The organism is Rhizobium sp. P40RR-XXII, from assembly GCF_012641405.1.
Lineage (GTDB): Bacteria > Pseudomonadota > Alphaproteobacteria > Rhizobiales > Rhizobiaceae > Rhizobium.
On record NZ_JABAII010000016.1, the window covers coordinates 56,189 to 157,535 of the forward strand.

At 58.6% G+C, this 101,347-nt stretch carries 131 protein-coding genes, 3 tRNA genes and 1 pseudogene (1 of these 135 only partly in view); 104 read left to right on the plus strand and 31 right to left on the minus strand.

What is annotated here, in order from left to right; all coding sequences use genetic code 11:
* The 20 genes from HGP16_RS25240 to HGP16_RS25330 all read right to left on the minus strand — a co-directional run.
* Positions 1-105, minus strand: the beginning of a protein-coding gene (locus HGP16_RS25240; RefSeq protein ID WP_168842733.1) for a hypothetical protein. 243 nt of this gene lie to the left of the window's left edge; only the first 105 of its 348 coding nucleotides appear in the window; the start codon lies at positions 103-105; its stop codon lies off the left edge, out of view.
* Entirely contained in the window at positions 102-371 is a 270-nt protein-coding gene (locus tag HGP16_RS34125; protein ID WP_168842836.1) for a hypothetical protein, read from the minus strand. Before HGP16_RS34125 ends, HGP16_RS25240 begins: the two co-directional genes overlap by 4 nt.
* A 173-nt stretch (positions 372-544) precedes the next feature.
* On the minus strand, positions 545-1,057 hold the full coding sequence (locus HGP16_RS25250; protein ID WP_168842734.1) for a DUF1643 domain-containing protein: 513 nt from the start codon (positions 1,055-1,057) through the stop codon (positions 545-547).
* Position 1,058: 1 nt separating this feature from the next.
* Positions 1,059-1,382 carry a hypothetical protein gene (locus tag HGP16_RS25255; protein ID WP_168842735.1) on the minus strand — a complete coding sequence of 108 codons (324 nt, stop codon included), beginning with the start codon at positions 1,380-1,382 and terminating at the stop codon, positions 1,059-1,061.
* Positions 1,369-1,668 (minus strand): hypothetical protein, encoded by a 300-nt coding sequence (locus HGP16_RS25260; RefSeq protein WP_168842736.1) that lies wholly within the window; start codon positions 1,666-1,668, stop codon positions 1,369-1,371. Before HGP16_RS25260 ends, HGP16_RS25255 begins: the two co-directional genes overlap by 14 nt.
* Positions 1,669-1,676: 8 nt before the next feature.
* The gene (locus HGP16_RS25265) at positions 1,677-2,699 is read right to left on the minus strand and encodes a hypothetical protein (protein ID WP_168842737.1); all 1,023 of its coding nucleotides are present in this window, start codon (positions 2,697-2,699) and stop codon (positions 1,677-1,679) included.
* The gene (locus HGP16_RS25270) at positions 2,696-3,085 is read right to left on the minus strand and encodes an HNH endonuclease (protein WP_168842738.1); all 390 of its coding nucleotides are present in this window, start codon (positions 3,083-3,085) and stop codon (positions 2,696-2,698) included. Before HGP16_RS25270 ends, HGP16_RS25265 begins: the two co-directional genes overlap by 4 nt.
* Positions 3,082-3,438 (minus strand): hypothetical protein, encoded by a 357-nt coding sequence (locus tag HGP16_RS25275; protein ID WP_168842739.1) that lies wholly within the window; start codon positions 3,436-3,438, stop codon positions 3,082-3,084. Before HGP16_RS25275 ends, HGP16_RS25270 begins: the two co-directional genes overlap by 4 nt.
* Positions 3,435-4,292 carry a hypothetical protein gene (locus HGP16_RS25280; RefSeq protein ID WP_168842740.1) on the minus strand — a complete coding sequence of 286 codons (858 nt, stop codon included), beginning with the start codon at positions 4,290-4,292 and terminating at the stop codon, positions 3,435-3,437. Before HGP16_RS25280 ends, HGP16_RS25275 begins: the two co-directional genes overlap by 4 nt.
* Positions 4,285-4,641 carry a hypothetical protein gene (locus HGP16_RS25285; RefSeq protein WP_168842741.1) on the minus strand — a complete coding sequence of 119 codons (357 nt, stop codon included), beginning with the start codon at positions 4,639-4,641 and terminating at the stop codon, positions 4,285-4,287. Before HGP16_RS25285 ends, HGP16_RS25280 begins: the two co-directional genes overlap by 8 nt.
* Before the next feature lies 1 nt (position 4,642).
* Positions 4,643-4,771, minus strand: a complete 129-nt coding sequence (locus tag HGP16_RS34440) for a hypothetical protein (RefSeq protein WP_281408252.1) — start codon at positions 4,769-4,771, stop codon at positions 4,643-4,645.
* Positions 4,764-5,555, minus strand: coding sequence for a recombination protein NinB (locus HGP16_RS25290; protein ID WP_168842742.1), 792 nt, complete (start codon positions 5,553-5,555; stop codon positions 4,764-4,766). Before HGP16_RS25290 ends, HGP16_RS34440 begins: the two co-directional genes overlap by 8 nt.
* Positions 5,552-6,313 (minus strand): hypothetical protein, encoded by a 762-nt coding sequence (locus HGP16_RS25295; protein WP_168842743.1) that lies wholly within the window; start codon positions 6,311-6,313, stop codon positions 5,552-5,554. The genes HGP16_RS25290 and HGP16_RS25295 overlap by 4 nt, the downstream gene beginning before the upstream one ends.
* A gap of 3 nt (positions 6,314-6,316) precedes the next feature.
* A complete protein-coding gene (locus HGP16_RS25300; RefSeq protein ID WP_168842744.1) occupies positions 6,317-7,006 on the minus strand; it encodes an exonuclease domain-containing protein in 690 nt (229 codons plus the stop codon).
* A complete protein-coding gene (locus HGP16_RS25305) occupies positions 7,006-7,620 on the minus strand; it encodes a lambda exonuclease family protein (RefSeq protein WP_168842745.1) in 615 nt (204 codons plus the stop codon). The genes HGP16_RS25300 and HGP16_RS25305 overlap by 1 nt, the downstream gene beginning before the upstream one ends.
* Positions 7,617-8,501, minus strand: coding sequence for an ERF family protein (locus tag HGP16_RS25310; protein WP_168842746.1), 885 nt, complete (start codon positions 8,499-8,501; stop codon positions 7,617-7,619). The genes HGP16_RS25305 and HGP16_RS25310 overlap by 4 nt, the downstream gene beginning before the upstream one ends.
* Positions 8,502-8,591: 90 nt before the next feature.
* Positions 8,592-9,065 carry a hypothetical protein gene (locus HGP16_RS25315; protein ID WP_168842747.1) on the minus strand — a complete coding sequence of 158 codons (474 nt, stop codon included), beginning with the start codon at positions 9,063-9,065 and terminating at the stop codon, positions 8,592-8,594.
* Entirely contained in the window at positions 9,058-9,312 is a 255-nt protein-coding gene (locus HGP16_RS25320; RefSeq protein WP_168842748.1) for a hypothetical protein, read from the minus strand. Before HGP16_RS25320 ends, HGP16_RS25315 begins: the two co-directional genes overlap by 8 nt.
* Before the next feature lie 6 nt (positions 9,313-9,318).
* Positions 9,319-9,660: a hypothetical protein gene (locus HGP16_RS25325; RefSeq protein WP_168842749.1), complete on the minus strand. Its 342-nt coding sequence runs from the start codon at positions 9,658-9,660 to the stop codon at positions 9,319-9,321.
* A 39-nt stretch (positions 9,661-9,699) separates the two neighbouring features.
* Complete coding sequence (locus HGP16_RS25330; RefSeq protein WP_168842750.1) at positions 9,700-10,116, minus strand: hypothetical protein; 417 nt, start codon at positions 10,114-10,116, stop codon at positions 9,700-9,702.
* A 218-nt stretch (positions 10,117-10,334) separates the two neighbouring features.
* On the opposite strand from HGP16_RS25330, the gene HGP16_RS25335 reads away from it, so the two are divergent.
* Positions 10,335-10,697, plus strand: a complete 363-nt coding sequence (locus tag HGP16_RS25335) for a helix-turn-helix domain-containing protein (protein ID WP_168842751.1) — start codon at positions 10,335-10,337, stop codon at positions 10,695-10,697.
* Positions 10,698-10,839: 142 nt separating this feature from the next.
* Here HGP16_RS25335 and HGP16_RS25340 read toward each other — a convergent pair whose 3' ends face one another.
* Positions 10,840-11,511 (minus strand): helix-turn-helix transcriptional regulator, encoded by a 672-nt coding sequence (locus HGP16_RS25340; RefSeq protein WP_168842752.1) that lies wholly within the window; start codon positions 11,509-11,511, stop codon positions 10,840-10,842.
* A 92-nt stretch (positions 11,512-11,603) separates the two neighbouring features.
* On the opposite strand from HGP16_RS25340, the gene HGP16_RS25345 reads away from it, so the two are divergent.
* From HGP16_RS25345 to HGP16_RS25520, 37 genes are all read left to right on the plus strand, one after another.
* On the plus strand, positions 11,604-11,816 hold the full coding sequence (locus tag HGP16_RS25345) for a helix-turn-helix transcriptional regulator (protein ID WP_168842753.1): 213 nt from the start codon (positions 11,604-11,606) through the stop codon (positions 11,814-11,816).
* The gene (locus tag HGP16_RS25350) at positions 11,813-12,310 is read left to right on the plus strand and encodes a hypothetical protein (RefSeq protein WP_168842754.1); all 498 of its coding nucleotides are present in this window, start codon (positions 11,813-11,815) and stop codon (positions 12,308-12,310) included. The genes HGP16_RS25345 and HGP16_RS25350 overlap by 4 nt, the downstream gene beginning before the upstream one ends.
* A gap of 99 nt (positions 12,311-12,409) precedes the next feature.
* The gene (locus HGP16_RS25355; RefSeq protein WP_168842755.1) at positions 12,410-12,691 is read left to right on the plus strand and encodes a hypothetical protein; all 282 of its coding nucleotides are present in this window, start codon (positions 12,410-12,412) and stop codon (positions 12,689-12,691) included.
* Complete coding sequence (locus HGP16_RS34445) at positions 12,688-12,816, plus strand: hypothetical protein (RefSeq protein WP_281408253.1); 129 nt, start codon at positions 12,688-12,690, stop codon at positions 12,814-12,816. The genes HGP16_RS25355 and HGP16_RS34445 overlap by 4 nt, the downstream gene beginning before the upstream one ends.
* On the plus strand, positions 12,813-13,022 hold the full coding sequence (locus HGP16_RS25360; protein WP_168842756.1) for a hypothetical protein: 210 nt from the start codon (positions 12,813-12,815) through the stop codon (positions 13,020-13,022). The genes HGP16_RS34445 and HGP16_RS25360 overlap by 4 nt, the downstream gene beginning before the upstream one ends.
* Positions 13,022-13,294, plus strand: a complete 273-nt coding sequence (locus HGP16_RS25365; RefSeq protein WP_168842757.1) for a hypothetical protein — start codon at positions 13,022-13,024, stop codon at positions 13,292-13,294. Before HGP16_RS25360 ends, HGP16_RS25365 begins: the two co-directional genes overlap by 1 nt.
* A gap of 57 nt (positions 13,295-13,351) precedes the next feature.
* A complete protein-coding gene (locus tag HGP16_RS25370) occupies positions 13,352-13,726 on the plus strand; it encodes a hypothetical protein (RefSeq protein ID WP_168842758.1) in 375 nt (124 codons plus the stop codon).
* An 86-nt stretch (positions 13,727-13,812) separates the two neighbouring features.
* A complete protein-coding gene (locus HGP16_RS25375) occupies positions 13,813-14,172 on the plus strand; it encodes a hypothetical protein (RefSeq protein ID WP_168842759.1) in 360 nt (119 codons plus the stop codon).
* Positions 14,162-14,725: a hypothetical protein gene (locus tag HGP16_RS25380; RefSeq protein ID WP_168842760.1), complete on the plus strand. Its 564-nt coding sequence runs from the start codon at positions 14,162-14,164 to the stop codon at positions 14,723-14,725. Before HGP16_RS25375 ends, HGP16_RS25380 begins: the two co-directional genes overlap by 11 nt.
* Positions 14,726-14,813: 88 nt before the next feature.
* Entirely contained in the window at positions 14,814-15,020 is a 207-nt protein-coding gene (locus HGP16_RS25385; protein ID WP_168842761.1) for a hypothetical protein, read from the plus strand.
* Positions 15,017-15,625: a crossover junction endodeoxyribonuclease RuvC gene (locus tag HGP16_RS25390; RefSeq protein WP_168842762.1), complete on the plus strand. Its 609-nt coding sequence runs from the start codon at positions 15,017-15,019 to the stop codon at positions 15,623-15,625. The genes HGP16_RS25385 and HGP16_RS25390 overlap by 4 nt, the downstream gene beginning before the upstream one ends.
* Complete coding sequence (locus HGP16_RS25395; protein WP_168842763.1) at positions 15,622-16,842, plus strand: DNA-methyltransferase; 1,221 nt, start codon at positions 15,622-15,624, stop codon at positions 16,840-16,842. Before HGP16_RS25390 ends, HGP16_RS25395 begins: the two co-directional genes overlap by 4 nt.
* Positions 16,839-18,299 (plus strand): DnaB-like helicase C-terminal domain-containing protein, encoded by a 1,461-nt coding sequence (locus HGP16_RS25400; RefSeq protein WP_168842764.1) that lies wholly within the window; start codon positions 16,839-16,841, stop codon positions 18,297-18,299. Before HGP16_RS25395 ends, HGP16_RS25400 begins: the two co-directional genes overlap by 4 nt.
* Complete coding sequence (locus HGP16_RS25405; RefSeq protein WP_168842765.1) at positions 18,299-18,892, plus strand: hypothetical protein; 594 nt, start codon at positions 18,299-18,301, stop codon at positions 18,890-18,892. Before HGP16_RS25400 ends, HGP16_RS25405 begins: the two co-directional genes overlap by 1 nt.
* Complete coding sequence (locus HGP16_RS25410; protein ID WP_168842766.1) at positions 18,885-19,412, plus strand: VUT family protein; 528 nt, start codon at positions 18,885-18,887, stop codon at positions 19,410-19,412. The genes HGP16_RS25405 and HGP16_RS25410 overlap by 8 nt, the downstream gene beginning before the upstream one ends.
* Positions 19,409-19,711: a hypothetical protein gene (locus HGP16_RS25415; protein ID WP_168842767.1), complete on the plus strand. Its 303-nt coding sequence runs from the start codon at positions 19,409-19,411 to the stop codon at positions 19,709-19,711. Before HGP16_RS25410 ends, HGP16_RS25415 begins: the two co-directional genes overlap by 4 nt.
* Positions 19,708-20,310, plus strand: a complete 603-nt coding sequence (locus HGP16_RS25420) for a hypothetical protein (RefSeq protein WP_168842768.1) — start codon at positions 19,708-19,710, stop codon at positions 20,308-20,310. The genes HGP16_RS25415 and HGP16_RS25420 overlap by 4 nt, the downstream gene beginning before the upstream one ends.
* Complete coding sequence (locus HGP16_RS25425) at positions 20,307-20,756, plus strand: hypothetical protein (protein WP_168842769.1); 450 nt, start codon at positions 20,307-20,309, stop codon at positions 20,754-20,756. Before HGP16_RS25420 ends, HGP16_RS25425 begins: the two co-directional genes overlap by 4 nt.
* Positions 20,753-21,397 (plus strand): hypothetical protein, encoded by a 645-nt coding sequence (locus HGP16_RS25430; protein ID WP_168842770.1) that lies wholly within the window; start codon positions 20,753-20,755, stop codon positions 21,395-21,397. The genes HGP16_RS25425 and HGP16_RS25430 overlap by 4 nt, the downstream gene beginning before the upstream one ends.
* 413 nt (positions 21,398-21,810) lie before the next feature.
* Positions 21,811-21,885 (plus strand) — tRNA-Met (locus tag HGP16_RS25435).
* A 103-nt stretch (positions 21,886-21,988) separates the two neighbouring features.
* Complete coding sequence (locus HGP16_RS25440; RefSeq protein ID WP_168842771.1) at positions 21,989-22,183, plus strand: hypothetical protein; 195 nt, start codon at positions 21,989-21,991, stop codon at positions 22,181-22,183.
* A gap of 186 nt (positions 22,184-22,369) precedes the next feature.
* A complete protein-coding gene (locus HGP16_RS25445) occupies positions 22,370-22,612 on the plus strand; it encodes a hypothetical protein (protein WP_205927558.1) in 243 nt (80 codons plus the stop codon).
* 3 nt (positions 22,613-22,615) lie between these two features.
* Positions 22,616-22,879, plus strand: coding sequence for a hypothetical protein (locus HGP16_RS25450; RefSeq protein ID WP_168842773.1), 264 nt, complete (start codon positions 22,616-22,618; stop codon positions 22,877-22,879).
* Positions 22,880-22,920: 41 nt separating this feature from the next.
* Positions 22,921-23,313: a hypothetical protein gene (locus HGP16_RS25455; protein ID WP_168842774.1), complete on the plus strand. Its 393-nt coding sequence runs from the start codon at positions 22,921-22,923 to the stop codon at positions 23,311-23,313.
* Between the two features lie 13 nt (positions 23,314-23,326).
* A complete protein-coding gene (locus tag HGP16_RS25460; protein ID WP_168842775.1) occupies positions 23,327-23,539 on the plus strand; it encodes a hypothetical protein in 213 nt (70 codons plus the stop codon).
* 25 nt (positions 23,540-23,564) lie between these two features.
* The gene (locus tag HGP16_RS25465) at positions 23,565-24,020 is read left to right on the plus strand and encodes a hypothetical protein (RefSeq protein WP_168842776.1); all 456 of its coding nucleotides are present in this window, start codon (positions 23,565-23,567) and stop codon (positions 24,018-24,020) included.
* Entirely contained in the window at positions 24,017-25,579 is a 1,563-nt protein-coding gene (locus HGP16_RS25470; protein ID WP_168842777.1) for a terminase family protein, read from the plus strand. Before HGP16_RS25465 ends, HGP16_RS25470 begins: the two co-directional genes overlap by 4 nt.
* 3 nt (positions 25,580-25,582) lie before the next feature.
* Complete coding sequence (locus HGP16_RS25475; protein WP_168842778.1) at positions 25,583-25,813, plus strand: hypothetical protein; 231 nt, start codon at positions 25,583-25,585, stop codon at positions 25,811-25,813.
* The gene (locus HGP16_RS25480) at positions 25,813-27,453 is read left to right on the plus strand and encodes a portal protein (protein ID WP_168842779.1); all 1,641 of its coding nucleotides are present in this window, start codon (positions 25,813-25,815) and stop codon (positions 27,451-27,453) included. The genes HGP16_RS25475 and HGP16_RS25480 overlap by 1 nt, the downstream gene beginning before the upstream one ends.
* Positions 27,454-27,476: 23 nt before the next feature.
* A complete protein-coding gene (locus HGP16_RS25485) occupies positions 27,477-27,755 on the plus strand; it encodes a hypothetical protein (protein ID WP_168842780.1) in 279 nt (92 codons plus the stop codon).
* 364 nt (positions 27,756-28,119) lie between these two features.
* On the plus strand, positions 28,120-28,431 hold the full coding sequence (locus tag HGP16_RS25490) for a hypothetical protein (protein WP_168842781.1): 312 nt from the start codon (positions 28,120-28,122) through the stop codon (positions 28,429-28,431).
* 7 nt (positions 28,432-28,438) lie between these two features.
* Positions 28,439-29,380: a hypothetical protein gene (locus tag HGP16_RS25495; protein WP_168842782.1), complete on the plus strand. Its 942-nt coding sequence runs from the start codon at positions 28,439-28,441 to the stop codon at positions 29,378-29,380.
* 191 nt (positions 29,381-29,571) lie between these two features.
* Positions 29,572-30,414, plus strand: coding sequence for a phage capsid protein (locus tag HGP16_RS25500; protein ID WP_168842783.1), 843 nt, complete (start codon positions 29,572-29,574; stop codon positions 30,412-30,414).
* Between the two features lie 12 nt (positions 30,415-30,426).
* The gene (locus tag HGP16_RS25505; RefSeq protein ID WP_168842784.1) at positions 30,427-30,690 is read left to right on the plus strand and encodes a hypothetical protein; all 264 of its coding nucleotides are present in this window, start codon (positions 30,427-30,429) and stop codon (positions 30,688-30,690) included.
* Between the two features lie 130 nt (positions 30,691-30,820).
* Positions 30,821-31,282 carry a hypothetical protein gene (locus HGP16_RS25510; protein WP_168842785.1) on the plus strand — a complete coding sequence of 154 codons (462 nt, stop codon included), beginning with the start codon at positions 30,821-30,823 and terminating at the stop codon, positions 31,280-31,282.
* Positions 31,279-31,545 carry a hypothetical protein gene (locus HGP16_RS25515; protein ID WP_168842786.1) on the plus strand — a complete coding sequence of 89 codons (267 nt, stop codon included), beginning with the start codon at positions 31,279-31,281 and terminating at the stop codon, positions 31,543-31,545. Before HGP16_RS25510 ends, HGP16_RS25515 begins: the two co-directional genes overlap by 4 nt.
* 8 nt (positions 31,546-31,553) lie before the next feature.
* Positions 31,554-32,174: a hypothetical protein gene (locus HGP16_RS25520; RefSeq protein WP_168842787.1), complete on the plus strand. Its 621-nt coding sequence runs from the start codon at positions 31,554-31,556 to the stop codon at positions 32,172-32,174.
* Between the two features lie 96 nt (positions 32,175-32,270).
* Here HGP16_RS25520 and HGP16_RS33810 read toward each other — a convergent pair whose 3' ends face one another.
* Positions 32,271-32,588, minus strand: coding sequence for a hypothetical protein (locus HGP16_RS33810; protein ID WP_205927559.1), 318 nt, complete (start codon positions 32,586-32,588; stop codon positions 32,271-32,273).
* A gap of 10 nt (positions 32,589-32,598) precedes the next feature.
* Between HGP16_RS33810 and HGP16_RS25525 the strand changes: the two genes are divergently transcribed.
* From HGP16_RS25525 to HGP16_RS25550, 6 genes are read left to right on the plus strand one after another with little or no spacing between them, the layout of a single operon-like run.
* On the plus strand, positions 32,599-34,884 hold the full coding sequence (locus HGP16_RS25525; protein WP_205927560.1) for a hypothetical protein: 2,286 nt from the start codon (positions 32,599-32,601) through the stop codon (positions 34,882-34,884).
* Positions 34,881-35,246, plus strand: coding sequence for a hypothetical protein (locus HGP16_RS25530; RefSeq protein ID WP_168842789.1), 366 nt, complete (start codon positions 34,881-34,883; stop codon positions 35,244-35,246). The genes HGP16_RS25525 and HGP16_RS25530 overlap by 4 nt, the downstream gene beginning before the upstream one ends.
* Positions 35,234-35,686, plus strand: a complete 453-nt coding sequence (locus HGP16_RS25535; RefSeq protein WP_168842790.1) for a hypothetical protein — start codon at positions 35,234-35,236, stop codon at positions 35,684-35,686. The genes HGP16_RS25530 and HGP16_RS25535 overlap by 13 nt, the downstream gene beginning before the upstream one ends.
* On the plus strand, positions 35,686-39,210 hold the full coding sequence (locus HGP16_RS25540; RefSeq protein WP_168842791.1) for a lytic transglycosylase domain-containing protein: 3,525 nt from the start codon (positions 35,686-35,688) through the stop codon (positions 39,208-39,210). Before HGP16_RS25535 ends, HGP16_RS25540 begins: the two co-directional genes overlap by 1 nt.
* Before the next feature lie 7 nt (positions 39,211-39,217).
* The gene (locus HGP16_RS25545) at positions 39,218-40,957 is read left to right on the plus strand and encodes a hypothetical protein (RefSeq protein ID WP_168842792.1); all 1,740 of its coding nucleotides are present in this window, start codon (positions 39,218-39,220) and stop codon (positions 40,955-40,957) included.
* The gene (locus tag HGP16_RS25550) at positions 40,957-43,539 is read left to right on the plus strand and encodes a hypothetical protein (protein WP_168842793.1); all 2,583 of its coding nucleotides are present in this window, start codon (positions 40,957-40,959) and stop codon (positions 43,537-43,539) included. Before HGP16_RS25545 ends, HGP16_RS25550 begins: the two co-directional genes overlap by 1 nt.
* On the opposite strand, the gene HGP16_RS25555 is transcribed toward HGP16_RS25550, so the two are convergent.
* The gene (locus HGP16_RS25555) at positions 43,496-43,777 is read right to left on the minus strand and encodes a hypothetical protein (RefSeq protein ID WP_168842794.1); all 282 of its coding nucleotides are present in this window, start codon (positions 43,775-43,777) and stop codon (positions 43,496-43,498) included. The genes HGP16_RS25550 and HGP16_RS25555 overlap by 44 nt on opposite strands.
* A gap of 74 nt (positions 43,778-43,851) precedes the next feature.
* On the opposite strand from HGP16_RS25555, the gene HGP16_RS25560 reads away from it, so the two are divergent.
* On the plus strand, positions 43,852-46,128 hold the full coding sequence (locus HGP16_RS25560) for a hypothetical protein (protein WP_168842795.1): 2,277 nt from the start codon (positions 43,852-43,854) through the stop codon (positions 46,126-46,128).
* On the opposite strand, the gene HGP16_RS25565 is transcribed toward HGP16_RS25560, so the two are convergent.
* On the minus strand, positions 46,129-46,929 hold the full coding sequence (locus tag HGP16_RS25565; RefSeq protein ID WP_168842796.1) for a class I SAM-dependent methyltransferase: 801 nt from the start codon (positions 46,927-46,929) through the stop codon (positions 46,129-46,131).
* A 90-nt stretch (positions 46,930-47,019) separates the two neighbouring features.
* On the opposite strand from HGP16_RS25565, the gene HGP16_RS25570 reads away from it, so the two are divergent.
* The 5 genes from HGP16_RS25570 to HGP16_RS25590 all read left to right on the plus strand — a co-directional run bounded on the left by HGP16_RS25570 (position 47,020) and on the right by HGP16_RS25590 (position 49,642).
* The gene (locus tag HGP16_RS25570; RefSeq protein ID WP_168842797.1) at positions 47,020-47,259 is read left to right on the plus strand and encodes a hypothetical protein; all 240 of its coding nucleotides are present in this window, start codon (positions 47,020-47,022) and stop codon (positions 47,257-47,259) included.
* Positions 47,246-47,848, plus strand: a complete 603-nt coding sequence (locus tag HGP16_RS25575) for a lysozyme (protein ID WP_168842798.1) — start codon at positions 47,246-47,248, stop codon at positions 47,846-47,848. The genes HGP16_RS25570 and HGP16_RS25575 overlap by 14 nt, the downstream gene beginning before the upstream one ends.
* Positions 47,848-48,210 (plus strand): hypothetical protein, encoded by a 363-nt coding sequence (locus HGP16_RS25580; RefSeq protein WP_168842799.1) that lies wholly within the window; start codon positions 47,848-47,850, stop codon positions 48,208-48,210. Before HGP16_RS25575 ends, HGP16_RS25580 begins: the two co-directional genes overlap by 1 nt.
* Positions 48,211-48,572: 362 nt before the next feature.
* The gene (locus tag HGP16_RS25585; protein WP_168842800.1) at positions 48,573-49,163 is read left to right on the plus strand and encodes a hypothetical protein; all 591 of its coding nucleotides are present in this window, start codon (positions 48,573-48,575) and stop codon (positions 49,161-49,163) included.
* A 403-nt stretch (positions 49,164-49,566) separates the two neighbouring features.
* Positions 49,567-49,642: transfer RNA gene (locus tag HGP16_RS25590), tRNA-Ser, on the plus strand.
* Positions 49,643-49,815: 173 nt separating this feature from the next.
* Here the strand turns inward: HGP16_RS25590 and HGP16_RS25595 are convergent.
* On the minus strand, positions 49,816-50,274 hold the full coding sequence (locus tag HGP16_RS25595; RefSeq protein WP_168842801.1) for a MarR family winged helix-turn-helix transcriptional regulator: 459 nt from the start codon (positions 50,272-50,274) through the stop codon (positions 49,816-49,818).
* Entirely contained in the window at positions 50,267-50,695 is a 429-nt protein-coding gene (locus HGP16_RS25600) for a polyketide cyclase (RefSeq protein WP_168842802.1), read from the minus strand. The genes HGP16_RS25595 and HGP16_RS25600 overlap by 8 nt, the downstream gene beginning before the upstream one ends.
* A gap of 330 nt (positions 50,696-51,025) precedes the next feature.
* Between HGP16_RS25600 and HGP16_RS25605 the strand changes: the two genes are divergently transcribed.
* From HGP16_RS25605 to rpoC, 15 genes are all read left to right on the plus strand, one after another.
* Entirely contained in the window at positions 51,026-51,463 is a 438-nt protein-coding gene (locus HGP16_RS25605) for a DUF3597 domain-containing protein (RefSeq protein WP_168842803.1), read from the plus strand.
* Between the two features lie 414 nt (positions 51,464-51,877).
* Positions 51,878-53,053 (plus strand): elongation factor Tu, encoded by a 1,176-nt coding sequence (gene tuf, locus HGP16_RS25610; protein ID WP_168842804.1) that lies wholly within the window; start codon positions 51,878-51,880, stop codon positions 53,051-53,053.
* Positions 53,054-53,124: 71 nt separating this feature from the next.
* Entirely contained in the window at positions 53,125-53,634 is a 510-nt protein-coding gene (locus HGP16_RS25615; protein WP_168842805.1) for an AAA family ATPase, read from the plus strand.
* Positions 53,635-53,886: 252 nt separating this feature from the next.
* Entirely contained in the window at positions 53,887-54,780 is an 894-nt protein-coding gene (locus tag HGP16_RS25625) for an NAD-dependent epimerase/dehydratase family protein (RefSeq protein ID WP_168842806.1), read from the plus strand.
* A gap of 326 nt (positions 54,781-55,106) precedes the next feature.
* A complete protein-coding gene (locus HGP16_RS25630; RefSeq protein WP_168842807.1) occupies positions 55,107-55,793 on the plus strand; it encodes a glycosyltransferase in 687 nt (228 codons plus the stop codon).
* A gap of 5 nt (positions 55,794-55,798) precedes the next feature.
* Positions 55,799-56,674: a 3-deoxy-manno-octulosonate cytidylyltransferase gene (locus tag HGP16_RS25635; RefSeq protein WP_205926693.1), complete on the plus strand. Its 876-nt coding sequence runs from the start codon at positions 55,799-55,801 to the stop codon at positions 56,672-56,674.
* Between the two features lie 200 nt (positions 56,675-56,874).
* Positions 56,875-56,950, plus strand: a tRNA-Trp gene (locus HGP16_RS25640).
* Positions 56,951-57,145: 195 nt separating this feature from the next.
* The gene (secE, locus tag HGP16_RS25645) at positions 57,146-57,346 is read left to right on the plus strand and encodes a preprotein translocase subunit SecE (RefSeq protein WP_112341906.1); all 201 of its coding nucleotides are present in this window, start codon (positions 57,146-57,148) and stop codon (positions 57,344-57,346) included.
* A gap of 18 nt (positions 57,347-57,364) precedes the next feature.
* Positions 57,365-57,895, plus strand: a complete 531-nt coding sequence (nusG, locus tag HGP16_RS25650; protein WP_004123460.1) for a transcription termination/antitermination protein NusG — start codon at positions 57,365-57,367, stop codon at positions 57,893-57,895.
* 214 nt (positions 57,896-58,109) lie between these two features.
* The gene (gene rplK / locus HGP16_RS25655; protein WP_168842808.1) at positions 58,110-58,541 is read left to right on the plus strand and encodes a 50S ribosomal protein L11; all 432 of its coding nucleotides are present in this window, start codon (positions 58,110-58,112) and stop codon (positions 58,539-58,541) included.
* A 4-nt stretch (positions 58,542-58,545) separates the two neighbouring features.
* Entirely contained in the window at positions 58,546-59,244 is a 699-nt protein-coding gene (gene rplA, locus HGP16_RS25660; protein WP_168842809.1) for a 50S ribosomal protein L1, read from the plus strand.
* A 331-nt stretch (positions 59,245-59,575) separates the two neighbouring features.
* Positions 59,576-60,094 (plus strand): 50S ribosomal protein L10, encoded by a 519-nt coding sequence (gene rplJ / locus HGP16_RS25665; RefSeq protein WP_004123444.1) that lies wholly within the window; start codon positions 59,576-59,578, stop codon positions 60,092-60,094.
* Positions 60,095-60,152: 58 nt separating this feature from the next.
* Positions 60,153-60,533 (plus strand): 50S ribosomal protein L7/L12, encoded by a 381-nt coding sequence (gene rplL, locus HGP16_RS25670; RefSeq protein WP_112803993.1) that lies wholly within the window; start codon positions 60,153-60,155, stop codon positions 60,531-60,533.
* A gap of 263 nt (positions 60,534-60,796) precedes the next feature.
* Complete coding sequence (rpoB, locus tag HGP16_RS25675) at positions 60,797-64,939, plus strand: DNA-directed RNA polymerase subunit beta (protein ID WP_168842810.1); 4,143 nt, start codon at positions 60,797-60,799, stop codon at positions 64,937-64,939.
* A gap of 174 nt (positions 64,940-65,113) precedes the next feature.
* Positions 65,114-69,322: a DNA-directed RNA polymerase subunit beta' gene (rpoC, locus tag HGP16_RS25680; protein ID WP_168842811.1), complete on the plus strand. Its 4,209-nt coding sequence runs from the start codon at positions 65,114-65,116 to the stop codon at positions 69,320-69,322.
* Between the two features lie 121 nt (positions 69,323-69,443).
* On the opposite strand, the gene HGP16_RS25685 is transcribed toward rpoC, so the two are convergent.
* Positions 69,444-69,737, minus strand: coding sequence for a hypothetical protein (locus tag HGP16_RS25685; protein ID WP_004123433.1), 294 nt, complete (start codon positions 69,735-69,737; stop codon positions 69,444-69,446).
* 506 nt (positions 69,738-70,243) lie between these two features.
* Here HGP16_RS25685 and rpsL point away from each other — a divergent pair.
* The 36 genes from rpsL (at position 70,244) to HGP16_RS25865 (ending at position 93,847) form a co-directional block, all read left to right on the plus strand.
* On the plus strand, positions 70,244-70,615 hold the full coding sequence (rpsL, locus tag HGP16_RS25690; protein ID WP_003507760.1) for a 30S ribosomal protein S12: 372 nt from the start codon (positions 70,244-70,246) through the stop codon (positions 70,613-70,615).
* A gap of 79 nt (positions 70,616-70,694) precedes the next feature.
* The gene (gene rpsG / locus HGP16_RS25695) at positions 70,695-71,165 is read left to right on the plus strand and encodes a 30S ribosomal protein S7 (RefSeq protein ID WP_034513449.1); all 471 of its coding nucleotides are present in this window, start codon (positions 70,695-70,697) and stop codon (positions 71,163-71,165) included.
* Positions 71,166-71,195: 30 nt separating this feature from the next.
* Entirely contained in the window at positions 71,196-73,295 is a 2,100-nt protein-coding gene (gene fusA / locus HGP16_RS25700) for an elongation factor G (protein ID WP_168842812.1), read from the plus strand.
* Between the two features lie 67 nt (positions 73,296-73,362).
* On the plus strand, positions 73,363-74,538 hold the full coding sequence (gene tuf, locus HGP16_RS25705) for an elongation factor Tu (RefSeq protein WP_168842804.1): 1,176 nt from the start codon (positions 73,363-73,365) through the stop codon (positions 74,536-74,538).
* Between the two features lie 318 nt (positions 74,539-74,856).
* A complete protein-coding gene (gene rpsJ, locus HGP16_RS25710; RefSeq protein WP_003547547.1) occupies positions 74,857-75,165 on the plus strand; it encodes a 30S ribosomal protein S10 in 309 nt (102 codons plus the stop codon).
* Positions 75,166-75,202: 37 nt separating this feature from the next.
* Positions 75,203-75,844, plus strand: a complete 642-nt coding sequence (gene rplC, locus HGP16_RS25715) for a 50S ribosomal protein L3 (protein ID WP_028753974.1) — start codon at positions 75,203-75,205, stop codon at positions 75,842-75,844.
* Positions 75,845-75,857: 13 nt separating this feature from the next.
* On the plus strand, positions 75,858-76,478 hold the full coding sequence (rplD, locus tag HGP16_RS25720) for a 50S ribosomal protein L4 (protein WP_168842813.1): 621 nt from the start codon (positions 75,858-75,860) through the stop codon (positions 76,476-76,478).
* Entirely contained in the window at positions 76,475-76,768 is a 294-nt protein-coding gene (locus HGP16_RS25725; RefSeq protein WP_015339600.1) for a 50S ribosomal protein L23, read from the plus strand. The genes rplD and HGP16_RS25725 overlap by 4 nt, the downstream gene beginning before the upstream one ends.
* A gap of 11 nt (positions 76,769-76,779) precedes the next feature.
* The gene (rplB, locus tag HGP16_RS25730; protein WP_168842814.1) at positions 76,780-77,616 is read left to right on the plus strand and encodes a 50S ribosomal protein L2; all 837 of its coding nucleotides are present in this window, start codon (positions 76,780-76,782) and stop codon (positions 77,614-77,616) included.
* A gap of 15 nt (positions 77,617-77,631) precedes the next feature.
* Positions 77,632-77,910, plus strand: a complete 279-nt coding sequence (rpsS, locus tag HGP16_RS25735; protein WP_015339602.1) for a 30S ribosomal protein S19 — start codon at positions 77,632-77,634, stop codon at positions 77,908-77,910.
* Between the two features lie 2 nt (positions 77,911-77,912).
* A complete protein-coding gene (rplV, locus tag HGP16_RS25740) occupies positions 77,913-78,302 on the plus strand; it encodes a 50S ribosomal protein L22 (RefSeq protein WP_004118391.1) in 390 nt (129 codons plus the stop codon).
* Positions 78,302-79,027 (plus strand): 30S ribosomal protein S3, encoded by a 726-nt coding sequence (gene rpsC / locus HGP16_RS25745; RefSeq protein ID WP_034507390.1) that lies wholly within the window; start codon positions 78,302-78,304, stop codon positions 79,025-79,027. Before rplV ends, rpsC begins: the two co-directional genes overlap by 1 nt.
* Positions 79,028-79,063: 36 nt before the next feature.
* Complete coding sequence (rplP, locus tag HGP16_RS25750; protein ID WP_034480417.1) at positions 79,064-79,477, plus strand: 50S ribosomal protein L16; 414 nt, start codon at positions 79,064-79,066, stop codon at positions 79,475-79,477.
* A gap of 11 nt (positions 79,478-79,488) precedes the next feature.
* Complete coding sequence (gene rpmC, locus HGP16_RS25755; RefSeq protein ID WP_007690763.1) at positions 79,489-79,689, plus strand: 50S ribosomal protein L29; 201 nt, start codon at positions 79,489-79,491, stop codon at positions 79,687-79,689.
* 12 nt (positions 79,690-79,701) lie between these two features.
* Positions 79,702-79,941, plus strand: coding sequence for a 30S ribosomal protein S17 (rpsQ, locus tag HGP16_RS25760; RefSeq protein ID WP_168842815.1), 240 nt, complete (start codon positions 79,702-79,704; stop codon positions 79,939-79,941).
* 225 nt (positions 79,942-80,166) lie between these two features.
* Positions 80,167-80,535: a 50S ribosomal protein L14 gene (gene rplN, locus HGP16_RS25765; RefSeq protein WP_012707761.1), complete on the plus strand. Its 369-nt coding sequence runs from the start codon at positions 80,167-80,169 to the stop codon at positions 80,533-80,535.
* A gap of 11 nt (positions 80,536-80,546) precedes the next feature.
* Positions 80,547-80,855 (plus strand): 50S ribosomal protein L24, encoded by a 309-nt coding sequence (gene rplX, locus HGP16_RS25770; protein WP_168842816.1) that lies wholly within the window; start codon positions 80,547-80,549, stop codon positions 80,853-80,855.
* Positions 80,848-81,405, plus strand: a complete 558-nt coding sequence (rplE, locus tag HGP16_RS25775) for a 50S ribosomal protein L5 (protein ID WP_168842817.1) — start codon at positions 80,848-80,850, stop codon at positions 81,403-81,405. The genes rplX and rplE overlap by 8 nt, the downstream gene beginning before the upstream one ends.
* 33 nt (positions 81,406-81,438) lie before the next feature.
* Positions 81,439-81,744, plus strand: coding sequence for a 30S ribosomal protein S14 (gene rpsN / locus HGP16_RS25780; RefSeq protein WP_068386075.1), 306 nt, complete (start codon positions 81,439-81,441; stop codon positions 81,742-81,744).
* 12 nt (positions 81,745-81,756) lie between these two features.
* Entirely contained in the window at positions 81,757-82,155 is a 399-nt protein-coding gene (gene rpsH / locus HGP16_RS25785) for a 30S ribosomal protein S8 (protein ID WP_104822788.1), read from the plus strand.
* A 41-nt stretch (positions 82,156-82,196) separates the two neighbouring features.
* A complete protein-coding gene (rplF, locus tag HGP16_RS25790) occupies positions 82,197-82,730 on the plus strand; it encodes a 50S ribosomal protein L6 (RefSeq protein WP_149638064.1) in 534 nt (177 codons plus the stop codon).
* Positions 82,731-82,742: 12 nt separating this feature from the next.
* Positions 82,743-83,105, plus strand: a complete 363-nt coding sequence (gene rplR / locus HGP16_RS25795) for a 50S ribosomal protein L18 (protein ID WP_168842818.1) — start codon at positions 82,743-82,745, stop codon at positions 83,103-83,105.
* 130 nt (positions 83,106-83,235) lie between these two features.
* Entirely contained in the window at positions 83,236-83,805 is a 570-nt protein-coding gene (gene rpsE / locus HGP16_RS25800) for a 30S ribosomal protein S5 (RefSeq protein ID WP_168842819.1), read from the plus strand.
* Between the two features lie 13 nt (positions 83,806-83,818).
* The gene (gene rpmD, locus HGP16_RS25805) at positions 83,819-84,031 is read left to right on the plus strand and encodes a 50S ribosomal protein L30 (protein ID WP_168842820.1); all 213 of its coding nucleotides are present in this window, start codon (positions 83,819-83,821) and stop codon (positions 84,029-84,031) included.
* 17 nt (positions 84,032-84,048) lie between these two features.
* Positions 84,049-84,534 carry a 50S ribosomal protein L15 gene (gene rplO / locus HGP16_RS25810; RefSeq protein ID WP_149638067.1) on the plus strand — a complete coding sequence of 162 codons (486 nt, stop codon included), beginning with the start codon at positions 84,049-84,051 and terminating at the stop codon, positions 84,532-84,534.
* Between the two features lie 224 nt (positions 84,535-84,758).
* Complete coding sequence (secY, locus tag HGP16_RS25815; protein WP_168842821.1) at positions 84,759-86,099, plus strand: preprotein translocase subunit SecY; 1,341 nt, start codon at positions 84,759-84,761, stop codon at positions 86,097-86,099.
* Positions 86,096-86,746, plus strand: coding sequence for an adenylate kinase (locus HGP16_RS25820; protein ID WP_168842822.1), 651 nt, complete (start codon positions 86,096-86,098; stop codon positions 86,744-86,746). Before secY ends, HGP16_RS25820 begins: the two co-directional genes overlap by 4 nt.
* A gap of 217 nt (positions 86,747-86,963) precedes the next feature.
* Positions 86,964-87,332 carry a 30S ribosomal protein S13 gene (gene rpsM, locus HGP16_RS25825; protein ID WP_149638070.1) on the plus strand — a complete coding sequence of 123 codons (369 nt, stop codon included), beginning with the start codon at positions 86,964-86,966 and terminating at the stop codon, positions 87,330-87,332.
* Between the two features lie 131 nt (positions 87,333-87,463).
* The gene (gene rpsK / locus HGP16_RS25830; protein ID WP_003547577.1) at positions 87,464-87,853 is read left to right on the plus strand and encodes a 30S ribosomal protein S11; all 390 of its coding nucleotides are present in this window, start codon (positions 87,464-87,466) and stop codon (positions 87,851-87,853) included.
* A 103-nt stretch (positions 87,854-87,956) separates the two neighbouring features.
* On the plus strand, positions 87,957-88,967 hold the full coding sequence (locus tag HGP16_RS25835) for a DNA-directed RNA polymerase subunit alpha (protein WP_034507362.1): 1,011 nt from the start codon (positions 87,957-87,959) through the stop codon (positions 88,965-88,967).
* Positions 88,968-89,015: 48 nt separating this feature from the next.
* Positions 89,016-89,438, plus strand: coding sequence for a 50S ribosomal protein L17 (gene rplQ / locus HGP16_RS25840; protein WP_015339614.1), 423 nt, complete (start codon positions 89,016-89,018; stop codon positions 89,436-89,438).
* A gap of 171 nt (positions 89,439-89,609) precedes the next feature.
* Entirely contained in the window at positions 89,610-90,020 is a 411-nt protein-coding gene (locus HGP16_RS25845; RefSeq protein WP_168842823.1) for a DUF2809 domain-containing protein, read from the plus strand.
* A 180-nt stretch (positions 90,021-90,200) separates the two neighbouring features.
* On the plus strand, positions 90,201-90,677 hold the full coding sequence (locus HGP16_RS25850) for a MarR family winged helix-turn-helix transcriptional regulator (RefSeq protein ID WP_168842824.1): 477 nt from the start codon (positions 90,201-90,203) through the stop codon (positions 90,675-90,677).
* Positions 90,674-92,746, plus strand: a complete 2,073-nt coding sequence (locus tag HGP16_RS25855) for an FUSC family protein (RefSeq protein WP_168842825.1) — start codon at positions 90,674-90,676, stop codon at positions 92,744-92,746. Before HGP16_RS25850 ends, HGP16_RS25855 begins: the two co-directional genes overlap by 4 nt.
* Positions 92,747-92,750: 4 nt before the next feature.
* The gene (locus HGP16_RS25860; protein ID WP_112803543.1) at positions 92,751-92,960 is read left to right on the plus strand and encodes a DUF1656 domain-containing protein; all 210 of its coding nucleotides are present in this window, start codon (positions 92,751-92,753) and stop codon (positions 92,958-92,960) included.
* Entirely contained in the window at positions 92,957-93,847 is an 891-nt protein-coding gene (locus HGP16_RS25865; protein WP_168842826.1) for an HlyD family secretion protein, read from the plus strand. Before HGP16_RS25860 ends, HGP16_RS25865 begins: the two co-directional genes overlap by 4 nt.
* A gap of 134 nt (positions 93,848-93,981) precedes the next feature.
* Here HGP16_RS25865 and msrQ read toward each other — a convergent pair whose 3' ends face one another.
* Both msrQ and msrP read right to left on the minus strand, forming a co-directional pair.
* On the minus strand, positions 93,982-94,635 hold the full coding sequence (gene msrQ / locus HGP16_RS25870) for a protein-methionine-sulfoxide reductase heme-binding subunit MsrQ (protein WP_409526863.1): 654 nt from the start codon (positions 94,633-94,635) through the stop codon (positions 93,982-93,984).
* Positions 94,635-95,585, minus strand: a complete 951-nt coding sequence (gene msrP / locus HGP16_RS25875) for a protein-methionine-sulfoxide reductase catalytic subunit MsrP (RefSeq protein WP_168842827.1) — start codon at positions 95,583-95,585, stop codon at positions 94,635-94,637. Before msrP ends, msrQ begins: the two co-directional genes overlap by 1 nt.
* Positions 95,586-95,924: 339 nt before the next feature.
* Between msrP and ilvD the strand changes: the two genes are divergently transcribed.
* Positions 95,925-97,763: a dihydroxy-acid dehydratase gene (gene ilvD, locus HGP16_RS25880; protein WP_168842828.1), complete on the plus strand. Its 1,839-nt coding sequence runs from the start codon at positions 95,925-95,927 to the stop codon at positions 97,761-97,763.
* A gap of 213 nt (positions 97,764-97,976) precedes the next feature.
* Here the strand turns inward: ilvD and HGP16_RS25885 are convergent, their stop codons facing one another.
* A complete protein-coding gene (locus tag HGP16_RS25885) occupies positions 97,977-98,324 on the minus strand; it encodes a hypothetical protein (RefSeq protein ID WP_168842829.1) in 348 nt (115 codons plus the stop codon).
* Between the two features lie 174 nt (positions 98,325-98,498).
* Here HGP16_RS25885 and HGP16_RS25890 point away from each other — a divergent pair, with 174 nt between their 5' ends.
* On the plus strand, positions 98,499-99,902 hold the full coding sequence (locus tag HGP16_RS25890; protein ID WP_168842830.1) for a DegQ family serine endoprotease: 1,404 nt from the start codon (positions 98,499-98,501) through the stop codon (positions 99,900-99,902).
* The gene (locus HGP16_RS25895) at positions 99,899-101,215 is read left to right on the plus strand and encodes a replication-associated recombination protein A (RefSeq protein WP_168842831.1); all 1,317 of its coding nucleotides are present in this window, start codon (positions 99,899-99,901) and stop codon (positions 101,213-101,215) included. The genes HGP16_RS25890 and HGP16_RS25895 overlap by 4 nt, the downstream gene beginning before the upstream one ends.
* A 13-nt stretch (positions 101,216-101,228) precedes the next feature.
* Here the strand turns inward: HGP16_RS25895 and HGP16_RS25900 are convergent.
* Positions 101,229-101,347 (minus strand): annotated as a pseudogene (locus tag HGP16_RS25900) (IS5/IS1182 family transposase); the annotation flags it as partial.

Consider the following 101,347-nt stretch of genomic DNA (forward strand, 5'->3'; position numbering starts at 1 on the left):
CACCAAAGCTTCTTCGTTTACTCCATAATTAGGCAGCATGAACTCTGGGCCGTCGCCCAAGACATTCTGTACCGCATACATGATATCGTCAGGAAATATGCTCATGCGTCCTTCCCTTCGTCATTGGAGATAGATGGAAGGGGAGGGAAAACCTCAAGCGCACTTTCGGGGTAGATCTGGACTGATCCAGGCTCTCGTTCGCTCTCGACGCAATACCCGTCCGGCGTCAGTTTGGTGCTATAGAAGCCGACCACTTTTCCTTGCCAGGACGATCCTTTGATTTTCCGGACGCGATCACCGATGCGGAAGGTTCGCCCATCACCGTTTCCGGCTTCTGGGATAGGGGCGCGACGGTTCCAATTCTCCGTCATCTTCCCTTGAAGCCACTCCAACGTGAAGCGGATTCCGCCCTTCTGAACATACTTCGGGCCGCATCCTCGCAAACCGGATGGTTGAATTTCAACACACCGAAGAGTGAGTTCATTTTTGCCTGTCTGCTCAAAAGCAGCTTCGCCGCCGCAGAACGGGCATGGCTTCAGAGTGGTCATTGGGGAATGCTCCAAGGAACAAGGGGAGTCGCGTAGGCGAGCATGAGGGGATGGCGAGGATGGCCGTCGAGCGCGGTTCCCCAGCACATCGGTTTCGCGCCGGCGCGATTCAGCACGTCAACGACAGAGCGCCACCGGTTTAGCAAAGGCTTCGGAAGCTTCGAAAGTGGACCCCATGCGACAATGTGAATGTCGGCACCACGGATCGCCCGTTCGATATAGGCGTCATTCTCTGGACCGATTGGGTCGGCAGCCGTGCGAAGATCGCGAACATCCTTTGCGACAAGGGCGAACGGGTTCCAAACGACAACCTTACTGGCGCCGAGGCGAGCGCAGAAGCCGTCTACCTTTGTCATGGTATGGTCGTTCTTCTCTTCGTTGGCCTCGGCTGGGTTGATCATGCCAAGCGACACGACCGGACCGCTTCCGCCGAAATCATGCTCAAGCAAATAGCGATAGAGGCCACATTCAGAAAATATGGCAGTGCGTTGCAACAGGAGGTCCGCCATCCTACGCCTCCTCTTGGGCAAGCTTGGCCCGGAGGGTGGGGAGGTAGCGACCGACAGCGTCAACCGCACTGCGAGAAAGAACGAACGAGGCCAGCGGCTTGGCGCTTTCCCGGTGTACTATCGTTGTTCCGGCCCATCCCAATGCAATACTTTTGGCAGCACATTCTAAGGCCGCTTCTTCAGTCGGAAAGTTTTGACGCAGACGGATGATCGAAGAATGCTTCAGCTGGTTATCGCGCCGGCTGCGCGGCGGAGGGCAATGGTAGACACTCGCTTCCCAGTGTCCAGTCTCCAGCTCGGCAATCAGCTCTTCAAGCTTGCTCATCGGTAGAATCCTGTTGTGGGAGAGCACTGGAGATCGGCCGAAGCGTGAAGAAGTCATCCGCCGCAACGGTAGCATGCCCAAGGCAGCCAGCCTGATCGGTGATATTGTCCTTGACCGAATCCTTCGAATACTTCGACTGAATGTGAACGGCGGCAGTCAGCAGCATCATGATGCAATCGGCTGGATCGGCATTCACATTCTGGCAGATGGCTTGGGCAACCGCCTCGATTGCCAGAACACGCTCGCGCGGATCTTGTGGGATTTTGCCTTTGATCTCGATTTCCATTACTTGCCTTACCCCTGCTGCTGGAGGGCGGCGCGGGCAGTCCACCACTCGGCAGACTTGCCATGAGTTTCACCGAGCGCCGGGGCTAAGCCAAGGATCACCTCAACCGAAGCGTCGTTGAGTTTGCAAACCTCGTCATGGTCATAGTTGCTTGGATTGATCTCATAAAGTGTATCGTGCGCCCAGCGGACTAACTTGCGGAGTTCGCCGTTCTCCACCCGCAGCGCCTCTATCTCTGCCATGGCGTCGATGCTGATATTGTCGCCCCATGCCTTGCGAACGATCGAATTGCATAGATCGCGTTCTGCTTCGCGTGCCGCCTCTATCTCTGCGGAGGGGGATGGGGGGGCGCGGAGCGCTAGATAGTGACGCAATGATGCCTTCGCCGGTTCATAGTTAATTCCCAGAATCCAGTCTCGGATTTCCTCGTCGGTCATATCGAACTTTCCGCACGCAGAAATGCTGGCACAATCCTCCTTCTCCGTCCCTCTCTCTACAGGAGATGAGAGAGCGGAGCGGATATCTTCGATAAGGTCTAAATCTTCATCTGCCGCACCGAGCCGAATGTCGTAGTTGTCGATCAGGTCAATAAGCTGCTGGCAGTGGGCCGCGAAATCACGGTTTCCGTCGCTAACTTCTCGATCAACATATCGGCGATTTACGCAAGTCCCGTCACAGTGTCCGATATCTGGGCAACCGCATGGCGCGGGTGCAGGCGGAGTATCAAGGCGACGCTGATTGTCGAGTGCCATCGCAATCGCATCTGAAATTTCGGAACGGAGCTTGTACCAATCAACTTGCGGGCATCCTCCTTCCATTCCGGTATGCGCAACTAGAAGATTATGGGCGATCCGGTGAACGGGATAAGAAACCATCAGTGGCGGACTGTCCGGCTCGCCTGGTAGGAGCGCGAGGGCGGCCGCTATCGCTGCTTCATATGGCTTCGCATCACCATAGCCGCTTCCGTGGTGGATTTCCGTCCAATATGCATGGCGGGCGGCTTCGATCATCTCGGGTGTGATCATGTTCATTTGGAAATTACCTCGCCTGTCTCTCTGTTGATGACGGTCCCATCGAAGAGACGCTTGAAACGCTTGGAGAAGCCGACGGCCTTCTCGGGCTTGATGCCGAGATGCTTTTTTCGGGTGCGGGCGATCTTCGATTTGACAGCAACCTCCGCCGCGGTCTTTTTCCGATGCGGCTCTTTCAGAGCAGGGAAGAGGTTTGTCTCCCGGTGCTCGCCGCCAAGGATGAGCGAGACCCTATGATCAAGGTCCCACGCGTCGCGGACGGGATCGATCTTACGGCCGGTCAGATGGCAGATGCCGTTCTCTCGGTCGAAGATGCGAAGACGCACGCGATCCGGCACCTTCTGATCATCGTGCTTGGCAATCCATTCGGGTATGGAGCGGGTCATGTGTTTGCCCCTCCGCTGTTGGCAGCAACGGCCATCCGGGCGATCCGCTGAAGGTCTCTAAGAGCTTCCCGCCATGTCCCGTCGCTCATCAGGGACCATTTGGAACCGGTTGGGTGAGCATCGCGAATTTCTTCAAGCGCCTTCAACAGCCGCTCGTTTTCCGATTTCTCATCTCGGTACCGGCCTTCCCAATAGCGATGATCGACAGGGTTGCCGGTGAGGCGATCAATGTTGGCGCGCAGGCGCTCAATCTCGTCCGCACCATCCGCGCAATCGACCGGCAGGGTTGGCATGCTCTTCGGTGCGCGCTTTTTTGCGCCCCACCAGCGGAGGCGATCAACAATATCGGTCATGCTAGCCTCACATTCGAAAGGGCTGTCTGAACGTCCTTGGAGAGTTGTTGATCAGCCGCTTCAGAGAACAGGCGCGAATAATTCCACGCCGTATCGCGGAAGATGCGGCCGTCGATATCGTCATTGAAGCAGGATAGGATATCGGTCTGGATCGCAGCATCTTCTGGCGTCGCAACCGTAAACCTTCCGAGCGCATCCGAAACGCGATAGTAGCCATCGGACCAATCGCCTCTGGTCTGGTACATGGCCGCAGCAAGATCAAGGCGTTGATCTTTTTCCCGCAAGGCGGCTAGGGCGCCATCCCAATCGATAGCTTCATCCAAGCCATAGCGAATGATGATCTCGGCAAGCTTCAGGTCGTTGCGACGCTTCTCAAGCGCAGCCGCAGCTTCGCGATCTTGATCCGCCTTCCGCCTTGCATCTTCCTGTTCGGCCTGTTTCGCATATTCGTCATAGCGAGCCTTGAGGCTGTTATAGGTCCATGTCGCCGCATCGAAGCCATCGGTTATCTTAACATTCCGGTTCAGGTCGCCCAGGTATCCGGCATCGTACCGGATGTTCTTCGGAAAGCGAGAGCGGCTTTTCATGTCCCGCTCGCTGTAGGAATCCGGTATCCCGGCCTCTTTCATAATGGCGACAATCTTCTCGCGAAGCTGGCGGTTGATTTCGATCTTTGGAAGGTTGCGCTCGTGGGCGTCGATATCCTTCTGCCGGGCTGCTTCCAATTCGCTATTGGCCCGAGCGGCAATCTCCTTCGCCGTCGGCTCGCGCCAGTGGTTCATGCTGCTGGCATAGCTTCTGGGATCGGACATACATCTGCCGACAAAGCCGCACTGTTCAAGCTCTTCAGCCATTGATGAAATCCTCCATGTCGATCTGTGGAGCCTTGCGGCGACGGGTAAGCGCCGCATTGGCGGCATGGTGCTTGGCATCCCAGCTCAAATGACATTTCTGGCAAAGTGCTCGGCAACGCTCCGGGTCAGCATGGCTTTCGTCGTGATCCATGTGGGCGATCGTCAGAACAACCTTGCTTCCGGTGATAGGGTGAGGCTGTCCGTTCTCGGCACGGCACTCGGGATGCATCGGCGTGCCTTCACAGCGGTTGCCAGCACGGGCGAGTAGCGACGCCCGGAAAGCCTTCCATTCCTTCGAATGAGTGCCGCCTCCCAGATAGAGAGATTTTCGCTCGGATCTGATCGGCATCTCAGCCACCAATCCGTTCGAAGACGAAAGACATGATCACCAAACCGGACGCGCCGATAAGGAAGAGCAGGGCGATAGCGCATGCTATTTCGGCGGTATCGGTGGGGATGGTGCCGGTAACGTCAGTCATGTGAGGCTCCGATCTCGGTTATTTGTTTTTCCGTGCAGCCGGCATGAGTGGCGACTAGTTCCAGCGCATCAGGCGGATAAATGTTTGAGAGAACTGCATCCTTGCAGACGCGATAGATCGAGCCGGCCTTTTCTCGCGCCGCTTGGCTAGGAGAGGCGTCCAGAGCGTTGCAGGCGATCCGCTGGTTGTTCAGTAGCGCAAGGTTTTCATCCGCGTTGCCGGTCCAGTGGGTGGCGCTCCAAAGCATCCTGGCGACAGTTGCCAACCAATCCATATCGACTTGTGAAAGGGGAGCGTCCGACGACGTTGGGGGCGGATCGTCGGACGCTGCGGAAGCGGAAAGGGCACCGCTGTCCGCTGTATCCGGCTCGGATGGCGTCGAGCCGGAATCGGATTGTTCCTTTGGTTCTTTGAATATGACGTTGTGCTCGGCACCGAAGGCGTAGATCAGCTCGATAAGGTTGCTCATCTCCTCGATCGTCAGCGTCGAGGTGTGCATGCCGAGCGGGACATAGGTACCCTTGTCGATGCCTGGCACGACGCGAGCGTGGCGGAGGGAAGCCGTAAAAACGTCCTTCCAGTCCTCAGCATCAAGTTTCTGACCGTACCACTCGACCTGATCTGATACTTCGCCCAGCATGGCCCACATCTTCGCAGATTGCTCGCTGGAGCGGCTTTTCTTTCGGAAGGTGACAACGGTCCCGGCTTCGACGTTGCGCGCCCACGTGGCGATCTTCTGCCGATCCTCTGGGCCTTGAATGGTGACGGTCTGGCGGGTGGTCATGCGCCACCGCCTTCTTCTACCGCAGGTTCCGGAAAGAATTTGAGAAGTTCAGCTCGCCAGAAATCACGGCTCTCATACCACTGCGGACCGACGCTCTCCTTGGTGATGGGATCGCGGTTTTCCCTGATGTATGCGTCCAGCTGCTCGGGTGTGGTGAGATACTTGGTGCGGTTGAGCACGCCCTCGTCATCCAGCTTCCCAGCTTCGCGAAGCTCGTACAAAGCCTCTCGGTAACGCTCGAAGAGGCCCTTGTAATGGCCAAGCTCTACGTCTCTCCACCGGTAGTAATCCGACCTGGAACGATGCGAGGTTTCGTGCGCGTTCAGGCGCTCAATCGCCTGGTCGATCGACTTGGCATAGATTTGGACTTGGACCTTCGTCAAGAATTCTCTGCGGTCGACGTCCTCAAACCCCGGAGATGCATAACGTTCGGCCATCTTGTAAACCAAGGCGGCGCGGGCCTCGTCATCGCTCATGATGCCGTCTGCCAGCTCTTCCGCCGAAATGCGCGCGAGGATGAACGATACAAGATCCTCGATCGGAAAGTTGATCGCTCCATCACAGACAGTCATATTCGGGAAGTGCTTGCCTGGATCGGTCTTAGCGTAATACTTGCGCTGCGCCGTGACCTCGCCGTCTTCCCAGACGGTGATATCGAAATCGTTCAGAGAGTGAACCGTTCCCTTCCGACCGTTGTTGGTAAACTCATGGTCTACCTTCAAGGTAGAGGGGCGATCGTTGTAGCGAGATAGAAACATCACTTACTTCCCCTGCATCGCAATGCGTGCGGTATGCTTCTCGTCGGGACCGAGATCGGATTTGTTCGCAACCCAATTCAGATAATCCCACGGCAGATCGGCCCACTTGGCACCCTTGTGCTTACCGAACGTCACATCGCGGAGAAGAACCGGGGCCGTCGTCAACCGGACGAGCTCATCGACGTTCGCCAGCATGAGGAGGCGAGACAGGATAAGCGCTGTGACGTAGGTATCAGGACCGGCGCGGTGTGGGGGCATGGCTCGATTGACGTCATCCATCTGCTCGTCGAGGCCCATCCAATAGCGGAGCACTTGGTTGGAGAACCCCGGAGCGTCTTGAAGGAGATGCTTGGCGCACTGCATGGTGCATATCCATCGCCGACCGCCGCCGGCAAAGAACGCTTGTTCGAACTTGCAATTATGGGCGGCGAATACATCAGCCGCGTCCATGCTTTCCATAAGCGTCCGCAAGCCGACGTCAGGCGACACAGCGCCAACCACATCAGCATCAGATATATGGTGAACAGCTCGCGTCTGCGGCGGGATGGGATGTCCTGGATTAACAAGAAAGTTAGTCGTAGGTCCTATCGTCCAATCTGCGGACAGATCGGTGAATCCAACTTCACAGATGGCGCGAACCTGATCTTCTGGAAACCCGGTGGTCTCGAAATCAACTACCCGAATTTTCTGCATTACGCTGCCTCCTTCTGCCCATACCGGCGGATGCGCTCGACAAGCTCTGCAAGCTCGTCATTGAAGCGATCGATCTCATCGGACATGGTCTTGATGTAAGCTTCGTCCCGATAGACGCGGACGGTCAGGACAGGCAACTTTGGCCAGTACGAGACGAAATCCCACCATTCCCGTTCCGAGACCCAGAGGTTGCCCTGCACCTGCGCGACGTGCTCCGGAGGCAGGCGGTTGCGTTCCAATCGGTCTATCTGGATTTCAGGAAGAGCGGTCTTGATCTCCAAGCCGCCGTTGTCGCCGATGAGGCTATCAGGGCTAGAGCCCTTCAGGCCGTTGCGGATGAAACCGACCTGGATAGGCTCGTTGCCCGTGATGAAGGCGTACTCTCTCCGAGCTACATCCTCCATTTCGTGGCCGCGTTCCATGTGGCCGTTGGAGAAAGAGACATTCGGCTCTCCGGTGTATATCTCGGCGGCAAGCTCACGCATGTACTTACTGCGGATCTTGCCTTCTCCCTTCGCCATGACCGTCGCGAACTTGCTGGCGGTCGGGATACCCATACGGGCGGCGAGCCATTCCGGAGAGTTCTGATCGCAATCAATGATCTGGAGCGTCATGCGGCGCTCCCTTGCTTGCGCTGGTTGGCGATATAGGCAACCCGCTGGCGGAGAGAGCCGACAACTTCATTGAACTGCCTCATCGGAATGTCGGTAACAGCGTCGACCTGCCAACGTTCGCAGAACACGGCCGGATCGACTTCGCCCTGCTCGATCAGATCTCGAATAACGGAGGCTTGAGCCTCGGTGATCTTCTTGGCCTGATCTTCGGTCTCATCGGCCTTCGCGCCGTCATCATCGGCAGCCGCTGCCAAGCCCAAGGCTGCCTTGAGCGTATAGCGCTGCAGGTATGTGACGGTCGAACCGATCGACTGAATGCTGTTCTTGTTCCCGCTCTCGTCCCTGCCGGCCATGAGGGTGTTTTCCTCGCTATGGCCCATGCGGTGGGAAACGATGCAGGTGACAACGATCGGCTGGTTCGGTTCTGCGGTTGTGCGGTACCGAACGGACAGGCCGAACTTGGAGAGGATCGGGGCGACGACGCTCATGATCGAGGCAAGGTCTTCGTATTGATAGTTCGTACGGCCTTTCCCCGTGGTGAAATCGACCTTACGACCCTTCTTGATCTCGGGGATTTCGGCCTTGGCGTTTGCCATTGCGTCTTCGAACGCCTTCCGCGCCTGATTGCGCTCCCAACGCTCGTGCAGGTCCATGAGCTTCGTAAGCGTCTCGACCGGCGCATTCTGTGACAGAGCACGATCAAGCATTTCCATGGGCGTCAGAGATGACGGAGCCACCGGCATGCGATCACTTGGGGTCTGAATTTCAACTGCGTTTGCCATCTTATTCGCCTCCATTGCTTGTTTCGCCTTGGCGACCACGCCGAGCGCGAGGGTGCCAATCTGCTGTTCAGTTCCTGGCGGATCGATTAGGTCACCCATGGTCGACACTCCTGTTTCGAAATGTTGATTGATTGTCAGCGCCGAGACGCGACTTGTTCCTGATGGGCAAGAGACCAGTTCCGATCGGCGTCACGCGCCATAGGGATCGAGACAAACGCGATGACGATCCCGAGGCTGATCAGCCAAATGGCCGTCACGGTGCGCCAGAATATGCGGTCTCGTTGCTGCTGGGCTTTGAGGGCGCGAGAGTTGATGTCCGCCAAGCGGGCTTGGATATCGGTCATGACCGGCCCTCCGCTTTGCGATTGCGGCTTTAGCCAAGACTATCGTCTGCTCAATTGGCTTGAAAACGCCTTCTCCCTTGGCGAGGCCGTCAAGAGATAACGTTGCCTCTCTGAGGGCTCCTAGCAGTTCAGGAGCGGCAGCGATCAGGCGAGCATTGGCCCGCATTTCATCAATGCGATGATATTCGGAGCGTCCATCCCAACCTTCGGGAGCATTCGGATAAACAGAGGCGATAAACTCGTCTCCTGCATAAACAGCGCCTGTCATAGAACGCTTATCGCTTGTCCATACGCCTTTCGTGTGCTTTGCCTCAGACATGATGCACCGTCACTTCCGCCACCATGGCAACGTCTGTGTCGTATGAGCGGCCTGCAGGCGTATCCTCGTCCTGATCGATCAGAGCCCTCTCCATCGCGACTACCAAGGTTTCAAGATTGTCCTGGCAGGACGCGAGACGGTTCCGGCGTTCCGAGGAGTTGATCGGGAGCGAAACTGCCTCGATCAGTTTCCGGTTCAGGCGATGCGTCGCCTCAATGGCATGCTCGATTTGAAACGTGTTCATCATGGCTGATCACTCCGCCGCAACTGAGTAGGGATAAGCCGGAGCAACCGGCGGGAAATGGTTGAAGACGCCCTTCCACTCGCGCTCACGGACCTGTTCAGTCGTGAGGCCGACCAAGCCGGTATGGAACGGCATGGGCTCGACGATGGTGTATAGCGGGCCGCCGAAGCCCTGCGCCTTCGCTTCCTCACGGAACTCATGGGCACGGCGGAGATAATCAAGATAGCGAGCCGAAGCCTTCGGGGCTTCCTTGCCGGCGCGGTGCAGTTCGCGGACCTTGCGGATCACATCGTCGAGGAGCTTCACGTATTCGCGCATCGCTTCGGCGTTGAGTTGGGCTGCGGTCGTCATCTCGATATCCTCCATTCAGAGCATCAAGGGGTGGTGTTGTTAGGCCGCGACCGGATCAGGGGTGTCGAACTCCGCGACTAGCGCTTGAAGCGCGGCGATCTCATTCTTGGCCTTAGCCGTCAGGCTCTCGGCCTCGACGGTCATCAGCTTTGCCATGGTCGCGAAGATCAGCTTCTGATTGACATTCAGGGCTTCGATGAACGCCTTCTTGGCAATGTCTTGATCCGACACGCTTAGGATGCTGCTGCATCCAGAATTTCCGTAATATCCGGCCCAACTATCGAAGCTTATGGTCAGCTTGAACGCCGCAAAACGGTCATCTCTGTTGAAGCCGTAGCCCTTCTTGTCGCAATGCGAATCCACCGCATACTTTTCGGAGTAGTGGTCATGAAAGCTAGCGAAGCTATCTGCCCCAGCTTTCAAAGCCTTGATTCGGTCGATCGTGGTCGTATTCATTTTCGCCATCCTCATAAGCGCGGCGGGGTTGTTCGAGGCCCGGGCCCCGCCGCTATCTCCGAGCTGCTGTTCACATGACGGCCTCCATGTTGGAATGGGCGTCACTCTGCGTTTCACCGCGATCCAGATCTGCCGAGGCGTCTTCGTGGTCGCTGTCTACGAAAATGACAATACCGATTTGGTATGGACACGTCAATACCGGATTGGTATAAAAAATCATGACCAGTCAGACCAAGCCGGTATCGGCCAGTTTTCACTCAAGACGATTCGATGAGATTTCAGAGCGCTATCCGCCCGAAGATGTGCGGGCGTATCTGACCATGCAGAGGCGTTGGATAAGGCGCGTAACGCAGATGCAGCACCTGACGCCGATACAGCGTTGTGCAGTGCTCTTCATCGGATCGTTCATGACCCCAAGCACACCATTCTGCTTCGCCGGGATGCACTACATCTGCAAGTGCGTCGGCTGCGAAAGGACGAGCGTCAACCGCGCGGTGACACAGCTCGAGCAAGATGGATATTTGAAGGTTGACCGCCAGAAACGAGGCGGGAACGTCTATCGAATTTCGTTCCCGATTTGACGGTTATTGTTGCTGGGCAGCAACCTATTTTATGTTGCTGGGGAGCAACCCTATATAGGCGGGGGCTGATATAGGCGGATTGTTATATTTTTTTAGTTTGGCTTATGAGGGAGGAGTTGTTGGAAGGGGATGGGAGACAGTCTCATGCTGCACCAGCCAAAGCGATATAGTGAACGCTCTCCACCGTGCCTGCCACGAACCGCAATTCTTTCACTGGATTGAACTGCTCAAGCACCAATTCCGCGGCATTGTGCCGAACGAATTTCTTGACGTAGGCGAGCAACGGCCCGTGCTCTTCAAGGCGGATCTGGGCGATAACGTAATCCCCCTTCTTCACCCTGCGCTTTGGATCGACGAAGCAAACCTCGCCGTCCTCGTATCTCGGGTACATGGAATCGCCTGACACCTGGACCGCATAGGCTCCAGAGATGTGCGAAAGAATGGGAGGTGCCATGACCTCGTACAGGATACTGCCATTCATGATGAACTCGCCGTCTAATCCACCCACCGCTTGTCCATAAACTGGGATTTTGCGGCCTACACCCTCCACTTTACCGCGAATTTCGGCATTTGGAAGTTCTAATGGATGAACGGATCCGGATTCAGGCTGAGATGCCGCAGCGCTGGGCATCTCAAACATCAGGGACGGAGCGATAGTGTCGAGGTGCGGCGCAAGGCGCTCGGCCCACTCCTTGGTGAGTTTCCGCTCGCCAGTCTCTAACCGCTTGATCTGAGGTTGCGAGGTGCCTGCCAGGTCAGCAAGTTGCTGCTGGCTCAACCCCTTCTTCTCTCTTAACTCTTTGATAGTGCTCATGTTCTTAAAATATACCGGGGTGGAATAAAACGCAAAAACCGGAATGGTATATTTTCGCTTGCGTTATCATGCCAATTTGGTATGGTTCCGTCATGACCCTAGAACAGTTTCTCAAATCTCAGGAACCCAAGGTTTCGCACGCTGCGTTCGGCGAATCCGTTGGCGTTACCCAGGCAACGATCAACCGGTATGTGCGCGGTGAACGTTTCCCGTCTCCGGACATGATCCAGAAAATCCATGTCGCCACCGGCGGCAAGGTATCGGTCAACGATTGGTATTCGACGATTTCTGAGGCTGCACAATGAGCCTCTGGTCGCTCGACATTGCATCCACGCCGCGCGATCGCCAGATCCTGATGCGCACGACGCGCGACGGCGACAAAGTCTTCGTCACAAACTGGCTTGAGCCGACGAAGCATTGCCCGAACGGCCGGTTCAACGGCTTCCCGGAAAATGCGAAGTCGCTGCTCGCTTGGTGCGAGATACCAGCTTTTGAGACCTCGCCGGAAATGGCGATCGGGGAGACTGGCATGGTGCTTGGGACGGGGAGGGAACGCCCCTTGTCCGTCGGCCTTCATACCGATGGTGACCCAGAAGCGCGGTTCGAAACCGACTCTCTCCACCAATCGGACGCCAGCGCAATCGCTGGAGTGAAGGCTAAGAGCCGACTCGCGAACGCGATGGCGTTGAACCGCTGGCGTCCGGTCATTTCCATCTCGACGATTGCGGGAGCGGAGCATGAAGCCGCGCGAAGCTGTTGGCCACGACTGGCTCGAAGACTTCCGTCAGCGCTTCGCTGATGAATTTCCCGATGAACCAGAAAATGCCGTCGCACGCCGCGCTGTCGAGCGCAACGTCGCGGCAGATCGTAAGCAGGCCGAAAGACCGAGGAGGGCGTCATGAACCATTTCCAAGTGGGGCAGAAGGTCGTTTCGCTGAAAAGCGCATGGTTCAATGACGAAGAAGGCTTCCAGATGCGTACTGACCTGCCCGTCATGGGGCAGGTATACACGGTGGCTAAGGTCAGCGCCGACGACGCTGGCGTCTTCATTGCGCTCTGCGAGTTAGATCCGTTTTCACTCTTCCTGAGCACGCATTTCCGCCCGGTCTCGGAACGCAAAATCGACATCAGCCAATTCAAAGCCATGCTGAACCCTCAGAAAGAGCAGGTGCCGGCATGACCGCGATCATCCTTGAAGTCGCCCTCGCATCGGTCATCATCATAGGCTTTGCCGCAACGACGCTTTGCGCCTGCGCGTGCCGCATGTCTGGCCGCATAAGCCGTGAGGAGGGACGCGGCCAATGAGCGACGTTCTCCTCGGCCTCCAATACTGCGCCGGCGCCTTTGGGATCATCCTGGCCGCCATCGTCTGCATGTTGCTCCTGATGTGGGTCATTCGGCTGATTTACGGCAGCACCGCCGATCCGACCGATATCGGTGCCCCGGAAGGCGACCCACGCAATTTCCGTCTTCGCTCCATCGATGACGATCACTTCTGGGAGGATCTGTGATGGCTGAGATCAACGTCATTCCTCCATCGGATTCGCGCGAGAGCCGTCTCTACGAAGCTCTGCGCGCCAAATATCCATATTCACTTCGAGTGCAGACAGTCGCTGGCCTGATCGGTCTTTCTTGGCGGGATGATCCGCTCAGGTCTTTCACGCTGCTTTGCATCTCATTTCACCGTCTCAATCAGGAGCTTCTCGGTACCGGCTGGCAGGCCGTGCGCACCGACGTAACACCTGAGGCTTTCTATGCGCTGTCGCCGGTCGCCGAGAGCTAGTTCCTTTCAAACCATCCCTGCCGCGACAACGGATTAGTCGCACAGGGAAAATCGAAAATGTCCGAAAAGCAGTTGGGAAAATCCGAAATGTCTAGCGTCGATTTCGCAGCACAAGCTCTCCAACGGTACGTCGCACCCAAGACCGACGGCCACAACGTGAAGGATCGCATCCGTCTGGCGGCACGTCGGATGAACTGGTCTTTCTCCCGCACCAAAGACGTTTGGTATGCCGACCCGCGCGTATCGATCGATGCAGACGAACTGCGGGCAATCGAGGAAGCATCAGGAGTCAAATATGGCCGCATCGAAGTCAGAACCATCGATGAACTCATCGCAAAAGCAGACGCTCTCTTGGACGGCCCGGAAGCGGATTTCTATCGCCCGTTGGTTGATGGCTTCCGCGCGTTCATTCGGGCTCTGGATCGCACCTGAGCTGAAATAGGGCGCCTCGAGCGGGCGCCTTTTTCTTTGTCCGAAACCTTCGGATTTTTCCGACCACGTTTCCGAAACGGCGAAAAATGACAATTGCAGTGGACGATATCAGAAGCGCCATCGACCGAATGGTCGACCGGGTTTCCAGAACTACCGGTGACCGTATGAGCGCTATGGCCTCTGTCGCCCGCAAGTGTGGAATGCAGTCGCGGACTCTCCGCCGGCTTATCAACGGCGATACGAAGGCCACGGGCCTGCACACAGCCATCAACATTCGAGAGGCCTACAAGGTGCAACTGCGACGGCTAATCGCTGAAATGCAGGGAGAACTCGATGCTGAGGAAGCCAAGGACGAGATCATGGATGTCTGGTCTTTCGATCAGCAGATCGCAGCCCTGGAAGCCAAACTCATGGAACGCAAGGAGGCGTTGAAAAATGGCAACTAGTGAAAGCACGAAAGCAATCAACGACAAACGGCAGAAGCTGTTCGCCTATTATTTCCGCAAGGAACTGGCTGAAGCGATCATCCAGAAGGAAAGCGCAGCCCGAAAAACCGCCAACCGCAAGGTTGCCAAGGCTTCCGACCCGACTTTCACCGGTCAGAAATTTGACCACTACATCAAGGCCCATTTGGGCGAGGATGATCAAAAGCCCGTTGATCGTCTTAGGTCTGATCGCGAAAACCTCGAATGGCTAGGGCTTATTCCATCCACCAAAGGCGATCTCCTCGCCAAGGTCGATCGTGTCGACAAGGAAGGGATGATCCGAGCCAAGGGCTACAAGGCCGGTCTCCTCGGCCTGGACCGGGTATCGGGCTACGACGGCGGCAGCGCCGACGACAAGATGTTCCTCGAATCCTACGACGCTGGAAAGAAGGAATACGAGACCGATCTCCCGGCCATCCTGAAACAGATGGAAGCTGAGACGACGAAGGAAGCGCCGCCGGCGTCTGGCTTTGACCCGTTCGCCATGTCGCAGCCGACCGGCAAGCCTAACTGACGTTCCCCGGCGGTTCGCTCTCCTCCCAAGGCTTGAGCCGCCCAACTAGCCGTCGCGAATGGCGGCGATTTCTTCCATCGAGGGACAGATGAGTTTGAACGTTAAGGTACAGGCAAAAACGGAAGAGATATTGGAGAGCGAGGCCGCATTCTACGGCGTAAATGCTACCGCTCTCGCCAAGGCTATCATCGACAAGGTAGTATCAGGCGGACTTACGCGAGACATCCTGCAAGGCGTCGATGTCGTTTCCTATCAGGAGCGCCGCCGTGGCCGTCCCATTCGGAGGGCGGCATGAAGATTTTCGGTTTCGATCCTTCCAAGTCCACCGGTTGGGCCATCTTCGAGCCAGAACTGCAGAAGATCGACCGTAACTATTCCAGCGTCAAATGCGGCGTCTTCCAAATGCCCGACAAGGCTGATCACTATTATACCGGCGATCAGATCGGGCTAAAGGTTGCGGCGCTCATCCGCGAGCATGGCAAGCCGGATTGGGTTGTCCTCGAAGAGCAGTCGCTTGCCAAGATCGGCAACACCAGCGCCGATGCGATGTTATATCCGTGGATTAGTACCACAGCCATCGTCTCGACGATCGCCAACTTCGGTATCCCATATGGCACTCTGCCGCCGGCAACCTGGCGCAAGAGCTTCTACGGACAGACCTTCAAACCGCCGCTCGATAGCAAGGGGAAGAAGGACTGGAAAGCCGCTGCTGTCAGCCAATGCGAGTTGATCGGCATCAAGCTCCCCACGCAAAAGATTTTGGCCCATAACGCCGCCGAGGCCTGCGCATTGGCGATCTGCTGGGGCGTTAGAGAAATGAAAGTCCACGCCGGCCGGTACCAACAGCCGCTTATGGATCTCCGGATGCAGCGCAACGAGCGCGCGGGAGCGGCGGCATGATCCAATTCCTTGACGGGCGCGTGACGCTCTACTCCGGCGATTGCCTTGAGGTTCTCGCTTCCATGCCGGAGAACAGTGTCGATAGCGCGGTTTGTGATCCACCATACCATCTAACCAGCATCGTCGAGCGGTTCGGATCCGACGACGCGAAGGAAACGAAGGCGAGCGGTGCCACGGGCGTCTTCAAGCGCTCTGCCGCAGGCTTTATGGGAAAGCAGTGGGACGGCGGCGATATTGCGTTTCAGGTTGAGACCTGGCGGCAGGTTCTGCGTGTCCTCAAACCCGGTGGCTATCTGCTCGCTTTTGCATCGACGCGCGGTTTCGGCCGCATGTCAGTTGCGATCGAGGACGCTGGATTTATCAATCATCCGTTGATCGCTTGGATCTTTGCCTCCGGTATGCCGAAGGCCACAAGGATCAAAGCCTGCGCCGTCGATGGACCGTTTGCTGGCATCGACGTTGATGGCTGGCGCTACGGTGGGCAGTCTCTCAAGCCTTCAATTGAGCCGATCTATATGGGCCAGAAGCCTTTCAGTGAAGACAATGGCACGCTGAACATCCTTCGCTACGGTACCGGCGCAATCAACATCGATGGATGTAGAGTGGCTGGAGAAAGCACTTCACGGATCAACCGTGCGGAAATCGGATATCACGGCGGCAACGTCGAGGATGAATACGAAACTGGTTCGCAGAATGGACGGTGGCCCGCCAATCTCATCCTCGATGGCAGCGAAGAGGTTATCAGTGCGTTCCCGAACGCTCCTGGTCAGCAACGGGCATCTTCGGACACGGAGCGTTCGCAAGGCATCGTCTACGGATCAATTAAGGTCAACGGCACGCAAGATTACCAGCCTCGTGATGGTGGCGGATCGGCCGCAAGATTCTTCTATTCCAGCAAGGCGGACGCGGACGATCGCATCGGATCGAAACATCCGACCGTAAAGCCGGTCGATCTGATGCGCTACCTCGTTCGTCTTGTGACGCCACCGGGCGGCACGGTCCTAGACTGCTTCGCCGGTACCGGAACTACGGGTGAGGCGGCTTGGCGCGAAGGCTTCAACGCCATCCTTATCGAGCGCGAGCCTGAATATCAGCAAGACATCGCCGAGCGCATGCGTCTTTGCCTGTCCGGCCCAGACGAGAAGAAGCGCGAAATCATCAAGCGTCGCGGTCTTGCAGACGATGATGCCGGCCCGTTGTTTGGGAGCGCAAAATGAACGAGATGCCTAATCGCCGCGACTTCTCCTCCGACACGCGTCTGCTCGATGGCATCTCCGCAGACGATATCTTCGCCGCCGAGGAAGCCATTATCGCCGGCATCCTCAACAACAATAGCCTGGCGGCCTCCTGCGGCCTTGAGCCAACGGATTTCTCCGAGCCGCTGCACCAAACGTTCTATTCGGCAATCCAGCAGCTTTGCGCCGGCCACCAGATAGCCGATGCCTCGACGCTCAAGCCTTTCGTGCCGAAGGTGGTAACCAACCTCGAAATCACTCCCGCCAAATATCTCGATCAACTCCAAAAGTCAGGCTTTTACACGATCCCACAGGAATTCGACGCGAAGGTTCAGATCGTCAAGGGCGCGTCGATGTCCCGGCAGTTGTCTCGGGAAGCGGATTTCATTGGGGAACTGGCGAAGGAAGGCCATTCACTCCTAACCCTCGGCGAGGAGATCGAAGGCATCGAACAACGCCTCAAAGAGATGCTCTCGCGTTTCTCTGACACGAAGGCGGTCAAGTCGCCGGGCTCGCAATATCTAGCGGCCTTCAATGCCTCGAGCCGTCGTGATGGCGTCAAGGGTGTGCCAATCGCTCTGCCGGAGATCGCCCGCGTTCTTTCGGAGCCGGTATTCGAGGCCGGGAACCTCTATGGGCTGCTTTCATCGTCGGGCGAGGGAAAATCGTCCCTGACGATGCAGCTTATCTATCATGCGGTCTATGAGGGCCACCCGGTCCTTTTTCTTTCTTATGATCAGTCGGCGGCACAGTGCGTGCGGCAGATGATCGCCCAGGTTCACCAGATCAGCGTCAGTCAGCAACGCGAGCCGCTGCGATACATGTCTCAGACTGAGCAGGATAAGTGCGTGGGCTTCGCCACATGGATCAATGAGCAGCCCTTTGAGATCATCCGATGCCAGCGCGAGGGAGTCGACAGGCTCGTCGCCTATGCCCGACGTTTCATCAAGAAGCGCGCCAACGGCAAGACGCCGTTCATCGTTCTCGACCACATCGGCAAGGTGAAGCCGAAGAATGACAAGCTCTCCGCCGACAGGATCTCCGGCGACGTAACGGTTGAACTGAAGGCCTTGGCTGATGAAATCGGAGCCTCGGTCCTCGTGCTCAATCAGCGCAACGGCGAAAGTGGAAAGCGCCAGAACCCGCGGCCGATCGCCAAAGACCTGTACGGCGGCGAGAACGCCCGCGCCGACTATGACGCGATCCTCACCCTCTACCGTCCCGAGAAATACAAAAAGGAAATGGAGAAGGTCGCGGCAACCGCGGCTGATTGGAAGATCATCAACTCCGTTTTCGGGTCTGACATCGACGGTCTTGCGGAGCTCGCTTCGATCAAGGTTCGCTTCGGTGATCCTTCCATCGTCGAGCGGGTGAAATTCGAAGCGGAATACACACGGTACCGGTCCAATCAGCCGGAGCGGACGGCGGAGTTGTTCTGATGATAGCTCTTCTCGATAACGGCCAGGACCTGGAGCAGTGCGCAAGGGAGATTGGCGGCCCGGTCGGCCAGTTGCTCACTCCCCTAACCAGTTACACCCTTCGGGCTGACAAGTTCGCTATCGACAACGGAGGCTTCAACGAGGTCGATGTGGACGGGGTCATCCGCCTGATGAAGCGTGAAGAGCAAAACCGCGATAACTGCTTCTTTGTTACAGCGCCCGACGTCGTTTGCTCCGCGCGACGGACTGCCGAACTCTTTCACCATTTCAAGCCACTGTTCAAAGGCTGGCCGGTCGCATTCGTGTGCCAGGACGGCCAGGAGAACCTGCCAATGCCTTGGGATGAGATCGACGCGATTTTCATAGGGGGCTCGACGAATTGGAAATGCTCGCAGCATCCGATCCACCTCATCAAGGCTGCGAAAGCTCTTGGGAAGTGGGTTCATGCAGGTCGCGTGAATACAGCCCCGAGGATGAAGCACTTCGAAAAGCTCGGTGCCAATAGCTACGACGGTACCGGCATCGGTCGATACACCCATATGCGGCAAGCGATTGCTGACCGCCACCTTCAAGGAGACTTTCTCGATGCGTAATACGATCGCCCTGACCGCAGCCTTTGCGGCTACGATCCCGCTTGCCAACTGGCTTATCGGCAATGTCGGCACCCTCTGCATCCCGAACGGGCCTTGCCTGCTTCCGGTTGGCTTTGGCCTCACCGCTCCGAGCGGCGTGCTTGTCGTCGGCGCTTCCCTCGTGCTGCGTGACATGGTCCATGAAGCGGGAGGTGCCAAAGCCGCCCTGATTGCCATCGGTATCGGCGGCATCCTATCGGCACTCTTCGCTACGCCTGCGCTACTAATTGCGTCCGTTCTGGCTTTCACGCTGGCCGAGTTGGCCGACCTGGCTGTTTATGCCCCGCTGCGCGAGCGCCGCCTTTGGCTGGCCGTCCTGCTTAGCGGCATTGCCGGTGCCATAGTAGACAGTGCCGTGTTCCTCTGGATCGCCTTCGGCTCGCTCGAATTTATCGAAGGGCAGATCGTCGGCAAACTGTGGATGACGCTCATCGCGCTGCCCTTCCTTTGGTTTGTCCGTCCTCAAAGGATTGCAGCATGAGCAACAAATTCGACTTTGGCAGCATGCCCGTGCGTGGCGGCTTCATCGCCTTCTATCGGATGGTCCACCACTCGAAAAACTTCGTCCTTCGCGATGGTGCCCACGACATCATCTTTGCGACGGCCGCAGAGGCCAGGGAAGCCGCCGGCGAAGCCTTCAAGGCCTACCTCAATAGCCCGATCGGGTCGGCAACCTTCGACACGGCCACGCCGAAGAAGGTGCAGCGCGCGGCGGCTGAGAAACTCTTCCGTGGCGGCGGCAAGGTGATCGAGGTCGAGCGGCGGAGGATGCCAGCATGATGCAAGTCGACGCAAAGATTTATGCCACCGGCGCCGAAATGGTTGTGGCCTACGCTGCAATTGTCCTGCAGATGCGCAAGACCCAACAGCGCGTCATTGCCACTAAAATGCCGAAGAAGAGTTTTCCGGCGCCTAGGATAATCCATGTGCGCGAGGACGCAAACTTCCACGTCCGTCTCTTCCATGCTTGGCAGGTGACCCAAGCCGAAAGCACTGCGCCGATCGATTTCATCCGCGCCTCATGCTTCCTGATTGGCATAACCTACGATGATTTGGTGGCAGACCGCCGTAGAATAGAGTGGATGCGTATTCGCCGGTCAATGATCATGGAGACGGCTGACCGATATCCAAACCTCTCCAGCGTGCGCCTTGGGCTGCTCTTCAAACGTGACCACACCGTCATCCTCGGCTGCTTGAACCGTTCCTATGAGGCTCCAAAGCACAATGCCAAACTGACAGAGCAGCAAGTTCGCGCGATCAAGCATCGCTGCGCACAGTATGACGAACTGCAGAAGGATCTCGCCGCGGAATATGGCGTGAGCCGCGCGACGATATGTTCCATCGCGACCGGTCGGACATGGAGGGATGTCGGTATATGAAATACCCAGATGCGGAGGCGATCTTTCAGGAATTTGACATTCGCATCGTCCCCGCAAATGTCGTGCCGGCTGTTGGGGAGACGAGGGCGGTTGCTACTCTTCACAGGATAGCAAAGCGACACGGCTCAGATCATGCAAGATTCGTCGTCATGGCCTTGGCAGATTGTGCAAACAATGCCGCCGCACTCGACGAAACGGGACTATGGGCAACCAGTGATATCGTCTTGGCATTCAGGAAGAACTATCCGAATATCATGAACAACGATGTATCGCGCTTCCTTGCCTTCTATGACGCCGTACCGGTTGGCCTGCTACAATATTGGTGCATGGGCCTGGACGGCATCACAAACAAGCGAGCAGCGCTCACAGGGCTTATATGGGAGCGTGCGTGCAGAGTATTCGGCGAACCTCAAGGCGAGCTTTTTGACGGAAGGATAACTGCATGATGTTCACAGGGCGTGAAATTGGAGAACGATTTATCCGAGCCGTTCAGATCATGGAAGGCTTGTATTCGGGGTCTCCGAGCGGTGGTGGATCATCCTGGATAGCGATCCCGTACACTCAGGCCGATAAGAACGGCTGGGGATCGGAAAGACTTGCTGCAGAACGGCAAGCCTTCTGGAATTCCATCAACCGTTCGCCGAGGCCGTGGGAGATCACCGAAGCCGAGGAAACACTTGCATGGCTGTCTCACGTCCCTGATGAGGAGGAGCGCTTATGTCTCACCTCATGGGCCCGCTGCATGGCGTCGAGGTACATCTTCAAGGACTGGTGCAAGGCCAGAGGCATCCATCCTGAGACAGGTCGGCGCAGAAAAGAACGGGCCATATTGCGAATTATGCTGTTTTTGAGCCGAAAGACGACGCAGCATAACGAAATTGATATATCGAGCCTGTTGCCCGATACGGCCGAAAACGGCTATAAAAACGTCAACATCGGAGAAGAAGCGACATCATGGATGGCAGACGGCGCGAAGCCGATGGCCTGTGATTTCGATAGAACGCTTGAGCGGTTCGACTGGGCAGAAAAGCAAAACCAGAAGCGCCGGCAACGTGACGCTGAGAAGCGCAGACGGCAGGCGGCATAGAATACGAGGGGAAGCCGACGCGCCCCGACCTATGAGGAGCCTTGGCCACCTGAGGGTGATGCCGCCAAGGCCCGTCGGCCAAGGCCCTTGGAGCCAATCTCTGCCATCGTGATCAGTTGCTCGCTAGCGGCAGCCAGGATATAGCGAGAAGCAGAGTGTGACATTTGTCACTAGGCCGACAACTGCCGAATCGAGTTGGCGTCGCGATGGCGGCGGTAAGATAAACCCAGATCCAAGGCTTCGGCCTGAATGCGGTGCGGCGCGTTATCACCATCATGATTCGCCGAAAGGCAACGAGATCGGGAAGGTTGCAAGTTTGGCCCTCTGAAAGCGTGAACCGTGCGCTAAGAGCTCCTACGAGGTGAAAGCTTGCCTAAAATGGCACGGGTTTCCTTCTCGATACCTCCAATTTGCGCAGGCAGGGCAAACGGTAAGCCGCGTGGCTCATAACCTCGAAATATCCGGTTCAATTCCGGAGCCTGCAACCAGATCGGGAAGAGGTGACATCTATCCGCCCATGCTAGGGCATGGCTTCCCGGTACCAATCAGCCCGTCACCATCCGGTGGCGGGTTTTTCATTTGGAGATCGTAATGACCTTCACCGTCACCTTTGGTTGGTGGCTGCTGCCGTTGGCTGTGACCATCGCCTGCTATCTCGTCGCCATCTCTAAATTCAGCCGCGGCGGAGGCGACTATAGCTTTCCTGAGTTCTGGAACGGCATCCTCGTACTGCTGGCGACAATCCCGGCTCTGATCGCGTGGCTGTTGTGGGCGCTCCTTGCGTAGCCGATCGTATCCACGAAATACAGCCCGACGAGATCACCTCGGGACAGCCACCGGCGGCATGACTCGCCACCTCGCAATCATAGCGGCCGTCATTGCCATTGCATTCATTGCGGCAGCTATCATCGGCTGCTCTCACTATCAGCCTCCGGGCGAAAACCTTTGGCTGACGGTGCGATGACTGGTGAAATGACCGTCATCGATCTCCAAGCCAAGCGCTCAGAGCGCGAGCGACCGGCCCCAGACCTCATCCATATCGATGACGACGGCCGCGAGATGCGCACTTATGCCCTCGAATACAAATTCGCCGGCGGAACTTGGGCAATCAGCCTCATAGCCTACTCAATGCAGGATGCCGAGGAACGCGTAAGCGCGATGCGCGAGAGCTTGATGCTCTGCGGTGAGCTGCACGCGATGATCAACGGAGAATAAATCATGGCAGGCAATCCAATATCTCGCTCGTCGGTCGAATGGATCGGCCCGGCCGCCACCTCCTTCGATATCACCCCGCATGCGACCAACACCTTCACGGCGACGCGCAAAATCATCTGCGCCGCTGGTGGGACGCTTGCTGTTCGCTTCGCCAATGACGCTGCAGACCGGTCTCTGACCCTGCTCTCTGGCGTCGAATACAATTTCTCCATCGTCGCCGTTCGTGTCACCGGCACGAGCGCTACCGGCATTGTCGGAATGTACTGACCCTCTTCCAAAGCAACCAGCAACGATAAGGAAGCAATCACATGGCAGCGTTTCACTCCCTCTATGGCCGCAAGTTCGGCGTCGAGCCGGCATCCGGCGCTCTCGTCTCCGATCAGGGCACTAAGACGGCGGTCGCAACCGGTACCGGCGCGACCGGTACGGCAACCCTGAACAAGACGCAGGGCAAGATAACGACCGGCGCTCTCACCACGGCAGCAGCCGCGACCCACGTCCTCACGCTGACCAATAGCGCGATTGCCGCCGGCGATACCGTTTTCGTCACCGTTGGCAAGGGTACCGCCACCACAGGTACGCCGACCGTCTGCGATGTCACGCCTGGCGCCGGCTCGGTCGTCATCACCCTGCAGAACATCCACGCAAGCGCCGCCATCAACGGCACGCTCGTCGTCGGCTACCTCGTCATGAAGCCGTAAGGAGATCGCTTCCATGAAGGCGCATCACAAGAAATTGGTCACGGCAGCCGCCGCGGCCCGCAAGGCTCTGAATACCGAGAAGGCCAAGGCTGAGAAGCTTCAGGCCTCCTTGGACGAGAGCCATGCTCAAATCGCCGCGCTCGCCGGCTCTCTCAGCGAAATCGAAAGCGAGGCTGCCGACAGTGGCCTCTCCGTATCGGAACTCCACGCAGCCATCAAAGGCTGAAGCATAGGCTTGGAGGCAACAAGCTATGGCTCCCCCAAAGGGAAACAAGAACGCGCTGGGCAACAAAGGCGGCCGTCCAGGAACCTATAATCCATCCTACTGCGCCCGTGTCATCGCGCTAGGGAAGGCGGGGAAAAGCCAAGTCCAGATCGCCGTTGCTCTCGATGTTGCTCGTTCAACTCTACAATCGTGGGCGGATCAACACATCGAGTTTTCGGCAGCCCTTACGCGTGCGAAGCAATGCGAGCAGGCTTGGTGGGAGGATATGGGTCAGAATGGCCTGACCGCGGACAAGTTCAATTCCGCTGTATGGTCCAAGTCGATGTCGGCTCGCTTCCGGGATGATTACACCGAGCGCAGAGAGCTGGCAGGTGTCCCGGATCGCCCGATCGAGACGAAGGAAGTCAGCTCCCGCCGCGATCTCGCTCGAGCAATTGCCTTTGCGCTAGCTCAGGGCTTGCAGGATAGCCCCACAGAATGACCGTAGCCGGCACGCTTGATGACATCCTGAGGCGCTTCGACGCTCTACCGCAGGAATATCAGGATAAGCTTCTTGCGGACACTCACGCGGCCATTGACGGCAAGCGCAAGCTGCCTAACCCTGGCCCGCAGACGGATGCTTATTTCTCGCTCGCTGATGAGATGTTCTACGGCGGCGGCGCTGGAGGCGGAAAGAGCTTCCTCGTCTGCCTGCTGGCCATCAATGAGCACAAGTATTCGCTGATCCTTCGCCGCATCTCGAAGAACCTGAAGGGTATCAAGCGCGAAATCCAGGGCATCCTTGGTACCTCGGAAGGTTTCAATAGCCAGGACGGGATATGGCGGCATCCTAACGGCGTCATCGATCTCGGCCACTGTGAGCACGAGGCGGACAAGGAGAATTATCAGGGCGTCCCGCACGACCTGAAGGCCTTCGATGAGATCACGCAGTTCTCTGAAAGCCAATACACCTATATCATCGGCTGGAACCGATCGGCTGATCCTAACCAGCGCTGTCGTGTCGTCTGCACCGGCAACCCGCCGCTGACATCGGAAGGACAATGGGTCACCAAGCGCTGGGGACCATGGCTTGATCCGAACCATCCGAACAAGGCCAAGCCTGGCGAGCTGCGCTGGTACACGACAATCAACGGTGAAGACATCGAGGTCACACCGGACTATCTTGGGCCGAAAGGCGAGAAGCCAAGGTCGCGGACCTTCATCCCGGCTCTGCTTGAGGACAACCCAGACCTCGCAGACACTGGATATGCATCGGTCATCGAGGCTATGCCAGAGCCACTCCGCACTATGATGCGCGAAGGCCGCTTCGATGTGGCCACCGCAGACGCTGCATTCCAGGTCATCCCGACGCAATGGATACTGCAGGCGCAAGCACGGTGGACGCCAAAGCCACCGGATCGGCTTGGTATGACGATCCTAAGCCACGATGTGGCCCTTGGCGGCGGCGATGCCAACACATATGCCCGTAGGCACGGTCACTGGTTCGATGAGATCGTTTCGGACAAAGCCAAGGGGGCAATCGATCCGATCGATCTAGCGGCCCGCACTGTGGCGCTGATGCGCGATGGCTGTGATGTCGTCATCGATATGGGTGGCGGCTATGGCTCCGGCGTCTTCTCGCATCTGAAACACAACGTCGCCGGCATCCGTCTTCATGCCCACAACGGATCATCCGAGAGCGGCAAGCGCACGAGAGATGGAAAGCTCAAGTTCGCCAACAAGCGATCTGAGGTGCACTGGCGCTTCAGGGAGGCATTGGAGCCGAACCTCGGTGAGCCTGTGGCTCTGCCGCCGGATCCCGAACTACTCGCCGATCTTGCAGCCCCGACGTGGAAGCTAACGCCGCGTGGCATCCTGATCGAGCCAAAGGAAGACATTAAGAAGCGTCTTGGTCGCTCTCCTGACAAGGGAGACGCCGTGGTCAATGCTTGGTCTTACGGGCAGACAGCCGTTGAGGTTCGCATCAGGACACACAACGGCACCGCAGGCAGCCGCCCTAAGGTCAACCTTGGTCACGCCACCATGAAAAAAAGGAGATAGCCGATGGGCGGTCTATTCGGTTCCAAAACCCCAGCGCCGACGCCGGTTCAGGCTATGCCCGATACCGAAGACCCGGCGGTCAAGGAAGCGCAGAAGCGCGCCGCCATGGCTGCCACGCAACGTTCCGGCCGCACGTCAACGGTTCTCACCACGCCGGCAACGCGCGCGCCCACAGGCACCACAGGAGCAGGGACAACGGCCTACGGCAATAGCCTCCTTGGGCAGTCCAACTGATGAGCGATAGCGTAGCACGCGAGCTGTGCCGGATCGGAGGCAGCCTGTTCAGCAAGAAATTGCCGTGGGACAGCCTGTGCCAGGACATCGCGGATAACTACTATCCGATGCGCTCGGACTTCACGCGCGAACTGGCTCTGGGTGATGACTTCACCACGAACCTGATGGAGTCCTATCCGGTTCAGGCCCGTGAAACGCTCGGCAACGCGCCGTCTGCGATGCTGCGCCAAGGCGATTGGTTCGACATCAAGACCGGCCGCGAGGAGATCGACGAAGATCCATCCGCCGCCCGTTGGCTGGAATATGCCACGAAGCGCTATCGCCGTCTGGTTTATGACCGCCGGGCGAAGTTCACGGCCTCGACGATCGAGACCGATCACGATTGGGTCGCCTTCGGCAATGGTGTGATCTCGACAGAGGAAAGCCCGACGCGCGATCACATGCTCTTCCGCGCTTGGCATCCCCGCGACTGTGCTTGGATGATCAATGATGTCGGCATCGTCGACCATCTCCAGCGCAAGATGAAGAAGACGGCCCGCAATCTGAACAAGCTTTTCAAGGGAAAGGTCCATTCGGATATCGAGCAGGCGGCCAAGCTAGAACCGGCGAAGGAATTCAATCTCCGGCATGTCGTGCTGCCGACTGATGAGGTCTATGGCGACGACAAGACCATGCGGCGCAAGTATGCCAAGTTCCCGTATCTCTCGATCTATATCGATATCGATCATGAGATGATGCTTGGCGTGGCCGGCCTTCCGGTCTTCAATTATACCGTCCCGCGCTGGCGCACGCTGTCGAACATTCCGCAGGGCTTTTCACCGGCCACGATCAACTCGCTGCCCGATGCGCGCATGATCCAGCAGATGGCCCGCATCATCCTCGAGCAGGGCGAAAAGGCCGTCGACCCGCCGACGGTGGCCAAGGGCGACATGTTCCGTGATGCGGTGAATATGTATGCCGGCGGCATGACATATGTGGACATCGAGTCCGACGACGACATCCGCAAGCTGTTTCAGACGATCGAGACCGGCAACGTATCGATCGGCATCGAGCTCAAGAAGGATGTCCGCGAACTTCTTGCCGAGGCCTTCCTGCTGAACAAACTCTTCCTGCCTGATACGCGGGAAATGACGGCCTACGAGACGCAGCAGCGCATGGCCGAATTCCGCCGTGCTGCATTGCCGTTCTTCGGCCCTATCGAAACGGAATACCATCTGCCGTTGCTCGACAACGGTTTCCAGCTCGCCCTTCACAATCAGATGTTCGACTATGGCGAAATGCCGGACATCCTCAAGGGTGAAGAGGTGACGTTCATCTTCGAAAGCCCGCTGAACACGGCCGAAGGTCGATCCGTCGTGCAGTCGTTCCAAGAGAGCATTCAGATCATCGCCGCCGGCGCGCAGTACGATCAGAGCATCCCGCAAAGCATGGATCTGAACAAGATGACGACCGATGCGATCAAGGGCACCGGCGCCCCAGCCGATTGGTTCAAGAACGAGAAGGTTGTCGCCGAGGGCAAGGCGCAACAAGACCAGATCGACGGGCTCACACAGGCCGCGTCGGCGCTCAACGATGGCTCCATGGTGGCGAAGAACGTCGCCGACGCCTCGGTGGCGCTCCAGCAGGCAGGATTGCAGTAACCGCGACATAGGAGGCAAAAGCTATGTCCATCTCGAAAGTGAAGGTCGACGAGCGCCACGAGCGGCTCATGATGGCGCTGGGCGACACCATCCAGAAGTTCACGCAGCAAACCCCGATGACGCATGAAAGCATCGTCGGGGTTCTGGCATTCTGCACCGGCGCTGCAATCGGCCAGGCGAAGACCAGAGGCGAGCGCTTCGAACTCCGCAAGATGGCCGACGCCAACGTGGACTATGGCACGCACGCCGTCACGGGGAGCGCGGCTTCGAGCCGGCTTATCCTGCCGGAGCATGTCGCATGAGAAAGCTATTCCCCGCTCTCGCGCTTTTCAGGCGGACCAGCAGCCGCACAACGTTCAATATCGCGTCGTGGCACTCGCCCCACAGCCTTACTTGGTCGTGGATCCTGAGCATTAGGCGGCATGAGGTCCGCTGGCCGAAACCATACGCCATTCGCAACAGTATGGGATTTGGAGCTGGTCTCGGCACTCTGCTATCTGCCTACGCCTACAAGACAAACCACGGATGGACGTGGGACATCTGCCTTCTCTGGTGCGGTATCCACTTCACGCGCCAGTCGCCTATGTGGTTCCGCGACATGTACTGGCGGAAGGTGGAAGAAGAAGAGGCTAACACCGCAGCGCGCCGCGCAGCCGGGACGCTCCAATGACCGCCAAGCCAGCCGCCTATGACAAGGAAGTTCTCTACGCCTTCCGCGCGCTCTTCGATGGCAAGGCAAACGATGGGCAGCAAAAGCGGGCCATGGAATGGCTGCTGCTCAATGCCTGCCATATCGGCCAACTAAGTTATTCCGCCAACGAGAGAGACAGCGCCTTTAGCGAGGGAGAGCGTCATATCGGGCTTCAAGTTGCCCGCATGCGCGAGCCCGAGGCGTTGAAGCTGATCGAAGGCCGATCACGCGCCGAGAAGATGGCGGCGGCCACGAAACCTGAGGCAGGCCGCAAGGCCGGTGAATGAGGCAAACATGACTGAGGCAAACCAACAGATCATTGATGACCCGGCAAATACACCCCCCGCTGGCGATCCGCCCCCCACAGACCCGCCAGCATCCGATCCACCCGTCACCCCTCCTGCAGGCGATCCGCCAGCCGGTGACCCGCCGGCAGACCCGCCGAGCGATGGAGCAGGCGACCCTCCTGCTGCTCTTCCTGACAATTGGCGCGAGCTAGCCGCCGGCGACAATGAGGATCAGCTCAAGCTCCTGAAGCGCTACGGCTCCCTGACCGGCGTCGTCAAGGCCCTCCAGGAAGCGCAGAACACCATCCGTTCCGGCAAGATCAAGCGCGATATGCCGGATGCCAGCGACACCAAAGCCATGGCCGAGTGGCGCAAGGAGCAGGGCATTCCGGATAGTCCGGAAGGCTACAAACTGCCCGAGCCTGTCACCAAGCGCATTGTTGACGCCGACAAGCCGGTGCTGTCGAGCTTCACCGAATTCGCCCATGCCAAGAACGCTCCTCCGGCTTTCGTCGAGATGGCGGCGGAATGGTATGTCGACATGGCCGAAAAGGCTGCCGAAGTCCAAGGGCAGGCGGATACCAAGGCCCGCGAGGATGCTGAGGACGCGCTTCGCGACAACTGGTCCCGTGACGAATACAAGGGCAACATGCAGTTGGCTAAGCGCTTCATGGCTGGCGCTGGCGACATCGGAGACGCATGGACAGAGGCCCGTCTTCCGGATGGCCGGCGCCTTGGTGATATAGCAAGCTTTGTCCAATGGGCGTCCGATCAGGGCCGCAATGCCTTCGGTGATGTGGTATTCTCGTCGAGCGACGCAGAGGCAAAGCACACCAGCCGGCGTGCTGAGATCGAGAAGACCATGAAGACCGATATCGGAAAATATTACGAGGAAGGCATGGACAAGGAATATGCCCAAATCCTCGAGCGAGACAGCAAGCGCAAGTAAGCGCTTGCCTCATACCCGCTAACACGAAGGCTACCCCGGCAACGGCCCCTGAGTGAAGGCCCCCCACCATCGCCAAGCGTGAAAGCCCCGGACCATCAGCGGCTACCCCGGCAACGGCCCCGCATGATCTCCGGCCACCCTCGATTGCTCCGGCCCAAATCCCCTCCCTCAAATCTTGAAAGGAGAGCCACATGTCGATTGAAGCGGCAGTGACTCAGTACCGTAAAGAGTTTGTGGCGGCTTTTGAGCAGCGGACCAGCCAGCTCAAGGCGTCCACGACCAAGGAAAGTGTCATCAACGGGAACACGGCCACGTTCCTTGTCTCCGGTTCCGGCGGCGATACCGCTGTTACCCGTGGCACGAACGGCCAGATCCCGTATGGCAACCCGACCAACTTGCAGCCTGTTGCGACCCTGGTCGAAAAGCATGCGCCCTATGAGCTGACGAACTTCAATATCTTCGCCTCCCAAGGCGATCAGAAGCGCGTCATGCAGATGGCATCGATGGCCGTCATCAACCGTGACATCGATCTGACCATCCTTGCCGAGCTTGCCAACGCGACCAACGACTTCCCGTCGACGGCGCAGACCGCAACGCTCAACATGGTGACCGGCGCACAGGCCATCCTCGGCAACAATGATGTCGACGTCGAAGACGAAAACAACATGTTCGCCGTAATCTCCCCGGCCTTCCGCGGCTACCTCCTGCAGACGACGGAATTCTCTTCCGGCGACTTCGTGGAGTCCAAGCCGATGAGCGGTCCCGCCCGGAAGTTCTTCCGCTGGGCCGGCATCAACTGGATCGTCTCGAGCCGGGTCACCGGTCTCGGTACGGCCGCCGAAATTTGCTACATGTATCACCGTGACGCGATCGGCTACGCCGTGAACGTCGGCGAGGAAAAGATCGCCATCGGCTACGACGAAAAACAGGACACGTCCTGGTCGCGCGCCACGGTCTACCATGGGGCAAAGCTTCTCCAGAACAACGGCGTCGTGAAGATGACTCACGATGGCTCCGCGTTCGTTGCCACGTAAGGAGACCTGAAAATGGCCTACGTACCCGATAACCTCATCCTTCTCGACACCCAGATCGGCGGCTATAGCCCCCGGCGCTGGGGCTACACCACGGCAACCGATGCTGACGCCACTATCGTGGGCGCCGGCTATTTCTCGGATGGCGTGACCAAGGGCATGAAAGTGGGCGACCTCGTTGCTGTCGTCGCCACGACCGGCCCGAAGTACAAGCTCTATCAGGTCGCATCCGTGAGCGGTGCTGCGGCAACCGTCGCAGCACCGACCGCTATCACCTGATGTCTTCATCGCGGCTTCGGTCGCGATGTTGCCTCCATCGCTGACCGGATACGGGCGGCGGCCATCTCTCCCGCCGCCGCTCGTTCTCCGGTTCGCTGGATCTCCCTTCCACCCATGAACTGAGGCAACCATGAAAACCCTTCACCCCACGAAGATGCGCAATGCAGCCGAGTATGTCCGCACGCAGCATCACGTCATCGTCGATCCGGATCACACGATTGAAGACGTCCTGAAGCCCGGCTATTGGGCTCATCACGCCGAACGCATCCGCGTCTATGATCTGATCGACGTCATCCACAATGATTTCGATCTCACGCTGCGCGTCACCGGCAGGGGTATCGGCTTTGTCGAAACCCGCGTCCTTCGCGCATGGATATCGGACGATGCGGAAGTCAGCCCATCATCCAGTCAGCCGGCCAAGGTCGAAGCCGATATTCCGGATGGCTATGTGGTGGATCACACGCCGAAGACCGGCTGGCGGGCTCGCCTGAAGGACGGTGGAGCGGAGATCAGCCGGAACCACAAATCCAAGTCCGACGCTATCCAGGCGGCTATAAATCATGCTGCTCGTGCTCAAGGTATCGCAGCATGAGCGAGGATTTCTCCAATCATCCAAAGACGATAGGCGAGCTGCAGCGCGAGCGCACCGATTCGTGTGACGTCGGCACGCCTCGCGACATCCTCATTGAGATGCTTCGAGAAATCGACAGTGGCATCTCGAAGCCGTCAGCGATGGTGATCTGCTACCGCGAGGAAATTGGCGGCGAGAGCTACTCCCGCTTCCTCAGCGCATGTCCTGATGGGCTGGTGGCGCAAGGGCTGTTGTCCCGCATCATCTGGCGCATGAACGAGTAGGAACAACCATGGCTGACCGTCTTGCGATCTACCGCGGCGCCCTGCGTCTTCTCGGGCCATCAAACCTTGCGTCTCTGACCGAGGACAGGCCCGAAAAGCTGGCCTTGGACGGTGCTTGGACGGATGCCGTCAACTTCATGCTCGAGCAAGGCATGTGGCATTTCGCCATTCGGACGGCTCAGTTGCAGCCTGACACGGACGTCGAGCCTTTGTTTGGCTTCGACTATGCCTATGCCAAGCCCGAAGATTGGGTGCGAACGGTCTCGATCTGCTACGAGCCCACCTTCCGCGAAGGCATCCGGCAGTATGAGGACGAGACCAGCTACTGGCATACGTCGTGGAGCACGCTCTATGTCCGCTACATCTCCAACGATGATGCCTATGGCTGGAACATCGGGGCATGGCGCGTTCACTTCGCCAAGGCTCTTGAAGCCTATCTCGCCTTTGAATGCGGCCTGCCTATTTCATCGGACAAAGGCAACCGCAACGATCTCTATACGCTGTTCAAGTCCCGCCTTCAGGATGCCAAGACCAAGGATGCGGTGGACGAACGGGTGAGAGAGAAGCCTCCGGGCCGCTGGACGCGTTCCAGACAGCAAGGATATCCGGGGAGCCGGCGCGGTGAGTAAGCAGAATATTTATGCACAGACGTTCAACACGGGCGTGCAGGACAAGTCTGCCTTGGCGCGCACTGACCTCGAGCGGATGAGGCTTGCTTCGGAGGTTCAGACAAATTTCCTTTGCAAGGCCACAGGTCCTGCTTTCATGCGGCCCGGCTTTGGATATATCGGATCGGCGATCGGCAGCGATGAATGCTTGCTGAAACCATTCGTGTTCGGGGCAACCGATGCGGCCCTCTTGGAATTCTCCAATAATAGCCTGAGCATCATCCTTGATGATGAACCGCTTACTCGCGTCGCTGTTTCGAGCACCGTTACCAATGGTGATTTTTCATCCGCAACGGGATGGAACACGGTCGGCAGCAATGGCGGGCAGGCAACGATAGCGGGCGGCGCACTGACGCTGAACGCTGTTTTCGTCAATGCTACGGCTATGTGCGGCCAGACGGTAGCAACGGCTTCTCCAGGCGTCGAGCATGCCCTGCGGATTTTCGTATCACATGGGCCTGTGCAATTCAGGTGCGGGAGTTCGGCTGGCGGGCAGGATCTCATAGCGGAAACGACGCTGCCTACCGGATATCATTCCGTTGCTTTTACGCCCCCCTCCACGTCCTATTCAATCCGGTTCTCCTCCACGAACATCTATGACTCCGTAGTCGATAGCGTCACGGTGGAAGGGGCTGGGATAATGGCGCTTCCATCCCCGTGGGCAACAGGGGATTTGGGCAATATTCGCATCAGCCAGTCTGCGGATGTATGCTTCGTCGCGTGCAACGGCGTTTCTCCTCGACGGATAGAGAGACGCGGTAGGCGGTCGTGGTCGGTAGCATTCTATCTATCGGATGATGGCCCCTTCATTGCCCCGACGACGCAGACGATCCGTCTTACGACCGACGGCCTCAATGGAAACGCCAATCTGTTTTCCGACACCCCATTTTTCAATCCGGGGCATGTTGGCGGAATTTTCAGGCTGGATCAGTCCGGACAATACATTCAGCAATCGCTTTCCTCCGAGGATTCATTCTCGGACCCGATCCGTGTGACGGGTGTCAACAACACCGCTTCCGGCGGTGAGAATGATCGCGACTTTCTCTACACCATCGCAGGGACATGGTCCGGCATTGTCAGCCTTCAGCGGTCATTTGATAGTGCGACGACAGGCTTCAAGGAAATCGCGACGGAGACGGCGAACGTCACCAATAAGAGCTATTCCGATGACGATGACAATTCGATCTATTGGTATCGTCTCGGCTTTGCTGAAGGGAATTTCACCAGCGGAGCGGCGCTTGTCGCCATTGGATATGATGGCGGCGGCGGTTATGGCATCTGCCGCGTAACGAAATATATCGGCCCGACTCAGGTTTCCATCGAAATTCTCAAGCCCTTCCTGAAGAAAGGGCCGACCCGCGATTGGCGGGAGGGCGAATGGTCTGACGATAATGGCTGGCCTTCTGCCGTCGCGCTGTCGGATGGCCGTCTGTGGTGGTCGGGTGCGGATCGCCTATGGGGTTCAGTCTCGGACGCCTTCGCGAGCTTTGATGAAGAAGTCGAAGGCGATAGCGGCCCGATTGCCAGATCCATTGCCACCGGTGGGGTGAACGCCACGCAATGGTTGCTATCGCTGCAGCGATTGCTCGCCGGTACCGAGGGCGTTGTGGCAACGGTCAAATCTTCGTCCCTGGACGAGCCTCTGACGCCATCCAACCTTGGTGTCAAGGATTCCTCCACGACGGGCGCGGCGGCGATCGAGCCCGCGAAAATCGATACGCACGGCATATTTGTGGAGCGGTCCGGCACAGCGCTTCTGGAACTGACATTCGACGGCGGAAGCGCAGACTATGTCGCGAGTGAGATCAGCAAGCTAACAACTGAGATCTTTGCCTCTGGTATTAAGCAGCTCGCCGTTCAGCGCCGGCCGGATACGCGCATCTGGATCGTTCTCAATGATGGCAGCGCCGTTTGCTTTGTCTATGAAGCCGAAGACAAGGTTGCGGCGTTCATACCGATTACAACGGACGGATTGATAGAAAGTGTCGCGGTTCTCCCGGCCTTGGTTCAAGACCGTGTTTACGTGTGCGTAAAGCGGACAGTGAACGGATCCACGGTCCGCTATATCGAAAAAATGGCGATGGACATCGAAGTCAAGCCCGCCACGCTTTGCAAGGTCATGGATGCATTCAAGACCGGGACCAATTCCCCTGCCTCCACGACAGTCAATGTCGGCACTCACCTGATCGGAGAATCCGTGGTGGTCTGGGCCGACGGCGCGCCCATTGAAACCTCACGCGGTGTCCCGACTACGTTCGTGGTGGATGGAAGCGGCAACATCACGCTGCCGTCTGCGGTCACGAGCTGGGTGGCCGGTTTGCCTTATACCGCTCAATACAAGTCGGCGCGGCTGGCTTACGGTGCCTCGGGCGGCACGGCGATGCTTCAGAAGAAGTCGATAGACTCGCTCGGACTGATCCTCACGAACTTCGTGCGCTCCGGACTGAAATACGGTCATTCGCTCGACGATCCGTACCGTCCGCTCTTCCCCATGCCCGAAATGGCTGATGGAAAGATACAGCCCAACGTGGTGCTCAGCGATATCCGGGATGAAGAGCAATTTCCGTTCCCCGGCGAATGGAACAGCGATAGCCGCATCTGCATGCAGGTCAGCTCGCCATATACGGCCACGCTCTTGGGTCTCGTCATGGGGATAAATACGAACGGATGAGCCTGGAGATCATTCAGGTTGACGCTTCCACGGCTCAAGCCATGGAGGGCGTCAAGATCGATATGCCGGCTGTTGCCTATGTCGGGATCGATGATGGTGTTGTGGTCGGCTCCTACGGGCTGGCTTGGGGCGGCGGCCGGTGCTGGGCATGGCTACGGCTGGAAAATGGCAAGCCGTCCTATGCGCTCACTGTCATGAAGCGATTCAAGCGGCTCATGCTCAAGGCCGAACAGCTTGGCGAGCGCGAGGTCTTCACGCCTCGGGACAAGCAATACCACACATCGGAGAAGCTTTTGCGGCTCTTGGGGTTTCAGATGCACAGTATTGAAATGGATATGGAGGTGTGGAGATGGCAGCCCTAGCAGCGATCGGCACACTCGTTTCCGCAGTCGGCACCGTGGCAAGCGGCGTGGCGGCAAAAAAGGACTCCGACTTCCAGGCCCAGCAGCTTGATGCCAAGGCTAAGGAAGAGATGGCATCTTCCCAGCGTGAGGCAGCGCAATCGAAGCAGCAGGCCACGCTTGCCAATTCGAGGGCTCAGGCGATTGCCGCAGCATCGGGGGGCGGCGCGAGCACGGATGCTCCGACGATCGTCAAGCTCATGAGCGACACGGCCGGGCAGGGCCAGCTAAACGCGGACGCGCAGCTTTATAATGGCTATTCCCGCGCTGCTGGGTTTACCGATCAGGCGGCGGCAACGCGCCGAACGGGCAGGGCATCGCTTCTCGGCAGCATCTTCAATGGATTTGGACAGGCGGCAGGCGGCATCAGCAAGGGTGTCACCAGTGGAGCATTTGGCTGATGGCTATCCTACCGACCAAGTATAGCCTGTCGCAGCCGTCGACCTTCGTCAGTGGCCGGCATGTCGCAACGCAGGATACGACCGATATCGGCAAGGGGATCGCCAGCCTTGGCCAAAGCGTCTCCTCGATCGGCGACGATATCCAGCGCCAGCAGGATACGGTCGATATCTCACGCGCTGAAGCCGCCAAAGCGCAAGGCCTGATCGACACGACGAACAAGTTCACCGATGATCCGAACTATTCGACGTTCAATCAGCGGGCCCCGCAGGAAACGTCGGATGTCATCAACAATGCGGCGAACCTCATCCGCAACCCGCAGATGCGAGAGAAGTGGAAGATCCAGGCAGGGACGGATGCCGCGCGCGTCAATGATGCGATCGGCGACAAGGCTCGCGCTCTCGGCAAACAGGCCGAGACCGTGGCCTTTGATAACTCCCTGGAAACGCAGCGCCGCATCTATGTCGACCCGCAAACCACGGATGAGCAAAAGGCTGCCGCTCGAGCAGCTATCGAGGGCTCCATTGATACCGGCCTCAAGACGGGACTGTTGACGCCGGACGCCGCCGATGCGCGCAAGAAACAGTATATCGACGAAGCCAATTTCAGCCGCGCCAAGCTTCTGGCCGATACGTCGCCCGGATCGGTGCAGTCGTGGAATCCTTCAAATAGGACCAACACGACGGAGATGTTCTCTGGCCTCGAAACGAAATATGGCATCCCGGAAGGCTATCTTTCGAAGACGATGCAGATAGAGAGCGGTGGCCGTGACACGGGGCCGAACAGCGCCGGTGCGGCTGGATATTTCCAGTTCATCCCATCGACTGCCTCAAGCATGGGCGTCGATCCTCATAGCCTTCCATCCTCTGCCGATGGTGCCGCACGCTTGGCGGTTCAGAATGCCCAATATCTGCGGACGGGGCTTGGTAGCGAACCGACCGCAGGTGAGCTTTACCTCGCTCACCAACAGGGTGCGGCCGGCGCAGTCAAGCTTCTCAACAATCCAGATTCCAACGCCGCCAGCCTGATCGGTACCAAAGCCGTCATTCAGAACGGCGGCAAAGAGGGAATGACGGCCAGCCAGTTCGCCAGCATGTGGACGAACAAATTCGATGGGACAAGCGGGGCAACCACCGCTGGACCGCAGCAGCAACAAGGCGAAAGCGCTCCGGATTGGTTCAACCAACTATCCCCTGAGCAGCGGCAAGTCGCCTATCAGGTCGCAGACACGAAGCTAAAGCAGCAGCAGGTCGAGGCCCGCGGCAATATCGAGACCGTCGTTCAGAACGCCCCAGTCGCTATCCAGAACACCGGGACCTATTCCGGCGCAACGCCGACGCATCAGCAATTCGTCGACGCCTACGGCCCGCAGGAAGGCCCGCAGAAGTACGACGCCTTCACGGCTTCTCTCGATGTCGCCCAATCGGCTTATAACTTTCGGACGATGTCGGCCGGCGATATCCAGAAGATTGTCCAGGCAGCGACGCCGACCTCTTCTGGCAATGACGCCGCCTTGGAAGAGAAGAAATATACGGCTCTGTCACAGGCTGCATCGCAGACGCTTGCCGCGCGAAAGGCTGATCCCGCCACCTATGCCATGCAGGCTTTTCCAAGCGTGCAGCAGGCATGGACAGACGCGCAGACCAGCGGCAACTATCAGGCCGCCATGGCCGCCACGGCAACGGCCCAGCAGCAGCTTGGCATGCAGCAACTCCAATTGCTTCCGAAGAGCGTTGCCGATCAGGCCGTCACGTCTTTCAATAGCCCCGATGCTACCGACCAGCAGCGCCTAGGTGCGGTGACCGGGCTCATTTTCTCGACGCCGGACCAAAGCCAGAGACAAGCCGTTTTCAAGCAATTGGTGGACGCCGGTCTTCCGGCTATGACCGAAGGCGTCATGGAAGCGGCTGCTCGCGGCGATCAGGGCGCGGCCAATCGCCTTCTTCAGGCAGCCCTTGTCGATCCCGGAAAGCTTCCGAAGAGTGGCGAGGTCAAGCCGACCGATATCGACAATCAGATTTATTCCTCGGTCTGGGCACCGGGGCAGATCGGCGACGCCGCCTATGGCGTGGCCTATGGCGATGCTTCTTCGCTGGAGCGGGCGCAGCGCGGGTCTGACCTAATGAAGAAGGCCGTTCAGCTTCGCATCTCTCAAGGACAGGATCTGAATACAGCCGTTGCCGGCGCGAGCAAGGATTTGTTCGGGGATGTGAAGGTCTACAACGGCTCCGGCTCAGTATCGGCCAATCTTCCCGTCCCGACAGGCACGGATACATCGGTGCTGACATCGGGCCTCGATGCTTCGAAGACTGCTTTCAAGGCGGCCCTCGATGCCCAAGCGCAACGGGTACTTGGCGAGCCTGCCTCGAATGTCATGGCGGTAGATAATCCAAAGGGCCTTATCTCGCCGGGCAATATCGATCTGACGACAAGGCCACAGGTCAAGAATGAAGATGGCTCCATCAGCACCGTCCGATCGATGTCCTTCAACGAGGATGGCCGCGAAATCCTCGTGCCGACTGTCTCGCCCGATGGCCGCATCATGTCGGATCAAGAGGCGATCGACTTCTATCATAAGACCGGTCAGAACCTCGGTGTCTTCCAATCCGCGCAAGCCGCTGATGCTTATGCGAAGACGCTTCATGAGCAGCAGGGCCGCGCCTATGTGACCGATGCCAGTCAGAAGGCCGTCCTTCAGGCAAGCATCGACAATCGCATGGGCGACGTACTCAACAACGGCGTCTTCGTCCAGGTTGGCAATGGTATCGGCCTGCGTGACCCTTACACCGGCACATTCGTGACGGGCTCAGACGGTAACCCCATGACCTTCTCAATCGACAAGATCATGCAGATGGGAAAGGATATCCCACCGGCCCCGACGGCTGAGGGACAATACCAGCAGGGAAGCTCTGTCGTTCAACCGCCGACCAAGGCAGAACAGCAGTATCAAAGCGGCGGTACGGTCAAGGCGCCCGCCAGCGATGCGGCGCAGCAATACCTTCGCGGCGAAGCGGTAGGCTCCAAGCCACAGCCGAAAGCGGAGGAAGATACCGCAAGCCCTTTTGACCAACTCAGCACGGTGGAGCGCTCATTCCTGACGTCGCTCCGCTATGCCGAGGACATGGGCGCAGGCGGCACGGCGTTGAAGCTCTACAACGACGTCATCCAGCGCGGGCGGAAAGACCCGATCACCGAGAACGATCTGAGCGTGGATGAACGTCAGAAGCTCAAGGCCCTTGTTCTCTCCAAGGGGAAGGATAGCGGGAGCATCGATTACAAGGACTACCGTGGCACTGGCATCGACAGCAACATCTTGGGCGGCTTCAAATACCACGTCAAAGATGGCGTGGTGCACATCGATGATACCTACGATTTCAACTCCGATCGGGCCGAGGCGGGAGACGATAACGTCTTCATCCAGGCCGCCGGAGCCGTTGCTAACCCGCGCGGCCTCGCATCCGTGATCGGTCGAAAGATCGCCCCGAATACCAAAGCCGGCATTCCGGTGCGGATAATATTGAACTGAGGTCCATGTGAGCTTTCAATTCATTGAGAACCCTACCGGCTCCGGCATGACCGACGCTGAGTTCGTGACGTCGGCGCTCGATCAGCCGATGTCTCTGGGCTCGACGTTCTGGGACCAGTCCAAGGGTGGCGTGCTGTCGAGCTTCGGTCTCGGTACCGCGATCCGCGATCTCGGCACGCCAGAAGTTGCGCCGCCTGATGATGGCGGCACGATCTCGGGCGCACTTGGTGCGATCAACCGGACCATCGCGCCGGACAGCATCATTCGCAACGTCCTGGGCACGGGCTATAACGGCGCGGACCCAATGACCAAGGATCAATACGAGGCGTCGCCATCGTTCCGAAAGGATATCCCATTCCAGAAGGGCATGACGACGGACAGAGCCGCAGCTCTTGCGGCAATGGATGACGCTAAGAAGGTTCGTGATTTCTATGCCCAGAAGCGGCCTATCACGTCCTTCATCGGCAACTTGGCAGGCTCTGCCATCGACCCGCTGAACTATATCCCTGTGGCGGGTGAGGCGGTCATTGGCGCGAATGTGGCGCGCTTCGGCAAGGTCGGTGGCCGGATCATCTCAGGCGCGATGGATGCCGCTGGGAATGCTGCTCTTGCCGGCGTCGCCACAGCGCCGACGAGGGGAGAGCTAGGCGATGATATCTCCTGGCAGTCGACCCTATCGCAGATCGGCATGGCCGGTCTTGTCGGTGGAGCATTCGGTGCCTTGCATGGCGTCTTTGGCCGCGATGTCTCGCCGACGGTCAGGGCAGATGCCGAGGAAAAGCTTGCCACGCTGAACAATGTCCAGGCATCGCGCGTGGCACTCAATGATGCGCTCGACGGCCTGATCAACAATTCAGAGGTCAGCCTCTCGCCGACCAGTGCAAATTTCGTTGGCAGACTTGCGGATCAGGTAAACCCGGCATGGTCGCCGGCGCTCTTCGGCAAGATCGATCGGAATGATCTGTTCTCCTCGACTGGCGTCGGCCGGTTCATGGACAATCGTCCGGCTCCGGTTCAGGATTTCGAGACGACGATCCGCAGCGAAGTCTTCCGCAATGACCCGGTGCTGGCGCAACGCTATCATGATGCTGAAGCGAAATTCCAGCAGGCGCAGGATGCGGTTGCCGCGATCGAGGAACCGCTCGCCGCTCGCCGCACCTCAGATACCGTTGGCTTGATCGACCCGGCATCGGCTGAACGTCTCCGCGCTGTTGAGGCGGAGCTCGCCGGCAATATCCCGGCAGCCCGCCGTCAAGCGCTTGAGCAGGAGCAGCAAAGCATCGTCCAGAGCATCGGCCCCGATGCGATCGCAAAGGCCGAGAATGATTTCCGCATTGGCCCGACAAAGCAGGCCAAGGCGGCCCGCAAGGCGCTCGCAAGTGCGAGGCAAGAATTTTCCAAGGTTCGCAGCGCCGCAGATGAAGCGGGACAGCGCGTCCTTGCGGAAAACCGGGTCCGCTATCAGAGCGCAGTAGACACTTCAACGCCGCAAGTCGAGGCCGATCCTGCCGTGGTGCAGGCGGAAAAGCGCGTCAAGCTTCCCGAAGCTCCGAAGGAAATGGCCGAGCAGTATCGCGTCAATCCGGAGACTGGAGAATTCCCCGAGATGGCCGATATCGATCAGCTTCGAAACTCCGGCCGCTTGACGGAAGAAGACATGGTGTCCCTTGATGTCGCCGATGAAACGGTCAAAACCGCAACAGCTTATAGCGAGGCGCTGAAAGCCTTCGCGGGATGCGCGATCTGATGGCAGACGATTTCAAGAATTCCGCCTGCTATGGCGCAGCAACTGCAGCGGCAAAGGCCGTCGGCGGCGAACTGAGCGATCGAGAGCTTGCAGCGGCCTACCGCGCGGCGCGGGAAGAACGCGAGAAGCTTCGGGCCGCCGGCATCACCGACAATGTCGAAGACCGGATCAAGGCGCGAGCTGAGGACATTGCGGAGCGCACCAAGATTGCCGCTGCACTTCAAAAGCGCCATACCGCGCTCAACATCCTGGCACGCGATCGGCTCGACCAGACCATAAAAGCCTTCAAGGCAGCCGGCCTATCGCCACGGGATTCAATCCTTGCGATCATGGAAGGATCGCAACAAGGCGTCGAAGGTGCCCGTGATTCCGTCTTCGCCAGCCGTCTCGGCTATGAGGCGCGCTATGTCGGCGCGATGATGTCCGAGATCCAGAAGGATCGGCCCTATCTCGTCCATGCCCTTGCCGACAAGCGGCTGTCGGATGACGTCTTCCGTGAGATGGGCGAAATCCGCGAAGGCGGTCAACCCGGCATCACCGGCAATGAGGATGCCAAATATCTTGCTGGCGTCTTCGCCAAGCATCTCGAAGCCAGCCGTACGGAACTGAACAAGTTCGGCGCATCGATCGGCAAGCTCGATGGCTGGGCCGGCGCACAGGTGCATGACGATCTGAAGATGATCCAAGCTGGCAAGGATGCGTGGATATCCCGTACCGCGCCGCTGCTCGACCTGAACCGCACGTTCCCCGATGCGTCTTCGCCTGAGGAAGTAAAGCAGATCCTCGGCGATATCTACGATACCATCATCACCGGCGTTCCGAACAAGGCAACGGCCAAGGAGAAGGGCCAGCGCGTCAATCCGGCGAACCTGGCGAAGAGCCTCGGCAAGACCCGCGTGTTGCATTTCAAGGATGCGGAAAACGCCATCGCCTATCGGGATGTCTTTGGCTATGGCAATTCTATCTATGGCATCATGGCTCATCAGCGCCGTGCGGCGAGCATGGCAGCGCAGATGGACGTATTCGGGCCGAACCCGGAAATCATGTTCAACAGTCTCGTGGAAGCTGAAAAACGGAAACTGCGGGACGATCCAAATCTTGATCCGGAAGCCAAGGTGAAGGCAATCCAAAAGCTGACAACTGACGCCGGTCCGCTCAAGGGTGCATTCGATGTCATGTCCGGCATCATATCCCGGCCGGGTAATGTCAAGGCGGCCAAGATCGGTAGCGATATCCGCGCCGTTCAAAGCATGGCAAAGCTCGGCGCTGCGGTTCTCACGGCTATGCCTACCGATGTCGTTGGCGCTGCACAGGCGGCTATGTTCCGTGGCTCCGGCTTCTGGAATGGCATGGTGCATCAAATGGACGGCATCTTCCGTGGCAGGCCAAAAGGGGAACAGGCTGAGATCGCTTATCTCTTCGGCGAAGGCTTTGACAGTATGGTCGGCGAGATCATCTCGCACGGCCTCGCCAATGATGGCCCCGTCGGCAAGATGAGCAAGCTGACGGAACAGTTCTTCAAATGGTCGGGCCTCAACTGGTGGACCGATGTCGGGCGCTCCGTTGTCGGGCGCACTGTCGCTGCCGAGATCGGCATGCGGGCCGAGAACGAGTTCAAGGATCTTCCGGCGAACTTCGCCCATGTCCTCGGGCTCCATGGCATTGATGAAACTCGCTGGAACGCCATACGGCGGGCCAGCAAGCGCGAAATCAATGGCCAGAGCTACATCACGCCCGACGCCATCCAAGACCTCCCTGACGAGGCTGTGGCGCCATTGGTGGCTGACCGGCTGGCGACAGCAAAGACGGATGCCCGCAAAGCCGAAATCCTGAATGACGGTCGACGCGAACTTCAACTCGCTCTTCTCCGCTATGTGGCGGATGAGACGAACTATGCGATCGTCGAGACGGATGCGGCGAGCCGGCGCATAACCAGTTGGGGGCAACGGCCGGGAACATTCGCAGGCGAGGCGGCGCGCTTCATCATGCAGTTCAAGGGATTCCCAGTTGCCTTCTCCCAGCGCATTCTTGGCCGGGCTCTCTTCGGCGGGCGAGGGGCAACGAAGTATGAGCGCATCATGAACAATGCGCCGCACATCGGAGCGCTGATCGCCGGGCTCACAGTGGCCGGCTATATGGCCATGACGATGAAAGACGCGGTGAAAGGCTATTGGCCGCCACGCAATCCAATGGACCCGAAAGTAATCGTTGCTGCACTCACGCAGGGCGGCGCGCTTGGCATCTATGGAGACTTCCTATTCGGGCAGAATAATCGGTTTGGTTCTGGAGCCTTTGAAACGTTCTCCGGCCCATTCATCGGAACATTGTCTGACATGTTAAAAATACCGATGAAAGCACGAGATGCGGCAATCGAAGGGAAGACACCGCAATTGGCTGGAGATGTTCTCAATCTTGCCCTGCAGAACACGCCTTATATCAATCTTAGCTACGTCCGGCCGGCGCTCGATGTATTGTTTTTGAATGCGTTGAGGAATTGGGCAAGCCCTGGCTACACCAATCGGATGCAGCGCCAAAGGCTCAAAGACTATGGCCAGCGCCCGCTACTACCAGCCACACTATAAAGGCTGCCCCAGCTATTAAGGCTACCCACATCAATGCCATAGCGGACAGGATGTCTTTGGTGCCCTGTTTGCCGGCGATGACGAATCCGATCACGCCAATAAAGACGACGATCCATGCGAGGCCAATGGGAAGCGCGAGGGAGCTCGGTGGGTTTGCCTGAATGATCAGGCCGCCAAAAAGGCCAAGGCCAAGCATGGCGGCAATGAACTGCAGAAACTTCTTCGTATCGCTCGCCATCTGATCTCCAAGCAGGAGCTCAGATAAAGCGCCACAACGCCCGGAAAAGCAAGGCTCTTCCGAAAGGAACCCCCATGACTTCTATCCAAATCGATCGCACCGATGGCCTTTCCTCTTCCGTCGCCGTAAAGGGGCCTTGTCGCGTTGCCACCACGGCGAATATCGCGCTCTATGGCGAGCAGACGATCGACGGTGTAGCTGTCGTCACGGGCGACCGCGTCTTGGTCAAGAACCAGACCGCCGGCTACGAAAATGGAATCTATGTCGCCGACACCGGCCAATGGCGTCGATCGAGGGATTTCAACAAGACAAAAGACGTGGTCAATGGAACGCAGGTTCTTGTGCTCAATGCCGATGTCGATGAGTTTGTGGTCTATTGTGTATCATCGTCCGATCCTGTGGTTATCGGCACAAGCGTTATCCAGTTTCAACCGATCCATCTGACGGACTCCGCCGCCGCCGAAGCTGCGAAAGCAGCGGCACAAGCCGCACAGGCTTTGGCCGAGGCAGCAGCGGCAGAGGCTGAAGCTGCGGCGGCTACCATTCTTCCTGGCACCATTCCTGTTGCTAATCGGGCGGCAATGGCTGCGCTCGATACTTCGGTATGGACTTCAGCGGCCCTCAAGGAGAGCGGTCGTGAAGGCGTTTGGCGCTGGGTTCTGGGCGACTTTACGACGCTGACAGGCATCGATACAAGCCAGGGCGTTTACTGCGCGTCCTCAACTGTTCCGGTAGCGACGGGCTGCTGGGTGCGAAATACCGATGGCGAGGTGTGGGCGAACTGGTTCGGGCTCGCTCCCGGCAATGCAGGGGCCGTCAACAATACCGCTTTCTTGGCGGCTTGCAATTTCGCGAAGCAGACGTGGGGTAAGCTTCATGTCAGAGACGGAAGTTTTACGTTTTCTGGGACTCTCAACGTTGCCGTCAACGGCAATGGTTATGCATTGCATATCGAAGGCCAGGGCAATGGTAAGACGCGCTTTCTCTTCCCGCTTGGAGACGGGCTTTATATTACTCGCTCAAATGGCAACTGGTGGTATTTTGGTGACGCAACAAAGCCGACGAATACAGCGACGGTTGCAGGCATAGATTTCATTGCTACTGGCGGAACTAATGGCGCGGCAAACGGCGCCGCCTTGACCTTTTATGGCAATGACGTTGTAGGCCGCCCGACCGCCACTTTTCGTGTTCATGATTGCATGTTTGCCTCAGACAGCCCAAATTATTGCTGGGCGGTCGGCATTCAGACGCTTTCGGCAAGCAACGTAGAAATCAATTATTGCCAATGGTACGGAGCGCTATCCTCCCCAACCATAGGGAAGTTCATCTGGTTTCGGGCCATTGCCTCGGGTCAAGATGCGTCGCCATACCACGTTACAAACTGCTATGCTTATTACTTTCAGATAGCCGTTCAAGGCGAAAGCTTCATTGAAGGCATCCATATTTCTGATTGTGATTTTGTCTCGGGCTCGTATGGCGTATTTTACGAGTGCAATTCCTCGGATGAATCACAATTGGTGATGCATGGTTGCCATGTAAATACAACCAATAATGCGATATACCTTAAAAGGGTAGACGATAGCCAGATCACAGGTAATCTTTTGTGGACGTCAGGCGCAGGTAATGCCGTTGTCAACTGCATCGACGCGCATTCTCAGACCATCATTGGAAACGAGATTACAGCGACCGATAGCAATGTCGGTGTCGGGACAGGTATATCAATAACAGCAGTCACATATAATGCGGCCACCAATATTCTGCGGGCTTCCGTTATTGACGCGAACGTTATCCAGTATTGCGCTACTGGCATCGTTCTTGCCGCTCAAATTCGCAATTATAAGGTCGGGAGCGCAAATCGATTCGCCGGATGCGCGATCGATGTTCAGGATCAGGCAAACCTAAATTTTGTCGGCGACTCCGTCTTCAAAAACACGACAGCAGCGGCTACGGCGGCGAACACAACCGCCACCAATCTTATGTCGGTAACTCTCCCATCCGAATATCTGCATGTCGGCAAGCGCATCAAGGTTAAAGCGTATGGCCGAACCGCCGCAAACACCAATGGCAAGACAGTGCTTCTTACCGGGGCAACCATAAGCATGGGCGGTTTCACAACAACCACGTCTGGTGCGAGCTGGGAGCTTGAGGCAACGATTGATATCATTTCCTCGACCTCTCAGAAGGCGACGCTAAAGGGTATCGTCGGCGCGACTGCGGTAACGTCGGCCGTGACGCTTCCGAGCAACAATCTTGCAAGCGGCCTTGCCGTGGCGGTGCAAGCCACAAACTCGGTCGCCGCGGCCAATGATATCATTTGCGAATCCATGAGTGTCGAGATTGTGGACCGGTGATCATTCAGGCTTGCGAGCGCGAAGGATTGTTGCGCTCGCAAGCTCGAATTGCGCAGCCTTCGGGAGATTTGCCGCCCATGGTTTATCGCGAAGGTTCCACGGGGAATCGATCAAGTCTTTCACTTTGAGATTTTCGAAAGCTGCGCGGTCCTCATCCGGAAGCTGCTTAGCCCACCGTTCCAGGATCCACGTCAGTGAAAATATAGGGCTGGTGGAGTCGAGAACGTCTTGCTCGATAACCTCGAGAGGATCGAACAGAGACCGAAGGCCCTGATGGCTCATGTTATAATAGTGGTGCGGATAGCCGTGGAGAGGCTGCAAGAATGGCACGGCGCAGTAAAGCTCTCCGCCCGGCTTTAGGACACGCATAATCTCCGCAGCACAGCGGAATGGGTATTTGACGTGTTCCAGCACCGCAATGGAGATAATTGCGTCAAACGTATTGTCTTTGAACGGAAGTTCTTCGCCGACACCCACAACATCGGTGGAATCATAATCAACGATCTCGAAGTTTACGACGTTGTCGAAATAAATGTCTCGCCTTCCCGCGCCACAATCAAGCACAAGGCCGTCTTTGTATTTTTCAACCAAATTCAACCCGTGATGGTCGTACCCCATCGAGGAGACAGCGTTGGTGTCAACGATACCGGACATAGCACGCAATTCTTTTGAAAGATAATTATAGACATTATCATTTACTGTGCATGGCATATCGTCGCGCAAGAAGTTCTTTAGCTTTGCCATCTTGGCGCTGCGTTTGTTCTTAATGTCTTCTAGGCGTGCGTCATGTTCGGCGTTCATTGCTATTCCTAATTTTTGGGTAACGGTGGAAACAGGTTACAACCTAACCATGCCAGACTTCAAGGTCATCGCTTAACAATCGGACATCTTATGAAACCGAAACTCGTTCCCGAATGGGGCCGGGTGCTTCGCCGCGCGTGGAGCATCCGCCTCATCGTCGTGGCCGGAATCCTGTCCGGCTGCGAAGTCGCCCTCCCGATCATCGATCAGTTCGTCACCATCCCGCGCGGCACCTTTGCGGCCCTCACCGGGCTGGTGACTTGCGGCGCGCTGATCTCTCGCCTTGTTGTTCAAGAAAATCTGAAAGGTGACACTGATGCCGATCAATAAGATCGTCGCCACCAAGCGCGGGAAGGCAGCGATCGCCGCTGCCCTTGTCGCCGCCGCTGCTGCCGGCTGGCAGTCCACCAAGGATACCAACCCGGCAAAGCACGTTTATCCGCCGGCCGTCATCCTCGCGACCGACAAGCTGATCAAGCCTTGGGAGGGCCTTGTCCTCAAGGCGCATCGGGACCGTTACGCCAAGATCTATGACATCTGCTACGGCAAGACCCGGATCAACGGCAAGCCTGTCACCGCTGGCATGAGCTTCACCAAGGAGGAGTGCGACGCATTCCTCGAGCAGGAAGTCTACGAGGAGTATTACCTGCCGCTCACCAAACAAGTGCCGAAGTTCACGAGCTTTCCGGTCAGCTTGCAGGCCTCGCAGATCTCCGGCGGCTATAACTTCGGGCTGGGAGCGTTGTTGCGATCCAGCGCCATGCGGGAGGCCGGAAAGGGCAGCTATCGCCTGGCTTGCGAAATGCAGGCCCGGTTCAATCAGGCAGGCGGCCAGGTCGTCGATGGCTTGGTGAATCGCCGTGAGATGGGCGATGCCCAGCGGCTCGGCGAGGCTGAAACCTGTGTGAGTGGCCTCTGATGTTCGGTCTCCTCGATTATATCAAGCTCGCAGCCGGCGCCGTCGTTGGCGGCTTCATCGTCTATGCCTTCATGAGCCTCATCAGCATTCCGGCCGCAGAGCATCGCGCTCGGGCCGGATATGTCGAGCTTGCTGAGAAGACGACGGCAGAAGCCAAGGCTGCCGAAATGGAACGCCAGCGCAATGCCGCTTCCCAAGCCCTCACCGAAGCCGCCAAGCGTCAGGCTGCGGACGAACTAGCACAGCAGGCAAAGGATGCCGAAAACGATGTTGCAATTTCCGATTATGAGAAAAAGCTATCCGCTGCGAACCGCAGTTGTCTTGTCGATGATGCTGATCGCCTCTGGCTGCAGTCTCACTGATCGGCTGGGAAAGGCATCATCGGCAAAGGGCCTTATTGCCGCTGGCACCAATCTGCCGCCGCTTCCCGACGACTGCCGGAAGAAAGAACCGCATGCTGCCGTCAGGGTAGGCGATGAGCTGCGTTCCGTGCTTGTGCGGGAGCGAGGCGCCCTCGATCGGGCAAACGCGCGTGGCGGACGGTGCGCACTGTTCTATGACGACACACAGGCGCGCTTTGGCGCCCAATCAAAATGAGAGCGGCCGCGAACCTTCTCGGCTTTCTCACATTTTCTTTCACGCTGGCGGCACTTCTGCTGCTGGCGTGGAATTCCATCAGCATTTCATAGGGCGGGACACAGGATAAATGGCAGGGAACTTGGATATGCCCACAAATGGCTTCGACCCGATGGCACAGTATGCCCGCCTGTCTGAGCGGGTAGAGAACCAAGGGAAAGATATCGTCGATCTGCGGTCGAACATGAACACCGGGTTTCAGACGGTCAATGCCGGCCTGTCAGCGCTATCGAACGAGATGAGGAGCAGCAGCAAGACACAATGGCCTGTTATCTGGGCCGCCGCTGGTGTCTGCTTCACGGTGCTCGTGACGATCGGGACGTTCTTCTATGGAACGCTTAGCAAGGGACAGGACCGGCTAGATTTGGCCGTCGCCAAGATGGGCGAGACAACTGTCTCCCAAGCCGAAATGAAATGGCGAACTGATCGAGCTGCCGAAGATCGCATCAGGACTGACACGGCGATCAAGGATCTCCGTGAAAGCCAAGTCCCGCGGCAAGAGCTTGAGCGCGTCTGGCAATCCGATGATCAGCAGAAAGCCCAGATCCAGAAGCAGATCGACGAGCTCAAGCAAGGGCAGGCGAATACCTACAGTGCCCGCGATTTGTTATTGGATATGCGAGAGCGCCAGGATCGCCTCGAGCGCCAGATCTACGCGAGCCGGCCGGCTGGGCAGTGATCGGCGATTAGTCGTCACCCATCAGAGACCCGAATATCAACCGGGCTCTTTTCTCCCCGCATTCGCATTTCAGCTTTGCTTCAATGTCTTCCACGTGGGCATGATGGAATTTGAAGGGAAGGGCATCCCGATCGAAGTCCTTTTCGATCCCGCACGCCTCGCACCTCACCCGAATCCCCAAATGCCTCGGGCAGACATTCAAATATCCCGGTGTCCAGTTCTTGATTTCCTGAAATCGCATAGTTCGGCCTCACATAGGTTTCATCGTTCCCTGTGTGAAAGCGGCCGCCACGCCAACATCGCATAGGTGCTATCGGCGATGATAAATGTCAATTGGCGCCGTGAACAAAACGTGTCTCGAAGTTTCTTCCGTAAGTGAACGCCACGGAAACAGAGTGACACGGCGATATAGAAAAGATTGATTGTTTAGGTAGCCTTCCAAGCTGAATACGCGGGTTCGATTCCCGCTACCCGCTCCATGTTTCCCGAGTTTTAAGTAATCTGAACAGGCGCTTCTCAGTCGGTGCTTCGCTGAAATCTGCAGAGGCTCTTTATAGATGACGAGGAGCTTGCTGCGCGTGAAGCGCGCCTCCTCCTTCGCATTCGAAGAAAAGCGGAAACGCTCTGGGTAGGCGGTGCCATCCCGCCGAGCTTAGCGGATTTCGCCGGCAAGCTGTCGCAGCAGGCCGGCGAGCTGTACCTCGTCCACCGGCTCGAAAAATTCCGCGTCGGCGGTCTCGATGACGACGATGGCGCGCTGTGCCGCCGCCGCCCCGGCTGCGGTAACGCGTATCACCTTGGCTCGGGAATCGTGCGGGTCGGTCTCCCGTGCGATCAATCCTTTTGCCTCGAGCCGGGTAACGACGTCAGACGTCATCTTTACCTCGGTGCCCGCCTGAGCGGCGAGTTGCACCTGGTTGGGTGGCTGACCATCGCGGCCGAGCCACATGGCCGAGGCCAATAGCACGAACTGGACATGTGTCAGGTCCAGCGGAGCCAGCGCCGCCGTCATGACACGCTGCCAGCGCATGGTGGTTCGCCACAGCAACAATCCCGGACTCTCCGAAGGGCCGCCCTTGAAGCGGGTGTTGAGTTTCTGCTCTTCAGCCAAGGTTCGCAAACTCCTGCGCCTGCTCGAATAACTTGGCCATCGATGTATCGAAATCCCCGCTGATCTGCGGCCCAAGTTCCGGTCCGACCTCGGCGGCGGAGGGGCCGGAAATCTCAAGCCGATGTGTCACTTGTGTGCCATCCGCGATTGGCACCAACGTATGCCGGAACAACAGTTTCGTATCGCCGAACGAGGTCTCGTCGGCATAGGTCACATTGTCGATAACGTCGACGATGGTTGCTTCAAATGTGTCCTGCCCGACGGGTGTGACAGAGACCCGAGAGCCTTTGGCGAATGGCCCATGCAGCACGAATGTATCGGCGCCCTCGTAAGTAAGGCGACCTTCGTGCAGCGCCTTGAGCGCGGCCCAGATTGCCTGCGCCGAAAGGGGGGAAACGGCGGTATACTCGTTGATCCACATGGCTTTCGCTCCATCCATCTCTTTCGATCAATCATTTGATCCGTGAACAGATTATCTGTGCGCAGATAATATTGCAAGAGGAATTTTTCGCCAAGCCCGTTTCAAGCCGCTTGACGGCATGCGGACAATGCTTTCGCAAGGCTTCGACCGGAACGTTCAGAACTTCACTGATCTCACGAAGCTGGCCGTTGGGTGCGGTTGCACTTGAATTGCCGCCTGTCGCTGGGCAAAGGTGGATACTCATCCGCCTTTGCATATTTGACATGAAGGGTTGCTTATATTCTCGCGAGCGATAGATATTGCTCTGGCAACCGAAACGGGAGAGCGGAAATGGGTATCTTCGATAAGATCAAGGGTGCAATCTGGGGGCAGGCAAAGGCTGCGGAGGCCGCTCCGGCCCCGACGCAGAGCACGGCGGCGACCGCCAATCCTGCGCCTGCGCCTGCGCCGACACCGGCTCCTTCAGCGACCACGGCAGCAACTTCGCCCGCGACCAGTGCGCCGTCCGCTCCTGTGGATATCGCCTCGATCCTCGACGCTGCCGTCAAGAAGAGCGGCCAGAAGCTGGATTGGAAACATTCGATCGTCGATCTCATGAAGGCGCTCGGCATGGATGCGAGCCTTTCGGAGCGCAAGGAATTGGCGCAGGAACTCGGTTATACCGGCGATGCCGGCGATTCCGCCAAGATGAACATGTTCCTGCACAAGGCGCTTCTGAAGAAACTCGCCGACAATGGCGGCAAGGTGCCAGCTGATCTTCTTGACTGACCACGCCAAGTCCCGGTCCGCTCGTATCTGCCGACGTGCCGGATCATGCATGGTGGCGGAGCGAATGTCGCCGCCTGATAGTCATGCGCCCTTTCCCGTCGGGAGAGGGCGCTTTCCGTTGATGGCCCTTCTCATGCGGATGGGCGGATCGCTCCCGCATCCGGCACTGGAATTCTCGTCTGTACTTCCCTATCTAAGCGTCTGAACCGGCAAATGCTTTTTTGTCTTTCCGGATCGGCCGTCGAACCTTGCGCGGCGAAGGAATGTTGGGGGCCGCAGATCATCCGTGGCCAACCAGGCTTCGCCCGGAATAGGCCCTGCAATTAAGTCTTGCGCAAATGCGATGAAAGCCTTAAACGGCGGCACTAAACCGGTTCGCCGGGGTCACTCATTACGTTCACAGGAAGCATTCAAATGGCAAAGAGTAAGTTTGAGCGCAATAAGCCGCACGTTAACATCGGGACGATCGGGCACGTTGACCACGGCAAGACGTCCTTGACGGCAGCGATCACGAAGTACTTCGGCGAGTTCAAGGCGTACGACCAGATCGACGCCGCACCGGAAGAAAAGGCACGCGGCATCACGATCTCGACGGCACACGTCGAGTACGAGACGCCTGCTCGCCACTATGCGCACGTCGACTGCCCCGGCCACGCCGACTATGTGAAGAACATGATCACCGGTGCCGCACAGATGGACGGCGCGATCCTGGTTTGCTCGGCTGCCGACGGCCCGATGCCGCAGACGCGCGAGCACATCCTGCTTGCCCGCCAGGTTGGCGTTCCGGCGATCGTGGTGTTCCTGAACAAGGTCGACCAGGTTGACGACGCTGAGCTTCTCGAGCTGGTCGAGCTTGAAGTTCGCGAGCTTCTGTCGTCCTACGACTTCCCGGGCGACGACATTCCGGTCGTCAAGGGTTCGGCGCTTGCCGCTCTTGAAGATTCGGACAAGAAGATCGGCGAAGACGCGATCCGCGAGCTGATGGCTCAGGTTGACGCCTACATCCCGACGCCAGAGCGTCCGATCGACCAGCCGTTCCTGATGCCGATCGAAGACGTGTTCTCGATCTCTGGCCGTGGTACGGTTGTGACGGGCCGCGTCGAGCGCGGTATCGTCAAGGTTGGCGAAGAAGTCGAGATCGTCGGCATCCGCCCGACGTCGAAGACGACGGTGACCGGCGTTGAAATGTTCCGCAAGCTGCTCGATCAGGGCCAGGCCGGCGACAACATCGGCGCGCTGGTTCGTGGTGTGAACCGTGACGGCGTCGAGCGTGGCCAGATCCTGTGCAAGCCTGGCTCTGTCAAGCCGCACAAGAAGTTCATGGCCGAAGCCTACATCCTGACGAAGGAAGAAGGTGGCCGTCATACGCCGTTCTTCACGAACTACCGTCCGCAGTTCTACTTCCGCACGACGGATGTGACCGGCATCGTGACGCTTCCGGAAGGCACGGAAATGGTTATGCCTGGCGACAACGTCACCGTTGCCGTTGAGCTGATCGTTCCGATCGCGATGGAAGAAAAGCTTCGCTTCGCCATCCGCGAAGGCGGCCGTACCGTCGGCGCAGGCATCGTCGCCTCCATCGTCGAGTAATCTTCGGATTATTCCTTTATAAAGAGGCCCTGCTGGAAACAGCGGGGCCTTTTCTTATTGGGAGGTGTTGCATGAGCCTGATCATTCTGACCGGTGCTTCGGGCTCGGGAAAGACCGCGATCGCGCAGGCGATCGCCAGGGACCATGCGTCTACCTTAGCCGTCTATCATTTCGACAGTATCGGCGTGCCGTCGCTTGCCGCCATGATCCGCGATCATGGTTCGCCCGAGGGCTGGCAGCGGGACAAGACCGTGGAATGGCTGGCACAGCTTGCGCCACAGGTGCGGAAGGCCAGGGCCGTTCTCTTCGAAGGGCAGATGCGGCCATCCTTCATCAAGGAGGCAGCGGCCGCCGCCGACATCGACGACTATCGCCTGTTGCTGATCGATTGCGACGACGCAACGCGCACCCATCGCCTAGCAGTCGAGCGAGACCAGCCGGAGCTTGCCGACGCGAATATGATGAACTGGGCGGCCTATCTGCGTCGCGAAGCCCAGGCAAATGGCTGCGAGATCCTCGACACGAGCCGTCTCTCGATCGAGCAGAGCGTGGATGCGGTGCTGAAACATCTGTTCCGGTAGTCTTAAAACATATTATCGCCGGATGGTGATATGGCTCGCCGGCGTGAGTTCTGCTTTTGCACGACGCACGACATCCGCAACGAAATCGCTCTTGCCGGCGGTATAGTGACCCCAGTCGCCGTTAGCTTCCTTGGCAAGCCGGCCGCATCGATCCGATTATTTCGCCGGAAGAGCCTTCGCTCACCAAGGCTTGTCTTGCGAAATGAGCTCAAGGGCCTATTTATCGCTCGATTTTCCAAGGAGGAGATTTTCATGAAGAAACGTATTTTGTTCACGGGCGGAAGCGGCAAGGCCGGACGTCACGCGGTTCCGTGGCTGGTGAATGCCGGCTACGAAGTCCACAATGTCGATCTCGTGCCGCTGAACAGCCCCGGCGTCACCAATCTGCAGGCTGATGTCACCGATGCGGGACAGGTATATGATGTCCTGACCATGCATCGCGATTTCCCGGATCTCGATCAGGGCAAGGGCGTGCAACCTTTCGATGCCGTCGTGCATTTCGCCGCCATACCGCGCATCCTGATTAAGCCCGACAACGAGACGTTCCGCATCAACACGATGAGCACCTACAATGTCATCGAGGCGGCCGCGAAGCTCGGCGTGAAGAAGATCATCATCGCCTCCAGCGAGACAACCTATGGCATCTGCTTTGCCGAAGGTCATCGCGATTTTCACCAGTTGCCGCTGGAGGAAGATTATGATGTCAATCCGATGGATTCCTATGGCCTGTCCAAGGTCGTGAACGAGAAGACGGCTCGGGCTTTCGCCGAGCGTTTCGGCATCGACATCTATGCGCTGCGCATCGGCAATGTCATCGAGCCTCATGAATATGAGCGGTTCCCCGAGTTTTTCGCCAACAGCGAAATCCGCAAGCGTATCGCCTGGAGCTATATCGACGCCCGCGACCTCGGCCAGATCGTCCATCTCTGCATCGGGAAGGATGGCCTCGGTTTCCAGGTGTTCAATGCCGCGAACGACACGATCTCGGCCAACACGCCATCGCGTGAGCTTGCCGCGAAGCACTTTCCGAACGTGCCTTTTACCCGCGACATCGGCGAGTATGAGGGCCTGTTGTCCAACCGCAAAATCCGCGAAGTGCTTGGCTTCAAGGAAGAGCATAACTGGCGTCGCTATGTGAACGTTTGAGGTGCTGCCTTTAAAGCGTTCCCGGCGCTCTCTCGCGGCGCTGGGCAGGGTGAGGGGCTGCTGCCGGCACTGCCTCTCCATTTGTTACGCAGCAAAACCAAAAATGCTTCCGCAAACACTCGACAAATATCCCCGTTTATTTAAGTAGGGTTGCGTTCGCGGCGCATCTCCTGGAGATTGTAGCCGAGGTGCGGTACGTCCGGCCCCTGTTTCGAACGAGCATCCTCGGCAAGAGCGCGCTAAGGGATGGGGTGGGCGCGGCCAGTGTCGCGACGAAAAATGGTTTGCCGGCTGACCTGCAAGCGTTCAGCCGCTTCGGAGGTATCATGAAGGATAATGTTGCACGTATTTTTGTCGGTTTCGATTCCAAGGAAGTCGTGGCCTATCACGTCCTGACCCAGAGCATCATCGAGCGCTCGTCGATCCCGGTGGTCTTCTCGCCGATCGTGCTCAACAATCTCGATGGCATCTTCACGCGTGAGCGCAATCCGCTGCAGTCGACCGAGTTTTCCTTCTCGCGCTTCCTCGTTCCCTATCTCAGCGACTATCAAGGCTGGAGCATCTTCATGGATTGCGACATGCTCGCCCGTGCCGATATCGCCGAACTCTGGGCATTGCGTGACGACCGCTATGCCGCCATGTGCGTGAAGCACGACTACCAGCCGAAGGTCGAAACCAAGTTCCTCGGCCAGACACAGACCAAATACGAGAAGAAGAACTGGTCGAGCATGATCCTGTTCAACAATGCCAAGTGCACGGCATTGACGAAGGACTTCGTCAACACGGCGACCGGCCTGCAGCTCCACCAGTTCAAGTGGCTGGATAGCGACGATCAGATCGGCGAAGTGCCGGTGACCTGGAACTATCTCGTCAACGAATACGACCGCCGCGAAGATGCCAAGCTGGTACACTTCACCGATGGCGGTCCCTATTTCGACGAATATCGCAACGACGACTATGCCGAGGAATGGTTCGCCATGCGCGACCGCATGCTGCACGTCCAGCAGAAGTGAACGATTTGGATCACAAGACGACGGGAAACATCGATGTCGGCATACCGGCTGCGGGTTCCGCGGCCGGCCTGAACAGCGCCGACGAGTGGCGGACCATTCTGGCCGGGTTTTCCCATATCGTCTTGGTCGCCAATAGCGACGCGGTAGATATCGCAAACCTGCAGGCGCAGTTTCCGGAGACTGCGCTCTTCGTCTTCTTCAACAAGGTCTACAAGGTTCTGGACCGCCCGTTTCATAGACATTCACTGCTGATCTCGCGCGGCCAGCCGCGCGGGGCAAACATCGTCTATCGCGGCGAGGTGGGCGAGGTCGTGAAATTCTTTCCGAAGGAATATTTCCTCGGCATCATGAATATCCGTCTGGGCTCGGAGGAGAGGCTCAATCCGGCCGCGGATTTCCAGGGTGCTCCGACCGGTCATCTCGATCTGGTCGGCTTCTGTTCCGATTTCTATACGGAAGGCAAGACGCCGACGAGCGGCTTTGCCCTGGCGCTCTGGCTCAGCGATCTGAAGCTGCCCGGCGCGATCGTGCTCGCCGGTTTCTCGGCCAGGCGCAGTCAGAAGTGGAGGGTGGTTTCCGTTCATGATTGGACCTTCGAGCAGACCTTCCTGCGCCTGTTTGCCCGGCTCGGAAAGATCACCATCCATGGCGGCGTTGCACTGAGCCCCTATATCCGGCTTGCCCAGCGCTTCACCGAACTGCCGCCGGCCGAAATTTCGCTGGCAGCCGCGGACGTGCTGTCGGAACGGCTCGGCAATACGGATGCCGAAGTGGACAAGCTGATCTCTCTGACGAATGTGATTCGCTCCACGGACAATTTCCTGCGCCGGCTCAGGCCGAAATTCCTCAAGCGCAAGCCGAAGGGCTCTTCCGGAGAATAGCGAAACCGGAAGCGCCGTTTCAGCGGCTTCCCCTTCGCGGTACGTCCGGCGGTGCGGACGTGCTCTGCGCGAAGCTGCGGGTTCGATTGGGAAAAAACAAAAAACGCTCTTGCCAATCGTTTCGTCCCGCCTTAAAGGGAGCGCCATGTCTTCGAACTGCTCGGGCGGTCCACCGCTTGAAGCGAATAGTCGAAGGAAGAAGGGGTATAGCTCAGTTGGTAGAGCGGCGGTCTCCAAAACCGCAGGTCGTAGGTTCGAGCCCTGCTGCCCCTGCCATTTTCCTTGATTTGACTGGCGCGTCTTTTCGCTGCTTCTCGGGTTGAGGATTATGCCGAACCGGCGGCAAATTTTAGAAAACACCGTATTGCCTCTTGTTAAATCGGGAATCGGTGTTTATGTAGGGTTCAACAGACACGCGGTGCGTGGGGCTGATATGTTCAGCTTTACGCGCCGTAATTGCGTGGGCAGTCAATGGCATCCAAAACGAATCCACTAGCGTTTCTGCAGCAGGTGCGCTCCGAGACGTCGAAAATTACTTGGCCTTCACGCCGCGAGACCATGATCTCGACGGTGATGGTGCTTGTCATGGTTGTTTTCGCCTCGCTGTTTTTCTTCGCTGCCGACCAGCTCATTGGCTGGATTCTCGGCTACGTGTTGAATACCGGCAATTGATATCGGGTGGAGATGAACATGGCGGCACGTTGGTACATCGTCCACGCTTATTCTAATTTCGAAAAGAAAGTGGCTGAATCCATTGAGGAGAAGGCCAGGCAGAAGGGTCTCGAGCATCTGTTCGAGAAGATTCTTGTGCCGACCGAGAAGGTCGTTGAGGTGCGCCGCGGCCGCAAGGTCGATAGCGAGCGCAAGTTCTTCCCGGGTTACGTGCTGGTGCGCGCCAATCTGACGGACGAAGCCTACCACCTGATCAAGAACACGCCGAAGGTGACTGGCTTCCTCGGCTCCGACAATAAGCCTGTTCCGATTCCGGATTATGAAGCTGAGCGCATTCTCGGTCAGGTTCAGGAAGGCGTCGAGCGGCCGAAGGCTTCCGTATCCTTCGAGATTGGCGAGCAGGTCCGCGTTTCCGATGGTCCGTTCGCTTCGTTCAACGGCACGGTTCAGGATGTGGACGAAGAGCGTTCGCGCCTGAAGGTGGAAGTGTCGATTTTCGGCCGCGCTACGCCGGTCGAGCTGGAATACAGTCAGGTCGAAAAAGTTTGATTGTATCCTTTGCGAGGGGCCGGCTTGGCTGCTGGCCTTTCGTTCGAGTTTGGATATGAGTAATTGCTTACTTATATCTCGCGGCGAAGCCGCAATCCGCGTGGAAGGGTAGGGTCTTAGCCGGGCCTGGTCATCCGCACCACGCAACCGCAGCCGCCGGAGCGATCCGGCATTAGTCGGCCGGGCAACCGGTCAAGTAGAAAGGCAGAGAGAAATGGCTAAGAAAGTTGCAGGCCAGCTCAAGCTGCAGGTTAAGGCCGGCTCGGCGAATCCGTCGCCGCCGATCGGTCCTGCGCTTGGTCAGCGTGGCATTAACATCATGGAATTCTGCAAGGCGTTCAATGCCGCCACGCAGGAAATGGAAAAGGGTATGCCGATCCCGGTCGTCATCACCTACTACCAGGACAAGTCCTTCACCTTCATCATGAAGCAGCCGCCGGTCAGCTACTTCCTGAAGAAGGAAGCGAAGATCCAGTCCGGCTCCAAGACCCCGGGCAAGGGCGCCAAGGCTGGCACCCTGAGCAGGGCTCAGGTCAAGGCAATCGCCGAAGCCAAGATGAAGGATCTGAACGCCGCCGATATCGAAGGCGCAATGGCCATGATCGAGGGCTCCGCCCGCGCCATGGGCCTGGAAGTGGTAGGTTAAGACCATGGTAGCTAAGCGTATTCAGAAGATTCGTGAAGGCGTCGATCCGACCAAGCTCTACGCTCTGGATCTGGCCATCGGCATGGTCAAGGAACGTGCCATCGCCAAGTTCGACGAAACCGTCGAAATCTCGATGAACCTCGGTGTTGACCCGCGTCACGCCGACCAGATGGTTCGCGGCGTCGTCAACCTGCCGAACGGCACCGGCCGTACGGTTCGTGTTGCCGTCTTCGCTCGCGGCGCCAAGGCTGACGAAGCCAAGGCTGCCGGCGCAGACATCGTCGGCGCCGAAGACCTGGTCGAAATCGTTCAGGGCGGCAAGATCGATTTCGATCGCTGCATCGCCACCCCGGACATGATGCCGCTCGTCGGCCGCCTCGGTAAGGTTCTCGGCCCGCGCGGCATGATGCCGAACCCGAAGGTCGGTACCGTTACGATGGACGTCAAGTCTGCCGTTGAGGCATCCAAGGGCGGCGCCGTCGAGTTCCGTGTCGAGAAGGCTGGTATCGTCCATGCCGGTATCGGCAAGGCTTCCTTCGACGCCAAGGCTCTGGAAGAAAACATCCGCGCCTTCGCCGACGCCGTCATCAAGGCGAAGCCGGCTGGCGCCAAGGGCAACTACGTCAAGCGCGTAGCGATCTCCTCGACCATGGGTCCGGGCGTCAAGATCGAGCTGTCCTCCGTCACGGCGCCGGTCGCCTGATTGGTTTTGCCGGGCGGTAAGTCCGGCTTTTAAGAATTCCCGGCCTTTCGGGGCCGGGATTTCCGGAGAAATCCGGAATTCCTGTCCGAGATTGCAGGTGGTTATCCCTTAATCACTTAAGCCTGCATGAGACGGGTAAGACCCGAATTTTGAAGAAGCATCGCTTCGATGAACTCGGTTCGAGCCTTGGATGCCTTGTGCCTTGGAGCCGTTCGGCTCGAGCGCGAGGGGACAGGATCCTCAAGCGTCGCTTGGGATCTACATTGATCCCAGGAGGCAAAAGGCAACCCGGCAGGCCCGTTAACCCGGTCCTGTCAACTGGAGAAAAGCAGTGGAAAGAGCGGAAAAACGCGAATTCGTCACGGAACTGAACGAAGTCTTCAAGGCTTCGGGTTCGGTTGTCGTGGCCCACTATGCTGGTGCTACAGTCGCTCAGATGAACGATTTTCGTTCCAAGATGCGCGCTGCTGGCGGCACCGTCAAAGTCGCGAAGAACCGCCTGGCCAAAATTGCTCTTCAGGGCACGGATGCGGAAGGGATTTCCAATCTCTTCACCGGTCAGACGCTGATCGCATACAGCACTGATCCGATTACCGCTCCGAAGGTCGTCGTGGATTTCGCCAAGGGCAACGATAAGATCGTTGTTCTGGGCGGCGCCATGGGAACAACAACGCTCAACGCCGAAGGTGTAAAGTCGCTCGCGACCCTGCCTTCGCTGGACGAGCTGCGCGCGAAGCTGCTGGGCATGATCCAGACTCCGGCTACCCGCATCGCAGGTGTTGTTGCAGCGCCGGCAAGTCAGCTTGCTCGCGTGTTCTCGGCTTACGCCAAGAAGGACGAAGCCGCGTAAGGCGGTTTTTCGCTGTTCATAACCAACCAGTTCGAACCGAACAAAAGGAACTACAAAAATGGCTGATCTCGCAAAGATCGTAGACGACCTCTCCTCGCTGACCGTTCTCGAAGCCGCAGAACTGTCCAAGCTTCTCGAAGAAAAGTGGGGCGTTTCCGCCGCTGCTCCGGTAGCTGTTGCTGCCGTTGCCGGTGGTGCTGGCGCTGCTGCTGCCGTTGAAGAAGAAAAGACCGAGTTCGACGTCATCCTCACGGATGCCGGCGCGAACAAGATCAACGTCATCAAGGAAGTCCGCGCCATCACCGGCCTGGGCCTCAAGGAAGCCAAGGACCTCGTTGAAGCCGCTCCGAAGGCTGTCAAGGAAGCCGTTTCCAAGGCTGAAGCCGCTGACATCAAGAAGAAGCTCGAAGACGCCGGCGCTAAGGTCGACGTTAAGTAAGCTTGAAACTGCTTTTGGGAGGTGGCTTTTTGCCGCCTCCCATTCGCCGTTTTTCTGAACGAATTACCCAAAAGCCGCGGGCAAAACGGCTTTTGGGTAATGGGTTCTTCAAGAGGATGGTCTCAAACCGAACCGCGACGCAATCCGGCTGAGCGGTTTTCGGTTAAATAGACGAGATTGAATTACTCATTGATTGATGGGGTCGCCTGGCCAGCGATTCCCATCCGTTGCAGGCCCGGGTGCAGGATTTTAAAGGAGCGACGATGGCTCAGACCCTTTCGTTCAACGGTCGCAGGCGCGTACGCAAGTTTTTTGGTAAGATTCCCGAAGTCGCAGAGATGCCGAACCTCATCGAGGTTCAAAAGGCGTCCTACGATCAGTTTCTCATGGTCGAAGAACCGAAGGGCGGCCGCCCGGACGAAGGTCTTCAGGCTGTCTTCAAGTCGGTTTTCCCGATTACCGATTTCTCCGGCGCTTCCATGCTGGAGTTCGTTTCCTATGAGTTCGAGCCGCCGAAGTTCGACGTCGATGAGTGCCGCCAGCGCGACCTGACCTATGCCGCGCCGCTGAAGGTGACCCTCCGTCTGATCGTGTTCGATATCGACGAGGATACGGGCGCGAAGTCCATCAAGGACATCAAGGAACAAAGCGTCTACATGGGCGATATGCCGCTCATGACGAACAACGGTACGTTCGTCGTGAACGGCACCGAACGCGTTATCGTGTCCCAGATGCACCGTTCGCCGGGCGTCTTCTTCGATCACGACAAGGGCAAGAGCCATTCGTCCGGCAAGCTGCTCTTCGCCGCGCGCGTCATCCCGTATCGCGGTTCCTGGCTCGACATCGAATTCGACGCCAAGGACATCGTCTATGCCCGTATCGACCGTCGCCGCAAGATTCCGGTGACGTCGCTCCTTATGGCCCTCGGCATGGACGGCGAAGAAATCCTGTCGACCTTCTACACAAAGTCGCTCTACGAGCGCTCCGGCGATGGCTGGCGCATTCCCTTCAAGGCGGAAACGCTGAAGGGCGCCAAGACCGTTACCGACATGATCGACGCCGACACCGGCGAAGTCGTGGTCGAAGGCGGCAAGAAGCTCACCCCGCGCCTGCTGCGTCAGCTGCAGGACAAGGGCCTCAAGGCCCTCAAGGCGACGGACGAAGAGCTTTACGGCCTCTTCCTGGCGGAAGACATCGTCAACGTCCAGACCGGTGAGATCTATCTTGAAGCCGGCGACGAAATCGACGAAAAGACCCTGCCGGTCATTCTGAAGGCTGGCTTCGACGAAATCCCGATTCTCGGCATCGACCACATCAACGTCGGCGCCTACATCCGCAACACGCTGTCTGCGGACAAGAACGAGAACCGTCAGGACGCTCTGTTCGACATCTACCGCGTAATGCGTCCGGGTGAGCCGCCGACTATGGAGTCGGGCGAAGCCATGTTCAATTCGCTGTTCTTCGATGCGGAGCGTTACGACCTCTCCGCCGTCGGCCGCGTGAAGATGAACATGCGCCTCGATCTCGACGTCGAAGATACCGTTCGCACCCTGCGCAAGGACGACATCCTGGCCGTGGTCAAGATGCTGGTTGAGCTGCGTGACGGCAAGGGCGAGATCGACGACATCGACAACCTCGGCAACCGCCGCGTCCGTTCGGTCGGCGAGCTGATGGAAAACCAGTATCGTCTGGGCCTGCTGCGCATGGAGCGTGCGATCAAGGAACGTATGTCCTCGATCGAAATCGACACGGTCATGCCGCAGGATTTGATCAACGCCAAGCCGGCCGCCGCCGCCGTGCGCGAATTCTTCGGCTCCTCGCAGCTGTCGCAGTTCATGGACCAGGTGAATCCGCTTTCGGAAATCACCCACAAGCGCCGTCTTTCGGCTCTTGGCCCGGGCGGTCTGACCCGCGAGCGCGCCGGCTTCGAAGTCCGCGACGTGCATCCGACGCACTACGGTCGTATTTGCCCGATCGAAACGCCGGAAGGCCCGAACATCGGTCTGATCAACTCGCTGGCGACCTTTGCCCGCGTCAACAAGTACGGCTTCATCGAAAGCCCTTATCGCCGCATCATCGACGGTAAGGTGACCAACGACGTGCTCTACCTCTCCGCGATGGAAGAGGCGAAGTACTACGTTGCTCAGGCCAACGCCGAGCTCGACACCGACGGCTCCTTCATCGAAGAATTCGTCGTTTGCCGTCATGCCGGCGAAGTCATGCTCGCTCCGCGCGACAACATCAACCTGATGGACGTCTCGCCGAAGCAGCTCGTTTCGGTCGCAGCCGCTCTGATCCCGTTCCTGGAAAACGACGACGCCAACCGCGCTCTCATGGGCTCGAACATGCAGCGTCAGGCCGTGCCGCTTCTGCGTGCCGAAGCCCCGTTCGTCGGCACAGGCATGGAGCCGGTCGTCGCGCGTGACTCTGGTGCTGCCATCGGCGCCCGCCGCGGCGGCGTGGTCGACCAGGTCGACGCAACGCGTATCGTTATCCGCGCCACCGAAGACCTCGATCCGTCGAAGTCCGGCGTCGATATCTATCGCCTGATGAAGTTCCAGCGTTCGAACCAGAACACCTGCGTCAACCAGCGTCCGCTGGTTACCGTCGGTGACGTAGTCAACCGGGGCGACATCCTGGCGGACGGCCCGTCGACGGACCTCGGCGATCTCGCGCTCGGCCGTAACGTGCTCGTCGCGTTCATGCCGTGGAACGGCTACAACTACGAAGACTCGATCCTGCTCTCCGAGCGTATCGTTGCCGACGATGTGTTCACCTCCATTCACATCGAAGAATTCGAAGTGATGGCGCGTGACACCAAGCTCGGTCCGGAAGAAATCACCCGCGATATTCCGAACGTTTCGGAAGAAGCGCTGAAGAACCTGGACGAAGCAGGCATCGTTTACATCGGCGCTGAAGTTCAGCCGGGCGACATCCTCGTTGGCAAGATCACGCCGAAGGGCGAAAGCCCGATGACGCCGGAAGAAAAGCTCCTGCGCGCCATCTTCGGTGAAAAGGCGTCCGACGTTCGCGACACCTCCATGCGCATGCCGCCCGGCACCTACGGTACGGTCGTCGAAGTTCGCGTTTTCAACCGCCACGGCGTCGAAAAAGACGAACGTGCTATGGCGATCGAGCGCGAGGAAATCGAGCGTCTCGCCAAGGACCGCGACGACGAGCAGGCGATCCTCGACCGTAACGTCTACGGCCGCCTGGTCGAGATGCTGCGTGGTCAGGTCGCTCTTGCTGGTCCGAAGGGCTTCAAGAAGGGCACCGAGCTGTCGAACGCCGTCGTTTCGGAGTATCCCCGTTCGCAGTGGTGGATGTTCGCCGTCGAAGACGAGAAGATCCAGGGCGAACTCGAAGCCCTGCGTGGCCAGTACGACGAATCCAAGTCGCGTCTTGAACAGCGCTTCATGGACAAGGTCGAGAAGGTCCAGCGCGGCGACGAAATGCCTCCGGGCGTCATGAAGATGGTCAAGGTCTTCGTTGCGGTGAAGCGCAAGATCCAGCCGGGCGACAAGATGGCCGGCCGTCACGGGAACAAGGGCGTGGTCTCGCGCATTGTTCCGGTTGAAGACATGCCGTTCCTGGAAGACGGCACGCATGTCGATATCGTGCTGAACCCGCTGGGCGTTCCCTCGCGCATGAACGTTGGTCAGATTCTCGAAACGCACCTTGGCTGGGCTTGCGCCGGCATGGGTCGCCAGATCGGTGAGCTGATCGAAGCCTACAAGGCAAGTGGCAACATCGAGCCTCTGCGCAAGACGATCGACATGGTCGTCGGTGACGGTCCGAAGAGCGACGACGTGCACGAGTATGACGATGCGTCGGTTCTGCGTCTGGCAGACCAGTGGAAGCGTGGCGTGTCCATCGCGACCCCGGTCTTCGATGGCGCCGGCGAAGCAGACGTCAACGAGATGCTGGAAATGGCAGGTCTCAAGCAGACGGGTCAGTCGACGCTGTATGACGGTCGTACCGGCGAGCAGTTCGACCGCCAGGTCACGGTTGGCTACATCTACATGCTGAAGCTGAACCACCTTGTCGACGACAAGATCCACGCCCGTTCGATCGGTCCGTACTCGCTCGTTACCCAGCAGCCGCTGGGCGGTAAGGCGCAGTTCGGCGGTCAGCGCTTCGGCGAAATGGAAGTCTGGGCGCTGGAAGCTTACGGTGCAGCCTACACGCTGCAGGAAATGCTCACGGTCAAGTCGGACGACGTGGCCGGCCGCACCAAGGTCTACGAAGCCATCGTTCGTGGCGACGACACCTTCGAGGCGGGCATTCCGGAAAGCTTCAACGTTCTCGTCAAGGAAATGCGCTCGCTGGGCCTCAGCGTCGAACTGGAAAATTCCAAGGTCGACGATCTGCAGACGGCAAGCCAGCTTCCGGACGCAGCCGAGTAATAACCTGTCGGGTGCGCGCTGTTGGTCAGCGCGCACCGTTGGAATATTGCAGCGCCGTCGACGTCCCTTCGGATGCATGGCGCCGCAAGGCGGTTTTAAAGCGTCAGGCCGGCTCCCGGGATTTGCCGGCACTGTTCGCAATTCGAGGGCGTTTCGCCCCTAAAGGAGATAGGCATGAACCAAGAGGTCATGAATCTTTTCAATCCGCAGATGCCTGCGCAGAATTTCGATTCCATCCGGATTTCGATTGCGTCGCCGGAGAAGATTCTTTCCTGGTCTTATGGCGAGATCAAGAAGCCGGAGACGATCAACTATCGTACGTTCAAGCCAGAACGCGATGGTCTCTTCTGCGCGCGCATCTTCGGGCCGATCAAGGACTACGAGTGCCTGTGCGGCAAGTACAAGCGCATGAAGTACAAGGGCATCATCTGCGAAAAGTGCGGCGTCGAAGTCACGCTGTCGCGCGTTCGCCGTGAGCGCATGGGCCATATCGAGCTCGCCGCTCCCGTTGCCCACATCTGGTTCCTGAAGTCGCTGCCTTCGCGTATTTCGACACTGCTCGACATGACGCTGAAGGATGTCGAGCGCGTTCTCTACTTCGAAAACTATATCGTCACCGAGCCGGGCCTGACCGCCCTCAAGGAGCACCAGCTTCTCTCGGAAGAAGAGTACATGCTCGCCGTCGACGAGTATGGCGAAGACCAGTTCACCGCCATGATCGGCGCTGAAGCGATCTACGAGATGCTGGCCAGCATGAACCTCGAAAAGATCGCCGGCGACCTGCGTTCCGAGCTTGCCGACACCACGTCGGATCTCAAGCAGAAGAAGCTGATGAAGCGCCTGAAGATCGTCGAGAACTTCATGGAATCGGGCAACCGTCCGGAATGGATGATCATGAAGGTCGTCCCGGTCATCCCGCCGGACCTGCGTCCGCTGGTTCCGCTCGATGGCGGCCGTTTCGCGACTTCGGATCTGAACGATCTGTATCGCCGCGTCATCAACCGTAACAATCGTCTGAAGCGCCTCATCGAACTGCGCGCTCCGGGCATCATCATCCGCAACGAAAAGCGCATGTTGCAGGAATCTGTCGATGCGCTGTTCGACAACGGCCGCCGTGGCCGCGTCATCACCGGCGCTAACAAGCGCCCGCTGAAGTCGCTGTCCGACATGCTCAAGGGCAAGCAGGGCCGCTTCCGTCAGAACCTGCTCGGTAAGCGCGTCGACTATTCCGGCCGTTCGGTCATCGTGACCGGTCCGGAGCTGAAGCTGCATCAGTGCGGCCTGCCGAAGAAGATGGCGCTCGAGCTGTTCAAGCCGTTCATCTACGCCCGTCTCGACGCCAAGGGTTATTCCTCGACCGTCAAGCAGGCCAAGAAGCTGGTCGAAAAGGAAAAGCCGGAAGTGTGGGATATCCTCGACGAGGTCATCCGCGAGCATCCGGTTCTCCTGAACCGCGCGCCGACGTTGCACCGCCTGGGCATCCAGGCCTTCGAACCCATGCTGGTCGAAGGCAAGGCGATCCAGCTGCATCCGCTCGTCTGCACGGCCTTCAACGCCGACTTCGACGGCGACCAGATGGCTGTTCACGTGCCGCTCTCGCTGGAAGCCCAGCTTGAAGCCCGCGTGCTGATGATGTCGACCAACAACATTCTGCATCCGGCAAACGGCGCGCCGATCATCGTTCCCTCGCAGGACATGGTTCTCGGCCTGTACTACCTGTCGATCCTGAACCAGAACGAACCGGGCGAAGGCATGGCCTTCTCCGATCTCGGCGAGCTGCATCACGCCCTCGAAAACAAGGTCGTGACGCTGCACTCCAAGATCCGCGGCCGCTTCAAGTCGGTCGACGAAGAGGGCAAGCCCTATTCGAAGATCTATGAGACGACGCCTGGCCGCCTGTTGATCGGCGAACTGCTGCCGAAGCACGGCAAGGTGACCTTCGACATCTGCAACCAGGAAATGACCAAGAAGAACATCTCCAAGATGATCGACACGGTCTACCGTCATTGCGGCCAGAAGGACACGGTCATTTTCTGCGACCGCATCATGCAGCTTGGCTTCTCTCATGCCTGCCGCGCCGGCATTTCGTTCGGCAAGGACGACATGGTCATCCCGGATACCAAGGTTAAGATCGTCGGCGATACCGAAGCACTCGTGAAGGAATACGAGCAGCAGTACAACGACGGCCTGATCACCCAGGGCGAGAAGTACAACAAGGTCGTGGACGCCTGGGGCAAGGCCACGGAAAAGGTCGCCGAAGAAATGATGGCCCGCATTAAGGCCGTTGAATTCGACGAAAAGACCGGTCGCCAGAAGCCGATGAACTCGATCTACATGATGAGCCACTCGGGTGCTCGTGGTTCACCGAACCAGATGCGTCAGCTGGGCGGCATGCGCGGCCTCATGGCCAAGCCGTCGGGCGAAATCATCGAGACGCCGATCATCTCGAACTTCAAGGAAGGCTTGACCGTTAACGAGTACTTCAACTCGACCCACGGTGCCCGTAAGGGTCTGGCCGACACCGCCTTGAAGACCGCGAACTCCGGTTACCTGACCCGCCGTCTCGTCGACGTCGCGCAGGATTGCATCGTCACGCACGTCGATTGCGGCACCGAGAACGGCCTCACCATGACCGCCATCGTCGATGCCGGTCAGGTCGTCGCCTCGCTCGGTGCCCGTATCCTCGGCCGCACGGCCCTGGACGACATCGATCATCCGGTCACGGGTGAGCGCATCGTCGACGCCGGCAAGATGATCCTGGAGCCAGATGTCATCGAGATCGAGAAGGCTGGTATCCAGTCGATCCGCATCCGTTCGGCGCTGACCTGCGAAATCCAGACGGGCGTCTGCTCGGTCTGCTACGGCCGTGACCTTGCTCGCGGTACGCCTGTCAACATCGGTGAAGCTGTCGGCGTCATCGCCGCACAGTCGATCGGTGAGCCGGGCACGCAGCTGACTATGCGTACCTTCCACTTGGGCGGCACGGCGACCGTGGTCGACCAGTCGTTCCTGGAAGCCTCTTACGAGGGCACGGTCCAGATCAAGAACCGCAACATGCTGCGCAACTCCGAAGGCAACCTCGTTGCCATGGGCCGCAACATGACGGTTCAGATCCTGGACGAACGTGGTGTCGAACGCTCTTCGCAGCGTGTCGCCTACGGCTCCAAGATTTATGTCGACGAAGGCGACAAGGTGAAGCGCGGTCAGCGTCTGGCGGAATGGGACCCCTATACCCGTCCGATGATGACGGAAGTGGCCGGTACGGTTCACTTCGAAGACGTTGTCGACGGTCTCTCGGTTCTCGAAGCGACCGACGAGTCCACCGGCATCACCAAGCGTCAGGTTATCGACTGGCGCTCGACGCCGCGCGGCTCGGATCTCAAGCCGGCGATCGTCATCAAGGACGCTAGCGGTAATGTTGCCAAGCTGTCGCGTGGCGGTGAAGCCCGCTTCCTGCTCTCTGTCGAAGCGATCCTGTCCGTCGAGCCGGGCACGAAGGTGTCGCAGGGTGACGTTCTCGCCCGTTCGCCGCTGGAAAGTGCCAAGACGAAGGACATCACCGGTGGTCTGCCGCGTGTTGCCGAATTGTTCGAGGCTCGTCGTCCGAAGGATCACGCCATCATCGCTGAAATCGATGGTACGATCCGCCTCGGCCGCGACTACAAGAACAAGCGTCGCGTCATCATCGAGCCGGCGGAAGACGGTGTCGAGCCGGTCGAATACCTGATCCCGAAGGGCAAGCCCTTCCACCTTCAGGAAGGCGACTATATCGAAAAGGGTGACTACATCCTCGACGGTAACCCGGCACCGCACGACATTCTGGCGATCAAGGGCGTGGAAGCTCTGGCTTCCTACCTGGTCAACGAAATCCAGGAAGTCTACCGCTTGCAGGGCGTTGTCATCAACGACAAGCATATCGAAGTGATTGTCCGTCAGATGCTGCAGAAGGTGGAGATCACCGATGCAGGCGACAGCCAGTACATCGTCGGCGACAACGTCGATCGTATCGAGCTGGACGATGCCAACGACCGTCTGATCGAAGAAGGCAAGAAGCCCGCTTATGGCGATCCGGTTCTGCTCGGCATCACCAAGGCATCGCTGCAGACGCCGTCCTTCATTTCGGCCGCATCCTTCCAGGAAACGACGAAGGTGCTGACCGAAGCTGCAATCGCCGGCAAGACCGACGGCCTGCAGGGTCTGAAGGAAAACGTCATCGTCGGCCGCCTCATCCCGGCCGGTACCGGCGGTACCATGACGCAGATCCGCCGTATCGCCACGGCGCGCGACGAGCTCATCCTGGAAGAGCGTCGCAAGGGCACGGGTGCCAACGTCGCAACGCCGATGCTGCAGGATCTCGCAAGCGAGAACACTCCGGCCGAGTAAGCGGCACGGCATTGAAAAAATCAAAACCGCCCGGAGCGATCCGGGCGGTTTCTTTTTGCATGGTGTAAAGTCGATAGGCGAGGGCGGGTCGCCTCCACAGAGGGCGGCGACAGCCGGCGCGTCAGCGGAAGCGGATGATCGCGACTTCGCCTTCGAGTGCGCCCTGATAGGCGGAGGCGTGCGGCTCCTCATCCGGTATGTCCGTCAGCAGACCGATCTGGTCGAGGTCGGCCTCGATGAAGCCTTCCTCGGCAAGCGCGTTCAGCGCCTCGCGCACGGCGGTATCGTCGTCGGGTGCCTTCAGCATGACATGCAGATCGATGCCTTCGCCGCCATCGGTTTCATAGCCCTTGCCGATGATGATGAAGACCATGGGGCCGTCGGAATTGTTGTCGTTATCTGGCGCAGTAATCATGTGTCTTCCTTCGGGAGTGTCGAATCGACCCGGCGATTCCCTGTGGTTGCACGGGCGTCGGATGGAATTGTCTTTCCGTGATTCCTTATAGGGATTTTAACGAAATACCAAAGTCGATCTTGCCGAACAGGCGGCATTTCCGTATCCAAAGCCTCAAATGGCTGGTTTTCCCGGCCTTTCAGGCCTTTGTGACAAAGATAATTTCTTAACCGGCCTTGACGAAACGGCGGGAAACCAGTAGTACCGCCGCCATCGGGACCCATGTGAGGCATGGCTGTTCGGAGCGACGCGCTCTGGAGTTCACCTCAAACAAGGTTCTAAACGCACGTTGAAGACACGAATGCTGCACGCAAGACGCTATTACAGCGTCCTCTGCTTTTCTGTGGTCCATCTGCGAAAGCGGATCGGGCCACGTTTTGCGCATTGAGACGAACGTGTGTCGTTGCCGGTGACGGCGAAAGTGAAGCCCGTAAGGGTGTCGAGATAGATTTACAAGGGATGGTTGAATGCCTACCGTAAACCAGCTGATCCGCAAGCCTCGTCAGGCACAGGTAAAGCGTAATAAGGTTCCCGCTCTCCAGGAGAACCCGCAGAAGCGCGGCGTTTGCACCCGCGTCTACACGACGACGCCGAAGAAGCCGAACTCGGCTCTGCGTAAGGTCGCAAAGATCCGTCTGACCAACGGCTTTGAAGTCATTGGTTACATTCCCGGTGAAGGTCACAACCTTCAGGAACACTCTGTCGTCATGATCCGTGGCGGCCGCGTCAAGGACCTTCCGGGTGTCCGTTATCACATCATCCGCGGCGTTCTCGATACCCAGGGTGTCAAGAACCGCAAGCAGCGCCGTTCCAAGTACGGTGCGAAGCGTCCGAAGTAATTCGGTTTCAGGTAATCCGGTGCTGCGCGAGGTTCTCCGCGTGGTGAAGCGCCGCCAATAGTTGAGAGACGAGAAGTACATGTCCAGACGTCACAGAGCAGAAAAGCGCGAGATCAACCCGGACCCGAAGTTCGGCGATCTGGTCGTCACCAAGTTCATGAATGCCATCATGCTCGACGGCAAAAAGTCCGTGGCTGAAAACATCGTATACGGCGCATTCGACGCCGTGCAGGGCAAGGCAAAGCAGGAGCCGCTCGGCGTGTTCCATCAGGCTTTGGATAACATCGCTCCGCACGTTGAAGTTCGTTCGCGTCGTGTTGGTGGTGCTACCTACCAGGTTCCGGTCGATGTTCGTCCGGAGCGCCGTCAGGCTCTGGCCATCCGCTGGCTGATCGCTGCTGCTCGCAAGCGCAACGAAACCACCATGGTCGATCGCCTCAGCGGCGAACTTCTCGATGCCTCCAACAACCGCGGCGCCGCCGTCAAGAAGCGCGAAGACACGCACAAGATGGCTGATGCCAACCGTGCGTTCTCGCATTATCGCTGGTAATCCCGAACGGTTTCGGAAAGGCAGTCCACAATGGCTCGCGAATATAAAATCGAAGACTACCGCAATTTCGGTATCATGGCGCATATCGACGCCGGCAAGACCACGACCACCGAGCGTATTCTTTACTACACCGGCAAGTCGCACAAGATCGGCGAAGTGCACGACGGTGCGGCCACGATGGACTGGATGGAGCAGGAGCAGGAGCGTGGCATTACGATCACCTCTGCTGCGACCACGACCTACTGGAAGGGCCGCGACGGCAAGACCCGCCGCTTCAACATCATCGACACTCCCGGCCACGTCGACTTCACCATCGAAGTCGAGCGTTCCCTGCGCGTTCTCGACGGTGCCATCGCGCTGCTCGACGCCAACGCCGGCGTTGAGCCGCAGACGGAAACCGTCTGGCGTCAGGCTGAGAAGTACAATGTCCCGCGGATGATCTTCTGCAACAAGATGGACAAGACCGGCGCCGATTTCTATCGCTCGGTCGAGATGATCAAGACCCGCCTTGGTGCTACCGCTGTTGTCATGCAGCTGCCGATCGGTGCAGAAACCGAGTTCAAGGGCGTCATCGACCTGATCGAGATGAATGCTCTCATCTGGCGCGACGAGTCGCTCGGCGCTCAGTGGGACGTCGTTGAAATCCCGGAAGACATGAAGGCCAAGGCTGCCGAATACCGCGAAAAGCTGATCGAGACCGTTGTCGAGATCGACGAAGCCGCGACTGAAGCCTACCTCGAAGGCAACCTGCCTGATAACGATCAGATCCGCGCACTCGTCCGTCGCGGCACGATCGACGTCAAGTTCCATCCGATGTTCTGCGGCACCGCCTTCAAGAACAAGGGTGTTCAGCCGCTTCTCGACGCCGTCGTCGATTACCTGCCGTCGCCGCTCGACATTCCGGCGATCAAGGGCATCGACTTCAAGACGGAAGCCGAAATCGAACGTCACGCCGACGACAGCGAGCCGTTGTCCATGCTGGCATTCAAGATCATGAACGACCCCTTCGTCGGTTCGCTGACCTTCGCCCGCATCTACTCCGGCAAGCTCGAGAAGGGCGCGTCGGTCATGAACACGGTCAAGGACAAGCGCGAGCGCGTCGGCCGCATGCTGCAGATGCACTCCAACTCGCGTGAAGACATCGAAGAAGCCTTCGCTGGCGACATCGTCGCTCTGGCCGGCCTCAAGGAAACGACCACTGGCGATACGCTCTGCGACCCGCTGAAGCCGGTTATCCTCGAGCGCATGGAATTCCCCGAGCCGGTCATCCAGATCGCGATCGAGCCGAAGACCAAGGGCGACCAGGAAAAGATGGGCCTCGCGCTCAACCGCCTGGCTGCAGAAGATCCGTCCTTCCGCGTCAAGACCGACCAGGAATCTGGCCAGACGATCATTGCCGGCATGGGTGAACTTCACCTCGACATCATCGTCGACCGCATGCGTCGTGAATTCAAGGTTGAAGCGACCGTCGGTGCGCCGCAGGTTGCTTACCGCGAAACCATTACGCGTCAGACGGAAAAGGACTACACCCACAAGAAGCAGTCGGGTGGTACCGGTCAGTTCGCTCGCGTCAAGATCGTGTTCGAACCGAACCCGGACGGCGACGACTTCAAGTTCGAGTCCAAGATCGTCGGCGGTTCTGTTCCGAAGGAATACATCCCGGGCGTTCAGAAGGGTATCGAAAGCGTTCTGTCTTCGGGCCCGCTGGCTGGCTTCCCGATGCTCGGCGTCAAGGCGACGCTCATCGACGGTGCCTTCCACGATGTTGACTCGTCGGTTCTGGCCTTCGAAATCGCTTCCCGCGCTTGCTTCCGTGAAGCAGCCCGCGAAGCCGGTGCTCAGCTCCTCGAGCCGATGATGAAGGTCGAAGTCGTAACGCCGGAAGATTACGTCGGCGACGTCATCGGTGACCTGAACTCGCGTCGTGGCCAGATCCAGGGCCAGGAAAGCCGCGGTATCGCCGTTGTCATCAACGCGAACGTCCCGCTGGCGAACATGTTCAAGTACGTCGATAACCTGCGCTCGATGTCTCAGGGCCGTGCACAGTACACGATGACCTTCGATCATTATGCGCCGGTTCCGTCGAACGTCGCACAGGAAATCCAGGCAAAGTATTCCGGTCAAAAGTGACCGGAATACCAATTGACCGATAACAAGAATTGATCCCCCAGGGGACAGGAAAAACGGAGAGCCGAAAATGGCAAAGAGTAAGTTTGAGCGCAATAAGCCGCACGTTAACATCGGGACGATCGGGCACGTTGACCACGGCAAGACGTCCTTGACGGCAGCGATCACGAAGTACTTCGGCGAGTTCAAGGCGTACGACCAGATCGACGCCGCACCGGAAGAAAAGGCACGCGGCATCACGATCTCGACGGCACACGTCGAGTACGAGACGCCTGCTCGCCACTATGCGCACGTCGACTGCCCCGGCCACGCCGACTATGTGAAGAACATGATCACCGGTGCCGCACAGATGGACGGCGCGATCCTGGTTTGCTCGGCTGCCGACGGCCCGATGCCGCAGACGCGCGAGCACATCCTGCTTGCCCGCCAGGTTGGCGTTCCGGCGATCGTGGTGTTCCTGAACAAGGTCGACCAGGTTGACGACGCTGAGCTTCTCGAGCTGGTCGAGCTTGAAGTTCGCGAGCTTCTGTCGTCCTACGACTTCCCGGGCGACGACATTCCGGTCGTCAAGGGTTCGGCGCTTGCCGCTCTTGAAGATTCGGACAAGAAGATCGGCGAAGACGCGATCCGCGAGCTGATGGCTCAGGTTGACGCCTACATCCCGACGCCAGAGCGTCCGATCGACCAGCCGTTCCTGATGCCGATCGAAGACGTGTTCTCGATCTCTGGCCGTGGTACGGTTGTGACGGGCCGCGTCGAGCGCGGTATCGTCAAGGTTGGCGAAGAAGTCGAGATCGTCGGCATCCGCCCGACGTCGAAGACGACGGTGACCGGCGTTGAAATGTTCCGCAAGCTGCTCGATCAGGGCCAGGCCGGCGACAACATCGGCGCGCTGGTTCGTGGTGTGAACCGTGACGGCGTCGAGCGTGGCCAGATCCTGTGCAAGCCTGGCTCTGTCAAGCCGCACAAGAAGTTCATGGCCGAAGCCTACATCCTGACGAAGGAAGAAGGTGGCCGTCATACGCCGTTCTTCACGAACTACCGTCCGCAGTTCTACTTCCGCACGACGGATGTGACCGGCATCGTGACGCTTCCGGAAGGCACGGAAATGGTTATGCCTGGCGACAACGTCACCGTTGCCGTTGAGCTGATCGTTCCGATCGCGATGGAAGAAAAGCTTCGCTTCGCCATCCGCGAAGGCGGCCGTACCGTCGGCGCAGGCATCGTCGCCTCCATCGTCGAGTAATTCGAAGGCGGCCACTCCACCCGAGTGGCCGATTCGAGGACGATGACAATAATATGAAGCAAGCGGCAGTAGTCGCTTGCTTATGACATGGAAATGTTGCAAATGGCGCGCGAGCGCGATTTGAGCTCTGCTTCGGATAACGAAGCGGCCAATGCGATTAACAATGAAGGTGGGCCGAAAGGTCTGAAGAGTGGATGGGGATGCCGCAGCCGGCGTTCCTCTCGATCTTTGAAACCGGTGATCCGCCTTAGGAAAAAGAACAATCCGTGCCCTTTTTTGAGCGGCACGCGAGATAACAAAACACAAGGATAACGTCGAATGAACGGCCAAAATATCCGCATTCGCCTGAAGGCGTTCGATCACCGGATTCTCGATGCTTCCACGCGCGAGATCGTGTCGACGGCGAAGCGCACCGGTGCTAGCGTCCGGGGCCCCGTTCCGCTTCCGACTCGTATCGAGAAGTTCACGGTTAACCGGTCCCCGCACATCGACAAGAAGAGCCGCGAGCAGTTCGAGATGCGCACGCATAAGCGCCTCCTCGACATCGTTGATCCGACCCCGCAGACGGTAGACGCGCTGATGAAGCTCGATCTCGCCGCCGGTGTCGATGTTGAGATCAAGCTCTGAGACCTGGTTCTCGAGCTGAGTGAGAAGGATTGAACCGATGCGTTCAGGTGTGATTGCACAGAAGGTGGGAATGACCCGCGTCTATAACGACGCTGGCGAGCATGTCCCGGTAACGGTATTGCGTTTGGATGGCTGCCAGGTCGTAGCCCAGCGCACAGTTGAAAAGAATGGCTACACCGCAGTTCAGCTGGGTGCCGGCCAGGCTAAGGTTAAGAACACGACGAAGGCCCTGCGCGGTCATTTCGCCGTCGCAAGCGTTGAGCCGAAGGCCAAGCTCGTTGAATTCCGTGTTACGGACGACAACCTGCTCGAAGTCGGCACCGAACTGAAGGCTGCTCACTTCACGGCGGGCCAGCTCGTCGACGTGACCGGCACGACGATCGGTAAGGGCTTTGCCGGCGCCATCAAGCGCCACGGTTTCGGCGGTCTGCGCGCCACGCACGGTGTGTCGGTTTCGCACCGCTCGCACGGTTCGACCGGCTCGCGCCAGGATCCGGGCAAGGTGTTCAAGAACAAGAAGATGGCTGGTCACATGGGCCAGACGCGCGTGACGACGCAGAACCTTGAAGTGGTTTCGACCGATGAAGATCGCGGTCTGATCCTCGTCAAGGGCGCGGTTCCCGGCTCCAAGGGTGCCTGGATCATCGTGCGCGACGCCGTCAAGTCGGCAGCGAAGTAAGGGAGCCAAACCAATGGAATTGAACGTCAAGACCCTCGAGGGCAAAGACGCTGGGAAGGTTTCCCTTTCTGACGCGATTTTCGGCCTTGAGCCGCGTGAAGACATTCTTGCCCGCGTCATTCGCTGGCAGCTTGCCAAGAAGCAGCAGGGCACGCACCAGGCAAAGGGCCGCGCGGATGTTTCGCGTACCGGCGCCAAGATGTACAAGCAGAAGGGTACGGGCCGCGCTCGTCACCATTCGGCTCGTGCTCCGCAGTTCCGCGGCGGTGGTAAGGCTCACGGCCCTGTCGCCCGCAGCCATGAACATGATCTGCCGAAGAAGGTTCGCGCCCTCGGCCTGCGTCATGCTCTCTCGGCTAAGTTCAAGGCTGAAGACGTGATCGTCATCGACAATCTCGTCGCAACCGAAGCCAAGACCAAGGCACTCGCTGGCGCTTTCGAGACGCTCGGCCTGACGAACGCTCTGTTCATCGGCGGCGCTGAGCTCGACAGCAACTTCAAGCTCGCAGCCCAGAACATTCCGAACATCGATGTTCTGCCGGTTCAGGGCATCAACGTTTACGACATCCTGCGCCGCGGCAAGCTCGTGCTGTCCAAGGCTGCAGTTGAAGCTCTAGAGGAGCGATTCAAGTGACGGATCTTCGCCATTACGATGTGATCGTTTCTCCTGCGATCACCGAAAAGTCCACGCTACTTTCGGACAACAACCAGGTTGTTTTCAACGTTGCCAAGACCGCGACGAAGCCTGAAATCAAGGCTGCCGTCGAAGCGCTCTTCGGCGTCAAGGTTACGGCCGTTAACACTCTGCTGCGCCTCGGCAAGACCAAGCGGTTCAAGGGTCTCGTCGGCAAGCAGAAGGACGTGAAGAAGGCTGTTGTGACGCTTGCCGAAGGCCAGTCGATCGACGTCTCCACCGGTCTCTGAGGAATAAGAAAATGGCATTGAAAACATTCAATCCGACGACCCCGAGCCAGCGTCAGCTGGTCATCGTCGATCGCTCCTCCCTCTACAAGGGCAAGCCGGTCAAGACGCTGACGGAAGGCCTGACCTCTAAGGGCGGCCGCAACAACACCGGCCGCATCACCGTGCGTTTCCAGGGTGGCGGTCACAAGCGCACCTATCGCCTGGTGGACTTCAAGCGTCGCAAGTTCGACGTGGACGCGACCGTCGAGCGCATCGAATACGATCCGAACCGTACCGCTTACATCGCTCTGGTGAAGTACACGGACGGCGAACTGGCCTATATCCTCGCTCCGCAGCGCCTCGCTGCCGGCGACAAGGTCATCGCTTCGGAAAAGGCAGTTGACGTGAAGCCTGGCAACGCCATGCCGCTTCAGTTCATCCCGGTCGGCTCCATCATCCACAATGTGGAAATGAAGCCGGGCAAGGGTGGTCAGATCGCTCGCTCCGCCGGTTCCTACGCTCAGCTCGTCGGCCGCGACCAGGGTATGGCGATCCTTCGTCTGAACTCAGGCGAACAGCGCCTCGTGCACGGCACCTGCCTTGCCTCGATCGGTGCGGTTTCGAACCCGGATCACGGCAACATCAACGACGGTAAGGCCGGTCGTTCGCGTTGGCGTGGCAAGAAGCCGCATAACCGCGGCGTTGTCATGAACCCGGTCGACCATCCGCACGGCGGTGGTGAAGGCCGCACCTCCGGTGGTCGCCATCCGGTGACCCCATGGGGCAAGCCGACCAAGGGTAAGCGTACGCGGTCGAACAAGTCGACCGACAAGATGATCATGCGCTCGCGCCATCAGCGCAAGAAGTAAGAGAGGAAGTCTCAAGTGGCTCGTTCAGTATGGAAAGGTCCGTTTGTTGACGGCTATCTTCTCAAGAAGGCTGAGAAGGTGCGCGAAGGCGGACGCAATGAAATAATCAAGATGTGGAGCCGCCGCTCCACGATCATGCCGCAGTTCGTTGGTCTCACCTTCGGCGTCTACAACGGCAGCAAGCACATTCCGGTCAGCGTCAATGAAGACATGGTCGGCCACAAGTTCGGCGAGTTCGCCCCGACCCGTACCTATTATGGTCACGGTGCGGACAAGAAGGCGAAGAGGAAGTAACAATGGGCAAGGCAAAAACCGAACGCCGGCTGAAGGACAATGAGGCGCAGGCAGTTGCGCGCACGCTCCGTGTCAGCCCGCAGAAGCTCAACCTGGTCGCGGCTTCGATCCGTGGCAAGAAGGTTGATCGTGCTCTCGCAGAGCTGGAATTCTCGCGCAAGCGCATCGCTGGCGCCGTGAAGAAGACTCTTGAATCTGCGATCGCCAATGCAGAAAACAACCACGATCTCGACGTTGACTCGCTGGTCGTAGCGGAAGCTTACGTCGGCAAGTCGATCGTCATGAAGCGTTTTCACGCTCGTGGCCGCGGTCGCGCGTCTCGTATCGAGCGTCCGTTCGCGCACCTGACGATCGTCGTCCGTGAAGTTGAAGCTCAAGGGGAGGCCGCATAATGGGTCAGAAAATCAATCCGATCGGTTTTCGTCTCGGCATCAACCGCACTTGGGATAGCCGCTGGTTTGCGGACAATGCCGAGTATGGCCAGCTCCTCCACGAAGATCTGAAGATGCGCAAGTTCGTCATGAACGAACTGAAGCAGGCCGGTATCTCCAAGGTGGTCATCGAGCGTCCGCACAAGAAGTGCCGCGTTACGATCCACTCGGCTCGTCCGGGCCTGATCATCGGCAAGAAGGGCGCTGACATCGACAAGCTCCGCAAGAAGCTGTCGGACATGACGAATTCCGAAACGCACCTCAACATCGTTGAAGTGCGCAAGCCGGAAATCGACGCGACGCTGGTCGCCCAGTCGATCGCTCAGCAGCTGGAACGCCGTGTTGCTTTCCGTCGCGCCATGAAGCGCGCCGTTCAGTCCGCGATGCGTCTTGGCGCCGAAGGCATCAAGATCACCTGCGCCGGCCGTCTCGGCGGCGCGGAAATCGCTCGTACGGAATGGTACCGCGAAGGCCGCGTGCCGCTGCATACGCTGCGCGCCGACATCGACTACGGTACGGCTGAAGCAGAAACCGCTTTCGGCATCTGCGGCATCAAGGTCTGGATCTTCAAGGGCGAAATCCTTGAACACGATCCGATGGCCTCCGAACGCCGCGCAATGGAAGGCGACGCCCAGGGTCCGGCTAGCCGCGATCGCGATAGAGACCGTCGCCGCGACAACGCTTGATAGCGTGCGTGGCAGATAAGTTCGGAGAATAGAGAAATGTTGCAGCCAAAGCGTACGAAGTACCGTAAGCAATTCAAGGGTCGCATCAAGGGCGTCGCCAAGGGTGGGTCTGACCTTGCGTTCGGTGAATTCGGTCTGAAGTCGCAGGAGCCTAACCGCGTCAACGCTCGCGAAATCGAAGCGGCTCGCCGCGCGATCACGCGCTACATGAAGCGTGCCGGCCGTGTATGGATCCGCGTGTTCCCGGATGTTCCGGTAACCAAAAAGCCTACCGAAGTCCGCATGGGTAAAGGTAAGGGCTCCGTCGAATACTGGGCATGCAAGGTCAAGCCCGGCCGTATGATGTTCGAGATCGATGGTGTGAGCGAGGAAATCGCTCGTGAGGCATTGCGCCTCGGCTCTGCCAAGCTCTCGGTCAAGACGCGCTTCGTGCAGCGCATTGCAGAGTAAGGAAGAAGCTCATGAAAGCCGCAGATGTTCGCGCCCTGAGCGCCGACCAACTCAAGGACGAGCTTGCCAAGCTGAAGAAGGAACAGTTCAACCTGCGCTTTCAGAAGGCAACCGGCCAGCTTGAAAAGTCCTCGCGCATCAACGAAGTCCGCAAGGACATCGCCCGCGTGAAAACCATTGCCCGCCAGAAGGCGGCAGAAGCAAAGGCCTAAAGGAAAAATAACATGCCGAAGCGCATTCTGCAGGGCGTCGTGGTCAGCGACAAGAACGAGAAGACGGTAGTTGTCCGCGTTGAGCGTCGTTTCGCTCACCCGCTGCTTCAGAAGACCGTTCGTCGTTCCAAGAAGTACAAGGCCCACGACGAAAACAATCAGTACAAGGTCGGCGACGCCGTTTCCATCGAGGAATGCGCACCGATCTCCAAGGACAAGACCTGGACGGTCGTTTCCGCCCAGTCCAAGTAACAGAATTTCGCTCAGGCCCTTGCGCTTGGGCGAAATATCTGTATGAAGCACGAGCTTGGAAGCAGGACGCTCGAGTACGAGCGTTCTTTTGCTTTGTTGATGGCCGGCGAAGATGACCCTGGTGGTTCCGAGCGCTGGAGAAATCAGACAAGAGACTAGTCCATAAGCCGGGGTAGGGGGTCGGTTGGCCCAACCATTCCGGTAACAACAAGAAGGCGACCTGACATGATTCAGATGCAAACAAACCTCGACGTGGCGGATAATTCCGGCGCACGTCGTGTCATGTGCATCAAGGTGCTGGGCGGCTCGAAGCGCAAGTATGCCTCGATCGGCGACATCATCGTCGTTTCGATCAAGGAAGCTATCCCGCGCGGCCGTGTGAAGAAAGGTGACGTGATGAAGGCGGTTGTCGTTCGTACCGCCAAGGACATCCGTCGTCCGGATGGCAGCGTCATCCGCTTCGATACCAACGCAGCAGTCCTCATCGACAACAAGAAAGAGCCGATCGGCACCCGTATCTTCGGACCGGTTCCGCGCGAACTTCGCGCCAAGAACCACATGAAGATCATCTCGCTGGCTCCAGAAGTACTGTAAGGAGCGGAGCGATGCAAAAGATCCGTAAAGGCGACAAGGTTGTCGTATTGGCCGGCAAGGACAAGGGCCGTACCGGCGAAGTCATTCAAGTGCTGCCGAAGGAAGACCGCGCGGTCGTCCGTGGCGTCAACGTCATCAAGCGCCATCAGCGCCAGACGCAGACCCAGGAAGCTGGCATTATCAGCAAGGAAGCCTCGCTTCACCTGTCCAACATTGCGATCGTCGACAGGCACGGTAAGCCGACCCGCGTCGGTTTCAAGGTTGTAGAAGGCAAGAAGGTCCGTGTGGCCAAGACCTCGGGAGAAGTGATCGATGGCTGAGGCAAAGTACGAGCCGCGGCTCAAGAAGGAATACGTTGCTCGCATCCGTGCAGCCATGCAGGAGAAGTTCCCCTACGCTAACGAGATGCAGATCCCGAAGCTGGACAAGATCGTGATCAACATGGGCGTTGGCGAAGCGACGGCTGATTCGAAGAAGCCGACCGTTGCTGCTGCCGACCTGGCGGCCATCGCTGGCCAGAAGCCGGTCATCACCCACGCGCGCAACTCCATCGCTGGCTTCAAGGTCCGCGAAAACATGCCGATCGGCGCCAAGGTGACGCTGCGCGGCGCCCGCATGTATGAGTTCCTGGATCGTCTGGTCAACATCGCGCTTCCGCGCGTTCGCGACTTCCGCGGCCTGAACCCGAAGAGCTTTGACGGTCGTGGCAATTTCGCCATGGGCATCAAGGAACACATTGTGTTCCCTGAGATCAACTACGACAAGGTTGATCAGATGTGGGGCATGGACATCATCGTTTGCACGACGGCGACGACAGACGACGAAGCACGGGCTCTTCTGACAGAGTTCAACTTCCCGTTCCGTCAATAACCGTAACGACGAGCGTAGAAAAGGAACCTAAATATGGCGAAGACAAGCGCAGTTGAAAAGAACAAGCGCCGCCGCAATACGGTTGCCACTCAATCCGCAAAGCGGGCTGCTCTGAAGGCAATCATCATGAACCAGTCTCTCTCGATCGAAGACCGGTTCAAGGCCACTCTGAAGCTGGCATCGCTCCCGCGCGATGGATCGAAGACCCGTATTCGCAACCGTTGCGAAGTGTCTGGCCGTCCGCGCGCCTACTACCGCAAACTGCGCATGTCGCGTATCGCGCTGCGTGAACTCGGCAATCTCGGCAAGGTGCCGGGCATCGTCAAGTCCAGCTGGTAAGGAGCAGAATAGATGACCATGACTGATCCTTTGGGCGATATGCTCACCCGCATCCGTAACGGTGCTTCGCGCCGCAAGTCGTCGGTTTCGACGCCTGCGTCCAAGCTCCGTGCACGCGTCCTCGATGTTCTGCAGGCTGAAGGCTACATCCGTGGCTACTCCGTCGTCGATTTCGGCAACGGCAAGTCCGAGCTCAACATTGAGCTGAAGTACTACGAAGGCTCGTCGGTGATCCGTGAGATCGGCCGCGTGTCCAAGCCGGGCCGCCGAGTTTATGTCTCGGTCAAGTCCATTCCGCAGGTCGCGAACGGTCTCGGCATCACCATCCTTTCGACTCCGAAGGGTGTGATGGCCGATCACCAGGCTCGTGAACAGAATGTTGGTGGTGAGGTTCTCTGCTCGGTCTTCTAAGATCGAACAGGGATCTCCTTCGAAACAGACAGGTTTGAAAAATGTCTCGTATCGGTAAGAAGCCCGTTCAGGTACCTGCAGGGATCACGGCCACGGTTGATGGCCAAAAAGTGACCGCCAAGGGCCCCAAGGGCGAGCTGTTTTTCGTCGCTAACGACGAAATCGGTCTCAAGCTGGAAAACAATGCAATCGTCGTGACGCCGCTCAACGACACCAAGGATGCTCGCGCAAAGTGGGGCATGTCCCGCACGATGATCGAGAACATCCTCAAGGGTGTTAAGGACGGCTACGAGCGCAAGCTCGAAATCAACGGCGTCGGCTACCGTGCCTCCATGCAGGGCAAGAACCTGCAGCTCGCGCTCGGCTTCAGCCACGACGTGGTTTATGAGCCGCCGCAGGGTATCTCGATCGCTGTGCCGAAGCCGACGGAAATCGTCGTCACCGGCATCAACAAGCAGCAGGTCGGCCAGGTTGCCGCTGAAATCCGCGAATACCGCGGTCCGGAGCCCTACAAGGGCAAGGGTGTTAAGTATGCCGAAGAGCGGATCGTCCGCAAAGAAGGCAAGAAGAAGTAAGGATCACGCGAAATGGCTAGCAGGAAAGAAACACTTGCACGTCGTGCCAACCGCGTGCGTCGTCAAATCAAGTCGGTGGCCAATGGTCGTCCGCGCCTGTCGGTTCATCGCTCGTCGAAGAACATCTACGTTCAGGTCATCGATGATGTGGCCGGCAAGACCCTCGCGGCTGCCTCCACCCTCGACAAGGATCTGCGCGGTTCTCTGAAGACCGGTGCCGATACCGCCGCCGCCGCCCTCGTTGGCAAGCTCGTCGCCGAGCGTGCCTCCAAGGCAGGCGTCAAGGAAGTCGTGTTCGATCGCGGCGCCTTCATCTACCACGGCCGTATCAAGGCCCTGGCTGAAGCAGCCCGCGAAGGCGGTCTGTCCTTCTGATCAAGTTTCTGGTCGGCAGCTCTCGGGCGCCGGCCGGATGTTCACCGGGCCGCAAGCTTCCCTTTAGGGGGAGGGCATGCGGTCTTTGTTGTTTGCCGATTGCACCCGGAAAAGAAAAAGGAAGAGGACAATGGCACAGGAAAAGAGGGGCTCGCGGGATGACCGGCAGAGCCGTGAAGAGCGCGATAGCGAATTCGTCGACAAGCTGGTCGCGATCAACCGCGTCGCCAAGGTTGTAAAGGGCGGCCGCCGTTTCGGTTTCGCCGCTCTCGTCGTTGTCGGTGACCAGAAGGGCCGCGTAGGCTTTGGTCATGGCAAGGCACGCGAAGTGCCGGAAGCCATCCGCAAGGCTACCGAAAGCGCCAAGCGCGACCTGATCTTCGTACCGCTGCGCGACGGCCGTACGCTGCATCACGACGTTCATGGCCGTCATGGTGCAGGTAAGGTTCTGCTGCGTTCGGCCAAGGTCGGTACCGGTATCATCGCCGGCGGCCCGATGCGCGCCGTCTTCGAAACGCTCGGCGTTCATGACGTCGTTGCCAAGTCGACCGGTTCCTCGAACCCGTACAACATGGTTCGCGCCACGTTCGACGCCCTGAAGCACCAGGTTCACCCGAAGGACATCGCAGCTCAGCGCGGCATCAAGTATGCCACCCTGCAGGCTCGCCGCGCCGCTTCGGGCAACGCCTCCGAAGAATAAGGGAGTTTGACCTATGGCCAAGACGACCAAGAAGGCTGAAGCTAAGGCGACCGTTACGGTCGAACAGATTGGCAGCCCGATCCGCCGTCCGGACGTTCAGCAGAAGACGCTGATCGGTCTCGGACTGAACAAGATGCACCGTCGCCGCACGCTGGAAGATACTCCGGCTGTTCGTGGCATGATCCGTGCTGTCCAGCATCTCGTTCGCGTTGTCGGCGAGAAGTGAGCCGGAGGTAAATCGTTATGAAACTGAATGAGATCAAGGATAACGAAGGCTCGACCCATAGCCGCAAGCGCCTCGGCCGCGGCATCGGCTCCGGCTCCGGCAAGACCGGTGGCCGTGGTGTGAAGGGTCAGAAGTCCCGTTCGGGCGTTGCGATCAACGGCTTCGAAGGTGGTCAGATGCCCATCTATCGTCGCCTGCCGAAGCGCGGCTTCAATAATATCTTCGCCTCCGACTACGTTGTCGTATCGCTGGCTCGCATCCAGGCTGCCGTCGATGCTGGCAAGCTCGATGCCAAGAAGACTGTCGATGCTGCTGCCCTCAAGGCTGCCGGCGTGATTCGCCGCGTCAAGGATGGTGTTCGCGTTCTTTCGGACGGCGAACTGAAGGCGAAGCTTGCCCTCGAAGTTGCGGGCGCTTCCAAGCCGGCGGTTGAAAAGATCGAGAAGGCCGGCGGCTCCATCAAGCTGCTTGCTTCTGCCGCAGAAGCTCCTGCCGCAGAATAATATTATCAAAGATCGCCCGAGGTGCTTCACTTCGGGCGATTTTTCTCCCATATGTGAGCCTCACGAACCTGAACGACGCGGCGGTGTCTTTCCGGTTGACAACGGGAACCAAGGGTGAGGCGCCCGATTGCATGGCAATCCGTCCGAAGCCCGAATTTTGAACAATTTACTTACTGATTCCGGACCCGGCCGATTATGCCGGAATTGGTAGTGCGGAGATTTGCATGGCTTCTGCAGCGGAACAATTGGCGTCCAATCTCAATTTCTCGACCTTTGCCAAGGCTGAGGATCTCAAGAAGCGCTTGTGGTTTACGCTCGGCGCTCTCCTCGTCTATCGACTCGGCACCCACATTCCGCTTCCTGGCCTCAATCCTGCCGCTTACGCCCAGGCTTTCCAGAATCAGTCGGGCGGCATTCTTGGCCTCTTCAACATGTTCTCGGGCGGCGCCGTACAGCGCATGGCGATCTTCGCGCTCGGCATCATGCCTTATATTTCGGCCTCGATCATCGTTCAGCTGATGACCTCGGTCGTTCCCTCGCTCGAAAACCTGAAGAAGGAAGGCGAGCAGGGCCGCAAGATCATCAACCAGTACACCCGCTACGGCACGGTGCTGCTCGGCGCATTGCAGGCCTATGGCATTGCGATCGGCCTGGAGCACGGCAACGGCGTCGTGGTGGACCCGGGCTGGTTCTTCCGTATTTCCACCGTCATTACGCTGCTCGGCGGCACGATGTTCCTGATGTGGCTTGGTGAGCAGGTGACGTCGCGCGGTATCGGCAACGGTATCTCGCTGATCATCTTCGCCGGTATCGCTGCAGGTCTTCCGACCGCGCTCGCCGGCACTCTTGAACTCGGCCGCACCGGCGCGCTTTCCACGCCCCTTATTCTCGCGGTGCTGGTCGTTGCCATTCTGGTCATTGCGCTCATCGTTTTCGTCGAGCGTGCGCAGCGTCGCCTGCTGATTCAGTATCCGAAACGCCAGGTCGGTACACGCATGTTCCAGGGCGATACGTCGCACCTGCCGCTGAAGCTCAACACCTCGGGTGTTATCCCGGCGATCTTCGCGTCGTCGCTGCTCTTGCTGCCGGCAACCGTCGCCGGTCTCGGCAACAATACGGCGCTTCCGACCTGGGTGACGTCGATCGTCGCCGCGCTTGGCCATGGCCAGCCGGTCTACATGGTGTTCTACGGCGCCCTGATCGCCTTCTTCGCCTTCTTCTACACCGCGCTCGTCTTCAATCCGAAGGACACGGCCGACAATCTGAAGAAGCATGGCGGCTTCATTCCGGGCATTCGTCCCGGTGAGCGCACTGCCGAATATATCGATTACGTGCTGACCCGCATCACGGTCATCGGCGCGATCTATCTTGTCTTCGTCTGCATCCTGCCCGAAATTCTCGTATCCCAGACAGGTATTCCGTTGTCTCTGGGTGGCACTTCGCTTCTGATCGTGGTTAGCGTAACGCTGGATACGGTGGCGCAGATTCAGGGTCACCTGATCGCACAGCAATATGAAGGCCTGATCAAGAAATCGAAGTTGCGTGGAGGAAAGAGGGGGCGATGAGACTCATACTTTTAGGGCCGCCGGGAGCAGGTAAGGGGACCCAGGCCCAGCGTATCGTGGAAAAGTACGGCATCCCGCAGCTTTCCACAGGCGATATGCTGAGGGCTGCGGTGGCTGCCGGGACTGAAGTTGGCAAGCGCGCCAAGGCCGTCATGGACGCCGGCAAGCTTGTTTCCGATGAGATCGTCAACGCTATCGTCTCCGAACGTATCGACCAGCCGGATTGCGCCAGAGGCTTCATCCTCGATGGTTTCCCGCGCACGCTGGTGCAGGCGGATGCTACGGAGCGGATGCTGAAGTCGAAGGGGTTGGATCTCTCGGTCGTCATTGAACTCAAGGTCGATGATGCCGAATTGATTCGCCGCGTTTCCGGCCGTTATTCCTGCTCGAATTGCGGCAGCGTCTATCACGACACTGATAAGGTTCCGGCAACGGCCGGCGTCTGCGACAAATGCGGCTCGACCCACTTCAAGCGCCGCCCTGACGACAATGCCGAAACCATGGCGACTCGCCTCCAGGTCTATTACAAGGAGACGTCGCCGCTGATCGGTTACTACTATGCGAAGGGCAAGTTGCAGAGCATCGACGGCATGGCCGATATCGAGCATGTGACCGAAAGCATAGAGGCTATCCTGGCTAAGCTTTAGATAGCCTAAAATAAACTTGCCGGAGCGGTTGCTTTTTTGCGCCGATTCCGCTAAACACCGCGCCAACTCGCGACATGCTATGCGATCGGCGCGGATTTCCAACGGGAAGTCCGGGTACGGTCGTTTTGACATGTGGCGGATGCACATTGAACAAGCAGCTCCCGGGCTGCATAACAAAACCCTTTGCTAAGGCAAAAGGAATGCAAGGAGAACAGGCGTGGCTCGTATCGCTGGCGTCAACATCCCGACTGCAAAGCGCGTAGTTATTGCGCTTCGCTATATTCACGGGATCGGACCGAAGTTTGCTCAGGAAATCTGCGACAAGGTTGGTATTCCGGCCGAGCGTCGCGTCCATCAACTGACGGATGCTGAAGTTCTGCAGATCCGTGAAGCCATCGACCGTGACTACCAGGTCGAAGGTGATCTGCGTCGCGACACCGCGATGAACATCAAGCGTCTGATGGACCTGGGTTCTTACCGCGGCCTGCGTCATCGTCGCGGCCTGCCGGTTCGCGGCCAGCGCACCCACACCAATGCCCGCACCCGCAAGGGTCCGGCAAAGGCGATCGCTGGTAAGAAGAAGTAATTTCCGGGAAACCGGGATGGGGAGGCTGGCGGTCCGCCGGCCTCTTTTGAGTTTGGAGCGGCGCCCCGTGGGCGTTGCTTCGGTGGAGCCGCTGGCATTACGGCGGTGCAGAGATCCAAGAAAGGACTACCATGGCCAAGGAAGCCGTACGCGTTCGCCGTCGCGAGCGTAAAAATATTTCGTCTGGCGTCGCACACGTCAACTCGACCTTCAACAACACGATGATCACCATCACCGACGCGCAGGGCAACGCTATTGCCTGGTCGTCCGCTGGTGCCAAGGGCTTCAAGGGTTCGCGCAAGTCGACCCCGTTCGCTGCCCAGATCGCTGCCGAAGACTGCGCCAAGAAGGCTCAGGAACATGGCATGAAGTCGCTGGAAGTCGAAGTTTGCGGTCCGGGTTCCGGTCGCGAATCCGCTCTGCGCGCGCTCCAGGCTGCCGGTTTCATGATCACGTCCATCCGCGACGTGACGCCGATCCCGCACAATGGTTGCCGCCCGCGCAAGAAGCGTCGCGTCTGATCATCGCCACTCTCGACACTGGCCGGGGCAGATGCGTCCGGCCCGGTGTTTCTCAAGCTCGGTTGTCACGATTGGATGGTGACAACGAACGGAAGGCAAAAACATGATTCAGAAAAACTGGCAGGAACTGATCAAGCCCAACAAGGTCGAGTTCACCTCGAGCGGCCGTACCAAGGCAACGCTCGTGGCCGAACCGCTGGAGCGTGGCTTCGGTCTTACCCTCGGCAACGCGCTGCGTCGCGTTCTGCTGTCTTCTCTGCGCGGCGCCGCTGTGACGGCCGTGCAGATCGACGGCGTGCTGCACGAGTTCTCCTCTATCCCGGGCGTCCGGGAAGATGTGACGGACATCGTGCTGAACATCAAGGAAATCGCCATCAAGATGGATGGCGATGATGCCAAGCGCATGGTTGTCCGCAAGCAGGGCCCAGGCGTTGTAACGGCTGGCGATATTCAGACGGTCGGCGATATCGAAATCCTCAACCCCGAGCATGTCATCTGCACGCTCGACGAGGGCGCCGAAATCCGCATGGAATTCACCGTCAACAACGGCAAGGGCTATGTCCCGGCCGAGCGCAATCGTGCGGAAGATGCTCCGATCGGTCTCATTCCGGTCGACAGCCTTTATTCGCCGGTCAAGAAGGTGTCCTACAAGGTTGAAAATACCCGTGAAGGACAGGTTCTCGACTACGACAAGCTGAGCATGTCGCTCGAAACCGATGGTTCGATCAGCGGTGAAGATGCCGTCGCTTTCGCGGCTCGCATCCTGCAGGATCAGCTTGGCGTGTTCGTCAACTTCGACGAGCCGCAGAAGGAAACCGAAGAGGAAGCAGTTACCGAACTCGCTTTCAATCCGGCTCTCCTCAAGAAGGTGGACGAACTGGAACTGTCCGTTCGCTCGGCAAATTGCCTGAAGAACGACAACATCGTCTACATCGGCGACCTCATTCAGAAGACCGAAGCAGAAATGCTCCGCACGCCGAATTTTGGTCGCAAGTCGCTGAACGAAATCAAGGAAGTTCTCGCTTCCATGGGCCTGCACCTCGGCATGGAAGTGCCGGCATGGCCGCCCGAGAACATCGAAGATCTCGCCAAGCGTTACGAAGACCAATACTAACGTTTCAAACGGCAGGCGATCGATGCCTGCAAGTGAAGGAGAATAGCCATGCGCCACGGTAAAGCCGGCCGCAAGCTGAATAGAACCGCCAGCCACCGTAAGGCGATGTTCGCCAACATGGCGGCTTCGCTCATCACCCATGAGCAGATCGTCACCACGCTCCCGAAGGCGAAGGAAATTCGTCCGATCGTCGAGAAGCTGGTAACCCTCGGCAAGCGCGGTGATCTGCACGCTCGTCGTCAGGCCATCTCGCAGATCCGCGATGCAGCCGTCGTTTCGAAGCTCTTCGACGCGATCGCAACGCGCTACGCCACCCGCAACGGCGGCTACCTGCGTATCATGAAGGCTGGCTTCCGCCAGGGCGACAATGCCGCTCTCGCAGTTGTCGAATTCGTCGATCGCGACGTCAATGCCAAGGGCGCAGCCGACAAGGCTCGCGTTGCCGCTGAAGAAGAAGCCGCAGCCGCTTAAGGCCAGCTTTGGACTAGAGATTGAAGGCCGGATGAGAAATCATCCGGCCTTTTCTCGTTTGTGGATCTCGGAAGCGGCCTTTCATTCCTCACCAGCACCAGGGAATATCGACATTCTCAAGCCGGGTCGTTTATCGATTTGCGCATCCATCTGTGAAGGGCTTAGCCAGGCATGCAGCGGAAATTGACGCGCAGGAGAACAGGTTTGCCTCTGGCGCTGCTGCTAACCATAGCCTGCGGCCTTGCGCTCAGGCGGTTCGGATATGCCGTGCATCTGCCCTTCGAGGTCGTGAAATATGGTGGCTCGATCTTGTGGGGAGCCATGGTCTACTGGTTGCTTGCGACGGTCTTTGCCGGGACGCCTCGGTTCCGGATCAGCTTGGCGGCAGTCGTCGTCGCCGTGCTTGTCGAGCTTTTCAGGCTTTGGCATACGCCGGCGCTGGATGCGTTTCGATTGACCACGGCGGGGGCTCTGCTGCTGGGGCGAGTGTTTTCGCCCTGGAACATTCTGACCTATGTTACCGGTATCGCGGCGGCTTTGGCACTGGATTGGGTGCTATCGAGGTGGAAGCGCTTGGTCTGACGCCTGACCTTCATTCCGCGGCCACTACCAGCCGCCGTTGCGGCTCGTCGCCAATTGTTTGCGGTCTCGATCATTCTGCCGTTTGGCCATCAATATTCTCATAGCTGCATTTCCCATTTCAGATGGCGCTTTGGATCATAATAATTTGAATCCTAATTAGTTTAGTGCTAATGGATTCCTATGAAATCGTCAAACGCGCTGCAGCGCCTCTTCACCGCCAATCTGCTGACCACCGGACGCCAATGGCGCCGGGTCGTCGATCTCGCGCTGAGCTCCTATGGCATATCCGAGGCCGCGGCCGCCCCGCTGCTTTGGATCGGTCGTCTGGGAGGAGGCGTGCGGCAGGTGGTTCTCGCCACCTATGTCGGCATCGAAGGACCGTCTCTGGTCCGCCTGCTCGATCAGCTCGAAAGCATGGACCTCGTCATCCGCAAGGATGATCCGACGGATCGGCGCGCGAAAGGCCTGTGGCTGACGGCTGAAGGCGAGATGCTTGCCTCCCGCATGGAGGACGCCCTCGACGAGCTGCGTGGCAAGATCCTCGCCAATGTCGACCCGGCGGATATCGAGGCTGCTGTTCGCGTTCTCAAGGCTTTCGAGGAATTCGAATCGCCGAAGACTGGCGATGCCGAGCCGGAGCGGGAGAAGGTTCTATGAGCGTTCCGTCCTGGCGCGACTGGCTGTTTTCGGTCAAAGCCTTCATTGCAGCGATCATGGCGCTGTTCATCGCGCTGTCGCTGGATCTGCCGCGTCCCTATTGGGCGATGGCCGCCGTCTATGTGGTCGCTAATCCTCTTGCTGGCGCAACCAGCTCCAAGGGGCTCTATCGTGCTCTCGGTACGCTCATCGGTGCCACTGCGTCGGTGATCCTCGTTCCGCTCTTCGTCAATGCGCCGGAGCTGCTCTCCGTCGTCGTCGCGCTGTGGACCGGCACCTTGCTGTTCATCTCGATGCTTGACCGTACCTCGCGCAGCTATGTCTTCATGCTGGCCGGCTATTCGCTGCCGCTCATCGCGCTGCCGACCGTCGGCGCGCCGGCAACCGTATTCGATGTGGCGCTTGCCCGTTCCGAGGAGATCATCATCGGCATCGTCTGCGCGAGCGTCGTCAGCGCCATCGTCTTTCCGAGCAGCGTCGGCACGGTACTCGGCAAGCGCATAAGCTCCTGGCTGGATGACGCCGGCACGTGGGCGGATGAGATCCTGCGCGGCGAGGGCGCTTCTCCCGCAACTCCCTTGAAACGCCAGAAGCTTGCCGCCGACGTTTCCGGGCTCGATCTCGTCATCAGCCAGCTGCGTTATGATGCGGGCAGCCGCGATATCGTCAGGCATTCGCGCGAGCTGCGCGGCCGTCTGCTGATGTTGCTGCCGCTCTTCTCGTCTCTCGCCGATCGCCTGCATGCGCTGAAAGCCGGCGGAAAGCTGCTGCCGCCGCCGCTTGTCGCCGTTTTGAACGAGGTGGCCGATTGGCTCGAGCAGGGCGGTCGCGGCAAGGCCGACGATACCGCCGATGCGCTGTCGAGAAAAATCGAGGAATTGCAGCAGAACGACATCGATCTCGGCTGGGACGATCTCGTCCGGTCGAGCGCTCTCGATCGCCTCAAGGAAATCGTCGATCTCTGGCAGGACTGCCTGACGCTGCGCGACCAGATCATCTCCGGCCAGCAGGTCGGCACATGGCGCCCCGCCGTTCGTCACCGCAATGTCGTTGGTCACATCAGGCACTATGACTATGGCCTGCTTGCCTTCTCGGCCGGCGCGGTTGTCGTTGGCATCGCCGTCGCCTGCTTCTTCTGGATCTATTCCGGATGGGAGGATGGCGCGGGCTTCGTCACCATGGCCGCGGTAGCCTGTTCGTTTTTCGCCTCGCTCGATCGTCCCGCACCCTTCATCACTTCGATGTTCGTCTGGTGCGCCATGAGCCTGGTCATCGCCTGCGTCTACATCTTCGGCATATTGCCGTCGATCTCCGGCTTCGAAATGCTGGTGCTGGTCTTTGCGCCGCCCTTCCTGGTGATGGGCCTGTTGATCCCGCGCCCGCAGACCAACATGCTCGCCATGCTGCTGGCGGTGAACGGAGCAACCTTCATCGCGCTGCAGGACCGCTATACGGCCGATTTCGCCAGCTTCGCCAACAGCGCGGTCGGGGCTCTCGCGGGTGTCGGCTTCGCTCTGGTCTGGACCTTGCTCACCCGTCCGTTCGGGGCCGAACTTGCCGCCTGGCGGCTGGTGAGGGCCGGCTGGACCGATCTTGCCGAAACTGCGGCCGGCATCCGCCGCGCCGATCACGAGCGCCTGTCCGGCCGCATTCTGGATCGTCTCGGCCAGCTCGTACCCCGCCTTGCTGGCATCGAGGATCGCGAGCTGAAGAAGGTCGACGGCTATGCCGACGTTCGTCTCGGCTTCAACGTGCTGATGCTGCAGAAGGAGCGTGGCCAGCTAAAGCCCGCCGCGGCGGCATCCGTCAGCGAAGTGCTGATCGGCGTTTCGGATTTCTATCGCTCGCGGCTGAAGGCCAAGCGCGCCATCGATCCCTCCGACGATCTGCGCATGTCGATCGACCGTGGCCTCGAGGCGGTCGCACAGGAAAAGCGGCATTCCGGCCGGGCGAGCCTTGATGCGCTTGTCGGCCTTCGCCGGGCGCTCTTCCCGCATGCCGAGCCGCCGGCGAGCTGGCGACCGCCCGTATCGGACATAACCCAACCACATTCCATTGCCGCCGAGTAATATCATGCCCGCAGAATTCGATCTTTATGGCGTCTACATCCCCCGCCTTCTCGTTCTCATGCTCGTGACGCTGTTTGCCGTCATCGTCCTTCGACGCCTGCTCGCATGGATCGGAGCCTATACTCTGGTCTGGCATCGCGGTCTCTTCGATCTCGCGCTTTACGTCCTGCTGCTCGGCGCCGTCTCCTCCGTTTCTCGTTGGTACTTCACATGAACGCGTTAAAACTCATCGGCCGCGTGGCCGTCACTCTCATCTTCGTCGTTGCCGCCGTCTATGTCGGCCGCCAGCTCTGGGGTCACTATATGGATGAGCCGTGGACGCGCGATGCGCGTCTCAGGGCCGATGTCGTCGGCATCGCGCCTGACGTCTCCGGTCTCGTGAGCGAGGTCCTCGTCAAGGATAACCAGATCGTCAAGAAAGGCGATGTTCTTTTCCGCGTCGATCGGGATCGCTTTGCCATCGCTCTCGAGCAGGCGGATGCAGCCCTTGCAAGCAGCAAAGCCGCTCTCGATCAGGCCCGCCGCGAAAGCCAGCGGCAGGCTCGCCTCGGCGATGCCGCCTCCCTGCAGCAGAAGGAGCAGGCGCTGACCACCGTGCAGCAGGATGAAGCCGCTCTTCGTCAGGCGACCGCCAATCGCGAGCTCGCTCAGCTGAACCTCGACCGTTCCGAGGTCCGCGCCACCGTCAACGGCACGATCTCGAACCTCAGCCTGCGCCCGGGCGATTATGTTTCGGCCGGCACTGCCAAGGTGGCGCTGATCGATACCGATTCCCTGCGTGTGGAGGGCTATTTCGAAGAAACCAAGCTGCCGCGCATCCATGTCGGCGATGAGGTCTTCATCCACCTGATGGGGCAGGCCGAGAAGCTGACCGGCCATGTCGAAAGCATCGCCTACGGCATCGAGGATCGCGAACGCACCTCCGGCAGCCTGCTTGCCAACATCACGCCGACCTTCAGCTGGGTGCGCCTGGCGCAGCGCGTGCCGGTGCGCATCGCGCTCGACAAGGTGCCCGACGGCACGAAGCTGATTGCCGGCCTGACAGCGACCGTCGAGGTGCAGGAGCAGGACCAGGCGAACATCGCCAGCGCCGCGGAATGACTGTCTTCTAGAGCGGTTCAGCTTTTCACGGAATCGCAGAACCGCTCTATCTCTTTGTTTCTCCGCAATTCCGGACGGAAAATCGCTGCGCACTTTTCCTGGAATTGCTTTAAAAAAGAGCAGGGCGGCCGAATTCAGGCCGCTCTGGAGCTGGAAGCAACGGCCGGCCTGCGTGCGGCCCGGCGCTTCTCCATCATGATCGGCCTGTAGGATCTGTAGAGGATCATGGCGATCAGTAGGCCGATATAGATATATTGCTCCAGTGACAGCACCTTTGTCGACAGGGCGAAGTGCAGGGCACCGCAGGCGGCGATGATATAGACCAGGCGATGCAGCCAGATCCATTTCTTGCCGAGACGTTTGATCGAGAAATTGTTCGAGGTCACGGCAAGTGCCAGCAGCATGACGAGCCCCGCCATGCCGAACATGATGAAGGGCCGCTTCAGCACGTCGTCGATGACGGCCTGCACATCCAGCGCCTGATCGAGGACCATATAGACGGTCAGGTGCATCAGCACATAATAGAAACAGAGTAGGCCGAGCGCGCGGCGATAGCGCAGATAATTCCAGCCGAAGAGATCGCGAAGCGGCGTGACCGCAAGCGTCAGCAGCAGGAAACGGATCGCCCATAGTCCCAGGAAAAGCTCGAAGGTCTTGACGGCATCGGCGCCGAGCTGGTCCGTCGCGCCGAGATAGAATTCCCATGCGGCCGGCAAAAGTCCGACAAAATAGAGCGCCCAGACTGAGGCGGATTGCCAGCGCTTGGGGAGGGCGAAGGACATGGCCATCAGAAATTCACCCTGAGATCCATGCCGCTATAAAGGTTGGCGACCTGATCGGCATAGCCGTTGAAGGGCAGGGTGGGATGACGATTGGAGCCGAAGAAGCCGCCTTCGCCGATGCGCCGTTCGGTCGCCTGGCTCCATCGCGGATGATCGACGGCCGGATTGACGTTGGCGTAGAAGCCATATTCCTGGCTGTTGGTCGCCTGCCAGGTATTCAGCGGCTGTTTGTCGGTGAGCGTGATGCGGACGATCGACTTGATGCCCTTGAAGCCATATTTCCAGGGTACGACGAGCCGGATCGGCGCGCCGTTCTGGTTCGGCAGGGTCTCGCCGTAGAGGCCGACGGCAAGCAGCGTCAGCGGGTTGCGCGCCTCGTCCAGGCGCAGTCCCTCGACATAGGGCCAGTTCAGGGATTGCAAGAGGCCCGATTGCCCCGGCATCTCGGCCGGCCGGACGATTGTTTCGAAAGCGACGAATTTGGCGCTGCCCTGCGGTTCCACCTTATCGAGCAAGGCGGAGAGCTGGAAGCCGTCCCAGGGGATCACCATCGACCAGGCTTCGACGCAGCGCATGCGATAGACGCGCTCTTCCGGGGGGAATTCCTTGATCAGAGCGTCGATGTCGAAGGTGCCGGGCTTGTTGACCATGCCGTCTACCTTGACGGTCCAGGGCCGCGGCTTGAACTTGCCGGAGAGATTGGCGGGGTCGGATTTGTCGAGGCCGAATTCGTAGAAATTGTTGTAGGTGGTGACGTCCTTGATCGGCGTCAGCTTCTCGTTGACCGTATAATTGCTCTTGGTCGCCGCCAGCGCTTCGGCCATCGCAGCCTTGCCGCCGATGGCCGCCATGCCCATGCCGGCGGCCGCCGCCGTCAGGACGCCGCGGCGCTTGAGATAGATCGAGCGGGGTGTGATTTCGGAAGATGCGATTTTGGGCGGACGATAGGCGGCCATGGAACAGTTCCTCTATGCGCTAGCAGCTTCGATATAAGCGATACGCAGCGGATGCAGATTTTATTACACTCTTAGGCCGGCATTTCTTTGGAAGTGAAAGCAACTTTTTGTGTGCGCTTGCGATCGGGCCGTTTCATTCCCAACTCTGGTCGTACGACTTGTTCGCCCGGACGTGGCCTTGCTTGGCAGCGTACCGGATTCGCTTGAGTTGATAGTGACAGTATCGCACGATTGGATTAGGACAATTCCAAAAAGCGGAGTTGCCGGCGTCCTTTTCGGCTCGAAACCGTGGGCTATGCCGACGCCGCGCAAATTCCAGGATGACGAGGAAGAAACACCATGCCAGCTTATCGTTCCAGAACCACCACCCACGGCCGCAACATGGCCGGCGCGCGCGGCCTTTGGCGTGCGACGGGTATGAAGGACAGCGATTTCGGCAAGCCCATTATTGCGGTGGTCAACTCCTTCACCCAGTTCGTGCCCGGCCACGTTCACCTCAAGGATCTTGGTCAGCTCGTCGCGCGCGAGATCGAGGCGGCTGGCGGCGTTGCAAAGGAATTCAATACCATCGCCGTCGACGACGGCATCGCCATGGGTCATGACGGTATGCTCTATTCGCTGCCGTCGCGCGAGCTGATCGCCGACAGCGTCGAATACATGGTCAACGCCCATTGCGCCGACGCCATGGTCTGCATCTCCAACTGCGACAAGATCACCCCCGGTATGCTGATGGCCTCGCTGCGCCTGAACATCCCGACCGTCTTCGTCTCCGGCGGCCCGATGGAAGCCGGCAAGGTCGTCCTGCATGGCAAGAAGGTTGCCCTCGATCTCGTCGACGCCATGGTCGCCGCGGCCGACGACAAGATCAGTGACGAGGACGTTCAGGTCATCGAGCGTTCGGCCTGTCCGACCTGCGGTTCGTGCTCGGGCATGTTCACGGCCAATTCGATGAACTGCCTGACCGAGGCACTCGGCCTGTCGCTGCCGGGCAACGGCTCGACGCTTGCCACCCATGCCGACCGCAAGGAACTTTTCCTCGAGGCTGGGCGCCGTGTCGTCGCTCTCGCGAAGCGTTATTACGAGCAGGACGATGTAACGGCGCTGCCGCGGACAATCGCCAGCAAGGGTGCATTCGAGAATGCCATGGCGCTCGACATCGCCATGGGCGGCTCGACCAACACCGTGCTGCATATCCTCGCGGCAGCCCACGAGGGCGAGATCGATTTCACCATGGATGACATCGACCGCCTGTCGCGACGTGTTCCCTGCCTTTCCAAGGTGGCGCCTGCCAAGGCCGACGTTCACATGGAAGATGTGCATCGCGCCGGCGGCATCATGGCGATCCTCGGCGAGTTGAACCGCGCCGGACTGTTGAACGTCGATCTGCCGACCGTCCATGCCCCGACGTTGGGCGAGGCGCTAGCGCAATGGGATATTGCCGTCACCGACAACAAGGCGGCTCTGGAGCTGTTCAGCGCTGCCCCCGGCGGTATCCCGACGCAGGTTGCCTTCAGCCAGAGCGCGCGCTGGGAAGAGCTTGATCTCGATCGCGAAAAGGGTGTCATCCGCGATGCCCAGCATCCCTTCTCCAAGGATGGCGGTCTCGCCGTCTTGAAGGGCAATCTGGCGCTCGATGGCTGCATCGTGAAGACGGCCGGCGTCGATGAATCGATCCTGAAGTTCTCCGGCCCGGCCAAGGTCTTCGAAAGCCAGGACGCTGCCGTCAAGGGCATCCTCAGCAACGAGGTCAAGGCCGGCGACGTCGTCGTCATCCGCTACGAAGGCCCGAAGGGCGGCCCCGGTATGCAGGAAATGCTCTATCCGACGAGCTATCTGAAGTCGAAGGGTCTGGGCAAAGCTTGCGCTTTGATCACCGATGGACGCTTCTCCGGCGGCACCTCGGGCCTCTCTATCGGCCACGCCTCGCCGGAAGCGGCAAACGGGGGCACGATCGGCCTGGTACGCGAAGGCGACATGATCGACATCGACATCCCCAACCGCACGATCAGCCTGCGCGTCGACGACAAGGAACTTGCCGCTCGCCGCGAAGCTCAGAATGTTAAGGGTTGGCACCCGGCTGAAGCACGCAAGCGTAACGTCACCACGGCGTTGAAGGCCTATGCCGCGTTTGCCACGAGTGCGGACCGCGGCGCCGTTCGCGATTTGGGCGGGAAATAATAAAGCACCTTCGCCCCGCGCAGCGGGGAGAAGGTGGACTCGAACGGTCGAGCGGAGCTCGGCCGCGAGAGGACGGATGAGGGGCTTTTGGAGATTTGCCGCGGCGGAGGAGTGTGCCTGTCCCCGCGCTTGCCCCTCACCCTAACCCTTTCCCCGCAGGCGGGGAGAGGGGACTTGTGCGGCAAAGCCCTCAACGTCATCGCAAAGCAGCTTCTACAGCGGCCGATTGATCTGCTTGTACGCGTCGTTCAGCTCCTTCAGGCGATCTTGATAGGACGAAGTCAGGCAAGCGACATCGGCGCCGCAGGCCTGCCGTTTCTTCAGCCATTCGGTCTGCTGGTCCTGCATCGTTCCGCGCGCGCCCATGGCGAGAAGGCCGGAGAGCAGGTCGAAGGTCGTCACCATCTTAACGTCGGCATCGTTGAGCGCCCGTACCTCGCATATGGTCTTTTCGTCCGGCTTCAGGTTCTGCGCCTCGCAATCAAAGCTGGCGGCGTGGGAGGTGCCGGCCATGCCCAGCGAGATGAGGAAGGTAGCGGCGGCAAGATGGTTCGATCGCATGTTTGGTTCCCTTTGACGATTCCCAACTCCAAATGCATGACAACATGTTTTTGTTCGGCGAGCCTGTTTTTTATCGTTGCCAGCGTCCATTTATGCTTCATGCTTCCGCCCTCTTTTCTTTCTAGCGTCGGGCGCTACAACGTTGTTTAAAGAGAATTAAAAAGGGAAATTTCCATGCATGTCCTCCTGAAGCGCACTGCCGTTTCGATGATTGCCCTCGTCATGGCGATGCCGCTTTCCGCTGAGGCTCAGACGGCAAAGACACTGCCGGAAAGCCAGACGCAGATGCAGCTTTCCTTCGCCCCGCTGGTCAAGCAGACGGCGGGTGCTGTCGTGAATGTCTATGCCGAGCGCGTCGTTCAGCGTCAGTCCCCCTTTGCTGGCGATCCCTTCTTCGAGCAGTTTTTCGGCCAGCGCATGCCGAATCGCACCGAGAAGCAGTCTTCGCTGGGCTCGGGCGTCATCGTGGAGGCGAACGGCACTGTTATCACCAACAACCACGTCGTCGATGGCGCCGACGACATCAAGATCGCGCTTTCGGACGGCCGCGAATTTCCCTGCAAGGTCGTGCTGAAGGACGATCGTGTCGATCTCGCCGTGTTGAAGATCCAGTCGAAGAACGAGAGCTTCCCGGTTCTGCCGCTTGGCAATTCCGATGGCATTGAAGTCGGCGATCTCGTGCTCGCGATCGGCAATCCCTTCGGTGTCGGACAGACGGTGACGAGCGGCATCGTCTCTGCGCTCGCCCGCAACCAGGTGAAGAACGAGGTCGGCTTCTTCATCCAGACCGATGCCTCGATCAACCCCGGCAATTCCGGCGGCGCGCTTGTCAACATGACCGGCGAATTGATCGGGCTCAATACGGCGATCTTCTCCCAGGGCGGCGGCTCCAACGGTATCGGCTTTGCCATCCCCGCCAATCTGGTCAAGGTCTTCCTTGCCGCGGCCGACCGTGGCGACAAGTCCTTCGAGCGGCCCTATATCGGCGCCACTTTCGAGCCGGTGACATCCGATGTCGCCGAAGCTCTGGGCCTGGACAAGGTGCGCGGCGCGCTGGTGACCAAGGTGGTCGATGGCGGACCGGCGGCCAAGGCCGGCCTCAAGCCAGGCGAGGTGATTACGGCGTTGAACAATATCTCCATCGAGCATCCCGATGCGCTCGGCTATCGCCTGACGACGGCGGGCCTCGGCGCGACCGTGTCGCTGACCGTGCTCGATAACGGCAAGGAACATCAGACCACGATGACGCTTGCCGCGGCGCCTGAATCCATCCCGCGCGACGAGCGGGTGATCGAGGGCAACAATCCCTTCTCTGGCGCGACCGTTGCCAATCTCTCGCCGCGCGTCGCCGATGATCTGCATCTGCCGCCGGATTCCACGGGCGTCGTCATCGAAAGCCTGAAGCAGAACTCGCCGGCCGATCGGCTGGGATTTGCCGCGCGCGATATCGTTATCTCCATCAATGGGGTGGCGATCAATACGACTGAGGTCCTCCAGCGGACCGTGACCTCCAATCCAAGCTTCTGGCGCGTCGAGATCGAGCGCGACGGCCAGCGCATCCGGCAGTTCTTCCGATGAGCAATGACCTGTTTGCACCGCGGATTCCGGAAGAGGTCGCCAACAAGCGGCCTCTCGCCGATCGTCTGCGGCCGCAAACATTGGCCGAAGTCACCGGCCAGGCACATCTGACCGGCGAGGACGGCGTTCTGCGCCGAATGATCGAGGCGGGGTCGCTGGGATCGATGATCTTCTGGGGACCTCCAGGCACCGGCAAGACGACGGTTGCACGGCTGCTTTCGGGCGAGGCGGGTCTCGCCTTCGAGCAGATTTCGGCGATCTTCTCCGGCGTTGCTGATCTGAAAAAGGTGTTCGAGGCGGCACGTCTGCGCCGCATGGATGGCCGCCAGACCCTGCTGTTCGTCGATGAGATCCATCGCTTCAATCGCGCTCAGCAGGATAGCTTCCTGCCCGTGATGGAAGACGGCACGGTTATTCTTGTGGGAGCGACGACGGAAAATCCGTCTTTCGAACTCAACGCCGCTCTTCTCTCCCGCGCCCGTGTGCTGACATTCCGCTCACATGACGAGGAGAGCCTGGAGGAACTGCTGCGCCGAGCCGAAACGGTGGAAGGAAAGCCGCTGCCGCTGACGGACGACGCTCGTGCCAGCTTGATCCGCATGGCCGATGGCGATGGCCGCTCGGTTCTGACGCTGGCCGAAGAGGTCTGGCGCGCTGCGCGCAAGGATGAGCTTTTCGATCCCGATATGCTGGTCAAGATCGTCCAGCGCCGCGCCCCGGTCTATGACAAGGCGCAGGATGGACACTACAATCTGATATCGGCGCTGCATAAGTCGGTTCGTGGCTCCGACCCGGACGCAGCGCTCTACTATCTCGCCCGCATGTTCGACGCCGGCGAGGATCCGCTCTATCTTGGTCGCCGGCTGGTGCGCATGGCGGTCGAGGATATCGGCCTTGCAGACCCGCAGGCTCTGGTCATCTGCAATGCCGCGAAGGACGCCTATGATTACCTCGGGTCGCCGGAAGGTGAACTGGCGCTGGCACAGGCCTGCGTCTATCTCGCGACCGCGCCGAAATCGAACGCCGTCTACACCGCCTTCAAGGCAGCGACGCAGGCCGCGAAGCAGAATGGCTCGCTGCTGCCGCCAAAGCAAATCCTGAACGCGCCCACGAAGCTGATGCGCACCGAAGGCTACGGCGACGGCTATCGCTACGATCACGACGAACCGGACGCCTTTTCAGGCCAGAATTATTTTCCGGAAAAGATGGGCCGCCAGACCTTCTACGATCCGCCGGAACGCGGCTTTGAGCGCGAGATCCGCAAGCGGCTGGACTGGTGGTCGAAACTGCGCAAGGAGCGCGGCGAGCGCTAGGAAGTGTGGACAGTTATCTGATCCATAGGACGATTGCTGCGATAGTGACGACTGCGAGGTAGTTTTCGGCGGTTTTTTCGAAGCGCGTAGCGACCCTGCGGAACTGCTTGAGTCTGGAGAAGCAGCACTCGA

Coding starts and splice junctions, on each gene's coding strand:
- secY (WP_168842821.1), top strand. CDS start 84,759: ATGGCTTCTGCAGCGGAACAATTGGCGTCCAATCTCAATTTCTCGACC.
- HGP16_RS25425 (WP_168842769.1), top strand. CDS start 20,307: ATGAAATACCCAGATGCGGAGGCGATCTTTCAGGAATTTGACATTCGC.
- HGP16_RS25395 (WP_168842763.1), top strand. CDS start 15,622: ATGATCCAATTCCTTGACGGGCGCGTGACGCTCTACTCCGGCGATTGC.
- HGP16_RS25440 (WP_168842771.1), top strand. CDS start 21,989: ATGACCTTCACCGTCACCTTTGGTTGGTGGCTGCTGCCGTTGGCTGTG.
- HGP16_RS25860 (WP_112803543.1), top strand. CDS start 92,751: ATGCCCGCAGAATTCGATCTTTATGGCGTCTACATCCCCCGCCTTCTC.
- HGP16_RS25855 (WP_168842825.1), top strand. CDS start 90,674: ATGAGCGTTCCGTCCTGGCGCGACTGGCTGTTTTCGGTCAAAGCCTTC.
- HGP16_RS25850 (WP_168842824.1), top strand. CDS start 90,201: ATGAAATCGTCAAACGCGCTGCAGCGCCTCTTCACCGCCAATCTGCTG.
- HGP16_RS34440 (WP_281408252.1), bottom strand. CDS start 4,771: ATGACTGACGTTACCGGCACCATCCCCACCGATACCGCCGAAATAGCA.
- HGP16_RS25885 (WP_168842829.1), bottom strand. CDS start 98,324: ATGCGATCGAACCATCTTGCCGCCGCTACCTTCCTCATCTCGCTGGGC.
- HGP16_RS25555 (WP_168842794.1), bottom strand. CDS start 43,777: ATGGCGAGCGATACGAAGAAGTTTCTGCAGTTCATTGCCGCCATGCTT.
- HGP16_RS25300 (WP_168842744.1), bottom strand. CDS start 7,006: ATGCAGAAAATTCGGGTAGTTGATTTCGAGACCACCGGGTTTCCAGAA.
- HGP16_RS25350 (WP_168842754.1), top strand. CDS start 11,813: ATGAGCCTCTGGTCGCTCGACATTGCATCCACGCCGCGCGATCGCCAG.
- HGP16_RS25685 (WP_004123433.1), bottom strand. CDS start 69,737: ATGATTACTGCGCCAGATAACGACAACAATTCCGACGGCCCCATGGTC.
- HGP16_RS25500 (WP_168842783.1), top strand. CDS start 29,572: ATGTCGATTGAAGCGGCAGTGACTCAGTACCGTAAAGAGTTTGTGGCG.
- HGP16_RS25385 (WP_168842761.1), top strand. CDS start 14,814: ATGAGTTTGAACGTTAAGGTACAGGCAAAAACGGAAGAGATATTGGAG.
- nusG (WP_004123460.1), top strand. CDS start 57,365: ATGGCGGCACGTTGGTACATCGTCCACGCTTATTCTAATTTCGAAAAG.
- HGP16_RS25540 (WP_168842791.1), top strand. CDS start 35,686: ATGGCTATCCTACCGACCAAGTATAGCCTGTCGCAGCCGTCGACCTTC.
- HGP16_RS25600 (WP_168842802.1), bottom strand. CDS start 50,695: ATGTGGATCAACGAGTATACCGCCGTTTCCCCCCTTTCGGCGCAGGCA.
- rplP (WP_034480417.1), top strand. CDS start 79,064: ATGTTGCAGCCAAAGCGTACGAAGTACCGTAAGCAATTCAAGGGTCGC.
- rpmC (WP_007690763.1), top strand. CDS start 79,489: ATGAAAGCCGCAGATGTTCGCGCCCTGAGCGCCGACCAACTCAAGGAC.
- HGP16_RS25585 (WP_168842800.1), top strand. CDS start 48,573: ATGCCCACAAATGGCTTCGACCCGATGGCACAGTATGCCCGCCTGTCT.
- fusA (WP_168842812.1), top strand. CDS start 71,196: ATGGCTCGCGAATATAAAATCGAAGACTACCGCAATTTCGGTATCATG.
- HGP16_RS25515 (WP_168842786.1), top strand. CDS start 31,279: ATGAGCGAGGATTTCTCCAATCATCCAAAGACGATAGGCGAGCTGCAG.
- rpsK (WP_003547577.1), top strand. CDS start 87,464: ATGGCCAAGGAAGCCGTACGCGTTCGCCGTCGCGAGCGTAAAAATATT.
- HGP16_RS25275 (WP_168842739.1), bottom strand. CDS start 3,438: ATGACCGATATTGTTGATCGCCTCCGCTGGTGGGGCGCAAAAAAGCGC.
- HGP16_RS25865 (WP_168842826.1), top strand. CDS start 92,957: ATGAACGCGTTAAAACTCATCGGCCGCGTGGCCGTCACTCTCATCTTC.
- HGP16_RS25330 (WP_168842750.1), bottom strand. CDS start 10,116: ATGAATACGACCACGATCGACCGAATCAAGGCTTTGAAAGCTGGGGCA.
- HGP16_RS25310 (WP_168842746.1), bottom strand. CDS start 8,501: ATGGGTGACCTAATCGATCCGCCAGGAACTGAACAGCAGATTGGCACC.
- HGP16_RS25405 (WP_168842765.1), top strand. CDS start 18,299: ATGATAGCTCTTCTCGATAACGGCCAGGACCTGGAGCAGTGCGCAAGG.
- rplV (WP_004118391.1), top strand. CDS start 77,913: ATGGGCAAGGCAAAAACCGAACGCCGGCTGAAGGACAATGAGGCGCAG.
- HGP16_RS25505 (WP_168842784.1), top strand. CDS start 30,427: ATGGCCTACGTACCCGATAACCTCATCCTTCTCGACACCCAGATCGGC.
- HGP16_RS25575 (WP_168842798.1), top strand. CDS start 47,246: ATGCCGATCAATAAGATCGTCGCCACCAAGCGCGGGAAGGCAGCGATC.
- HGP16_RS25495 (WP_168842782.1), top strand. CDS start 28,439: ATGACTGAGGCAAACCAACAGATCATTGATGACCCGGCAAATACACCC.
- HGP16_RS25465 (WP_168842776.1), top strand. CDS start 23,565: ATGGCTCCCCCAAAGGGAAACAAGAACGCGCTGGGCAACAAAGGCGGC.
- HGP16_RS25820 (WP_168842822.1), top strand. CDS start 86,096: ATGAGACTCATACTTTTAGGGCCGCCGGGAGCAGGTAAGGGGACCCAG.
- HGP16_RS25530 (WP_168842789.1), top strand. CDS start 34,881: ATGAGCCTGGAGATCATTCAGGTTGACGCTTCCACGGCTCAAGCCATG.
- HGP16_RS25895 (WP_168842831.1), top strand. CDS start 99,899: ATGAGCAATGACCTGTTTGCACCGCGGATTCCGGAAGAGGTCGCCAAC.
- HGP16_RS25470 (WP_168842777.1), top strand. CDS start 24,017: ATGACCGTAGCCGGCACGCTTGATGACATCCTGAGGCGCTTCGACGCT.
- HGP16_RS25365 (WP_168842757.1), top strand. CDS start 13,022: ATGGCTGAGATCAACGTCATTCCTCCATCGGATTCGCGCGAGAGCCGT.
- HGP16_RS25535 (WP_168842790.1), top strand. CDS start 35,234: ATGGCAGCCCTAGCAGCGATCGGCACACTCGTTTCCGCAGTCGGCACC.
- HGP16_RS25475 (WP_168842778.1), top strand. CDS start 25,583: ATGGGCGGTCTATTCGGTTCCAAAACCCCAGCGCCGACGCCGGTTCAG.
- rpsH (WP_104822788.1), top strand. CDS start 81,757: ATGACCATGACTGATCCTTTGGGCGATATGCTCACCCGCATCCGTAAC.
- HGP16_RS25305 (WP_168842745.1), bottom strand. CDS start 7,620: ATGACGCTCCAGATCATTGATTGCGATCAGAACTCTCCGGAATGGCTC.
- HGP16_RS25460 (WP_168842775.1), top strand. CDS start 23,327: ATGAAGGCGCATCACAAGAAATTGGTCACGGCAGCCGCCGCGGCCCGC.
- HGP16_RS25410 (WP_168842766.1), top strand. CDS start 18,885: ATGCGTAATACGATCGCCCTGACCGCAGCCTTTGCGGCTACGATCCCG.
- rplR (WP_168842818.1), top strand. CDS start 82,743: ATGGCTAGCAGGAAAGAAACACTTGCACGTCGTGCCAACCGCGTGCGT.
- HGP16_RS25565 (WP_168842796.1), bottom strand. CDS start 46,929: ATGAACGCCGAACATGACGCACGCCTAGAAGACATTAAGAACAAACGC.
- HGP16_RS25890 (WP_168842830.1), top strand. CDS start 98,499: ATGCATGTCCTCCTGAAGCGCACTGCCGTTTCGATGATTGCCCTCGTC.
- HGP16_RS25290 (WP_168842742.1), bottom strand. CDS start 5,555: ATGACCACCCGCCAGACCGTCACCATTCAAGGCCCAGAGGATCGGCAG.
- HGP16_RS25455 (WP_168842774.1), top strand. CDS start 22,921: ATGGCAGCGTTTCACTCCCTCTATGGCCGCAAGTTCGGCGTCGAGCCG.
- HGP16_RS25315 (WP_168842747.1), bottom strand. CDS start 9,065: ATGTCTGAGGCAAAGCACACGAAAGGCGTATGGACAAGCGATAAGCGT.
- HGP16_RS25445 (WP_205927558.1), top strand. CDS start 22,370: ATGACCGTCATCGATCTCCAAGCCAAGCGCTCAGAGCGCGAGCGACCG.
- rplF (WP_149638064.1), top strand. CDS start 82,197: ATGTCTCGTATCGGTAAGAAGCCCGTTCAGGTACCTGCAGGGATCACG.
- HGP16_RS25450 (WP_168842773.1), top strand. CDS start 22,616: ATGGCAGGCAATCCAATATCTCGCTCGTCGGTCGAATGGATCGGCCCG.
- HGP16_RS25845 (WP_168842823.1), top strand. CDS start 89,610: ATGCAGCGGAAATTGACGCGCAGGAGAACAGGTTTGCCTCTGGCGCTG.
- HGP16_RS25490 (WP_168842781.1), top strand. CDS start 28,120: ATGACCGCCAAGCCAGCCGCCTATGACAAGGAAGTTCTCTACGCCTTC.
- HGP16_RS34445 (WP_281408253.1), top strand. CDS start 12,688: ATGACCGCGATCATCCTTGAAGTCGCCCTCGCATCGGTCATCATCATA.
- HGP16_RS25335 (WP_168842751.1), top strand. CDS start 10,335: ATGACCAGTCAGACCAAGCCGGTATCGGCCAGTTTTCACTCAAGACGA.
- HGP16_RS25390 (WP_168842762.1), top strand. CDS start 15,017: ATGAAGATTTTCGGTTTCGATCCTTCCAAGTCCACCGGTTGGGCCATC.
- rpsC (WP_034507390.1), top strand. CDS start 78,302: ATGGGTCAGAAAATCAATCCGATCGGTTTTCGTCTCGGCATCAACCGC.
- HGP16_RS25615 (WP_168842805.1), top strand. CDS start 53,125: ATGAGCCTGATCATTCTGACCGGTGCTTCGGGCTCGGGAAAGACCGCG.
- rplE (WP_168842817.1), top strand. CDS start 80,848: ATGGCTGAGGCAAAGTACGAGCCGCGGCTCAAGAAGGAATACGTTGCT.
- rplD (WP_168842813.1), top strand. CDS start 75,858: ATGGAATTGAACGTCAAGACCCTCGAGGGCAAAGACGCTGGGAAGGTT.
- HGP16_RS25420 (WP_168842768.1), top strand. CDS start 19,708: ATGATGCAAGTCGACGCAAAGATTTATGCCACCGGCGCCGAAATGGTT.
- tuf (WP_168842804.1), top strand. CDS start 73,363: ATGGCAAAGAGTAAGTTTGAGCGCAATAAGCCGCACGTTAACATCGGG.
- HGP16_RS25630 (WP_168842807.1), top strand. CDS start 55,107: ATGAAGGATAATGTTGCACGTATTTTTGTCGGTTTCGATTCCAAGGAA.
- rplQ (WP_015339614.1), top strand. CDS start 89,016: ATGCGCCACGGTAAAGCCGGCCGCAAGCTGAATAGAACCGCCAGCCAC.
- rpsN (WP_068386075.1), top strand. CDS start 81,439: ATGGCGAAGACAAGCGCAGTTGAAAAGAACAAGCGCCGCCGCAATACG.
- HGP16_RS25560 (WP_168842795.1), top strand. CDS start 43,852: ATGACTTCTATCCAAATCGATCGCACCGATGGCCTTTCCTCTTCCGTC.
- HGP16_RS25605 (WP_168842803.1), top strand. CDS start 51,026: ATGGGTATCTTCGATAAGATCAAGGGTGCAATCTGGGGGCAGGCAAAG.
- HGP16_RS25360 (WP_168842756.1), top strand. CDS start 12,813: ATGAGCGACGTTCTCCTCGGCCTCCAATACTGCGCCGGCGCCTTTGGG.
- msrP (WP_168842827.1), bottom strand. CDS start 95,585: ATGGCCGCCTATCGTCCGCCCAAAATCGCATCTTCCGAAATCACACCC.
- rplA (WP_168842809.1), top strand. CDS start 58,546: ATGGTAGCTAAGCGTATTCAGAAGATTCGTGAAGGCGTCGATCCGACC.
- HGP16_RS25510 (WP_168842785.1), top strand. CDS start 30,821: ATGAAAACCCTTCACCCCACGAAGATGCGCAATGCAGCCGAGTATGTC.
- rpsG (WP_034513449.1), top strand. CDS start 70,695: ATGTCCAGACGTCACAGAGCAGAAAAGCGCGAGATCAACCCGGACCCG.
- HGP16_RS25625 (WP_168842806.1), top strand. CDS start 53,887: ATGAAGAAACGTATTTTGTTCACGGGCGGAAGCGGCAAGGCCGGACGT.
- HGP16_RS25340 (WP_168842752.1), bottom strand. CDS start 11,511: ATGAGCACTATCAAAGAGTTAAGAGAGAAGAAGGGGTTGAGCCAGCAG.
- rplO (WP_149638067.1), top strand. CDS start 84,049: ATGAAACTGAATGAGATCAAGGATAACGAAGGCTCGACCCATAGCCGC.
- HGP16_RS25485 (WP_168842780.1), top strand. CDS start 27,477: ATGTCCATCTCGAAAGTGAAGGTCGACGAGCGCCACGAGCGGCTCATG.
- HGP16_RS25430 (WP_168842770.1), top strand. CDS start 20,753: ATGATGTTCACAGGGCGTGAAATTGGAGAACGATTTATCCGAGCCGTT.
- rpoC (WP_168842811.1), top strand. CDS start 65,114: ATGAACCAAGAGGTCATGAATCTTTTCAATCCGCAGATGCCTGCGCAG.
- HGP16_RS25525 (WP_205927560.1), top strand. CDS start 32,599: ATGTGCGGCCAGACGGTAGCAACGGCTTCTCCAGGCGTCGAGCATGCC.
- rplN (WP_012707761.1), top strand. CDS start 80,167: ATGATTCAGATGCAAACAAACCTCGACGTGGCGGATAATTCCGGCGCA.
- HGP16_RS34125 (WP_168842836.1), bottom strand. CDS start 371: ATGACGGAGAATTGGAACCGTCGCGCCCCTATCCCAGAAGCCGGAAAC.
- HGP16_RS25260 (WP_168842736.1), bottom strand. CDS start 1,668: ATGGAAATCGAGATCAAAGGCAAAATCCCACAAGATCCGCGCGAGCGT.
- HGP16_RS25835 (WP_034507362.1), top strand. CDS start 87,957: ATGATTCAGAAAAACTGGCAGGAACTGATCAAGCCCAACAAGGTCGAG.
- HGP16_RS25380 (WP_168842760.1), top strand. CDS start 14,162: ATGGCAACTAGTGAAAGCACGAAAGCAATCAACGACAAACGGCAGAAG.
- HGP16_RS25480 (WP_168842779.1), top strand. CDS start 25,813: ATGAGCGATAGCGTAGCACGCGAGCTGTGCCGGATCGGAGGCAGCCTG.
- rpsE (WP_168842819.1), top strand. CDS start 83,236: ATGGCACAGGAAAAGAGGGGCTCGCGGGATGACCGGCAGAGCCGTGAA.
- HGP16_RS25400 (WP_168842764.1), top strand. CDS start 16,839: ATGAACGAGATGCCTAATCGCCGCGACTTCTCCTCCGACACGCGTCTG.
- HGP16_RS25325 (WP_168842749.1), bottom strand. CDS start 9,660: ATGACGACCGCAGCCCAACTCAACGCCGAAGCGATGCGCGAATACGTG.
- ilvD (WP_168842828.1), top strand. CDS start 95,925: ATGCCAGCTTATCGTTCCAGAACCACCACCCACGGCCGCAACATGGCC.
- rpsJ (WP_003547547.1), top strand. CDS start 74,857: ATGAACGGCCAAAATATCCGCATTCGCCTGAAGGCGTTCGATCACCGG.
- HGP16_RS25265 (WP_168842737.1), bottom strand. CDS start 2,699: ATGAACATGATCACACCCGAGATGATCGAAGCCGCCCGCCATGCATAT.
- HGP16_RS25280 (WP_168842740.1), bottom strand. CDS start 4,292: ATGGCTGAAGAGCTTGAACAGTGCGGCTTTGTCGGCAGATGTATGTCC.
- msrQ (WP_409526863.1), bottom strand. CDS start 94,635: ATGGCCATGTCCTTCGCCCTCCCCAAGCGCTGGCAATCCGCCTCAGTC.
- HGP16_RS25255 (WP_168842735.1), bottom strand. CDS start 1,382: ATGAGCAAGCTTGAAGAGCTGATTGCCGAGCTGGAGACTGGACACTGG.
- HGP16_RS25250 (WP_168842734.1), bottom strand. CDS start 1,057: ATGGCGGACCTCCTGTTGCAACGCACTGCCATATTTTCTGAATGTGGC.
- rplB (WP_168842814.1), top strand. CDS start 76,780: ATGGCATTGAAAACATTCAATCCGACGACCCCGAGCCAGCGTCAGCTG.
- HGP16_RS25580 (WP_168842799.1), top strand. CDS start 47,848: ATGTTCGGTCTCCTCGATTATATCAAGCTCGCAGCCGGCGCCGTCGTT.
- HGP16_RS25550 (WP_168842793.1), top strand. CDS start 40,957: ATGGCAGACGATTTCAAGAATTCCGCCTGCTATGGCGCAGCAACTGCA.
- HGP16_RS25355 (WP_168842755.1), top strand. CDS start 12,410: ATGAACCATTTCCAAGTGGGGCAGAAGGTCGTTTCGCTGAAAAGCGCA.
- rplX (WP_168842816.1), top strand. CDS start 80,547: ATGCAAAAGATCCGTAAAGGCGACAAGGTTGTCGTATTGGCCGGCAAG.
- HGP16_RS25270 (WP_168842738.1), bottom strand. CDS start 3,085: ATGACCCGCTCCATACCCGAATGGATTGCCAAGCACGATGATCAGAAG.
- rplC (WP_028753974.1), top strand. CDS start 75,203: ATGCGTTCAGGTGTGATTGCACAGAAGGTGGGAATGACCCGCGTCTAT.
- HGP16_RS25570 (WP_168842797.1), top strand. CDS start 47,020: ATGAAACCGAAACTCGTTCCCGAATGGGGCCGGGTGCTTCGCCGCGCG.
- HGP16_RS25375 (WP_168842759.1), top strand. CDS start 13,813: ATGACAATTGCAGTGGACGATATCAGAAGCGCCATCGACCGAATGGTC.
- HGP16_RS25520 (WP_168842787.1), top strand. CDS start 31,554: ATGGCTGACCGTCTTGCGATCTACCGCGGCGCCCTGCGTCTTCTCGGG.
- HGP16_RS25295 (WP_168842743.1), bottom strand. CDS start 6,313: ATGTTTCTATCTCGCTACAACGATCGCCCCTCTACCTTGAAGGTAGAC.
- secE (WP_112341906.1), top strand. CDS start 57,146: ATGGCATCCAAAACGAATCCACTAGCGTTTCTGCAGCAGGTGCGCTCC.
- rplL (WP_112803993.1), top strand. CDS start 60,153: ATGGCTGATCTCGCAAAGATCGTAGACGACCTCTCCTCGCTGACCGTT.
- rpsQ (WP_168842815.1), top strand. CDS start 79,702: ATGCCGAAGCGCATTCTGCAGGGCGTCGTGGTCAGCGACAAGAACGAG.
- HGP16_RS25320 (WP_168842748.1), bottom strand. CDS start 9,312: ATGATGAACACGTTTCAAATCGAGCATGCCATTGAGGCGACGCATCGC.
- tuf (WP_168842804.1), top strand. CDS start 51,878: ATGGCAAAGAGTAAGTTTGAGCGCAATAAGCCGCACGTTAACATCGGG.
- HGP16_RS25370 (WP_168842758.1), top strand. CDS start 13,352: ATGTCCGAAAAGCAGTTGGGAAAATCCGAAATGTCTAGCGTCGATTTC.
- HGP16_RS25415 (WP_168842767.1), top strand. CDS start 19,409: ATGAGCAACAAATTCGACTTTGGCAGCATGCCCGTGCGTGGCGGCTTC.
- rplK (WP_168842808.1), top strand. CDS start 58,110: ATGGCTAAGAAAGTTGCAGGCCAGCTCAAGCTGCAGGTTAAGGCCGGC.
- HGP16_RS25345 (WP_168842753.1), top strand. CDS start 11,604: ATGACCCTAGAACAGTTTCTCAAATCTCAGGAACCCAAGGTTTCGCAC.
- HGP16_RS25285 (WP_168842741.1), bottom strand. CDS start 4,641: ATGCCGATCAGATCCGAGCGAAAATCTCTCTATCTGGGAGGCGGCACT.
- rpsL (WP_003507760.1), top strand. CDS start 70,244: ATGCCTACCGTAAACCAGCTGATCCGCAAGCCTCGTCAGGCACAGGTA.
- rpmD (WP_168842820.1), top strand. CDS start 83,819: ATGGCCAAGACGACCAAGAAGGCTGAAGCTAAGGCGACCGTTACGGTC.
- rpoB (WP_168842810.1), top strand. CDS start 60,797: ATGGCTCAGACCCTTTCGTTCAACGGTCGCAGGCGCGTACGCAAGTTT.